Here is a 115,343-nt window from a genome sequence, read left to right on the forward strand (position 1 = left end):
GATCTCATCCTTCGGCCGCCGCCCCAGCAGTGCCCATATTGCCGAAAGCAAATCCTTGAAAAACAGCGGCGAAAACACATTCTGCCAAAGTAGTGCTAGTCTTCATCCGGCTCGCGGACGACTGCCGGCTCGTCGGCTTCATCCTCATCTTCGTCGTCCTCGTCGTCCTCTTCGTCCTCCTCATCTTCATCAGGATCTCGGGGCGGCATCGCGGCGTCCATAGTGACGAGCGGCGTCCAGACGGTCGCCGAGATGAAAGATGCTTCGAAATCGTGTTGCCTCATGTTGTTACTCCTCGAAAAGCATGAGCAGTCGAATATTCCTGACCGACGACATCCGGATGTCCAGGGCGCGATCGCCCCTGCGCGACGGCGATCAGATCGACGGCAGCGGCAGGGTCCGCCCCCACGCAACTGGCGGCGTTTACGAGTACTTCATGCCGAGGACGCATCAGGTTCTATATTTACCAACACTTCGCCGGCAGTGATTTCGGGATCCCCGAGATCGAGGTCATGCAGACTTGCTTGAATAAACTCCATTATCCTGGCGTTCGCTGCATTGGCGCTTTCGCGGTCCTCGAATATCATCACGGCGACACCAACGCCGTCGCCCCCATCCAGCACGTAGTAAGATCTGAATCCGGGCGATTGCTTCAGGATCTGACCGACGCCGCTCTTGGCGCGGCGAGCAGCGTCCGCGACCGAACGAACCCTGGTGTACTTGCGAATGACGATGTACATGAGGCCACCACGCGTTGCAGTTCCCGTCCCACGCATCAAAGTATACCGGCTCCCGGTCGGACCAGGGCGCTGCTTCCCGAATGGCCGTGCGCCTTTCTCCAGCGAGCCAACCTCGCCCCGCAAGCGGGGGCGAGGTGCCGAGGCTCAGGACCCCTCGAACTTGAACGAGACGTTGAGCTTGGCGCGATAGGACTCTACGTTTCCCTTCTCATCCAGTTGCATATCGAGCTTGACGACCTCTGCAATGCGAAGATCCCGGAGAGTTTTTGCAGCTTGCCCGACCGCATTGGCGGCCGCCTTCTCCCATGAGTCACTGCTGGTACCGATCAGTTCAATGACCTTGTAGACGCTATCAGGCATATCGTCCTCCTGTTCGGTCTGAAGCAGAAAGCAGGTGCTCCCCGCCGTTGTGAAATCTAGCATCAGGATGTCGGCGCTGATACGACGCGATACGCCTCGGACCCCGCCCCGGGGCCCGATAAGGACAAACCGCATTTGGCGTGGATGGCGACTTTTGGCCCGAAGCAGGCCGTCGCCCGTAGCGGACCATCCCATCAGAGCCGTGATCACCCTCGCCGCGGTCATGGTAGGGTGGTCTTGTTCTTGCTGGCGAGCCAAAAGGTGACAGCCGATGAAGTGTCTTCGGATATACGCAACCCCGGACGGTGAATCTCACTTCGGTGAGGTGGAAATCCCCATGACGGCAAAGCTGACCGTCGCTCCCGGTGCCAAGCCGTTTCAGGTGTCCCAGCGCTATCCCGCGTCAAGCATGGAGGTTACTCAAATTCCTGACGGTATGCGACAGGTCGATTGGCACACCGTTCCCGCGCGGGTATTGACTGTGAGACTGACTGGCGCGGTCGAATACGAGACGAGCGACGGCGAGGTGCGGCACGTCTCTGCGGGCGAGTTCGTGTTGGTGGAGGACACACACGGAAAGGGCCATCTGTCTCGTCATTCCCCAGACGAGCAAACCGTTCTTTGGATCAGGCTACCCAACGGCCTCGATTTGCCGTCCCCATAGTTCGCAGGGATCGCCTTCGCCCACGACGCCGAAAATCTGCAAATGGGCTCATCGCCGACAAGGCGGGCCGCGGCTGTTGTCAGCATCGACCCCAAAGCGGACGTCAACCGTCGATGCCGGCAAACCCGCTCGGTGACCACGGTCGCTATGCCTCTGTTGGTGTCGGCTGCAATCCTAAGGGCTCGCGTGGCGCTGAGCGGGAGGCGATGGCAAGACTCGGAATCGCGCCCCATCGTGTCGAATAGAGGCCGTGCCGAAACCGGCGTCGCTTGCGCCAAGATGTAAGATGGGTAGAGCTCTTGCGAAACCCATCGCCCCCGGCACGCCGATGCAGCGCCCGTGTCATTCTTTAGCTCGATGCCGTTGCGAGGATCAGGTTTGATGGGTTTCGCTTCGCTCTGCCCATCCTACGAACTACGTCAGTGTCAGCACGCCTTAAAGGTGGGACGGCACCCCTGCCGCCATGAATAGCGGCCGTCACAACGGTTGCACTTCCATAGAAAGCCGTTGTTACACTTGATCCTGGTGATGCAGTAGTTCTTGTATGCTGCAGGCGATTGCGCTGAGGCAGAGGCGATACTGAGCGCAAGTGCTCCGACACTCATGGTCGCAACCAGGGCGACGAGAGCAAATGGTTTCGCTATCGTAGTCATGGTCGGTCCCTCCCTGGAGGCATGACAATCCCCGCATCAGAGTCGCCCCACGTTGCGATGATAGCAGAATTCACACGAGCAGGCGTTAAGATTGCTGGGTAATTTCGTCGCAACCTTGGGGTGTTTACAAAGGCTACCGGCATAGCGAGTCCGGCGTGATCTGACGGCCAAAGCGGACATCTGCGATCCATCTCAATTCACGGCTCACGCCATCGTTTTCACGCTCTCGGCTCTAGCGCTTCGGCCGCACCACCCGCGTCAGCATCGGAAAATGCTTGTTGCCGCCTGCGAATGGCGGGAACTGGACGAAGTCTGCGCGCATGCGCTTGATCACGTCGGAGCCGAGCGCGTGCGCGAGGGCTTGCGGGCTGTCGAACACCAGCTTGTTGCGCTGCATGTGCTCGACGCGCTGCGACGGCAGCCGGTCGACCCAATCGATCCGGGTGTAGATCTCGATCTGGCGAACATCGGGGAAGGTTCGCATGATCGATGGATGGTGCTCCAGATAGTGCAGGTTCCAGGCGTTCATGTCCTCCGCCGGGCCGGGATAGTGCACGAGGTAGCTGCACGGAGTGGTCGTGCCTGCCGGATGCGCGGCGACGTCGACGGGAAACGCGCGCGTCAGCATGACCTGGTGCGTGACGTCCAAGCCGGTGAGGCTCGCTAGCCCGGCCCCCGTCGCGAGACCGGCAAGGATGCCACCGCGGTCCGTTGCCGCCTCGCAGGCGAGCAGGTCCGGAAATCGTAGTTGAAGCGCAAACACCGGGCCGGAGCCATCGGCCTTGTAGGGATGACCGACCGACTGTTCGAGCGGCGTGAACAGCAAGCCCTCGGTCATATCAGGGATCGATCCGACCAGCTCCGCCACGGCGTCAACTTCGTCAGGATGAATGCGCCGTTCGCCTGCCGGATCGGCGAATGTCATGAACAGCGAGATCATGCGGGCGTTGCCTCAGCGCCCTCGCCCGCGCTCACATGCGCCATCAGCGCGGCGCGAATGTCATCCGGCCACGGGATCGCATGGTGATCCACCAGCGACGTCGCGGCCAGGATCTGGCGGGCGCGCCAGCGCATGCCGTTCGCGCCGGAGACGACATGCTCCAAATGGAGCGACGATCCGCCGACCCGGCTAATGCGCAATCCGAACGTCAAGAGATCGCCGAACATCGACGGCCGGGAAAAGTCGCAGGACAGATGCACCGTGGGCGTCCCGATTTTCCGGACCGTGATCAGCTCCGGCCATGGAAATCCAATTCTCGCCCAGAAGTCTTCGACGACGCCGTTGAGGATGTTCAGGTAGGACGGGAAGTACGCGATCCCCGAGGGATCGCAGTCTCCGAATCTCAGCTCGCGATCGAACAAGAACGACGTCATCAGATCGCAACGACCGGATGCCTGATGACACCGACGCCGTCGACCCCCGCTTCCACCACGTCGCCCGGCCACAGCCATTCCTGGGGCGTCCTGCCTGCGCCGACGCCTTCCGGTGTTCCGGTCGCAATGATGTCGCCCGGCTCAAGCGTCATCCCCGACGAAATGTCCGATATCAGGACCGGAATGTCGAAAATCATGTATTTGGTATTGGAGTCCTGCTTCATGACCCCGTTCTTGGTCAGCCACAGCCGGAGGTCATGCGGGTCGGGAATCTCGTCCGCGGTCACGATGCAGGGGCCGAACGGCGCGTAGGTGTCCATGCCCTTGGAGAAGATCCATTGGCCGGCGCGGCGATTGTCGCGCGCGGAAATGTCGATCATCACCGAATAGCCGAAGACGTGGTCCATCGCCTTGTCGGTCGCGATCCGGGTTGCGGTCTTGCCGATAATGACGGCGAGCTCGACTTCCCAGTCGAGCTGCTGCGTCATCTTCGCATTGTGCTGGATCGCGCCGCCGGGGCCGATCACCGACGTCGGCGGCTTGGAGAAGACGACTGGCTGCTTCGGCAGATCCTTGTCCGTGTCCAGGCTCTTGGCGGACTCCGCCACATGCGCGCGGTAGTTCAGGCCGATGCCAAAAATGTTCTTTCGCGGACGCGGGATGGGCGCCTGTAGCTTCACGTCCTCGATCGGAACGGCGGAGCCGGCCGGCAAGCGTCCACCGGCATCGTCCAGACGCTCCTTCAGCGCCGGCAGCAGCGTCACGCTGTTGTCGATGAACGACAGCATGTCGCTCGGCCATGCAAAGCCATGCGACGCACCGAGGTGCTCGACGTCCACAACCAATCCGTCAACGAGGACCCCGAGGCGGGCACCGCTGGAGCCCAATGTGTAGGTAACAAGGCGCATGAAGCTTTATCCGGCTCTTTCGGTTGAATTCTGTGCAGGGACGTCAGGCGGCAACTGGCTGATGGCCGGCGTTGTCGCCATAGGCCTCTTCCCGGTAGAAGCCGAAGCTCTCGATGACGGGCAGATCGTTGAAGCAGAACAGGCAGGCGTCTTCGCTGCCGGAGGCATTGCCGTGCTCATGCCAGGCCCAGGAGGGAACGCAGAAGATGTCGCGCTCCTGCCACTCGAACCGCTGGCCGGCGATGATCGAATACCCGCGCCCCTTGGCGACCTGGTAGATGAAGCTGCCGGTGTGCCGGTGCGACTTCGTCTTCTCGCCCGGCCGCAGCAGCTGCATGCTCGCGCCGATCGTCTGCATCACGTGTCCGCCGGAGATCGGATTGACGTAGTTCATGAGAATCCCGTCATAGGGCGAACCGTCGGTCGCGGCGGCATATTTGCGCAAGGACTCGTAGGTCGGCTCCCACTCGTACTTGAACATCGGGGAATAGTCCTTCGACCATTTCGAATCCGCCGGCCGAAGCCCGGGATTGCCCCAGGTCTTGGTCATGTCGTCCACGGGATAGCCGGACTCTTCCTGCTGCACCTTGGGATGGATCGCGAAAAAATTCGCCTCCAGCGCGTTGACGAGCGGGATGTCCAGGCCGTCCTGCCAGATGCACACCGAGCCGTTGGCTTCGACGCCATGCTCGTGCCAGGTTCCGTTCGGCGTGAGCACGAAATCCCGCGCCCCCAGCGTCATCTTGTGCCCATCGACGATGGTGTAGGCACCCGAACCTTCCATGATGAAGCGCAGGGCTGAAGCCGAGTGCGCGTGCGCTGTTGCGACCTCGCCGGGATGCATCACCTGCAATCCCGAATAGAGCCAGCCGACCGCGGCCGACACGTCGCGGCGGCCGGGATTGTTGAGATAGATGACCCGCCGCCCCGCCTTCTCCGGCGAGACCAGCTCGACCGAGCGCAGCACGTGCTCGCGCAGATCGCTGTAGCGCCAGAGCACGGGAACGGAGGCCGATTGCGGCGCCCACGGCTCGATCTTGTTGGCGACCGTCCACAGCGCGCCGGCTTCGTACTTTTCGAGGTCCTTGTAATAGGCCTTGAGCTCGGGGGTGTCCTCGACATTGGCCCGACCGACGATGTTTTCGCGCATCCTATCCTCCAAGTCCTGCCCTTTGGCACCGTTGACGCGACGCGTCCCGAACTCTCGTTCCGATTTGCCAAGCGGCGCCGGCCGACGGCGATTGACCCGCAGATCGAAGATGTCGAACCGGTTGTAGCGCCTGATGATGTCGTGCATTGGCTGCGGCTTCACGGACCAGTGAAGCCGCCGTGTCGGCTGTCGCGCCCGGGTTGAGATAGACAGGTGAAGCCTGGACGGCGGCGGCTCTAAAGCGAGGCAGCTTCAGCATTGGCCCTACCCTGTCGCTGGCTCATGACCGCCTTGTCGGAGCAGAGGTCCGCAAGCGTGATAGCATGGCGCGGCGTTGACTTACTTCACATGTAAACGTATGCTATCGCATATTTCTGGAGGGTGCAATGGCTGAACGGTCTTTTGCTCGCGAAGTCGAGGATCTCCGGCTCGGCGATGGCGATACGTTCCGCGGCGAAGGCATCCTCGCCATCACCAAGGCGCTGCTGCAATCCGGCGTCGCCTATGTCGGCGGCTACCAGGGCTCGCCGATCTCGCACCTGATGGACGTGCTCGCCGACGCCAAGGACGTGCTCGACGATCTCGGCGTCGTGTTCCAGAGCTCCGCCAACGAAGCGGCTGCGGCGGCGATGCTGTCGGCCTCGGTGATGTATCCCCTGCGCGGCGCGGTGGCGTGGAAGTCGACGGTCGGCACCAACGTCGCCTCCGATGCGCTCGCCAACCTCGCCTCGGGCGGCGTCACCGGCGGCACCATGATCATCGTCGGCGAGGACTATGGCGAAGGCTCCTCCATCATGCAGGAGCGCACCCACGCCTTCGCGATGAAATCGCAGATGTGGCTGCTCGATCCCCGTCCCGATCATGAATGCATCGTCAATCTGATCGAGAAGGGTTTTGAGCTCTCCGAATTCTCGAACACGCCCGTGATGCTCGAGGTTCGCGTCCGCGCCTGTCACATGCACGGCAGCTTCGCCTGCAAGGACAACGTCAAGCCGGCCCACACCATCAAGGACGCGCTCAACAACCCCAGGCGCGACGTCAACCGCATCGTGCTGCCGCCGGCGGCCTATGAGCACGAGCAGGAGAAGATCAAGACGCGGATGCCCGCTGCGATCGGCTTCATCCGGGACAACAAGCTGAATGAATGGATGGGGCCGAAGCAGGGCAAGGTCGGCATCATCATGCAGGGCGGCATGTACAACAACGTGATCCGCGCGCTGCAATATCTCGGGCTGTCGGATGCCTACGGCAACACGCAGGTTCCGCTCTACGTCATGAACGTCACCTACCCCGTGATCGACACCGAGGTCGCGGAGTTCTGCGTCGACAAGGACGCCGTCCTGATCGTCGAGGAAGGCCAGCCGGAATATCTGGAGCAGGCGATCAACACCGTGCTCCGCCGAAGGGACATCCAGGCGCGCATCCATGGCAAGGACGTGCTGCCGATGGGTGGCGATTACACCGCGCAGGTTCTGCTCGGCGGCGTCAGGGACTTCCTGGAGAAGACCGAGCCGCGGCTGCTCGGCAACCGGCCGCCGGCGCCGGACGCCGTTCCCGTGCTCAATCACCCCGCGGTCGAGAAGCTGAAGCAGGTCGTGCCGGCGCGCCCGCCCGGGCTCTGCACCGGCTGCCCGGAGCGGCCGATCTTCGCCGCCATGAAGCTCGTCGAGGAAGAGCTTGGCCAGCATCATGTCTCGGCCGACATCGGCTGCCATCTGTTTTCGATCCTGCCGCCCTTCAATATCGGCGCGACCACCATGGGCTTCGGCCTTGGCCCGGCCTCGACCTCGGCCTTCAACGTCAAGGCCGACAAACGCTCGATCGCGGTGATGGGCGACGGCGGCTTCTGGCACAACGGACTGACCAGCGGCATCGGCAATGCCGTGTTCAACAAGCACGACGGCGTTTTCGTCATCGTCGACAATTTCTACACCTCGGCGACCGGCGGTCAGGACATCCTGTCGTCGCGCGCGACCAACAAGCGGCGCGACACCAACAATTCGATCGTCAAGGCCGTGAAGGGCATCGGCGGCCAGTGGGTGCGCCAGCTCGACCGCACCTATGATGTCGGCAAGATGCGCGACACGCTGAAGGAAGCGCTGACGACCAAGGAGGAAGGCCCCAAGGTCATCGTCGCGTCGTCCGAATGCATGCTGAACAAGCAGCGCCGCGTGAAGCCGCAGATCAACAAGGCCATCAAGGACGGAGTGCGCATCGTCAAGGAACGCTTCGGTGTCGACGAGGACGTGTGCACCGGCGACCATGCCTGCATCCGGCTCTCGGGCTGCCCGTCGCTTTCGGTGAAGCAGCTGGACGATCCCCTGCGCGACGATCCCGTTGCGGCGATCGACAATTCCTGCGTCGGCTGCGGCAATTGCGGCGAGGTATCCGAGGCCGCCGTGCTCTGCCCCTCGTTCTATCGCGCGGACGTCATTCACAATCCGACCGGCTGGGACAGGTTCAAATCCAGGGTCGCGATGGCCGTGATCGGCTGGTTGCAACGGCGGCGTGATCGCCGGCGTCCGGCACTCGAGGCGTTGGCATGAGAGACGAGACGGTCCGGCTGGCCCTCCCCGCCGCCGGCGAGGCAACCGAGCGGCCGATCTCCATCGCGATCGTCGCGATGGGTGGCCAGGGTGGCGGCGTGCTGACCGACTGGATCGTTCAGTTGGCCGAGAACCATGGCTGGGTCGCGCAGTCGACCTCGGTGCCCGGCGTCGCCCAGCGCACCGGCGCCACGATCTACTATATCGAGGCGATGCCGCCGCTCGACGGCCGCAAGCCGATCCTGTCGTTGATGCCGACGCCCGGCGACGTCGACGTGGTGATGGCGGCGGAGTTCATGGAGGCCGGCCGGTCGATCCTGCGCGGCCTCGTGACGCCGGATCGCACCACGTTGATCGCATCCAACCACCGGTCGTTTGCGATCGGCGAGAAGATCGCACCGGGCAACGGCATCGCCGACGGCGGCGCTGTCACCGGCGCCATCGGGGTTGCCGCCAAGACCGAGATCATCTTCGATCTGAACGCGCTGGCGATCGTGCATGGAAGCGTCATCTCGGCCGCGATGTTCGGTGCGCTCGCGGCGGCCGCTGTGCTGCCGTTCAGCCGCGACAGCTATCTCGACGTGATCCGCGCAGGTGGGAAAGGCGCCAAGGCCAGCGTGGAGACGTTTGAAGCCGCGTTCGACCGGGTCAAGACCGGCTCACCCGAGGTCGCAGCGCCATCAAAGCAGGCCGATCACGTCCCCTCTCCCGCAACGCCCGATCCAGATCTTGCCGGGCTCATCGCAAGACTGAAGCAGGAGCTGCCCGAGCCTGCGCTCACCATGGCCCGCGCCGGCCTGAGGAAGGTGGTCGACTTCCAGGACGTCGCCTATGGCGCCGAGTATCTCGACATTCTCAAGACGTTGCACACCGCCGATCGAAACGCCGGCGGTGGTGCGCGCGCCTATGCCTTCACGGAAACCGCAGCAAAGTACCTCGCCAACGCCATGACCTATGACGACGTCATCCGCGTGGCCGACCTGAAGACGCGCGCCGGTCGCCGCGCGCGCATCGAGAGCGAGCTCGAGATGTCGCAGGGACAGGTGCTCCAGACCACCGAATTCATGCATCCGCGCATGGAGGAGGTCATGGGCGTGCTGCCCGCGGGCTTCAGCCGCTGGCTCGGCGCGCGGCCGCGCCTCCTCGGCTGGCTCGATCGCCGCGTCAACCGGGGACGCCGGGTGCGGACTTACTCGTTACCCTGGTTCCTGACGCTCTACGTCGTGGCCGGACTACGCGGCCTGCGACGCCGCTCGCTGCGTCACGCGGTCGAGACCGCGCATCGGGACGGATGGCTCAAGGCCGCAACCGACGCGGTCGCCACCAACTACCAGCTCGGTGTCGAGATCCTGCAATGCCGACGCCTCGTGAAAGGCTATTCCGATACCCACAGCCGCGGGCTGTCGAAATTCGACAAGACGCTGGCGGCGATCAAGCTGGTCGAACGACGCGAGGATGCCGCCGATTGGGCGCGCCGCCTGCGCGAGGCAGCGCTGAAGGACAGCGCCGGCAAGGAGCTCGACGGCGTGATCGAGACCATCAAGACTTTTGCATGATTCCATCGGAGGGGGACGCGGGATTGGATTGCCGTTCGACCCACAAGACGTCAGGATCAGGCGACTTGACTACGATTCTCAAATTGTTAATCGGAGCGAAAGACCCGCGATAATCCCTCCAATCGACGAGACATCTTGTACTCGATGGTCATGCAATGCCGGCAGCACTCAAAGAGAACATTGTTCCCGTCCCTGGGCAGATCGAAACCCGGCTCTGGCTCCAATTGCTGTCGCTGCATGGCGAGCTGTTCGCGTCGCTGAATTCGATGCTGAACTCCGAGTTCGGCCTGTCGCTCGCAAAATTCGACGTGCTGGCCCAGCTCGATCGCTACCGGGATGGCCTCGCGCTCGGGCAGCTGTCGCAAAATCTGAAAGTCACCGGCGGCAACGTCTCGGGGCTGGTGCAGCGTCTTCTCGCCGACGACCTCATCAGCAGGGAAATGTCGAGCGAGGACCGGCGGTCCTTCATCGTGCGCCTGACGCCGAAGGGCGAGGCGCTGTTCAGGAAGGCAGCCGACGTCCACAAGAAGCATCTCGGCAAACGGCTCGAGAATGTTTCGGCCCGGGAGCTGGACGGTGTGCTGTCCGTACTGAAATCCCTTTCTTCAAAACTTCATACCGAGAGCAAGAAGCAAAGTCGCAAGAGATAATGGCCAGAGAATCCAAGAGCAGATGGAAGTCGGGTCCACCGAGGACGAGGGACCAGCTGCAAACCTACATCCCGTATCTGTTCAACCGGCTCGCCAATCGCTGGAATCTCGATCAGAACCGCGACCTGAGCGACCACGGCATCAACAATGTCGTGTTCCGGACGCTGTCGGTCCTGTTCATCTACAAGACCCTCACCGTCAACGAGGTCGCCGTTCTCGCGGTAACCGAGCAGTCGACGGCGAGCCGCATGGTCGAGTCCATGGTGTCATCGGGCCTCGTCAAGCGCGAGATCGCAGAGGAAGACCAGCGCCGCCGCGTCGTGGGTCTGACCCCGGACGGCGAGGCGCTGCTGCGCAAGATCTGGCCAATCATGGCGAGCAACTACGACAAGCTGATCGAAGGCATCGAGCCCGACGACATCGAGGTCTGCGCGCGCGTGCTGGCCAAGATGGTCGAGAACATCCGCCAAAACCAGATCTGATCTTGTTTATTGGAGCATGATCTTTTCTGAAAACCGCTTCACACTTTGCGCTAACGCGGCCCTCCGGGTCCGGATCATGCTCTACGGGCCAAGGCCGACGAGGCTGGTGCCGCCGCAGACATAGAGCACCTGGCCAGTGACGAAGTCCGAGCGTTCGTCGAGGAAGAAACTGATCGCGTGCGCGACATCATCGCGTGAGCCGAGCCGTCCGACCGGAACGTTGCGCGCCATCCGCTCCTGCTGCTCGGAGCCTTTGGGAATGATGCCCCAGAAATTGTCGGTCAGGATCGGCCCTGGTGCGATGACATTCACGGTGATGCCGCTCGCGGCGAGCTCCAGCGCCCAGGTGCGCGCCAGGCCGTGCACGCCGGCCTTGGTCGCCGAATAGGCCGACCGCGTCGCTGCGCCCATCGCGGCCCGCGAGCTGACGAACACGATGCGGCCGAAGCGGCGCGCACGCATCCCCTCCAGCGCCGCTTGGGTCAGCAGCATCGGCGCGCCCAGGTGCAGCTGCGCCAGCATCAAAATGTCTTCCGGCTTCGCATCGGGCAGCAGGTTCGGCAGGATCACGCCGGCATTGTGCACGAGGCGATCGACGGCGTGATCGCGGCAGATCTCCTGTGCGATCGCGCGCGTCTCCTCGATATTGGAGAGATCAGCGCGATAGGTTGCGAGCAGATCATGCGTCCAGTCCGGCTTCTCCAGCCCGACCGAGACCACGCGCTGCCCGCTCTCGACGAGCTTCTTCGCCAGCGCCTCGCCGATCCCCGAATTGCCGCCGGTGATGAGGGTGGTGCGGATCTCGCTCATGATCAAACCTGCCGCCGCTTGAGGTCGCGCAGATCGAAGAACGCACCGTCAGACATCAGCCTGGCGACGAAATCCTTCAGGCCGCCGCGCTGGATCTTCTCGGTCGCGGTCAACGGAAGGCTGTCGACAAAACAGATCCAGCCCGGCGCCTTGTAATAGGCCATCTGCTCCAGGCTCCAGCGCACGATCTCCTCGGCGAGCGCGCGGTCCGCACCGGCCGCCTCGGCGATGACGACCGCCGCAACCTCGTCGCCGCGCACCTGATCGGGCGTCGCGGCAACCGCGGCCTGCCTGATTGCGGGATGGCGGTTGAGGACGGACTCGATCTCGACCGCGGCAATGTTCTCGCCGGAACGGCGGATCACGTTCTTCTTGCGGTCGACGAAATGGAGGTCGCCGTCCGCATCGCGCGACACGATATCGCCAGTGTGCAGCCACCCACCGTCCCACGCCTCGGCGGTGGCGGCCTCGTTCTTCAGGTATTCGCGGAAGAAACCGTAACGCGGGTCCGCACCTGCCCGCCGCACCAGGAGCTCGCCCGGCGTCCCGACCGGCGCGTCATCGCCGCTGTCGTCGACGATACGAACGTCGACCTCGGCGGCCGGGCGTCCGAAACAGCTGGTGCCGATCTTGCGCGGCTCGACATTGGCGGCGATGACGCCGCCACTTCCCGTCTCGGTCATCGCCCAAGCCTCCAGCAGCGGAAACCCGAAGCGCTCCTCGAACGGCGCATGCAGGAGCTTGTCGACGCCGGCGCCGAAGCCGAAGCGCACGGTGTGGGCGCGGTCCTGCTCCGATTGCGGCGCGCTCATCAGCATCGAGGGCATCACGCCGAGATAATGCAGACAGGTCGCGCGGCTGTCGCGGACGGAAGCCCACCAGGTACGCGGATGGAAGCGATCGAGCATGGTGAGGCTGCCGCCGACCGACAGCATCGCCATCAGCGACACCGCCATCGCGTTCATGTGAAACAGCGGCAGCGGCGTGATCATGCGCTCACAGTCGGGCTTGAGATCGATCAGCCCGCCGACATCGCGATACCAGTTTCCGGAATGCAGGAAATATGTGTTGGTGAGCACGCAGCCCTTGGGCTGTCCCGTGGTTCCAGACGTATAAAGCAGCGCGCATTCGCTCGCCTCGCTTCCGGCGGTCGAAGGCCGCGCACCTCCGAAGGGTACGGGAACGTCGTCCTGATCAGTCACGACCGGGATCGGCCGGCCGGCCTGGCGCGCCGCGGTCTCGACCTCGTCGCGCCGCTCGGCGAGGACGAACGCCGCATTCATCTCGGAATGCGCAATGATGTATTCGAGCTCGCTGATCCGCAAATCGGGATTGATCGGCACGACGGAGACGCCGAGCCCGTTCAGCGCGAACCACAGCTCGACGAACACCGGCCGGTTCTGGAGCAGCAGCCCGACCCGGTGGCCTTCGCCATAGCCCCGGCTTACAAAAGTCGAGCGCCAGCGCTCGACCCGGTCGAGCATGGCGCGGTAGGAAATCTCGCCTGCCGCGATGCCATAGATATCGGCGGTCTCCGGCAGCACGTTGAGGAAGCCTGCCTCCTCCCGGCGAAGGGCGGTCTCGCGAAAGCGGGCGTAGACTGTGGTCGCAGCGGTCAAGGCGTACTCACATGAAAAGCTGGATGTTGCCGAACGGCGCGTCGAAATTGACGAGATCGACCCGCTTGAGCTTGATCTTCAGGGCATCGCCGACCTCTACGAATTCGTGCGACGCCCATCCCGAATAGCGCTCCAGCAGATCACCGCGGGTCTCGGTATAGATATAGGACGTCCGCGCCTTGTAGACGCCCGCAGCCGGGTCGCACGCCACGATCCGCGGTGCCTGGAGAAGATGATGGCAACGGCTCTTCGGCTTCTGGCTGAAGGTCCGCTCGCCGGCGAGCCGCTCGACCCGCACCTTCAGGAGCAGCAGATCCTCGTACATCAACGAGGGTTGCAGCACCGGATCCTGCTGCTGCCATTCGAGCGGCATCCAGTAGCGCCCTTCGGGGTGAAACAGATCGAGCCAGGCCTGCCATTGCATCGTGTCGAGCAGCTCGGCTTCCAGATAGATGAAGTCCGTGATGGCCTTCTCGTCGATCATTCCGCGGCCTCGACACGCTTGTCCATGTCCATGGTCATGAATTTCGACCAGGCATGGAACTGGTTTCGCATCTGTCGCTCCGACGTGCCGTTGATCACGGCCGTGACGTCCTGCTCTTCATGGCTCTCATAGAGGCGCCGCAGATTGACCCATTGGTTGCCGTTCGACTTCAGTCCTTCCTGCGCCCGCTCGTACATTTCGAGATCATCGTGTCCGACGATCGAGGTCGGCGCGTTGATGAAGCGGTTGTACATCAGCGCCCGCTCGTAGAGCTTGTCCGGCGCGCCGACAAGGCGGTAGACCCAGCTCTCGACCAGCGTCTTGTCGACCGCGATCGGGATGAAATTGCGCAGGATCTGCACGGCGCCCTTGACCATGATGTTCGGGAAATACACGGTGTTGTGCCTGACCTCGCCGAGGATCTCGTGCGCCCGCTCCTCGCCATAGGCCGCGACCATCTGGCCGAGATAGCCTTCGATGTCCGAATAGTTGGAATGGATGGAGTTGGCGACGCCGGTATGGCCATGGCCGTTCGGCCAGATCCTGATGCCGCTCTGCTCGTAGAACTCGTACGGGCTCATGAAGGGACCATAGAGCTGCACCGCCATCGGTGTCTCCGTGGAATCGCCCTGCTCGCGCTTCCAGACCTTGACTGCGGTACCGGCCGAGCTTTCATGCGCCACCATCGGATGGCAGGTGTCGGTCTGGTTCTCGACCAGCATCTTCCAATTGCAGGTGTGCATGTAGCGGATCGGCGTCGCCTGGACTGCGAGCTTCCCCTCCGGCGAGCGGTCGACCATGTTGTCGATGGTCGAAAGGCTCTCGCCGAAATAATCCTCGAAGGACACGCCGTCGTCGCTCAGGCGGGCGAAGATGAAATCGCGATAGATCACGACGTTACTGACCTTCGACAGTCCCTCATTCGCTTGCGTGTCGCCAAAGCCGGTGCCCTCGTAGCCCTTCTTCAAGGGGATCGCGAGCAGCGAGCCGTCGGTCTTGAACGACCAGGCGTGATAGGGGCAGCGGAAGAACTTTCCGGTGTTGCCGCAGGGCTCGGAGGCGATCTTCACGCCCTTGTGCGGACAGCGGTTGTAAAAGACGTGGATGGAGCCGTCGGTGTGGCGGCTCGCCAGCACCGGCTGACGGCCGATATTGGCGGTGATGAAATCGCCGGGCTTTCCCAACTGGCTTGCATGCCCGACATAGATCCAGCTGTTCGGAAACAGGTGCTCCATCTCGAGCTCGAAGATCTCGGGGTCGACATAGACGTCGCGGTGCACCTCGGCCTCGCGCACCAGCGCCGCGATCGCGTCGGCATTCTGTCCGTATTTCGTCATGACGTCCCTCGCCTCCCCTAGAGATCCAGCACCAGACGTTCCGACTTCGCGCGTGACACGCAGATCTGCATGACCTTGTTGGACGCCCTCTCGTCGTCGCTGAGGATGACGTCGCGATGGTCGGGCACCCCTTCGATCACGCCGCACTGGCAGATGCCGCAATCGCCGCGCTGGCAGTCGTAGAGCACGTCGAGCCCCGCGGCTTCCAGCGCCTGGATGATGGTCTGACCGGCCGCGACGCTGACGACCCGCCCGGTCGATTTGAGCTCGACCTCGAACGGCAAGTCGGGCGAGGACGATTGCTCGGCCTTGAAGAGCTCGTAGTGGATGCGGTCGGCCGGAATGCCCCTGCCGAGCGCAGCCGCCTTCACCGCTTCAATCATGCCAGCCGGACCGCAGGCGTAAATGTGGGCGTTTGCGGCGGCATCGCCGAGCGCCGCTGCGATGTCCAGGCGGGACTCGTCGCTGTCGTAGTGAATGGCTAGCCCGTTGGCGCAAATCTCCTGCAGGTGCGGCAGGAACGCGAGCAGGCCTTGCGTGCGGCCCGCATAGTGCAAGCGATACGGGCTTCCTCGGGCCGCGAGATTCGCCGCCATCGACAGGATCGGCGTGACACCGATGCCGCCGGCGAACAGCAGCGCGGGCGCCGCTCCCTCATGCAGATAAAAATTGTTGACCGGCGCCGTTGCCTTCACGACATCGCCGATCTTCAGCGCGTGCATGAACTGCGAGCCGCCGGTCGAAGCCTCCTCGCGCAGCACCCCGAGCGCCAGCGTACCCTCGGGGAGACCCGGCAACGCCATCAGCGAGTACGGCCGGTCGCCTCCATTCGGGAGCGCCACGCGGATATGGGCGCCCGCCTGCCATCGCGGCGCGACGCCGTCCTCCACGCCAAACACAAGGCTCCGTATGAACGGCGTCTCCGCGGCATACGATCTGACCTTGAGCTTGAGCGGATGCGTGTCCATTCAGGCATCTCACGAATTATATGAATTTGCATATTTTTAGACATGTAATAATTAGCTGTCAATCGTCGGCGCCCGCTCAGGCTCGGATTGCAGTCCGAGGCACGTCTCGTTGGTGCAGGACGGTTGGCACTGCCCCCTCCGAGGTTGCCCACGCTTCAGCGGATGACGGATCACTCTGAAGAACGGCCAGCCGCGCTTTCAATGGACTTTGCTGTCCATGTACACGCCGCCTTTGAGCGCCTGCCCCGATCCATCATGGGCCGTGGGAAGATCTCACCTCAAGCTATTAATTTTGCTGAGGTATTTTATCGTCAACGATCCGATGGCGCCGCGTTCAGTGCCCTGGTGACCGCGCAAGATGACAGCAATCGCGCTGCAACCACAGCAATCGCTCTGGAGCGGGGAAGCATCCACGCCGCTAACGGTTGAGGGTAGCAAATCCAAGACCAAGCCATGTCCCTGTTCCCGAGCGGCACCGCCACACCCGCCTCCATTGTCGAGGCTCAGAAGGCCGTTCTGGGCAATCCACCAAAGGCACGCGCGAGCTTTGCCAAAGGCCGCTGCGTCCGGGGGACCTACATCCCTTCGGATCGGGCCGACGAGGTCACGAAGTCGCGGAGCTTCACAACACCATCGCGCGTGCTGGCGCGCTTCTCGGTGGACGGTGGTCCCCGCGAATCCGAGACCAGGGATCTCACGCTGCGCGGCTTCAGCTTCAGGCTCGGCAACGACGAGCATCGCTCCGACATCCTCACACAGAGCGCTCCGGTTCATTACGCGAGGACGCTCGATCAAATGCTGGCATTCCTCACCTCGCGCATGCCCGGACGCGACGGCAGGCCGGACCTGGAGAAGATCAAGGCGTTCTCCACCGCCAATCCCGAAACGCTGCGTCAGGCGAACTACATCGCCGCGCATCCGCCTCCCCCGAGTTTTGCCGGGACAACCTACTGGGCCGTCCATGCCTTCCCCGCAACGAATTCGAGGGGCGAGACGCAGTTCATCAAATTCAAGGTCGTCCCGGTCGGTGGCGAACTTGCGACGATCGAGGGCAAGGGCAGGACGATCTCGGCCGACGTCCTGCACGACGATCTCAAAGGAAGGATCGCGACGCGCGATATCCGGTTCAGCCTGATGGCGCTGCTCGGTCGTCCCGACGACCCGACGCAGGATGTCACGATCCGGTGGCCGGATGAGGACAGCCGGGAAGCCGTACGGCTCGGAACGATCGTGATCACCGCGATCGAAGCGGACGAGACGTGCGATACCTCCGGCTTCGATCCGGCGAATCTTGCGGAGGGCATCGGTTATCCGCCGGATGAGATCTTCGCGGCGCGTCGCGACGCCTACGCCAATTCAGTGGCGCAGCGCCGCTGATTGGACGATCACGTCTCGCTGTCCCTGATGCCAAGCGCTTCGCGGCGCCACGCCGCCGGGCTGACGCCCACCTGTGCCGAGAATACCTTCGTGAAGTGGCTTTGATTGGCGAACCCGACCGAGATCGCAATCTCGGACAGCGGCAGGTCGCGCAGGGTCATCAACTGCTTTGCCGCCTTTACACGCTGGCGGAGCAACCACTGGTGAGGCGGAAGGCCGGTCGAGATTCGAAACGCCCGGGAAAAATGGCTAACCGAGAGATCAAACTCGGCCGCGATCTGTTGCAGTGAAAACGTCCCGCCAAGATCCGAGTCGAGCCTTTCGCAGGCTCGCCTCACCTGCCACGGAGAAAGACCGCCCCGGGCCGCATCCGCGACGCGCTGCCATCCGCCATAGGTCTGGGCAATGTGGGCCGTGAACGCGAGCATCATGTGGTCGATGAAGAGCTGGTTGGCCTCTGCCGGACGACGCAGTCCTTCCAACATCAGGGCGCCGACATGGCGCATGATCTCGTCGTCATGGCCGAAACCATACCGGCACGCGAGGTCGCCAATGGGCGGCACGCGGGCTTCTCGTGCGATTCCGTCGAGCGTCAGACGGGGAAGATAGAAATGGACGGAATGGAACGGCTTGTCGATGACGAAGCGCGGATCGTGCCGGAGATCGTACAGATATGTCGTGCCGGCTCTGACATCCGTCTTCGTAAAGCACTTGCCGTGCTCCCAGAGCTCGCAGTCAGGATAATCCTGCAGCTTCAGGCTGACGAGATAGGCGTCGTCGGCAAGCGAGCCGGAAAGACCCTCTACCGGCTCACTGTTCAGGGTTTCGGTGACCGCAACGTCGACGCCTCGCCGCGACCGCGTGATCAGCGAAGGCGGTGCATCCGCCAGGCTCAACTGCCGCTTGACCCTCTGTCCGAAGGTGCCAGCCAGTGCCATTCGATCGACCCATCCGTGGAATTCTGACCAGGCAACCCATCTGACTGCCGTCGCCCTGGAGGTCGGTAGCATTATCCGCTTCGGAGTACGGCGGTCCAGTCGCGTCGCGGCGTGATTTGCGATTGCGACGGGGCGCCGCGGCCGATTGTGGCAAAGCCATTTTCGGAAGCGATTTCAATATCTAATGCGCAAATCATGAGCTTGATTCTCCGCAGTCGCCCAGGGATCGCCGATCACAAGATCTCGCGTCCGAGCGCTTTGAGCAGAATCAGGACAAGCACCGCGGTTTCAGGAAAGACCCCGTAGTCCCACGTGCCTAGAAAACCACACCGAGCGCTCGCGGCGCGCTGCGGCACCCGTACGGGCGCAAAAGAAGCGATGGCTTCACGCCGGGCGCGCAAATCGCGCTCAGCCGCGAGTGCAAGGCCCCTGAGACGAGCACGTCCAATGAGCAAACCGATCTCGCACAATTCTGCGCGTGAAAATCCTCCGGCCGCATCCGAGCCAAGCCAAGGCCGATCGTCGACGACCGGGCGGCGTGCCGCTGATGCCGAGATGGCGCGTGTGCTCCACACCGAACCATTTCGCGTGGCATTGGACTCCTCCGGTGCCGGGATCGCCCACTGGAAACACGAACCCTTGCACGACGTCGTCGGGCCCATGAGCCACCACGTCATCATGGCCTACAACGGCGCGGTGCAGCACATGGAGCGGCGGTCAGGACGGTCCGTTGCGATTGGAACGTTTCGTCGCGGGGCTGTGATCATCATTCCCGAAGGATCGAGCTCCCGATGGGATATTCCGAAGCCCGTCGACGTCGTTCAGCTCTATCTCCCCCACGCAACGCTGAAACGCGTCGCCGACGAAGCCGCGAGCGGCACATCGAGCGAACTCCTGGAGCGAACGGCGCATCCTGATCCCATTACGTCCCGATTGATCCTGAGCGCGGTCAACACGCTGGAGAGCAATGCGGCCCTGGACACGCTGTTCAGGCATCAGTTGATCGACCTCTTGGCGATGCGTCTCCTGGTTGCCCATACCGGCTCGCAAGCCCCATTCCAGCCGACCATCGGTGGGCTTTCGCCCAAGGTCCTGGCCCGTGCCATCGAACGCTTGCGCTCGGACAGCGATACCGACGTCTCCCTCGATGCCCTCGCCTCCGATGCCGGCCTGTCGCGTTTCCACTTCTGCCGCGCATTCAAGGAAAGCACCGGGCTCTCGCCTCACGCCTGGCTGCGCCAATACCGGCTCGAGCAAGCCATGAACCTGCTTCGCGATACCGACGCATCGATCGCCCTGGTTGCGGCAGAGTTTGGTTATGCCTCGCAAACGGCCTTCGCCGCGGCGTTCAAGCGATTGAACGGCGAAACACCAAGCGATTGGCGACGACGCGTGCGTTAGCAGCAATCGCTCCGCCGGTCCCGAAGTGCCTTCCGAACGCGAGACTAGCTCCATGGACAAGCCAATCCTGCACGATCCTTTGGGGGCTCTGCTTGCCGCACCCGGTGCGCGCCAAGGCGACTCGCCGAACGTCGAGCGGCGGCCTGCCGATGTGGAGATGGCGCGCATCCTGAAGACCGCACCGCTCCAGATGGCTTCGGACCCCTCCAATGGCGGCATCGCGCATTGGAAGCACGGCGCTCTTCACGACGTCGTCGAGCCCATGACCGACCACGTCATCATGACGTACCCCACAGGCGTTCAGCGCCTGGAGCGACGCGCCGGAAAATCGGTTGCGATTGGAACGGCCCGTTCCGGAGTCGTGACGATCATCCCGGCTGGTTCGAGCGCCAGATGGGATATTCCCGGTCCTGTCGATGTCGTCCAGCTGTATCTTCCGCACGCAACGCTCGAACGCGTCGCCCGCGAAGCCGACGCGCCCATTCCCGGTGATCTTCTGGAGCGAACCGGGCATCTCGACCCTGTCACATCCGGACTGCTGATGAGCGGGGCGGATGTGTTGGAGGGCAACGCGGTTCTGGATGCACTCTTCAGGCAGCGACTGACCGATATCATCGCCACGCGCATCCTGGCCGCGCACATCGGCGAGCCGACCGCCATCGAGCCGATCATAGGCGGGCTGGCTCCCCAAGCTCTGCGACGCGCGATCGAACGCTTGCGTTCGGACAGCGATTCCGACGTCTCTCTTGCGGCGCTCGCCTCGGACGCCGGCCTGTCTCGCTTCCACTTCTGTCGTGCTTTCAAGGAAAGCACCGGTCTTTCGCCGCATAGCTGGCTGCGCCAGCACCGGCTCGAGCAGGCCATGAACACGCTGCGCGACACCGAAATCCCGATCGCCACGGTGGCGGCTGAGCTTGGCTATGCCTCTCAAACCGCCTTTGCCGCCGCGTTCAGGCGATTGACGGGGGAAACGCCGAGCGATTGGCGACGTCGCACGCGCTAAGCAGCAATCACTCTGCAGGCAGAGCAATCGCTCTGGCGCAACCGCAGGTCCGCTCCGCTAAATGATCAGGGTGCCCTCGATCCAATAGACGGAGACGAACAATGACCTGGAAGAACTTCGTTAGTCCGGTCAAACTCGTGCCGCGACGAAGGATGGCCGCAAGCGCCATCATGTACGGACTTTCACTGGCCGTTCGCTTCACCTCGGCAACCGGCGAGGAAGTGGAAATACCGGCGCAGTCCGTACACGACGCGAGTCCGGTGATGTCCATCATCGACAGGGATGGCGGCCAGCTTCCGTACGCCGACTGGCGTCCGAACGCCATTGAGCCAATTCGTCACCGCCGGCCGCCGCCGATGGCTTCGATGCCAGGCTGCCCCTCTCCCTGAGAATTCGCGATCTCACTTCACGTCTTCGCGTCATCGGTCTCGACGATCCGCCACGAGAGTGGCGGCGGCGATGACGCGCCCATGCCCGAAAAGCTCAATCCACAGGAGATCATCAAATGCGACTCGTCATTATCGGCGCCGGCTTTGCCGGCATGTACGCCGCACTTTCCGCCGCGCGCCTGCGGGACATTCAGGGCGCTTCGCCCGAACAACTCGAGATCGCGCTGGTTGCACCGGAGCCGACGCTCGTGGTCCGGCCCCGCCTCTACGAAAGCACGCCGGAAACCCTGACGGCACCTCTGCAAGACGTATTGAAGGCCATCGACGTCGTCTACGTGCAAGGCAGCGCCGGGACCATCGATACCATGTCTCGTGCGATCGAGCTCGTCACGGCCGAAGGCACGAAGCAGACTCTCTCCTACGATCGGCTGGTCGTTGCCACCGGCAGCCGGCTTTTCCGACCGAACATCCCCGGCATCGCCGAGCACGCTTTCAGCGTCGACAAGCTCGACGATGCGATTGCGCTGGAGCGGCATCTCCATGATCTGGCCGATCGGCCGGCAAGGAACGGACGCGATACGGTCGTCGTGGCCGGCGGCGGGTTCACCGGTATCGAGACGGCGACGGAGATGCCGGCGCGGCTGCGTGCGGTCCTCGGCAAGAACGCCAAGGCGCGTGTCGTCATCGTCGATCGCAACAGCACGATCGCTCACGATATGGGCGCAGATTCCCGCCCCGTCATTGAGGATGCGCTGCGCAAGCTTGGCGTGGAGACCCGCCTCGGCACCGGTGTCGCGTCGCTCGACAAGTCTGGCGTCACGCTTTCCAGCGGCGAACACATCGAGGCGGAGACCGTGATCTGGGCCGCGGGCATGCGCGCCGCTCCTTTGACCGCGCAGATCCCGGCCGAGCGCGACAATCTGGGCCGCCTCCTTGTCGACCGCGACTTGCGAGTGCCGGGCGTGGCCGGCGTCTTTGCCACCGGCGATGCCGCCAAAGCAGCGTGTGACGACGTCGGCAACCACGCGCTGATGTCGTGCCAGCATGCCACGCGAATGGGCGCGTTTGCCGGCAACAATGCCGCTGCCGAACTTTTGGGTGTCGCGACCAGGCCTTATCACCAGAAGGCCTACGCCACATGCCTCGATCTGGGAGAAGCCGGCGCGATCTTCACGCGAGGCTGGGATCGGAAGCTCGAGCTCGTCGGCGACGAGGCGAAGCGGACCAAGCAGCAGATCAATACTGTCTGGATCTATCCGCCCCGAGCGGAACGCGCGGCCGCGCTGGCCTCGGCCGATCCGGAGCACGTCGGCGAGGTCTAGCTGCCTCGCGCGAAACCGGGCCGCGCCGATCGTGCGTGGGCCCGGCCCGATCACCCCATACCAACCGGAGCCGACCATGATGAAACACGAGACCGTGCGCGCGAGCGCGTTCGCCATGCCGCTGACCAGCCCGGCTTTCCCGCCCGGCCCCTATCGCTTCATCAATCGCGAATACTTCATCATCCAGTACCGGACAGATCCCGAGGCACTGCGCCGGATCGTGCCGGCACCACTCGAAATCACCGAACCGGTGGTGAACTATGAGTTCATCCGAATGCCGGACTCGACCGGATTCGGCGACTACACCGAAAGTGGGCAGGTCATTCCGGTGTCCTATCAGGGCAAGGCCGGCAGCTTCGTCCACCAGATGTTCCTCAACGATCATCCGCCAATTGCGGGCGGGCGCGAGCTCTGGGGCTTTCCCAAGAAGCTGGCGCAGCCGAAGCTTGAGGTCGAGACCGACACCCTGGTCGGCACCTTGAACTACGGCTCGGTCCGCATCGCGACCGGCACGATGGGCTACAAGCACCGGGCCCTGGACGCCGCGGCCGAAGCAAAAAAGCTCGCGGCACCGAATTTCCTGCTCAAGATCATTCCGCATGTCGACGGCACGCCGCGCATCTGCGAGCTGGTGCGCTTCCATCTCGAAGACATCACCGTGAAGGGCGCCTGGACTGGGCCGGCAGCGCTCGACCTGTACTCGCACGCCCTTGCCCCCGTCGCCGAGCTGCCGGTGCTCCAGGTGCTTTCGGCCAAGCATATCGTTGCCGACCTGACACTGGGGCTCGGCACCGTGGTCCACGACTATCTGGCCTCGAGCGAAATTGTGCGGCGGCGCGGATCCTCCGAGACGCTGGTCGACGCGAATGCCGGCTGATCGACATCATCCGTACCATCGGGAGTCCTCAAAATGCTGAACGTGATGCGCGAGCAAACCAATCCTGTGCCGCAGCGGAGCAATTCGCTGCCCTACGATGTCGTCGCCCTGGTGTTGCAAGGCGGCGGCGCACTCGGCGCTTATCAGGCCGGAGTCTATGAAGGCCTGCACGAGGCCGGCATCCGGCCGAACTGGCTGGCCGGCATCTCGATCGGCGCGCTCAACGCCGCGATCATCGCCGGCTCACCCGAAGGTGAGCGTGTTGCACGGTTGCGCGAGTTCTGGGAAACCATCTGTGCGTTTTCGATCGAGTGGCCCGCCGGCGAAGGGCTCGCCAACGCCCTGCCCTTTGCGTTCGACATCAACTCGGTACGCAACGCGATGGCGGCGGCGCGGGCCTTGATCCAGGGCCAGCCGGGCTTCTTCAAGCCACGCTTCCCCTCCCCGCTCTGGTCACCGTTCTCGGGCGACGCCGCGACCAGCTTTTACGATACGGCACCCCTACACCGGACGCTGGAAAAGCTCGTCGACTTCGACCGGCTGAACTCGGGCGACGTGCGCGTCAGCGTCGGCGCGGTCAACGTCCGCACCGGTAACCTGACCTATTTCGACACCGCCGAGCGCCGGCTGGGACCGAAGCATTTCATGGCATCGGGTGCGCTGCCGCCGGGTTTCCCCGCCGTCGAGATCGAAGGCGAGCACTATTGGGATGGCGGCGTGGTTTCGAACACGCCTTTATCTCGCGTGCTGTCCGGCGATCCGTGTGACACGCTGACGTTCCAGATCGATCTCTGGTCGGCCAAGGGCCACGTTCCCCACGACATGATGGAAGTGTCGAGCCGGCAGAAGGACATCCAGTATTCGAGCCGCACACGCGCCGTGACCGACCAGGTGCTGCGGATGCAGAAGATGCGTCAGGCCTTGCAGCGCACGATCGCGAAATTGCCGGACGCCACCAGGCACGATCCCGAGATCCGCGCCATTGCGGAGATGGCGCGCCATCGCTGCTACAACATCGTGCACCTGATCTATCAGACCAAGATCCACGAGGGCCATTCGAGGGATTACGAGTTCGGGCTGAGCGCGATGCGCGCTCACTGGCAGAGCGGACTGGACGATATCCGCCGCACGCTGGCCGATCCACGACGCCTGGACCCGCCGGCTCCCGAGCTCGGCATCGTCACCCACGACGTCCATCGCCGGGACTGAATCTCACCGCCCACCTCGTTTCGGAGAATACCATGTCTTCCATTTCCTATGCTCCCGAGCAGGACGCCAAAACCAACCTTCGGCCATCCGGGCAGGCGATCAAGCGGGCCGCCCTCGCCTTGGCACTGGCTCTGGGCGTCGTCGCCGCAGCCGAGTTCGGCCACCACTATCTCACCATCGGCCGCTATCTGGAGACCACGGACGACGCCTATGTGAAGGCGGATTCCACGATCATCTCACCGAAAGTGTCGGGCTATATCGCGCAGGTCCTGGTCGGCGACAACGAAACGGTGAAGGCCGGCCAGTTGCTGGCAAAGATCGACGATCGCGATTTCCGCGCCGCGCTCGATCAGGCCGGCGCCGACGTCGCCGCATCCGACGCCGCTGTCCGCAATCTCGATGCACAGCTTGCCCTGCAGCAGCCGATCATCGAGCAAGGCACGGCCGATGTCGCTGCCGCCACGGCCAATCTGAAATTCGCGCAGGAAGAGCAGGTCCGATACGACGGGCTGATGAAGACGGGCTCCGGCACGGTGCAGCGCGCGCAGCAGACCGATGCGGCGTTGCGCGCCGCCGCCGCGCAATTGCAGCACGCCAAGTCGGGCCTGCTCGCGGCCGAGCGCAAGGTCGACGTGCTCTCCACCGAACGCGCCAGGGCAGTCGCGCAGCGCGACCGCGCCCGTGCGGTCGAGCAGCAGGCGGCATTGAACCTGTCCTACACCGGCATCATCGCGCCGGTCGACGGCACCGTCGGTGCGCGTTCACTCCGGGTCGGGCAGTTCGTCCAGGCCGGTACGCAGCTGATGGCCGTCGTCCCGCTCGATGCCGTGTACATCGTCGCCAATTTCAAGGAAACCCAGCTCACCCATGTGCGCGGCGGCCAGCCCGTCGAGCTGACCATCGACAGCTTCCGCGGCACCAGACTGCACGGCCATGTCGACAGCCTGTCCCCGGCAAGCGGCCTGGAGTTTGCGCTGCTGCCGCCCGACAACGCGACCGGCAACTTCACCAAGATCGTACAGCGCATGCCGGTGAAAATCGTCCTCGACGACCGCAGCCTGACCGGCCTGCTCCGTCCCGGCATGTCGGCCGAGCCGACCATCAACACCAAATCGGCGGCGATCGCCGAACGCGAAAGCAAGAAGCGCCTCGCATCGCGCCGCCCCGAGCCTCGCAGTTGAATGAACACGCGTCCCTGGCGGTTGTCTCCTCCCGGACAGTCCGTTCAGGCAATGCTTCTCTCGCAAGCGACGAGCAGACAACCATGACCACACTGCAACCGGCCATCGATGCCGTGCCCGCCGGAGAAGGCGAGCGGTCCGTCACCACACCGGCCGCGGCGGTCTCCGCCAAGACCTGGATCGCCATCGCCGGGGCCACGCTCGGCGCCTTCATGGCGGTGCTCAACATCCAGATCGTCAACGCTTCGCTGGCTGACATCCAGGGCGCGATCGGGGCCGGTATCGATGATGGCGGCTGGATCTCGACCTCCTACCTGATTGCCGAGATTGTGGTGATTCCGCTGTCCGGCTGGCTGGCGCAGGCGTTCTCGATCCGCATCTATCTCCTGACCAATGCGACGTTGTTCCTGGTGTTCTCGGCGGCCTGCGCGCTGGCGCAAAACCTGTCGCAGATGATCGTGTTGCGCGCCGTTCAGGGCTTTACCGGTGGCGTGCTGATCCCGATGGCGTTCACGCTCATCATCACGCTGCTGCCAAAGGCGAAGCAGCCGATCGGGCTGGCGCTGTTTGCGATCTCCGCGACCTTTGCGCCCGCGATCGGGCCGACCATCGGCGGCTATCTCACCGAGAATTGGGGCTGGCAGTACATCTTCTACGTCAACCTGGTGCCGGGCGCGGTCATGATCGGCTTGCTGTTCGTCTCGCTCGAGCCGCAGCCGATGAAGCTGTCGCTGCTGCGCGAGGGCGATTGGGCCGGGATCGCCACCATGGCGATCGGCCTCGCCGCGCTGCAGACCGTGCTCGAGGAAGGCAACAAGGACGACTGGTTCGGCTCGCCGTTCATCGTCAAGCTGTCGATCGTCGCGGCGATCGCGCTGTCGGCCTTCCTGTGGATCGAGCTGGCGGCAAGGAAGCCGCTGCTGAACCTCCGCCTCCTGGCGCGTCGCAATTTCGGCTTCGGTATCCTCGCAAATTTCCTGCTCGGCATCGCGCTCTACGGCTCGGTCTTCATCCTGCCGGTCTATCTATCGCGCATCCAGGGCTACAACGCCGAGCAGATCGGCATGGTGCTGGCATGGACCGGGCTGCCGCAGCTGTTGCTGATCCCGCTGGTGCCGCAGTTGTTACGGCGCTTCGACGCGCGACTCATCATCGGTGTCGGCTTTGCGCTATTCGCAGCCTCCAACTTCATGAACATCTCGATGACCAACGACTACGCCACCGACCAGCTCTTCTGGCCGAACGTCGTCCGCGCCTTCGGTCAGGCACTGGTGTTCGCCCCGCTGTCGGCTGTCGCGACATCGGGCATCGAGGCGGAGAACGCGGGTTCGGCCTCGGGCCTGTTCAACATGATGCGTAACCTCGGCGGCGCCGTCGGCCTCGCGCTGCTGCAGACGCTGCTCACCAAGCGCGAGCAATATCACTCCAACGTGCTGACGCAGTCGGTCTCGCTGCTGGAGCAGGCCACGCAAGCCAGACTCGAGAAGCTGACGCAGTATTTCATGAGCCACGGCGTGACCGATCGCATCGACGCCGCCCACCGCGCCTATGTCGCGATTGGCAAGATCGTGCAGAAGCAGGCCTTCATCCTGGCTTTCGGCGACATGTTCTACCTGCTCGGTGTCGCGCTGATCGTCGCACTCGCCGCCTCCATGATGCTGAAGAAGCCCGGCCAGATCGAGGCCGGCGGCACCCACTAGTCCCCCACCCCACCTGACGTCGAAAGGAACTCCCATGTTGAAGGATAAGGTCGCTATCGTCACCGGATCGACCAGCGGTATCGGGCTCGGAATCGCCAGAGAGTTGGCCAGGCTCCGCGTCAACCTCGTGTTGAACGGATTCGGCGACCCCGGCGAGATCGAAGCCATCCGCAGCGGGATCGAGCGCGAGCGCGGCGTGCGCGTGGTCTACGATGGCGCTGATATGTCGAAGGGCGATGCCGTGCGCCGATTGATCGCCGCGACAATCGAGACGTTCGGACGCCTCGACATCCTCGTGAACAATGCCGGCATCCAGTTCACCGCGCCGGTGGAAGAATTTCCGTCGGCCAAGTGGCATGCGATCCTGGACATCAATCTGTCGGCCGCGTTTCACGGCATCGCGGCGGCGGTGCCCCAGATGAAGGAGCAGCGCTGGGGCCGGATCGTCAACATCGCCTCAACCCACGGCCTCGTCGCTTCGACGCACAAGGCGGCCTACGTCGCCGCCAAGCACGGGTTGATCGGCCTGACCAAGGTGGTTGGCCTGGAGACCGCCGGCAGCGGCGTGACCTGCAACGCAGTCTGTCCCGGCTGGGTGCGGACGCCCTTGGTCGAAAAGCAGATCAGCGACATCGCAGCAGAGAAAAACATCAGTCAAAAGGACGCCGCCAAGGCACTCCTGGGCGAGAAACAACCGTCGTCCGAGTTCGTCTCTCCGGAGCAGCTTGGAGGCACCGTGGCGTTCCTGTGTTCGCCCGCGGCGGACCAGATCACGGGCACCGCGATCGCGGTCGATGGCGGATGGACGGCACAGTAGCCGGCGGTCAGCGAGCGGCCCATGCAAACGGACAGGATCGGAGTAGCCAAAGATGTCCCTGCTCGCCAGAGACCTCCTCGTGCTGCAAAGGTCCGCGGACTCGGCGGATGACGCAGCGGAGCTGTCGCGCCTGGAGGCGCGGCTGCCACCGCTGCTCAGCATCATCGCCGGAATGGTCGACTTCACCGGCTTCTTCACGCTGGGTCATATCTTCACGGCTCACGTGACCGGCAACATCGTGCTGGCCGCCGTCGTTGCCGTCGATGGCGGCCCGTTTCATTGGGCACAATTGTTGGCGATTCCCGTTTTCATGCTGACCCTGGCGACCGTCTGGCTGATCGCCCAAGCTTCCGGCCGGCACGGTTCGAGCCTGGCGCGACTGTTGCTTCGGGTCCAGTTCCTCGTGCTGGCCGCGCTGTTGATCTTCAGCGTCATCACAAGGCCATCTGCCGATGCGGCTGGATCCCGGGCCGGCGCGGCCGCGATGATCGCCGTGTCGGCCATGGCCTGCCAGTACGCGCTCCTTCGCCTCGCTCTGCCGGGCGCGATCTCGACGGCGGTGATGACCGGCAATCTGGCCAATGCCGTCTTGTCGGCGATGGACCTGCTCGCGCCACGCACCCCTCTGCTGCCGCATGATTCAACGCCGCTGGGTCGCTCGCTCCATCGCTTGCTCGGCTTCATCTTCGGCTGTGTCGCCGCCGCGACGGCTGTTTCAGTGCTGGGAGACTGGGCCTGGTCCCTTCCGGCAGCCTTGTCTGCCGTTGCGATCGCAGTGCGTTAGCGGGTCTGACTCAATATGCATACCGCAGCCGAAGCGCGGCATGATCGACCAGCGACCTATGGCTTAACCGGCAATCCGGCCATCCACGCACGTAACGCAAGCGCCGCCAACGCTGATCTCGCCGTCCGCCTCGATCGCCAAGGCGATGCGGCCGTCGCGCCCGACGCAGCGCCCCTGCGCCGCCGTGTAACTCGTCCCGGCCTTGAGGAGACCGCGGTCGCGATGGAACACGGCGATGGCGCCGTTTCCACTGCCGCATACCGGGTCCTCCTCGACGCCGCATGATGGTGCAAAAGAACGCACCTCGATAGCCGCCTCGCCAACGGCATGACGGCCAAAAAGCGAGAGCCCGGTTACACCGAGCCGCTTCTCGAAGGCAGCCGAGCGCCGGAAGTCCGGCGTCAGCGCGAGAACGCTGTCCGCGTCGGCAAGTTGCGCGACGACCCAGATGGCTCCGACATCCACAATCGCTGGAGACACCTCGCGAACGATCCGATGCCCGATGACAGCTTCCAGTTCGTCGACGTCTGCGGCTGAAAGAGCCGTGACCTTCGCCGGCGGCAAGGCAAGTGTCAGACGCCTCTCCGCGCCGTCGCCCTCCACGGCAATCCGCACCAGCCCGACACCGCATTCCTGGACGAGACGACCGCCCCGGGGCATCACGCGGCCTGCCTCCAACACGGCATGGGCGCTGCCGAGCGTCGGATGCCCGGCAAACGGCAGTTCGCTGCGGGGGGTAAAAATGCGCAGGCGGTAGTCCGCCTCGGAACTCGTGGGCGGCAAGAGAAATGTCGTTTCCGACAGGTTCGTCCAGCGGGCAATTGCCTGCATTTCGGCCGTCGCCAGCCCCTCGGCATCAAGGACGACTGCGACGGGGTTTCCCAGGAAGGGTTTGGAGGAGAAAGCGTCGACGACTTTGTAGGCTCTCATGACTCTTGCTCTGCGGTTTGCCATCGCAGTGTTAACGCTTGACCTGCCCCGCTTGTAAAGGGCTCGAGGCTATCGCGCGACAACCGTGACGATGGTTCGGCAGAAATCGAAAATGAACCGGCCATAGAGAGCGCCGGATCCCGGATCTGAAGATGCCAGGCGATAGGAGTTACCGAGAGCACGGGCGATCTCCAGCACGCCCGTGACTTCATGCTGCGTCATCGCCAGGTGAATGCCGGCCAGCGGCAGCATCAGGGCCTCAATGCCAACACTGCTCATGACGGCCCAACTTCGGCGCGAGGCAGCGGCAGGAATTGCGCAAGGTAGGCGCTCCTCCATTGATAAGGCGTATCGCCGGCGAAACGCTTGAATACCGTCGTGAAATGCGCCTGAGTCTGGAATCCGACGGTCAAGGCAACGTCGACCAGCGAGACGTCGGCGCGCCTCAGCAGTTCCTGGGCGCGTTCGATCCGCCGCTTCAGCAGAAAGTCGTGAGGCCGCATGCCGACGGCCGCGCGGAACTGCGCGGCAAAGTGCATGCGGCTGAGGCCGGCGACCGCCGCCAGATGCTGCAAGGTGATCTTGCCAGCCAAATTCTCGTCGACATATTGCAGCACGCGCTTGAGGCGCCATTTTTGCAACGACCGCACAGACCGGCACCGCTCGTCGGCCTGATCGGTCTCGTTGCGCGCGACGGCCGTCGGCCGGCTGGCTCTGCGGGTCAGGATGGCAAGACGCAAGGCGTCCGCAAGGATGGCGGAGTGAGGATGATGGGCCGCTTCGGTTGCCGCGAGCGCATCGGAGAGGCTTCGCATCACCGGGTCCGGGAACTCGCCTGCACCGGCCTCTCGATCGGTCTCGACCGAGGCACGCGCGAGGCGTTTCGCCGATACCCTGAAGCTGGGCCCGTCGCCGGCGCATCTCCGCACGCCCGGCGGGGGCGTCTCGATGGCCAGGGCAACATCGAGGTGAACGAGGGACAGCGTCATCGCCTTTTCGCCGGCGCGATCCGGACGTTCCGCAAGCCCGGACTGGCAACCATCGATGGCGGAGACGCCGATCGAGCCGACGACATGATCCTTCGCGCCTAGCGGGTGTGACATCTGTAGCGACATCGTCGAACTCCTTGTCCCATTTTCGATCCGGCGAGACCCAATGGCTCGTCCGAATGTGGGAGCAGAGTAGTTCGGCGGTCCCCGCGCTCCATTCTACGCGCGGGTGCACCGGATAGGTTCTCGGGTTGATCGCGTCATACCTAGGTATGACCGCGGCGTCGCCGGCCGCACGGGCGTCCCGTTCGCCGCGATGGCGGAACTGATCTCGCCCTGCGGTAAGTTGACGCGCTCGCCAATGGTCGGAAACTCACGCAAAACCCCGTTTTTGCCGGGGAATGTGCCTCATCGGCACGCGCGCGGGATCAAACCGCGGCAACGTCTTTCAAGAGAGCACGAAAATCATGTTGCCGCATGTTGTCGGCCCGATCAAATCGCGGCATCAACGTGACCGAAAATGAGCAGAGCGACCACCAGCGACGATGACCAGTCTTGATCGGGCCACGGGTTCATCGATGAGCCGCGCCGGCTTGCGGTTCTGGTCTGCCGTCCTCGCTTTCGCGGTTTTCCTGGTCGATGTGCTGACGCCGCTCGAGGGCGCGGTCGCGGTTCTCTACGTCGTTGCGATCCTGCTCGCGGCGAGGACGCACCGGCGTAACGACATCATCGCCGCCGCTGTCGGCTGCAGCGTCCTGACCATAACCGCCTATCTGCTATCGCACGATCTGGAGGCGATCGCCTCGCCTGCCCTTCGTGCGCTGGTGAGCCTCGCCGCCATCGGAATCACGACCTTGCTGGCGTTCCAGAATCAGGCGGCGACGAAGCGCCTCGCGGCGCAGGCGCGCCTGCTCAATCTCTCGCATGACATGATCTTCGTCAGGGATCGCGGCGGCGTGATCAGTTTCTGGAACAGGGCCGCGGAACAGGCCTACGGCTGGTCGGCCGACGAGGCGATCGGGCAACTCGCCGACGCGCTGCTGAGAACCAAATATCCCGACCGGCGAGAGGCCATCGAGGCCGGCCTGCTCGACATCGGCCGATGGGAAGGCAGGCTGGGGCAGCGGACGAAGGCCGGCGGCGCACTCACCGTCGATGCAAGATGGGCGCTCCAGCACGACCATCTCGGCAAACCCGTTGGAGTCCTTGAAACGCACACCGACGTCACGGACCGCGTCGCGGCACATAACGCGCTGGTGCAGAGCGAGCAGCGATACCGCCGGATGTTCGACGCAAGCCGGGTCGGCGTCGTTGAAGAGGACTGGAGCGCAGTGCGGACCGCGCTGAATTCGCTGGAGACCGGAGGCGCCACGTTGCGGGACTACCTTGCACGAAATCCTGAATTCGTGCGGCATGCCCGCCAGCTCACCAGAATCTCCGACGTCAATCCGGCCCTCCAGAAGATGGCGGGAGCAAGCGGCTCTGCGGCCTTCATCGCGAACGTGGACAGGCTTCTGGGCGAGAACGACCGCAGTTTCCTCGGCGCGCTGGTCGCATTCGCGGAAGGGGAGCGGTTCCACGAAGGCGAGACCGATCTCGTGAGCCTCGACGGACGCAAGGTTCCCGTCCTGTTTACGATCACCTTTCCGGCCGAGCCCGACGGAGATCGCAACGTGCTCGCCTTCGTCATCGACATCACCGAGCGCAAGCAGGCACAAGATGCGCTGCTCGCGGCGCAGGCGGAGCTAGCGCATGCCGCGCGCGTTGCCACCCTCGGCGAGCTCAGCGCGTCCATTGCCCACGAGGTGAATCAGCCATTGGCAGCGATCGTCACCAGCGGCGAGGCTGGCTTGCGGTGGCTGCGCCGCGACGTGCCCGATCTCAAGGAAGTTGCGACGACGATCGGTCACGTCGTTGCCCAGGGCCGCCGCGCCAGCGAGATCGTGACCCGGATCCGGACTTTCCTGAAGAAGGCCCCTACCCAGCAGGATCTGCTGCAGATCGACGAGATCATCGAGGAAGCGACCCTCCTGGTCGCGCGCGAGCTCGTCAAGGACGACGTCACCCTCATCGTCAAGACGGAGCATGGCCTGCCGCCGGTTCGCGGCGACCGGGTCCAGCTTCAGCAGGTCCTGGTCAATCTTCTGATCAATGCCGGCCAGGCCATGTCAGGCCGGCCGGGTTCCCGCACCGTCACGCTGCGCGCCGGAACCGTGGACGGTGAAAACCTCGCCATCACGGTCGAGGACAGCGGCCCGGGCATCCAGCCTGACGACTTGCCGCGCCTGTTTGATCCGTTCTTCACCACCAAGGGCGGCGGCATGGGCATGGGACTTGCGATCTGCCGAACGACGGTGGAAGCTCACGGCGGCCGATTGTCCGTGGAGAGCTCTCCGGGCTCGGGCGCGACATTCCATCTGACACTGCCATTTAGCCAAGAACACGCCTTGCCATGACACGACCAAACCAAGTGCAACCGCCGGCCCAATCCTCCAGTTCAGTCGTCATCATCGTTGATGACGACGCGAGCATTCGTGCCTCGCTCGACAGCCTGTTCCGATCCGTCGGCCTCGAGACACGCCTGTTCGGCTCACCGGCCGAGCTGCTTGGCGGCGTCATGCCCGACAAACCGGCCTGCATCGTGCTGGACGTCCGGCTCCCGGGCGTGAGCGGCCTCGATCTCCAGGGGCAACTGACCCGCCAGGGCATCAGATATCCGATCATCTTCATGACCGGTCATGGGGACATTCCAATGTCGGTGCGCGCCATGAAGGCTGGCGCCGTGGATTTCCTGTCCAAGCCGTTTCGCGATCAGGACATGCTCGACGCCGTGACGGCAGCCCTCGAGCGCGATGCGCAGCGCCGTGCGGAAGCCGCGACGAAGGAAGATATCCGCATCCAGTATGAGAGCCTGACGGCGCGCGAGCGCGAGGTGATGGGCCATGTGACCGCCGGCTTGATGAACAAGCAGGTGGCAGGCCTGATCGGCCTCAGCGAGATCACCGTCAAGATCCACCGCGGCAACGTCATGCGCAAGATGGAGGTCCGCTCGCTGGCCGACCTCGTTCGCAAGGCCGAAGCGCTCGGGATTTCCCAGAACCGAAAGACTACGGACCAAACCTGAGTATAATTCCGGCGGGACTGCCGCACGGTGCATAAGGCCCCATCGGCCGCCCAATGGGAGATATCCTCCCTGCGGAACACAGCGGTCAGGATGTGTGCCAATGGCCAAAACCCCGGTGATTGCGATCGTGGACGACGACGAAGGCGTGCGCGCGTCGCTGGCGAGCCTGGTGCGTTCGCTCGGCTATGAAGCCCACGCCTACGAGTCCGGCGTCGCCTTCCTGCGGGAACCGGCGGGAGAAGATCCGGCCTGCATGATCGCCGACGTTCAGATGCCGGTCATTACCGGCGATGAATTGCAGGCGCGCCTGGTTGCCTCCGGCCGCCATTTCCCGATCATTTTCATGACCGCTTTCCCCAGCGAACCCGTGCGCCAGCGCGTCATGGCGGCTGGCGCGCATTGCTATCTCGGCAAGCCGTCCAGCGGCGACGAGATCATCCGCCGCCTCGAAGAGGCCCTGGCGGGCCACGCGCCGCAATAGTCGGGTCCCGGCTCGGGCAAACTGCGCCTTCCCGGCGTGCGTTCCCGAAAGCAGGTTGATGGACCGAAAATACCGGCCGGCACAGCTCATGCTCCCCTTTGATTTCGCGACGCCGGCAGGCCGCACGCTTTGCCGCGCATGGAGGGAGCATAATTGCCAGGGGATGCCACCAGCGCTGCCGATGACATCCGCCCGCGGGTCTTCGCCGGCTTCCCGGTGAGTTCCTGGGCGTTCGCGCTGCGCGTCCTGCTGGCAATGCTCCTCGCACTCTATGTGAGCTTCTGGCTCGAACTCGAATCCCCCTCGTCGGCAGCCGTCACCGTGGCAATCCTGGCGCTGCCCACGCGCGCGCAGGGCATGGAAAAGGCGGGCTATCGGCTGCTCGCAACCGCCATCGGCGTGATCGCATCGATCGCCATCGCCGGCACCTTTTCCCAAACCGGCGCGCTTCTGCCCGCAGTGTTGGGGATCTGGGTCGGACTTTGCGTCTACGTCGCCGGGATGCTGGACGGCAATCGCGCTTATGCGGCGGCTCTCAGCTGCATCACCGTTGCCCTGATTGCCATTCAGCAGATCGACAGCCCGTTGCAGGTGTTTCCGACCGGCGTCGCCCGGGGCGCCGCCATCGCCATCGGCGTCCTCGCGGTCGCTCTGGTCAACGAGGTGCTCGCCGCGCCGGACTATCATCCGGTTCTGGCGAGCCGCCTCGAAACACTGCATCGCGGGGTCACGGAGTTCGCGCAACGCGCCGTCCGCGGTGAAGCTTCATCCGCGACCGCTGCTGCGGACATGTTGCGCGATGTCGCGGCCCTGCATCCGGAGATCGCGAGCCTCGTCACGGAGTCGATCAGCGGCCCGGCCAGAACCGCAGCCGCACGCTCCGCGATGGTGGGCCTCGTGAGCGAGCTCGCGCTCGCCCGTACGCTTGCCGCGCTGCCGGCCGCATCCGCGACGTCCCGGGACGACCGAAACCCCGACGCCTCCGGCCTGATCGCGATCTGCCGGACCCATCTGCGCGATCAGATCATCCGCAGGAATGCAGACGTGCGCGACAGCCTCGAGGCACTGCGGGCCGGAAACCATCCACTCCGGCAGTGGCGCGCGCCGCTTTACCGCTCGCCTCGCATTGCAGCGGCAGCCGGCGTCAGGGCCGCGATCCACTTCATCCTCATTGCAATCATCTTCGTGATGGCGGGATGGCCGACCACCGCGCTCTGCCTCTCGCTTGCCGCAGTCATCATCGGCCTGAGCGCGACGGCTCCGGATCCGCGCGCCTTCACGACACTGGCGGTTTTTGCCATGCCGATCGCATGCCTGCTCGCCGGCATCCTGAAATACCTCGTCTTCAACGGCGTATCCGAGTTTCAACTGCTGGCGATCGGCCTTGCGCCTCTCGTGATCGGCGCAGCGCTGCTGATCACGCTGCCGAGCGGCATCCTGCCGCCGCTCGGCCGGCTCTCCCTCGTGTTCACGCTTGTCATTCTCGCACCGAGCAATCCGCAGAGCTACGACCCCGACGTATTCCTTGTGACGTGTCTGTTTGCCCAGCTTTCCTCGGTTCTGGTCTTCGCGGCGCAACTCCTGCTGCCGTCCTTGTCCGGCGAACGGAGGATCCGGCTGCTGCTGGACGACGCCCATCGCGAGCTGAGCCGCCTCGATTCCGGGCGAGCCCGGCATCTCGCGCCGGAGGAAGCCGCGTTTCGCGATGCCGCCCGGATCGAGCAGATCCTGACGACGAACGGCGCCACGGCACCTCCCCCTCGGGTCGTCGCGGAAGCGCTGCGCTGCTTCGACGAGGCCGTGGTGCTGCGACGGTGCCATGCCGAACTGGACCGCCTGGCCGAGACCTCACTCGGCGGAGCGGTACGCGCCGCGCGAGCCGCGCTCACTCTACGGGATGGAGGCGCAATCCTGACTGCCGCCGAGGCGCTGCGCCAGACGGCTGCCCAAGGCAACCTGTCCGTCGATCCGGTGCTCGCCGCGCTCGTTCCGGCCAGCATCGTCCTCGAAGCAAGGCAGAGTTTCGCCGGTTCCGGCCAGGGGACGCATCCGTGACGAATACTTATCGTGAACTCGTCGTGGGCGGCGTGCTGATCGCCCCGATCGTGTCCTATGCGGCAACGGCGCTGCTCGCATTCCTGCTGCTCCGCCCGGTGCTGCGCTTCGTCGGATTTACAAGAATCTTCAGCAACCCGTCGCTGGCCGAGCTCTGCCTCTACGTGTCGATCTTCGGCCTGCTCGCGCTGTTTTGCTAGGGAGAAAGTCATGGACGCGGCTCTGCCTCGAGATGCGGCCTTTCCGCCCCGCCCCGAATCTTCAGCCGAAGCACGGGCGGACGCAGCCGACGCCGTCGCGTGTTCCAGCCCGACGGAGGCCGCGGCGCGCGCGACCAGCGACCGCGCCGCGAACGATGGCGAAGCTTCCCGGCAGGCGACGCCATTGACGCGGTCGCTGCGCAAGGCCGCCGGGCGTTTCATGGCCGGCGTCGGCAAGCATTTCGCCACTCTTGCCATCGCCCTGGTCGCCATCCTGATATCGGTTGCAACCTGGCAGCACTATGTCACCGCGCCCTGGACGCGCAATGGCAGCGTGCGCGTGCAGGTCGCCAATGTCGCGCCGCAGATCGCGGGCAAAATCGTGGAGCTGCGGGTGGCCGACAACCAGTTCGTCCACAAGGGTGACGTGCTCTACGTCATCGATCCCTTCGACTTCGACGTAGCCGTCCGCATCGGCAAGGCCCTCGTCGACCAGCGGGCGGCGGACCTGGAGGTGAAGCAGGCCGAGTCCGACCGGCGCCGGCGTCTGTCCGACCTCGCGACGACGCCAGAGGAGCAGCAGATCTTCGCCGGCAACGCCTCGCAGGCGAAGGCCGCCTACGCAGCGGCCGCTCACCAGCTTGCACAGGCGGAATTGAACCTGAAGCGCACCAATGTGCTCAGCCCCGTCGACGGCTATGTCACCAATCTCCTGCTACGCGTCGGCGACTATGCGCTGACCGGCGTCACCAACGTCTCCATCATCGATTCCAACAGCTTCTGGATCGACGGTTATTTCGAGGAAACCAAGATGGCGCATGTCTGCGTCGGCGATCGCGTCGAGGCACAGCTCATCGGTTACTCCAAGCCGATCCTGGGACACGTGAAAACCGTGACCCGCGGCATCAGCCCGTCAAACGCCGCGGCGGGCACGCAAGGTCTGCCCAACGTCGACCCGATCTACACCTGGGTGCGGCTTGCACAGCGCATACCGGTTCGCGTCGCCATCGACACGGTGCCGCCGGGCGTGCCGTTGGTCTCCGGCATGACGGCCACGGTGACGATCCGGCAGCCCAATGCGGTCGATCGCCAGACCTGGCCTCATCGGCTCCGCACGACCTTCGTGGACCCAATGTTTGATGTGTTCGGCGCAGGAGATCCGCCGCGCCCCAACTGCCTCCAATCCCCATCCCAGCAGCCTCCCGAGGTGACGGCGCTTCCCTACGCGCGGGTGCCCGCAATTCCGCCGGCGGAGAAGATCGCGCCCGGACTCACCCCCGGCATCGATGCCTCGCCACGCCTTCCCTGAATCCGGTCAGATCGCCCGACCTGAAGAGAGCTGCATCGCGCCGCAACATCGGAGCTCACAGCGCAGGCCTTTGATTTTTCTTGCTTAATTCGGAGTTTCGCGACGTTCCGACGCACCTGCAGCTTTCGCAAAATCTAACACGATTTCAGCAACGCTAACGGGCCTTGTGGCGGCATCAGACATATCGTTCGAGCGTCAACCAATGGCATTCAGCAGCCGTCACGGCGGCAGCGGAATCCAAAAGACGGGACGAACGATGCTCACCGATATGCAAGCGGCCGGCGCCCGATTGACACATCAACCCGGCGTCCGCGAACCGGATTTCTCTCAGGGGGCACGCGCATTCCCCCACGAACGAAAATGGCGCCAGCCCGAGCAACGCGCGGGCGTCGCACGCGAGGACATCACGATCTCGCGCTTTACCTATGCGCAGACGGCCGTCAGGCGCGAGGATGCAACGACGCCTCCCGACCGGTACTTCTTCTCGATCGCCCTGAAGAGCACACGTCTCAAGCTGACCAGAGGCAGTCAGACCATTTTCGACGGCGCCATGCCGGCAGGCACGCTCTATGTCGGCGCGCCGTCGAAGCCGCTCCGCGCGCAGTTTCTTGCGCCGTGCGATTTCCTGCACTTCCACATCTCCGCCAATTGCTTTCCATCTCCACAGCAGGGAACGGAGCCGCTCGCGCCCGAATGCCTGAACGATCTCCTTCTGTTGCGCGACCCGTTCGCCGAGCAGCTCGCAAAGGCGCTGACCGAACAAGGCCATTCGGCCGATCGCGAATTTGCGTGCTGCATCGCCCAGACGCTGGTGATGCACGTCGCTCGGCGCGAACCCCCGCGTACGAAAGTCAACGCCTTGCCGAAATGGCGGCTCCGACGCGTCGAGGAGTATGTCAGGGCGCGCTTCGACCACTCTATCAGCCTGTCCGACCTCGCCGGCGTCGCGGGATTGTCCCGGATGCACTTCGCAGCGCAGTTTCGCGCCGCGACTGGATACCGGCCGCGCGAGTATCTCCTGCAACAGCGCATCGAGCATGCAAAATCTCTCCTGTCGAATACCGAGACGCCGCTGGTCGAGGCGGCGCTGGCCGTCGGGTTCTGCACGCAGGCGCATTTCTCGACCGTCTTCAAACGTCTGACAGGCGACACGCCGGCACGTTGGCGGTGCACCAGCCGGAACGCATTGGCGTCACCCAGGCTCGCTGAATGCGACCCGGTTCCGTCACGCGAGCCGGTGTCTCATGTCCTGCCGGCGGACCTTCGTGAATCATGCGAAATGAGAAACAGCGTGGGGACGTGAAATACTTTGCACGCCGGATCGGCGATGCTGGCAGTGTTAGTGACTGAGACCCCAAGTCACGGCTCGAGCCTTCTCCTCCCAGGCATGCGAGCATTGGGCCGTCCTCCCCACAAGGACGGCCCCTTTTTTTTGCCTCGCCGCACGTCGATCCGGAGCGCGCCGTCCGTCCGATTCCGGAACGATGCTGTTGCCATTTCAGTCGCTGAGATGCCGCGCAAGCCAGTTACGTACGCCCTGAAGACTCCTGAAATCGTCCAGCGACCGCACCGGAAGGCCGGGCTCGATGCTCGCAACCATCCGGCTCAGTGCATGTCCAGGTCCAAATTCGAGAAATGCCGTGGCACCCGCTTCGAGACAGCTTTGCAGGCAATTTCCCCACTGCACGGTTTGCGAGATCTGCGCGGCGAGCTTGTCGTGGCCCGCCTCGGCGGAGACGACCGAACCGCCATCGATGCCGCTCAGGATGCGCGCACCGGCGGCCGACGGGAACGCCACCGGCGCCAACCGCAAGACTTCGCGAAACACGACCGACGCCTCGGCGAGCCGTCCGGTGTGGGAGGCAACCCGAACCGGCAGATCGACGATCCTTGTGGCACGCATCGCCCTCGCCTCTCCGGCAATTCCGTTCAATGCCTCCCGGCCACCGCCGATCACGAAGGCATCGCCTGGATTGACGATGGCGATCGCCGCACCGTGGCGCTCGCAAAGGCGCTTAATATCGTCATGTGAAAGACCGCGGACAAAGATCAGCCCGTCACCGGCGCAGGTGGCGGCGTCCATTGCTTCCGCGCGGCGCACTGCGAGGTCGAGCGTGAGGACCGGTTCGAACAGATCTCCCACGCCCCATGCCGCCACCTCACCGACGCTATAGCCTGCGATGATGGCGCCATGTGGAATGATGTCCCCGAGCCCGGCAGCGGCGGCCAGTGCCTGCAACGTGCATAGAATCTGGCCGGACCGGTTGCGATGCAGAGCCTCGTCAGATTCGCTGCGCACGAAATCGCGCGGATCCCTGCCGCCCAGCAACGTTGCCGCGTGTGCAAACAGGTGCGTCGCTTCCGGCGCATCGCCCGTCAGGGCGAACATGTCCCGATGCTGTCCGCCTTGTCCCGAGCACAGGATCGCAAGTGTCATGATCGCCGCCTAGTGCGGAAAGAGCACGGCGATCGCGACCGCCATGGTCGCGACGCTGAATCCGGTGCTCGAAATGACCATCGATCCGACCGCTGCGGAATCCAGCCGGTAGTTGACCGCAAACAGGATGCCGAAAAAGCCGGAAGGCACCGCGGCGAGGAGAATGGCCGTCCTCGCTGTGTCGGGAGCGATTGGAAAGACGTGAGTGATTGCAACGGCTGCGAGCGGCCGAACCACGTCCGCGGCCACGGTTGCGGCCGCGATCTTCCAGTTCAGGCGGAACGACTGTGCCGACAGGATGGCTCCGGTCAGGAACAGCGCGACGCCGGCGGCCGAACTCCCGATCAGGGCGAGGCAGGCATGAGCAAGCGCGTCGAGGCTCAGATCCGACACCGAAAACAGGATGCCGAACACGGGCGCGAGCACGACCGGCTTGGTGATCGCGCGCCCCACTGCCGTCAGCATCTGCCGCGCCGCCATTTCCTCGCCACGGGACCTGGCGGCGTCCATTTCCGCCATGATCAGGGTCACCGGGCTGATGAGGACCGAACCGGTCGCCAATGCGACGGCGACCGGAACGGCGCCCGCCTGTCCCGCGACGGATGTCAGGATTGGAAGACCGACGCCAGCAAGATTTGGAAAGCCGACCGTGAGTGCCTGAATCGACGCATCGGGCCGCGACACCTTGAACAACCTGCGCGCGGCAAGATACCAGGCGGCATAGAGCAACGACATCGTTACGCCGAGCACCAGAAACAGCGGAACCTGCTCGATCATCTCGCTGCGCGACGCCGAGGCGGTCGCGGCGAACAGGGACGCCGGCACGGCGAAATCCATCACGAGTGCGTTGAGAGCATCGACATGGAGATTGTCGACGACATGAAACCTTCCGGCGGCGTATCCAAGCAGCAAGACGAAGAACACCGGCACCAGCGCCATCAGGATTGCATTGGACATCATGGCCCCGGCGCGTCGTGGGCATCGACGAAGAGCGACATCGCAAGCAGGTCAGCCGAGCCACCGGGACTGAGACGACGCGCGACGAAGCTTTCATGGATCCATCGCGCGCTGACGCGCCAGCCGGGAGCGCGCACGCCGCCGGCGTCGATGAAGCGACGTGCCGCGCGACGCGCAAAGCGAAGCCCCTCGAGCCCGCCACGATGCAGCAGATTCGTGTCTTCCACGGACGCAATCAGGGCAAAGCACGCTTCGACCCGAGCCGCTTCCGCATCCTCGGGCGTGGCAGGCATTGTTCTCCGCAGGGCCGGCAAGCCGATCCGGTAGACGCTGGGAAACCCGCTCGCCGCCTCGATACGGGCTCCGCCTGCGCGAAAGCGGCGGCGAGCAGCGCTGCCATGGCTGTGCAGCAACACCGGACCGTCGAGTATGCTGGCGCCCCAGAGGCGTGCCACGACGTCGCCGAGCGGAAGTGCCGGATCGACCAGCCCGCCGGCCCTCGCACCGGCCGCCGCGCACAACAGGCCAAGACCGAAGATCGCGCCGCGATGCGTATTGACGCCCGCGGTCGCCTCGAGCATCACCCGTTCGGCCTCCAGGCCGATGACCCGCAGCACTCCCATGCCGCAACCGAGCGCGCCCGCTTCGGCAAGGCTTTGAAGGTAAGGCCTGATGGCCGCAGCGCTGCGACGAAACGTGCCGGCATCCATGTCGACGTGACTGCCATTGTCGACATGACTCACGAGCCCCGGCTTGGGCCAGGTTTCCAGCTCCATGGCGAGGCAATCGGCAGCGAAGCCGCCGATCGCCCGGACACCGGACGCCATCTGCCCCCGGCTGGAAACAAGCGGTTCGATGCTTCGCGCGGCCGCTGTGATCATGATCCCATCGCTCCCGAAATGAATCGATCCCTGTCGAGCAGGGCCACGCACCCGATGGTCTTGACCAGAAGCTGGTCCGTGCCGGCATGGAATTCGCGCCAGTTCACCGCTGCGCCATCCGCGCGCATCAATTCGCCATCGAGCCGCATCGGCGCATCGGTCTCGATCGCAGCCAATTCGGCGGCGAGACGATCCAGATCGGTTTCGCGGGGGAACGCGAACAGGACATCGAGGTCGGAACGATCGGTCACGTAGTCGAGCCCGGTCAGCGACTGCCATGCGAGGCTGCCGAACACGCGCACGTCCACCGAATGACGAAGCGCGAGCCCGTCGAGCCGATCGAGCGTCGACCACCAGTTGCGCGGCGCCGAGGCGCGCACCTGCCGCAGCGCGGGCGGCCTCGCGACCGAGGTGACGTGGTCGATATCCGCGAGAAACGACAGCCGCTTCTTGCCGGCGGAGGGCGGCAACGGCAGGCCGAGCGCAAGGCCTGTCGCTTCGCTAGGCAGAGCGCGCCGCCTGATCGTCGGCCATCCCATTTCGGACCAACGCGAAACCAGCGGGTCGGCTGCGAGATCGCCGCGCATCCCGATCATCGCGCGCCAGCCCAGCGGGCTGACAAAGACGAGGTCGTGGCGACCGGCCGGCGGTTCACCGGGTTTGCAGGGCGAGATCACGAACGCGCTCCGCGATATCGGCGGCCTTCGGCCGGCCACCGCGCTCCTTGCCGAGCGCATCTCTTCGATCCCGCGCAGCCGGCATGTCGGCGAGCAGCGCCTCAAGCTGGTCTGCGAGTGAGGTGGCGTCGCTCCATGTCATATGAACGGCACCCATCTGCTCGAGATTGGAAAGCCCCGGCGCGAAAACCGGCGTCGATTTGGCTTTCTCCTCAAGAGCGGTCATCGACAATTTGGTGACCTTCGCCATCGACGGCAGATCCATCACCGCGGGAGAGGCACCAGGCAATCCGACCAGCACGCGCGTCGCAAGGCCCGTCGCAAGCAGGGCCCCCGCCGCCGAGTGGCCGTAGAGAAGACCGATGGTCGGGCGGCCGTGCATGTCCGCGTGGATCAGCACTTTCGCCAGATGTGCGAGGAATTCGTTGAGCCCGAGCAGCTCGTCACGCTTGCTCATGCGCTGGCTGTCGCTGTCGACGAGCACCAGGATCGGTCCGCTCCCCCGGTCGATCGACTCCAGGACATGCGCGGAAAGTCTGATCGCCTCGTCGACGCCGAGCGCAGTCCGATCCGCAACACCAATCACGAGTATCCTGCCACCGGACCGCAGCGTCGCCGCGCCGGCAATGACGCCATTGTCGTTCCTGACCTCATGGCCGTCGGGAAACAGCGAGGCGAGAATGTCATCGAGCGTCACGGCTGCTCCTCCCGATCCTGCTGGCGAGCGCAATGAACTGGTCGGCCGGCAATTCCGGAACCGTTTCCGCATGCGCAACGCCTTCCACGGTCCAGATATCGACGGCGTCCTGGCAAGCGCCGAAGCGGCGCAACCTGTCGGCGAGACGTCCCTGCTCCGCCCTGAGCTGGTCGAGGCCGAAGGGGCCAATCAACCCGATCAGCTCGAGTGCGGCCTCGCGAAAATCCTGCACAGTGTCATCGGCGAAGACGTCGGCTGCACCCAGCAGCCGCCGGTGCTTGCCGCCCATGGTGCGCCAGACCAGGGCACGGTCACGGGAGTCGAACTCCTCGACGCCGCGATTGGTCTCGATCACCTCGGGGCCCGACACCGCGATGCGTCCCGCCTCCGACACGGCGAGCGCGGAGCAACAGCCTGCGATCAGACCGCCGCCGCCATAGCAGCCGGAGCGCCCGCCGATCAGGCCGATGACCTTCACGCCAGCACTGCGCGCCTCCATCACCGCACGCATGATCTCGGCGATGGCGAGCTCACCGGCATTGGCCTCCTGCAACCGGACGCCGCCGGTATCGAGCAGGACCAGAACAGGGATCGATCCGATCTCGCGCGCTGCGCGGAGCAGACCCAGCAGTTTGGCGCCGTGCACCTCGCCGAAGGCGCCGCCCATGAAACGTCCTTCCTGCGCGGCGGCGAATACCGGCGCGCCGCCGAGCCGGCCATGGCCGACGACGATGCCGTCATCGAACTGCTCGGGAAGGCCGAATATCTCCAGATGCGGACTGACTTCGCGCTGTTCCGGCCCGATGAACTCGACCAGGCTGCCGGCATCAAGCAGCAGATCAAGCCTCGTCCGCGCCGATGCCTCGTTGAAGCTCGTGCTGCGGGCCCGTTCGGCCGGGGCGATGTGCGGGAGCGGCGCGGTCATTGCTCGCTCCCCGCGATCAATCGCACCGCCTGCGCCAGCCGAAGCGAGACCGTGTCGGGCCGCGCGCCGCCGTCATTGATGGAAAATTTCAGCCCGCCGGGCGAATAGCGCTCGACGAAATCCCCAATGACGGCGCTCCAGACTTCGCCGAAGCCCATCGCCGCGGTTTTGATCTCGACCGCGCATTCCGCATCCGGCAGGACGCGCTCGACCAGCACTTCCAGATTGCCCGAGGCGACCACGCCTACGATCGCGCTCTGCCTGATACCGCCCGCACGCTCGCGAACCGGGTGATGAAAGCTGAGATCTTCCATGGCCTGTCCTCACCAGTTCCTGAATTTCGACGGCGGCGCGTAGAGCCCGCCCGACCAGCGCACGAGATCCTTGATCGAGCGCGCCGCCAGCATGTTGCGATCCGCATCGAGCGGATTGATGCCGATATCTTCCGGCCGCCGGATCACGCCGCGCTCGCGCAGCTGCGCGACCATGCTGCGATCCCGCCCGCGACCGACATCGGTGTATCCGGCGACGCCGCGGATCGCCTGCTCGCGTTCTTGCGCCGTACGGCACAACAGGAGGTTTGCCACGCCCTCCTCGGTAACGATGTGCGTGACGTCGTCGCCGTAGATCATCACCGGCGCGAGCTCGAGGTTGAGCTTCTCGGCGAGCTCGATCGCATCGAGCTTCTCGACGAACAACGGGACGTTCTTGTCGCCGAAGGTCTCGCCAATCTGCACCACCAGCTTGCGGCCCCGGCGCAACGGCGCCGGACTATCGGGATCGGCCTCCGCGCCGGCCTTCAGCCAGGGCTCGCTCGGATGCCTGCGACCGCGCGCATCCGCGCCCATGTTCGGCGCGCCGCCGAACCCGGCGATGCGCGAGGTGGTGATGGTCGAAGAATTTCCCTGGAGATCGATCTGCAGTGTGGAGCCGATGAACATGTCGCAGGCATAGAGTCCGGCGGTCTGGCAAAACGCGCGGTTGGAGCGCAGCGAGCCGTCGGGGCCGGTGAAATAGACGTCGGATCGGGCCCGGATGTATTCGTCCATGCCGACCTCCGAGCCGAAGGAGTGGATCTGCCGGACCCAACCGGACTCGATCGCGGGAATGAGCGCGGGATGCGGATTCAGGGCGAAGTGGGTTGCGATCCTGCCCTTCAGGCCCAGCCTCTCGCCGAACGTCGGCAGCAGAAGCTCGATCGCGGCCGTGCTGAAGCCGATCCCGTGATTGATCCGCTGCACGCCATAGGGCGCATAGATGCCCTTGATCGCGAGCATCGCGGTCAGGATCTGCCCCTCGGTGATCGCCGACGGATCGCGCGTGAACAGTGGCTCGACGAAGAACGGCTTGTCGGACTTGACGACGAAATGGACGCGGTCCGCCGGGATATCGACCCGCGGAACCGTCTCGACGATCTCGTTGACCTGGGCGATCACGACGCCGTCCTTGAACGCCGTTGCCTCCACCACGGTGGGCGTGTCCTCGGTGTTCGGGCCGGTGTAGAGGTTGCCGTCACGGTCGGCGCTGACGGCGGCGATCAGGGCGACGTGCGGGGTGAGATCGATGAAGTAGCGCGCGAACAGTTCGAGATAGGTGTGAATTGCTCCCAGCTCGATCTTGCCGCCGAACAGCATGCGCGCGATGCGCGCCGATTGCGGCCCGGAATAGGCATAGTCGAGCCGCTTCGCGACCCCGCGGTCGAACAGGTCCAGATGTTCGGGCAGAACGACGCCCGACTGCACCATGTGCAGATCGTTGACCTTGGACAGATCGACCGCCAGCAGCGCGCGGCTCAAGAGATCCGCCTGCTTCTGGTTGTCGCCTTCGAGGCAGACCCGGTCGCCCGGCCGGATCACGGCCTCCAGCAGGCGCGTTGCGTCGGATGCTTCCACGACCTTGCCGCGGGAAAGTCCAGCACCGGCCGCAATGCGGACATCGCGCGCGGCGCGGTTGTTCTGCCAGCTCGTCATGACCTTGGCCCCTTTGCGGCGTTGGCTCCGCTCCAGAGCGATCCCGGATTGGCACGGTCGGGATGAAGCGCGAGCATCGCCTCGTAGAGCTCGCGCGGAGAAATCGTCGCCTGGTCGAGGCGGTTGAAATCGAGCAGATATTGCCGGGTCTCCGCGATGCTGCGCGGATCGTCATCGTTCTCCGGCTTCTTGTGTCCGGCCACCACGAAGCGGGGCTTCAACGCTTCGAGCCGATCGAGCGCGGCGATCCATTCCAGCCGGCTCTGCGTGTCGGTTTCGGCGAGATAAGGATGAATGCCGTTGTATACGGTGTCGCCGGCGACGATCAGATCGAGAGACGGGACATGAAGGGCGGTGGAACGCGCCGTGTCGGTTCGTCCCATGTCGATGACGACGAGCTTGTGTCCCTCGAGCGCGAGCTCGCCTTCGAGAGGCTCTGCAGCGACCAGGCGCTGCGCGATCTCGCCCGGAAAGCGCTTGCGCCAGAAACCGTCGAGCGATGCCGGCGAAAGCTGCGTCTTCATCTCGTCGACAACCTCGGGAACGGCCACGGCCCGTGCCCGCGGAAAGCGATCGAGCAGCGGCGCGAGACCGAAGAAATGATCACCGTGGCCATGCGTGACGTAGATCGTGGTCAGATTTCGCTCCCGCGACACGACCCAATCCAGTAACGTCTTCGACTGCCCGGCGGTGAGGAACGTGTCGACGAGGATGGCATCCCGCTCGCCGTAGATCAGAGTCGACGAATTCGCGACCCACATCAGGTCCGGATTGCCGGAGGGCAGATCGCGGCTCAGTCCAGCCCGCTTCACCGTCGTCACGTCCCAGTCCAGGATCGTGCCGGTCGTCTCGATCATGCTCATGGAATTCTCCGGAGGGGCAGTCGGGCCGGCGGGAGTGCTGTCTCTCCCGCCGTCCTTCCTTCTGCCGGCCGTGCGTCAGGACCGGCAAAACGCGTCAGCGGGTGGCCGGTTGATCGATGCTGCGAGCGGCACGGGTGATGATCTCCGCCACTTCCTTCGGATGCGACTCGTAGACCGAGTGGCTTGCACCCGGGATCACGGTGGTGTGGCTCTTGGCGCGCTCGTAATACCAGCGCTCGAGATCCGGATTGATGATCTGGTCGTTGCCGGCAACGATGCCCCAGCTCGGCTTGGTCTTCCACGCAGCCGCCGTCAGCGGCGTGCTGAACACCTGCGTCGCGGCCAGAACCTGGGAGCGTGATTCGAACTCCGCCTGCTCGCGCGGCAGATCGGGGGCGAACAGCTTGGGGAATTGCACGGGATCGAGATAGGTGAATTTGTCGGGCGTGACCTTGATGGCGCCTTCGGTCTTTCCAAGTACGCTCGGCGTCTTCTTGCCCAGCGCCGCTTCGTCCTCTCCGACGTCGGGCGCATGCGCAGCGACGTAGACCAGGCCGACGACATTGGGATGAACACCCGCCTCGGTGATGATCGAGCCGCCATAGCTGTGGCCGACCAGAAGCGTCGGGCCATTCTGGAGATCGAGCAGCCGCTTCGCCGCCGTGACATCATCGCCAAACGACGTCTCGGGCTCCTGCAGCATGCTGACGCGGAAGCCTTCCTTGACCAGGATCTCGTAGACCGGCTTCCAGCCGGACGCATCGACCCAGGCGCCGTGCACCAGGACGATGTTCTTCGGGGGTTCAGCGCGCGCCGGGGCGACGGTCGCGAACAGGGAGAGAGTGGCAGCGAAGGCGAGGCCAGCGTTGAGGTGTTTCATGTCGGGATCACTCCAGGTTGGAATGGTGCGACAGTAGTGTCGACACTCGCCGGCGTATTTCGGCAAACAACGGCCCTTGCCACTTCGCACGTCGGGACATGCCGATCGAGACAACGGCTGCTCGTGCATCCTCGGGACACTGCCTAGCTAGGGCGCGCACTTCAAAGCGCAGCGCATATGTCAGGCGTACAGACCTCTCATTACTGTGAACGGCCGGCGTTCATACGCGAAAGACGAACGATCCGCTTTGGCATTCAAGAGGTCGCATCTGATGCTGATTGAACTCCATGCATGGGATCGGACACATGACATCCACAGCAAATCTCCAGATCGCGCTTCTCATCCTGTTGTGCGCAGCTTCGCCCGCGCGCGCAGGCACTTGTGCGGACGACATCGCGAAAACCCAGATCCAGCTGGATCAGGCCATAGAAAAAGACGCGGGCGCCCACGGCTGGCAGCGGGAGAGCCTCAGCGCGCTGCGCAGTCATCAACCGACGCCTCGCTCGATTGCAGAGGCCGAAGGCGGCCGCGGAGCGGTTTTCGCGGATGCGCTGGACTCGCTTGATCGCGCGCGTACCGCCGATCAAAACGGCGACACAGGCACATGCAGCCGGGAACTCGCGCATGTGCGGGCCATTCTGAAATAGCGAAAGCGAGCCGAAGCCAAAGCCGGCCAACGGCGAGGCAACTCGGTGACGCGGCCGAACGAAGACGAATGCCCGCTTACGATGCGTCGAACGCCCGTTGCCGTCGTGCTGCCGGGTAGCGGGACGTGCGTTCTGGAAATACCCCGCCGTTCCGCACCTCTCTAGTGCTCGACAGCATTCAGCCGGAGCATTTTCCATGCGAGAGCAGCACCCATCGAACGACGTCGGCTCGGGAAGATCCGGATCGCACCGGTTCACCCTGATACAGCCCGCCGTGGCACTCACGGCCGGCATGCTGTGGCTCGTCCCGGCTGCGACGTCCGCTCAAACGACCATGCCGGGAATGCAGCCTTCCACCGGCATGCTGGCGACGTCGCCGCTCAATCCGCAATCCACGCGGCCCGTCGGCGTTCCGCTGGGATCGACCGAGATCGTAACGCCCGGCATTTCGCCGCTTAATCCGGCGCAAAGCACGGCGGGTTGCGCCGGATCCGGCAATACCGCCTCGTCCGGAGCCTTGTTCGACGGCGGCGGACTGTCCGGGGGCTCATCCGTCACCTGCAACGGCAGCATCACGGCGGCGTCTCCGCTGCCTTCAGCATCGACGGTCGGACGCGTCGGGATACCGCTCGGAGCCACCGAGCTCGGCGGCGCCGGAATCAGTCCGTCCGTTCCGGTGCAAGGCCCTGCCGCAACCGACAGCACGACTTCGATCAGCGGCTCAAGCAATCCCTGACATCCAGGACGATCTCATGAAACGAAATCTCGCCATCGCGCTTGTCGCTCTCGCCGCGATTCTCGTCGGAGCCGGCCTCTGGTTCTTCGCCGCGGACCGGAAGCCGGTCGTCGCCGCCGCGCCAGTGCCCGCGGCCGTACCGGTGGTCACCGCCGCCGTCACCGGCAAGGACGTTCCGATCTATCTGCGCGGCATCGGCACCGTGATCGCCTACAACACCGATGTCGTGCGCAGCCAGATTCAGGGACAGATCGTCAAGATCGCCTTCACTGAGGGACAGACCGTCAAGGCCGGAGATCTGCTCGCCCAGATCGACCCGCGTCCCTACGAGGCCCAGATCGAGCAATTGACGGCCAATCGCGACCGAGATCAGGCCCAACTCACCAATGCCGAGGCCAATCTCTCCCGCTACAATAAACTCGGCGACAAGGGCTATGCGACCCCGCAGCTGATCGAGACGCAGACCGCGCAGGTGGCGCAACTCAAGGCCGCCGTGAAAGCGGACCAGGCGCAGATCGACGAGGCCAACGTCCAGCTCAGCTACACGCGCCTGACATCGGCCATTCCCGGCATCACCGGCGTCCGCCAGATCGATGTCGGCAACGTGATTCATCCGACCGACCCGAACGGTCTCGTCGTCGTCACCCAGATCGAGCCGATTTCGCTGCTGTTCACCCTTCCGCAGACGGATCTGCCCGTGATCCAGGAACACGAAGCAAAAGGCCAGTTGAAGGTCATCGCCTACAGCCAGGACAACAAGATGAAGCTCGGCGAAGGCACGCTGCTGCTTGTCAACAACGAGATCGCAGGGACGACCGGCACCGTCCAGCTCAAGGCCACATTCGCCAATCACGAGCACCGGCTGTGGCCGGGACAGCTGGTGAATGCCCGGCTGCTGCTGAAGATTCAGAAGGATGCGCTGACGGTCGCCGGCTCCGCAGTCCAGCAGGGCCCGAACGGCAGCTATGTCTATGTCGTCGCTCCCAACCAGACCGCTTCCTTGCGTCCCGTTCACGTCGCACAGATCAGCGACGGGCAGGCCCTGATCGACCAGGGACTGAAATCAGGTGATACCGTCGTCGTCGACGGTCAGTATCGGCTGACGGAAGGAAGCCAGGTTCGGGAACTGCACGGCAAGGCCGCGCGCGAAGCCGACCTGCAAAGCTCCGTGCAGGACGCGCTCCCATGAACCTGTCCGCGCCCTTCATCCTGCGGCCGATTGCAACCGCTTTGCTGATGGCGGGCCTGCTGCTGTGCGGCCTCGCGGCCTATCCCCTGTTGCCGGTCGGCGCGCTGCCGAACGTCAACTACCCGACGATCCAGATCTCGGCGCAACTGCCCGGCGCCGACCCCGGAACCATCGCCTCGTCGGTCGCGACGCCACTCGAACAGCAGCTCAGCCAGATCCCCGGCGTCACGCAGCTCACCTCGTCCAGCGCACTCGGCGTCGCCCAGCTCACGGTGCAGTTCGAGCTCTCGCGCACGGTGGACAGCGCGGCGGTCGACGTGCTCTCCGCGATCAATGCCGCGAGCCCGTACCTGCCGCAGAACATCCCCTACCCGCCGACGATCAGGAAGGTGAATCCGGCGGAAACGCCGATCATGCTGATCGCGCTGACGTCAGAGTCGATGCCGCAGACCACGGTCGATGCCTACGCGGAAAACATCCTGCTGCCCAAGATTTCCCAGGTGCCGGGCGTGGGCCTCGTCGGGATCGGCGGCCAGCAGAAGCCCGCCATCCGCATCCGCGTCAATCCGCAGGCGCTTGCCGCCCGCGGCATCGGCCTCGAAGACGTCCGCACCGTGATCGCCGGCGCCAATGTCGACCTGCCCAAGGGCACGCTCAACAGCCCGCGCGTCACTTATACGCTCAATACCAACGACCAGTTGCTGAAGCCCTCCGCCTATGAAGCCCTCATCATCGCCTATCGCAACGGCTCGCCGGTGCGGCTGCGCGACATCGGCTCGGCGATCGAGGGGCCCGAAAACGATCTGCTGGCCGGCTGGTACGGCAAGGACCCCGCCGTCATCCTCGCCGTCCAGCGCGTCCCCGGCGCCAACGTCATCGAAACCGTCGATCGCATCAAGAAACTGCTGCCTCAACTGCAAGCTTCGGTTCCGCCGGCGATCAAGGTGACGATCGCCGCCGACCGCACCGCCACGATTCGCGCCGCGGTTACCGATGTGCAATTCACGCTGCTGTTGACCGTCGCCTTGGTGGTGATGGTGATATTCCTGTTCCTGCGGAATTTCTGGGCCACCATCATCCCGGCGATCACTGTTCCCCTGGCGCTGATCGGCACCTTCGCGGTCCTCTACGTACTCGGCTACAGTCTCGACAACCTCTCGCTGATGGCGCTGTCGATCGCGGTGGGATTCGTGGTCGACGACGCCGTGGTGGTCATCGAGAACATCGTGCGCCATCTCGAGCAGGGCATGACGCCCATGGAGGCTGCGCTCAAAGGCTCCAGCGAAATCGGCTTCACGATCGTCTCCATCACCCTGTCGCTGATCGCGGTGTTCATCCCGCTGTTCCTGATGGGCGGCTACGTCGGAAAGCTGTTCCAGGAGTTCGCCGTCACGATCACCGCCTCGCTGCTGCTGTCGCTGGTGATCTCGCTCACCTTGACGCCGATGATGTGCGCGCGCCTCCTGAAGGACGAATCGCGCAGGAAGCACGGCCGGCTCTATCTCCTGTTCGAGCGCGGCTTCGATGGCCTGCTTGCGCTGTACGCGCGCGGCCTGCGAATCGTGCTGCGCCATCGTTTCGTGACGCTGCTCGTGATGCTCTCGACGATCGCGCTGACCGGCTATCTCTATGTGATCATCCCGAAAGGCTTCTTCCCGCAACAGGATACCGGACAGATCGTCGGCATCACCGAGGCTGCCCAGGACATCTCCTTCCCCGCCATGTCCGAACGCCAGCAGGCCGTCGTCGACGTTCTGTCAAAGGATCCGGCGATCCAATCGGTGGCCAGCTATATCGGTCCGGGCGGCCCGACCGCGACCCTCAACCAGGGGCGCATCTTCATCGTCCTGAAGCCGAAGCCCGAACGCAAGGCCAGCGCCGACCAGGTGATCGCGCGGCTGGAACCCCAGCTCGCCCATATCCAGGGCATCAAGCTTTACATGCAGTCGGCCCAGGACATCACGATCGGCGCGCGCCTATCGAAGACGCAGTATCAGTACACGCTGACGGACGCCGATTCCAACGAACTCAACCACTGGTCGGCGATCTTCCTGGAGAAGATCCGCGCGCTCGACGTCGTCGCCGACGTCGCGAGCGACCAGGCCAACGCCGGCCCGAGGCTGCAGGTCACCGTCAATCGCGAAGTCGCCTCGAGCTTCGGCATCCTGCCCACGACGATCGACAACACCCTCGACGACGCGTTCGGCCAGCGCATCGTCTCCACCATGTTCACCTCGCTGAACCAGTACCACGTGGTCATGGAGGTCGATCCAGCCTTCCAGTATGGGCCTGACGCGCTCAAGGATATCTACCTGAACTCGGCCACCGGCCAACAGGTCCCCTTGAGCACGCTGGTCCACAGCGTCATCATGCCGGCGCCGATTCTGATCAATCACCAGGGCCTGTTTCCGTCGGTGACGATCTCGTTCAACCTGCGGCCCGGTGTCGCGCTGGGCGATGCGGTGACGGCGATCCAGAAGATCGAGAAGGACACCGGCAAGCCCGCTTCGCTGTCGACCTCGTTCCAGGGCAACGCGCAGGCCTTCCAGTCGTCCCTGTCCGGCACGCCGTTGCTGATCGGGGCGGCGCTGATCGTGATCTACATCATCCTTGGCGTCCTCTATGAGAGCCTGATCCATCCGATCACGATCCTGTCGACGCTGCCTTCCGCCGGCATCGGCGCGCTGCTGCTACTGCTGGCAGTCCACATGGATCTCAGCGTCATCGCCATCATCGGCATCATCCTGCTGATCGGCATCGTCAAGAAGAATGGCATCATGCTGGTCGACTTCGCCCTGGAGGTGGAGCGCAATCAAGGGCTGAGCCCTGAGGAAGCGATCTACCAGGCCTGCACGCTCCGCTTTCGCCCGATCCTGATGACGACCATGGCCGCGCTGCTCGGCGGTGTGCCACTGATGCTCGGCAACGGCACCGGCGCCGAACTGCGCCAGCCGCTCGGCTACACGATCGTCGGCGGCTTGATGCTCTCGCAGATCCTGACGCTCTACACCACGCCCGTGGTCTATCTCTATCTCGACCGGCTCGGCAATTGGTTCACCAACCGCAAGCCACATGCGGTCGAGACACCCGCCCCCTCCACGAGTGAAGCAGATGCCGGATTGGGCCATGAGTCCGCTTGATCAGGTGAGCGTCGGCATGACGGCGGAAAAGCTGGTGACCGTCACGGCCGAGATGACGGTCGGCCACGTGGTGCCGGGAATGCCTGAAGTCTACGGCACGCCGATGATGATCCTGCACATCGAGATGGCGGCGGGATCGGCGATCCAGCCGTCCCTGCCGACCGGCTATGTCAGCGTCGGGATGATGGTCGACGTCCGTCATCTGGCGGCGACGCCGGTCGGCCGCACCGTGCGCGCGGTCGCACGGGTCGTCGCCGTCGAAGCCAGGAGCGTCCTGTTCGAAGTCGAGGCCTGGGACGGCGGCCGCAAGATCGGTGACGGGACCCATCGGCGCGGCGTCGTCGATGTCGCCGAGTTCGAAAGGCGTTTCGGCGTGACGAGGCCCAGCGCGGCGTTGGCCTAAGGTCGCGGAATCCTTCCCGCGGCAACATCCCGGATCTGCGCGCAGGTGTTCACATGGTGACGCCGTGCGTTTTGACAAAGGGTCCGCGAAAAAGCAAAAGACCGGTTTTCCACGGTGCGGTACATCGCTTGCATCCCGCGTCCGGACATCCGGGCTCGGGAATTGGTCTCCTGCCCGGCGAGTATCTCTTGGACCTCTTCAATCTGCTGGCCCAGCCCGGACTCGCTCACGAAGGCAAGGAACCCGCGACGGCCCGCCACCCGGGGACGCTCTGTCGCGCATCGTGGCCCGACCATTCGCGCTACGCCCATCCCGCCCTTTGGGTCCTGGGAGGCGTCGCGCTCGGCGTGTTGTCATTCACTTGCTTCCTGCTCGGGATCGACCTCACCACCAGCGCCCTCGCCCTGCTGGCCGTCATTCTCGTGTTGTCGTTGCTTGCGATCGCGAGCCTGGTCAGGCGGCAGCACCGGCTCGAGCGAGAGGACGTCTTGCGGCGGCGTCAGGTCGCCTATCTCGCCGAGGCCCAGAAGCTCAGCCACACCGGCAGCTTTGGCTGGAACGTCGCCAGCGGCGAGCTGTTCTGGTCCGAAGAGACGTTCAGGATCTTCGATCTCGAGCCGACCTTGCCGCCGTCGCTCGACACCATCCTGAAGCGTACGCATCCCGACGATCTCAATGCCGTACGCGAGGCGCTCGATCGCGCCGCGAACGACAGGAACGACTTTTCCCTGGAGCATCGGCTGATCCTGAACGATGGCTCGATCAGGCACATTCGCGTGGTCGCCCGTGGAATGTCGGAAGATCGCGGACAATTTCGGTTCATCGGCGCGGTCATGGATATCACCGCCCAGAAGAAGGACCACACCGAGCTGGAGCGGAGCGAGCAGCGGTACCGCCACCTGTTCGGCCGCATGCCGATCGCCCTCCGTCAGCTCGACGCCAGCCGATTGGTGGTGCTGTTCCGAAAACTGCGGGCCGAGGGCATCAAGGACCTCGGCAGCTATTTCGACAGCCATCCCGACTTTCTCCGGACCTGCATGGACGCGCTCTCGTTTCAGGAAGCCAACGAACGGGCCATCCAGATGTTCGGAGGAGGCGTCGACGGCTATGTCGGGCGCTCCATGTCCGACACCTGGAAGGCACGCCCGGATACGTTTCGGCGGGCCATGGAGTCCCGCTTTCGCGGTGAAACGAACTTCGAGGAAGAGACCAAGATGGTGACGTGGGACGGCCGCGTCGTCGACGTTCTCTTCACAACGGCCCGCGTCGGCCCAATCAATGATCTCGAAATAAGCCTGGTCGCCACGATCGACATCTCGCAACGCGTCCGCGCCCAGGACAGGCTTCGGCAGGTGCAGGCGGAGTTCGCGCATGCGGCACGCGTCTCGATGCTCGGCGAGCTCACCGCCTCCATCGCGCACGAAGTCAACCAGCCTTTGGCCGCCATCGCGACCAACGCCGCTGCCGGTCTGCGCTGGCTGAACAGGCCGCTTCCCGACATGGCCGAGGTCCGCAGTACAATCGAAAATATGGCCACGGATACGAGGCGGGCCGCGGACATCGTGGCGCGTGTTCACGGGATGGCTTCGCGCAAGGCGCCGGAGCGTGCCGTTCTGTCGCTTGACGATGTCATTCGCGAGGCGCTTCTGTTCCTGCGCCACGAGATGGAATCCCGCGGCGTAACGATCCTGCATCGGCCCGATACGGAAGCTGCACTCGTGCTCGGCGACCGCACCCAGCTCCAGCAGGTGATCGTCAATCTGGCCATCAACGCCGTGCAGGCGATGACGCAGGCGGGACGCGACCATGGCAGGATCGTCATCACCACCGCCGCGCAGGACGCGACGACCCTGTGCTGCTCCGTGGAGGACAACGGTCCCGGCATCTCCGCCGAACATGCCGGCCGGCTGTTCGAAAGCTTTTTCACGACCAAGGAGTCCGGCATGGGCATGGGACTGCCGATCTGCAGGTCCATCGTCGAAGCGCATGGCGGCCGCATCGACGCCGAAGGCCTTAGCACCGAAGGCCTTGGCACCGAAGGCCTTGGCGCCGAAGGCCTTGGCGCCGATCGCGGCGCCCGGTTCTGGTTTACGCTGCCGATCGCGACGCCGGCGTCATCGCCGCCATCCGGTCGGGACGCCGACGCCTGACCCCGCCTGCTCTATTGCGCCGGGGCGGTCGAGCGCACCAGGCGGATCGGGATGCCCTTGAATGACGGCGTGAAGCTGAGGGGATCACGGGCATAGAGCGGCACCAGCGGATTGGTCTCCGGATAGTACGCGGCACAGCAGCCGGTCGGAAACGAATACGCAACCACGCGGAAGTCGCGCACGATCCGCTCGGCGCCATCGGTCGACTCCGTGATCAGGTCGACGCGATCGCCGTCGGCGAGCCCGCGCTTCTTCAGTTCATATTCGTTGAGGAAGACCACGTCGCGCTGGCCGAAGACGCCGCGATAGCGATCCGACAGCGAGTAGAGCGTTGTATTGTACTGGTCATGGCTGCGTATCGTGCTGAGCCACAGGAAATCCGGATCGGCCTGCGGCGGGTCCTCGCCGCAGCCCTCAAACACCAGGAAATTGGCCTTGCCGGACGGCGTTGCCCAGATGCGCTCCCGCGCGGTCGAGGTCAGATGGAAGCCGCCGGGAATGCGGATACGGACATTGTAGCTCTCGAAGATCGGGAAGACGGCCTCGATCGCATCCCGGATGCGATCGTAGTCGCCCACAAAGCCGTCCCAATCGACCACCGTGCGCTCGCCGAGCGTCGCCTTGGCGAGGCCTGCGATGATCGCGACCTCGCTGAGAAGATGCTCCGATGCCGGCTTGTTGCGACCGCCCGAGGCGTGGACCATCGACATCGAATCCTCGACCGTGATCGACTGCGGCCCCGATTCCTGAATGTCGATCTCGGTTCGCCCGAGGCACGGCAGGATCAGGGCGGCGCGGCCATGGATCAGATGGCTGCGGTTGAGCTTCGTGGAGACGTGGACGGTCAGATCGAGCTTGCGCAGCGCGGCCTGCGTCGCCTGCCAGTCGGGTATGGCCGCGGCAAAGTTGCCGCCCATCGCGAAAAAGACCTTCACTTCGCCGCGGATCATTGCCTCCAATGCCGTCACGACGTTGTGTCCCGGCGCGCTCGGCGGCTTGAAGCCGAAGCGGTGCTCGAGGCGCTCGAGGAAATCCGCCTTGGGGATCTCCGTGATCCCCACGGTTCGGTCGCCCTGCACGTTGGAATGACCGCGAACCGGACAAACGCCGGCGCCATCGCGTCCCACATTGCCGCGCAAGAGCGCAAGATTGGCGATCTGCTGCACGTTGTGCGCACCACGCTGGTGCTGGGTAATGCCCATGCCGTAGACAAGGATGGCGCGCTCCGCCTTCATATAGGCGCCGGCGGCATATTCCAGGTCCTCGCGCGTCAGGCCGGACTGGCGTTCGATGTCGGGCCATTGCGTTCGCTTGAGATCGCCGATCAGCGCTTCGATGCCGGCGGTGTGCCCGCGAATGAAATCCCAATCCAGTATCTCCGGCTGCTCGGCCGCACGGGCAGCCTCGTCCGTTTCGACGAGGATCTTCATGATCCCCTTGAGGACGGCGACGTCGCCACCGACACGCACCTGGAAAAGCTTCGAGCTGATCGTCGTCGACGACAGCGTGATCATCTCAACCGGGCTCTGCGGCGCCTGGAAGCGCTCCAGCGCCCGCTCGCGAAACGGATTGAACGAGATGATCGAGGCCCCTCGGCGGGCCGCGTTGCGCAGGCTGGTCATCATCCGCGGGCTGTTGGTGCCCGGATTCTGGCCGAAAATGAAGATGCAATCGGCCTTGTCGAAGTCCTCCAGCAGCACGGTGCCCTTGCCGACGCCGAGCGATTCCGGCAGGCCGACGCTGGTCGCCTCGTGGCACATGTTCGAGCAGTCGGGAAAGTTGTTGGTGCCGTACTCGCGCACGAACAGCTGATAGAGGAAGGCGGCTTCGTTCGAGGTTCGCCCGGACGTATAGAACTCTGCCATGTTCGGATCCGGCAGCGCGTTGAGCTCGCGGCCGATCATGGCGAACGCATCGCCCCACTGCACCGGGAGATAGCGGTCGGATGCGGCGTCATAGGCCATCGGATGGGCGAGCCGACCGACCATTTCGAGATCGTAATCGTTCCAGCTCGCGAGCTCCGTGACGGTATGCTCGGCAAAGAATTCGGGCGTGCAGCGCTTCGATGTCGTCTCCCAGGCGACCGCCTTGCCGCCGTTCTCGCAAAATTCGAATGACGAGGTGTGCTTCGGATCGGGCCAGGCGCAGCCGGGGCAATCAAAGCCCTCCGGCTGATTCATCCTGCTGAGCGTCGCTGCGCCCTTCAGTGGCGCCCGCTGCACCAGAAGCGCCTCGCTGAGCGCCTTGAGTGCGCCCCAGCCGCCGGCGGGTTCACGGTAGGGACGAACCGATTTCGTGGTCATCTCGATATCTCGCGATATGGCAATTCACCGGGCCAGTTAAGGATCGTGCGGGCAGAGCCGTCTTTTCAAAACGAAGCCGAATTTCGCAATTGCACATGTTCGGAGCCGGCCGCAGCAGCCAGTGCATTCCGGCAAAAAGAGCGCGTTCACGGAAGCTGAAACGGCAACCGGAAACTAGGTTTGTCAGTTGGAGCCCCGTCGCTACGGAGGGCTTTTGACATTTTTCAGGAGCGACCCAAGATGTTCTCAAGACGTGATTTGCTGGCCATGTCCGCGGCAGGCGCCGCCATGGTCGGCTCCAGCGCGCAGGCCGCAACTTTCGGCAATCCGGACGAGCCGCCGCAAGGCGCCGTGAACGCCAAGAGCCCGGGAAGCCTGTCCGATCCCGGTCCTCAAGATCCGGACCTTGCCAAGCACTTCCCCTCAGCCCAAACCCCGCCCCCTACGGACGTCGGCGGCCTGCCGATGGATTGGGCCTCGTTCAACAATGCGCCGAGGCGCATCCAGAATGGCGGCTGGGCCCGTCAGGTCACGGTCGAGGATTTCGCCATCTCGAAGGAGATCTCCGGCGTTAATATGCGGCTGGCTGCCGGCGGAATCCGCGAGTTGCATTGGCACCAGGCTGCCGAATGGGCGATCCTGACCTACGGCTCCTGCCGCGTCACCGTGCTTGACACGCAGGGGCGCCCCTATGTCGGCGACCTCAAAGTCGGCGACCTCTGGTATTTTCCGCCGGGCGCGCCGCATTCGCTGCAGGGCTTGGGCCCCGATGGTTGCGAGTTCGTGATCTGTTTCGACGACGGCCACGCCAATGAATTCAACACGCTCCTGGTGACCGACTGGTTCGCCCACACGCCGCCCGAGGTGCTGGCGAAGAACTTCGGTGTTCCGGCCGACGCGTTCGCAAAGATCCCGCTGCACAACCGCTGGATCTTCCAGGGGACCGTGCCCGGCGATCTCGCCGCCGATCGCGCAGCCGTTGCAAAGCACGCCGAAGCGCCGCCCTACCCCTTCGTCCACTCGCTCGGCGGCTCGGCCCCGGTCAAGGAGAGCTCCGCCGGCAGCATCCGCGTCGCCGACAGCACCACCTTCAAGGTTGCCACCACCGTCGCTGCGGCGCTGGTGTCGATGCCGCCGGGCGCTGTCAGGGAGATGCACTGGCATCCGAATGCCGACGAGTGGCAGTACTACATCAAGGGCAAGGCGCGAATGACGGTGTTCGACACCGGCCCAAATGCGTTCACGACGGACTTCGCGGCCGGCGACATCGGCTATGTCCGGCGCAATCTCGGCCACTATGTCGAGAACGTCGGCGACACCGAGCTGCAGTTCGTCGGCGTGTTTCGAGCCCCTCGCTACGAGGAGGTGTCGCTCTCCTACTGGCTGACGCACACGCCACCCAAACTGGTCGCCCAGCACTTCAACATCGACGAGAAGCTGATCGCCCAATGGCCGGACAACAGCCCCGGCGTCATGCCCAAATCCTGAACCAGCCTCGCAAGAGTTCTGAACGAGAAAGGCGCCGAAACCGGCGCCTTTCCTTTTATCCGTGACAGCTCACGGCAACTTCGAGCGTGCAGCCGTCAGTAGTGATCGGCAGCAGGGGCCGACTTGCCGCGGAAGACTCGATAGCCGATCGCCACATAGAGCAGCATCAGCGGGAATACGAACAGGCCGGCGCCCCAGAACATGAATGCGAGACTTGCATGAGGCGCCGCGGCCTCGTCGATCGTGACGACGAACGGAATCATGTAGGGCCAGAACGACAGGGCGAGCGTGGCGAAAGCCGCGACGAAGATCAGGGCGACCATGTGGAACGGCCAATAGTCGTCATGGCGCAGGATGCTCTTGGCCAGCATCGCGGCCGCACCGGCGCCGATCACGGGAAACACGAACAGATAGGGCCGGTCGGTCCAGCGTTGCAGAATCGGAAGATGTTCGACAAGCGCATACGCAAAGACGACGACCAGGAAGACCAGGACGCCGATCGCCAGCGGCGGGATCTGGCGCCGTGCGGCATCCCGAACGGGACCTTCGCACTTCCGCACCAGCCAGCAGGCGCCGAGCAGCGAATAGCCGAAGCAGAGCCCGATCCCGCACAGGGCGGAAAAGGCGGTCAGCCAGCCGAGCGTTCCGCCGGTATAATCGCCGTTGGAGAACTGGAGTCCTTCGACCAGAGCGCCGACCATCGCGCCCTGCATGAAGCTGGCGGCAAACGAGCCCACGACGAAGCTGACGTCCCAGACCCAGCGCGAACTGAGCGCCTTGCCGCGAAACTCGAACGCCACGCCGCGCAGGATCAATCCGAGCAGCATCACGAGAACAGGAATATAGAAGGCCGACATCACCATGGCGTAGACCACGGGAAACGAGCCCCACATGATCACGCCCGTGACGATCAGCCAGGTTTCATTGCCGTCCCAAACCGGAGCGACCGTGCTCAGCATGGCATCCCGCTGCGACTCGCCGCCGGCCACACTGAACAGCATGCCGACGCCGAGATCGAACCCGTCGAGCAGGAGATAGATCAGGATGCTGATGGCAAGAAGGGCAACCCAGTACATCACCATGGCTATTCTCCCGCCCCGAGATAGCTGCGTGCAGCCGGCACCTGATCGGCGAGCGACATCGGCCGATTGGGGACGGGAACGTGGAGCGGCCTGCCGCCGAGTCCCGCCGGGCCGGCGCGCAGCAGCCGATAGATGTAATACGTCCCGAACGAGAAGATGAAGGCGTAGACCGCGACGAACAGGATCAGGGACGTCATCGCAGCCGACGCGGTCAGGAACGGCGTCACGGCGTCCGCGGTCCGCAACACGCCATAGACCGTCCATGGCTGGCGCCCCACTTCCGCGGTGTACCAGCCGGTGAGGATCGCGACCCACGGCAGCGGGAAGCTGAGGAAGATGCCCCACAGCAAGAGGCGGTTCCGATCGAGCCGATGCTTGAGGCCGAGCCAGGTCCCGAGCCAGGCCAGCCCGAGCATCACGAAGCCGCAGCCGACCATGATGCGGAAGGCAAAGAACGGGATCAGCACCGGCGGCCGGTCCTGCGGCGCGAAGCTGGTGAGGCCGACCTCTTTCGACGTCAGGCTCATGCTGCCGATGATGCTCCCGAGCACGGGAATCGATATCGCGTATTTGTTCGATTCGGTGCTCGAATCCGGGATCGCGATCAGCACCTCGGAGGCCGGTTGCTCGTCATGCCAGCGCGCCTCGATCGCGGCGAACTTGGCCGGCTGGTAATCGTGGACATAGTCGCCGACGAGATGCCCGATGAAGAGCTGGACCGGCAGCAGCACCGCCGCAAGCGCAAGGCCCATCCGCAGCATGACATGAGCCTCGGGGCGATAGGTCCGCCGCAGCAGATACCACGCGCCGGTTGCCGCCACGCAGAACGCGCCGGTCAGGTAGGACGCGAGCAGCATATGCGGAAACCGGACCCAGACCACGCGATTGAAGATGATCTGCGTCCAGTCATCAGGCACGAACTGGTCGTTCTGCAGGACGTAGCCGGTCGGCACCTGCATCCAGCTGTTGTTGACCATGATCCAGAACGCCGAAAGCGTCGTCCCGAGCGCGACCATCGCCGTCGAGAACAGGTAGAACCACGGCGGCACCCGGGGGCGACCGAAGATGAGTATGCCGAAAAAGGCCGCTTCCAGCATGAAGGCGGTGAAGGTCTCGTAGGAGAGAAGCGGGCCCTGGATCGGGCCCGACATCTTCGAGAGCACGCTCCAGTTCGTTCCGAACTGAAACGCCATCACCACGCCCGATACGACGCCCATGCCAAACGCCACGCCGAAGATCTTCAGCCAGAACGCGAACAGGGTCCGGTAGACGGGCTTGCCACTGTACTGGTGCATCGCTTCGAGCACGGTGAGCCAGGCGGCAAGCCCGATCGTGAACGCCGGGAAGATGATGTGAAACGAGATGGTGAAGGCGAATTGCAGCCGCGACAGAAGGAGCGCCGTCGGGTCCATCGAACATTCTCCGTTGGTTCACGCTCGCTTCGCGGCAGCCGGCTCACGTGCGGCCGGCTGCGGAATGTTGTCGACCTTGAGGACCGCGGCGGTCGCTGCACGAATCTGGCGACAGAAATCCGCATCGTCGATCAGCGACACGCCATAGGACGGGATGATCTGCTTCAGCTTGGGCAGCCAGGCGCTTGCCGTCAGCTCCCCGGCGAAGCACTTCTCCAGCACGCTGATGGCGATGAACGCGGCGGTGGAAGCCCCCGGTGAAGCACCGAGCAGGGCGACCAGCGAATGGTCGTCCGCGCCGACGAGCTCGGTCCCGAACTCGAGCAACCCACCACGCTTGACATTGGGCTTGATGATCTGGACCCGCTGGCCCGCGACCTGCAGCCTCCAGTCCTTCGGGTCGGCCTTCGGGAAATATTCGTCGAGTGCGGCAAGCCGGTGGCCCTCGGATTGCAGCACCTGCCCGACCAGGTATTCGGTGAGATCGAAATTGTCGCGCGCCACCGAAAGCAGCGGCTTGACGTTGGCGGGACGTATGGACTCGAAGAGATCCAGCAGCGAGCCGTGCTTGAGGAATTTGCTCGAGAAGCCGGCATAGGGACCGAACAACAACGAATGCTGGCCGCCGATCACCCGTGTATCGAGATGCGGCACCGACATCGGCGGGGAGCCGACCGCGGCCTTGCCGTAGACCTTGGCATGATGACGCTTGTTGATCTCCGGATCGTCGCAGCGCAGCCAGATCCCGCTGACCGGGAAACCGCCATAGCCGCGCCCCTCCGGGATGCCGGATTTCTCCAGCAGCGGCAGCGCACCGCCGCCGGCACCGATGAAGACGAACTTTGCGCGCACCGACCGCGTCTCGCCGCTCGCGGTGTCCCGCACTTCGACGCGCCACCGGCCGCCCTGCTCCCGGTCAAGACCGGTGACGCAGCTGTTGTAGTGGACCGCACAGCCCGGCTGGCTGACCAGATGCTTGACCAGCAGATGCGTCAACGAGCCGTAATCGACGTCGGTGCCGGTGATGATCCGTGTTGCGGCAACCGGCTCGTCGCCACTCCGTCCGTCCATCACCAGCGGCGCCCATTCGGCAATCTTCTTGGGATCCTCGGTATGCTCCATCCCCTCATAGCAATGATGGGCCGACATCGCCTTGAACCGTTTCCGGAGAAATTCGACGTTCTCCGCGCCGTGCACGAAGCTCATATGCGGCACCGGATGGATGAACGCTTGCGGATCCGCGATCGCTCCGCGACCGATCAGGTAGGACCAGAACTGCCGGGACAGATCGAACTCGACATTGACCTGGAGCGCCTTGGAGATGTCGATGCTGCCGTCGGGCCGCTGCGGCGTATAGTTCATCTCGCAGTTCGCCGCGTGGCCGGTACCGGCATTGTTCCACGAGTCGGAGCTTTCCTGCGCGCAATCCCCGAGAATCTCGCACATCTGGATCGACAGAGAGGGCTCGAGCTCCTTGAGAAAGACGCCGAGGGTCGCGCTCATGATGCCGGCGCCAATGAGGACGACATCAGTTTCGCGGTCGGAAGCTGCTGACATGGCTATTTCCTTCGTCGGGTGTTGCTGCTTTGGATGGCTCGATCAGGCCCGCACCGATTGCCGCACCTTGGCGCGGAACGGCACGTCCGCTCCCGGGCGCAGGATCACGTAGGCACGGCGCCAGGATGAATCGTCGGTCAATTTCCAGCTATGCCCCGAGCCGGCGGTGTCCTCCGCCAGCAGGATATTGCCGGGGTGGAGCAGGAAGTGGTGGCCGTCACGCGTCTGGAAATCGAGCGTTCCGCTGAGCGTGATCACCAGCTGCCGGATCGGCGCGGTGTGCCAGGCGAAAGCTCCGCCCGATTCCGTTTCCTGAAAGGAGACGCTGGCGGCATCGATCTTTCCGGTCAGGAAGTCGCCGCGCTGTCCCGGCTCCAGCTCGAGGAAGCCTTCCTCGAAATGCGAGTTGTTGTCCTCTCCGGTCCATAGGCGCACACAGCGGATCATCGTGTCTCTCCTTGCATTGTGGTTGCGCCGCCTGCGCGGCGTCGTTCGGACCGGAACGGCACCTCGGCGTCCGGCTCGAGAACCGTGTAGAGGCGCCGCCACGGCGCCTCGTCCGTCATGGTCCAATTGTGGCCCGTCCCACCGGTATCTTCCGTGAACAGGACATCGCCCGGGCGCAGCGTGAAGCTTCCATCCGCCGTTTCGAACCGTAGCGTCCCGCTCAGGGACATGACGAGCTGGCGCGCTGCGTCGGGATGCCAGCCGAGTTTCGGATCTGCATCCGTTTCGTGGAACGAAGCGGCATCGATCCGAAGCTTTGCGCTGAGCGCATCGCCCCTCGCCTCGCGCGCGAGCTCGACGACGCCATCCTCGAAGTGCGACTTGCCATCCGCACCCGTCCAGAGTCTGACGCACCGGATCATTGCCGCCGCCCTTTCAGCCGGCCTTCGCGCCGATTGCGAGCGGCACCTTGATCTCGGCCACATAGGGCTTGACCATCTTGGCGGGATCCACGATGCGGTCGAACTCCGGCTCGGTCACGAAACCGAGCTTGAGCGCCGCCGACTTCAGCGTGAGGTCGTTGTCCATCGCATAGTGCGCGATCCGCGACGCCTTGTCGTAGCCGATCACGGGCGCCAGCGCCGTCACGAGCATCAGCGATCTCTCGACATACTCCTTGATCTTCCTGTGGTTCGGCTCGGTGCCCTCGACGAGGAAGGTGCGGAAATTGGTGCAACCATCGGTCAGGATGGTAACGGACTGCGCGATGTTGTGGATGATCAGCGGCTTGTAGACGTTCATTTCCAGATAGCCACCGGCTCCGCCGAACCCGACGGCGACGTCGTTCGCCATCACCTGCACGGCGATCATCGTCAGCGCTTCGGCCTGCGTCGGGTTGACCTTGCCCGGCATGATCGACGAACCCGGCTCGTTCTCGGGGATCAGCAATTCGGCAAAGCCCGCGCGCGGGCCGCAGGACATCAGACGGATGTCGTTCGCAATCTTGTAGAGCGACCCCGCGAGCGTGCGGAGCGTGCCGGATAGCTGCACCAGCGCGTCATGCGCACCCTGGACGGCAAACTTGTTCGGTGCGCTGACGAAGGGCAGCCCCGTCAGCCGCGCGATTTCCGCGGCGACGGCCTCGGCGAAGCCCGGCGCGGCATTGATGCCGGTGCCGACGGCCGTGCCGCCCAGGGCGAGCCGGAAGACGCCCTTGAGCGCGTCGTCGATGCGGGCCAGATCGTCGGCGAGCATGCCGGCATAGCCGGACCATTCCTGCCCGAGCGTCAGGGGGGTCGCGTCCTGCATGTGGGTTCTGCCGATCTTGACGACGTCGTCCCACTGGCTCGATTTTGCCGCGATTGCGTCGTGCAACGCCTCGACCGCCGGAACGAGCCGCTCGGTCACGTTCATCGCGGCCGCGATGTACATGGCCGAGGGAAAGCTGTCGTTCGAGGATTGCGACATATTGACGTGATCGTTCGGGTGAACCGGATGCTTGCTCCCGAGCGGCGTGCCCGCAAGCTGGCAGCATCGGTTCGAGATCACCTCGTTCACGTTCATGTTGAATTGCGTTCCGCTGCCGGTCATCCAGACGTGAAGCGGAAACATGTCCTGATGTTGGCCGGAGAGGATCTCGTCGCAGACATGCGCGATCAGCTTGTGGACCTTGCCGTCGAGACGGCCGCCGGCGCAATTGGCGTTCGCGGCCGCCTTCTTCAGGATCGCGTAGGACTGGATCATTTCGCGCGGCATCAGGTCCTTGCCGATGCTGAAATGCTCGAGCGAACGCTGCGTCTGCGCCCCCCAGAGCTTGTCCGCGGCAACGTCCACTTCACCCAGGCTGTCCGTCTCTTTGCGAAGGTTGTTCATCCGTGCCTCTTGGCAGTTGACGTCGAAAGGCCATCTCGGCGCTGTTGGAAAGTGTACGCACCGCATGACGCGCACGCTTCCTTGAATGAACGTCCTTTTGCCGAATGGCATGGTGCGCGCTCCGCACCGTCAACGAGCGAAATCACGAGACTTGGATCGACGGTTCAGCTTCGCAGTTGCGGCCCGCAGAGCCAAAGAACGCACACCGACGATGCGATCGGCAGGACAAGGCTCCAGGCGTGCAGCCATTTCGTCACGCAGGCCCCGATGGCGGCCCCCGACAGGAACATCAGGCAGACCAGAAGCATGACTACGGTGCCGCGCGCCGCATCGCGATCGGACGCAACTGATTGATCGAGGGCACGGAGCATGTTGCCGGTGACGGTGACGGTGAGATATTTCCAGCGTTCGACCTGCCTGAAGCTGGCCGACTGCAGCGCGGCGCCGAAGGAGATTCCGAGGATCGTGATCATGTCCGGAATCCGATGATACAACAGCATCACCGCGACCAGGCAGACAATCTCTCCGGCGAGGCAGAGCAGCGGCGACTTGAGGCGGATTGCCAGCGATGCGCCGAGCAGAAAGGCGGCAAGCGGAAGAAGATGATGGGTTGCCTGCCGCCATTGCCCGGACATGGCGTCGATGCCGAGGAAGATAACATTGCCGGTTTGCGAGCTTGCAAACACGCCGCCGAGCGAGAGCCACGTAAAGGCGTCGAGAAAGCCGCCCGTCATGCTCAGAAGAGACGCCACGAGAACCGATCGCTCCGGAGCATGGACGACGCTTCCGGTCTCGGCGACCGGTTCCGGAGATACGGCTTGCATCGCCATGTGCGTCGGCCCGCGAGGTCAGCAGCCGGCGTGCGTTGCGGCCTCATCCGGCAGCAGAACGCGACGCGGGTGCGTGAATACGCCGTATCCGTCATCGCGAGCGATCGCGAGCAGCGTGATCCCCGCTTCATCCGCGGTCTTGATCGCGAGTGCGGTGGGTGCGGATACGGCCACGATGACCGGTGCGCCGAGCATCGCCGCTTTCTGCACCATCTCGACCGAAACGCGGCTGGTCAGCAGTACCGCGCCATCGCACGCCGATCTCCCCTCGCGTACGATCGCGCCGGCGAGCTTGTCGAGCGCATTGTGCCGACCGACGTCCTCTCTGACCAGGCCGATGCCGGCCCGCGGATGCCAGAAGGCCGCCGCGTGGACGGCCCGCGTTTGCTGATTCAGGATTTGGTGCGGAGAAAGGGCCTGCATGGCACCCAGCAGGTCGCGCGCGTGAAAAACGATGCCCCGGCCCTTCACCCGCGCCGGCGCACGGCGAGCCTGTTCGAGGCTCTCGATGCCGCATAGCCCGCAGCCAACGGGGCCGCTGATGGTTCGGCGCCGTGCAGCCAGGGATGCCGCGCGGTCGCCATCGAGCCACATCCGAACCTCGACGCCGAGATCGTTGGGAATCAGCTCGATGCTGCTGATCTCGCTCGCGCGTTCGACGATGGCCTCGGTGAGGCTGAAGCCGATACCGAAATCCTCCAGATCTCCCGGCGTGCCCATCATCACCGCTTGGGTCGAGCCGTTATAGGTGAGCGCGATCGCGGTCTCCTCGGCAACCAGCCGCGAGGTCGACTTCGTCTGACCGCCGCGCCAGGCAATCTCCCAATGCCGGGTGAATGTCGAGCCTTTCGCCATGACTCATACCGTCGCCGGCTGGGACGAATGGCGCGACGCGCGGCTCTTGAGCGCGATTCCGAATGCGATGAATCCCCATCCCTGGAAGATCAGGTCGACGACCAGCATCACACCGAGCAGCCACAAACCGATGGCGGGCCAAGCCGCAACCAGCATGACACCGACGCAGAAGGTCAGGACGCCCGCAGCCACGATCCAACGCCAGCCCGCGGCCGGCCGGATATGGAACCCGGCCCAGATCCTTATCACCCCGGCTACGACAAGGAAGGCACACACTGCGAGAGACAGCGTGAATGAAGCCAGGATCGGATCGTAGAGTATGATGGCCCCGGCGGCCGCATAGACGATCCCGGCCAGTAGCCAAAGCAGGAATCCCCGCAAGCCGCGCACTGAAAACGCTTGCACGATCTGGAAAATGCCGGCGACCGCCATGGTGGCGCCGATGACCAGTACGGACGCGAGGTTCGCCGCCATCAGATTGGCAGATGCAACACCGCCGAGGATCAGTTCGCCGACACCCAGCGCAACGAACCAGCCCCATTTTCCGGTGATGGCGTGGATGGCCCATCCGAGCGAGGCCTTCGAGTTCGACATGTCCGTCATGGCTTGACCCTTGTTCGCACGACGATCCGCAGATCATGAATAGGGCAAGCGTATCGAGATCTGTCCCAACTCATCTTTCGAGGTCGCAGCGATATTATTTGATCCGCACGATACGGATCGTTGCGCGAGAGTCGCGACTAGCGCGGGATGGTCACGACGGTCCTGAACCCGTCGGTATCGCCGCGGCCGTCGACTGTCCCGTGCAGACGCGCCGCAAGCGTATCGACGATGGAGCGGTCCTCTTCCCGGTATCTGCTCTCGTCGGACGAGCCGTTGTCCGTGACGCTGCACGCAACCGACGTCGCCGTGAGCCATACTTCGAGACGAATGGCGCCTGCTCCGCAGTGGGATACGTGGCGCACCGCACCGGTGATCAGTTCGAAGACGATCATCCCCAGCAGCCAGCAGCGCTCGGAGCTCATCTGCAGTGGATTCAGCAGCAGCGAGAGCGCAATACCCTTGTCTTCGAGGCTCGAGCGGCTGATCGATCGGCACAATTGCTGAAGATAGGCCGCCAGATCGACGGTGGTGGTGAACTGCGGCATTTGCAGCGCGTGGTGAAGTTGTGCATGACCTTCCAGCCGGTCCTGCACGGAAGCGAGGGTCGCCCTCGCTTCGATGCCGTCGCAACGGTCGGCCGCCTGCGCCACCAGATCAATCGCCGAGGCGAGCTCGTCGTCGATCCGATGCGCAAGCTCACGCAGCAGCAGGCGCTCCGCCTTGACGCCGCCATCCGGCAGGAGTTCCGAGAGGCTGCTCATCCTTCACCCGCCTCCCGGCCCAACGGCGTGCTTTGCACTTACGGGTTCTGGCCGCTTCGGCCGGTCTCGTAGAGGAACCAGATGCGCCGTTCCGTCTCGTCGATCCAGTTTTCCAGGACGCTCGCGGTGGCGACATCGCCGTATTCGTCGCAGAGCTCGTGGACCCGGCGCATTTCCCGCGTTAGCTGCTGGTTGTCGCTGCGCAGCTCGGCGAGCATATCCTGCGGGTCGACATAATCGGCATCGTTGTCGAGAATGCGCTGCTCGCGCGCGATGTGGCCGATCGAGCGTAGCGTCGTACCGCCGATCTTGCGTGCGCGTTCGGCGATGTCGTCAGTCATGGCGAAGATCTTGTCGGCCTGCTCGTCGAGCATAAGGTGGTAGTCGCGAAAGTGGCTGCCCGACACGTGCCAGTGGAAGTTCTTGGTCTTCAGGTAGAGCGCGAAAACGTCGGCAAGCAGCGCTCTCAGCGCGGCTGGAACGTCCCGGTTCGCATTGGCTCCGAGATCCGTCGGGCTTTGGAGGTCTGCTTTGGTCATGGTCGGCATCCTTGTGTTGGAGGTTGGAAACATCTAACCGCGCGGTGCGCGAGGAATCTTTCCAGCGCGAAAGATCCTTTTGGGATCGCACGCCTGCGAGGGGCGCCCGCTGGCGCGCCGCGGGTTCATTTCACGTGTGTCACCCTGTCCCGCAGCGGCAGAAGCGACATCGATGCGAATACGCCATCGCGACGGATCAATGCGTGGAATAGCCCCGCCGCCAGATGCAGCAGCACGAGGGCAAAGAACGCGAAACCCAGATAGACGTGGGCATTCCAGAGCAGCGTGTGCATCAGGTCGCTCTGCGGCAGCAGCGCGGGAATTCGGATCCCGCCATACAGGACGACCGGATAGGCCGCAGCCCAGAGCATGCCGAGGCCGAGCAACGGCATGACGATCATGAGGCCATACAGGAGCTGATGCGACAATCTTGCTCCAAACTTCATGGGTCTCGAAAGATCGGCCGGCAATGGCGGCGCACCGTAATGCAGCCGCAACGCCAGCCTGATCAGCACGAGGACCAGCAGGATGACGCCGATCGTCTTGTGGACCAGGATGAGCGGCAGATATTTCGGCGCGACCGTGGAGACCATGCCGACGCCAATGAACAGCATGGCGAGGATGCAGACCGCCATCAGCCAGTGCAGAACGCGCTGGATCAGGGCAAAACGATGAGGAACGCTGGTCATGGCTTGGCGGTCTCGGTTCGCGGATAGTCCCTGGCTTCGGACGCACGCAGATCGTAGGATTTGCGGTAGACCGATGAGCGTGCAGCCGGGAACGGATCGTCCGACACCCGGATTCCCTGTGGCAGGACCGCCGGATCGAAATTGATGTCGCGGCACGGTCCATCGCGCTCCGGCTCGATCCGCTGCACGATCAGCGTTCCGACCGCAACCTTGCGACGGTTCTCCGGCCAGACCTTGCTCGGATCCGCGGTCGGGTCGCCCGGATCGGCGACGGTCGTGACCATGGTCCATCGCAGTGGACCGGCGGTCCGGACCCGTTCGGTGATCTCCTGCTCGAGATAATCCGGCCCGCGCTTTTCGAGGTCGGCCTGCGAGATCGGAACGGGTTGCGCCGAGGGCAACAGCGACCATCGCACGGTGTGGTCTCCGCCTCCGGCGTCCGTGAAAACGAAGCTGTTGAGGCCGTTATAGGGCTCCTCCGCATAACTGCCGGTCCAGGGCGCCGTCTTGGCCCAGGCCGCGAAGGGGCCGAATTCCGGGTTGGCGTGAATGAACGCCTTCATCGCCTCCGGATCCTTCTTGCCGGATGCGATCAGCAGATCGTGAAATGCCTGCGGCGTGGAAACCGCGAAGAAGGGCGGGTTGATCATCGCCATGCGCCACTCTTCGCCGTCTGCCGTCGTGATCATCAATCCCAGGCCGCGGACGCGCACGGTCGCATCGACCGCGTTCGGATCGGCCGTGCCGAGATTGAAACGGCCCAGGGCCGGATAGCGCCCCTGCGCGAAGACCTTGGCCCGGGAGAGTTCCGCGCCGCTTCCATTCGCCTCGAATGTCCCGGTGAAGCAGATTCCCTTGGCATGATTTCGCCGGTGCCCGAGCGGCGGGCCGCTCGGAGGCGTCAGCGCCGCGATCATCCGTTCCGGCGTCAGACGCCCCGGCGAGAGCCATCCCGCAGTGTATGCGAAGGCAGCCGCGCCGCCGCCGAGGACGGCCGCAATCAGGACGAGGGACCCAAGCCCCGAACGTGGTAGCTTGCCTTGATTCATCCGGTCTCCTTTGCGATGCGCAGACCGCCTGGCGATCGGGTGCGCGCGGCGCTCTATCGAGCGACGCAGCCTCCTTGTAGCCGGCGGCCAAGGCCCGATCTTTCGAACCCACCGCCAATTTCGCGAAGGCACGCCTGAACTGTCTTCGGCGTTCGCCGGACCGGATCCGGCTTCGGGCATTCTCGAAATTTTTCGTGCAATTTGACAATCGATCGTGATGCCCGAAAAGACCCACCCTGCGCCCCGCCCTATTCCAGATGCGCTTCGCACGATGGCGGCGGTCGGCTCCCGAACGATGGACCGTGTCACGACGGGGCCGCCAGCGCCGCAGAGGCTGGAATGCGATTGGGAATCGAATGAGCAAAGTGATCATCGTCACGGGTGCTGCAAACAGCATCGGACGAACCACCTGCCGGCAACTGATGCAGGCAGGCCACACGGTCTACGTTTCAAGCCAGGAAATGAGTGGCTCTATTGCGCAAGGGATCGAGGAGGCTGGATCAAATCCCGGCCAGCCCGGCCCCGATCTCCGCACGATCGAGTTCGAAGTCTCTTCGGAATCCTCAGTGACCTCGGCCGTTGAGACCATCATCGCCGAAAACGGACGCCTCGACGTGGTCGTGCACAATGCCCGGCAAGTCGTTTACGGACCCGCAGAAGCCTTCACGCCGGAGCAGCTTGCCGAGCTCTATGATACCAACGTCCTGATCGCACAGCGCCTCAATCGCGCGGCGTTGCCACAATTGCGCAAGCAGGGTCAGGGCTTGCTGATATGGATCACGTCAAGCAGCGCGCGGGGCAGCTCGGTTCCGTTCCTCGGCGCCTGTGCTTCAACGGAAGCCGCCCTGGATTCGCTGGCACTCAGTTACGCCGGCGAGCTCGCACGTTGGGGCGTCGAGACGACCATCATCGTTCCCAGTGCTCTCGGACCCGGCCACTATGTCCGATCCGGCCGGCCGCAGGATACTGTTCGGGCGGAAGAATACGCGGATGGTCCAACCGCCGACGTGAGTGAAATCGCGCTTGCGGGACTCGCGCAGCTTTCGCCGAAGGATACGGCCCCACAAGATGTCGCAAGCACAGTTGCGAATGTCGTGAACATGCCGTTCGGACAACGTCCGCTGAAAGTTCATTTCGGCCCGGATGACGATGGGGCGGCAGCTGTCGACGCCGTCGCCGACCGCGCTCGCACGGAACTGTTCCGCCGGATCGGCCTGGAGGATCTTCTCAAGCCCGTGTTGATCCGATGAGATCCCCCATCGGCGGAGATTTCCCCAATCGACGGTCGTTTCCTGAAAAATCAGGACTCTCCCCGGAGTTCCCTGCCCTCCGGACGAAAGTGATCGGCGACATCCATCGGTGATCCTTTACCGCGATACTGCCGGATGTTACGTTTGAAGTTGCCACCGCGGTCACACGTTTCGGCCCGAGTTCAAGTCATAGAGTACGACGAGTCGGTCGTCGGATTTGATATTTCCAAATGGTCCACCGCTGGCAGAGCAACGCCACAACAGCCACGAACGGACCCTCTTTCCATGAGAGCTCCGCTCAAGAGATTTTCGTCTTTGGGCCGTTTCGTCTGGACGCTTCGCAGAGACGGATCGAGAAAGATGGCAATCCGGTCCAACTGTCGGCTCGCGCATTTGACCTTCTGCTGACACTGATCCGGCATGCGGGCGACGTCGTCAGCAAGGGCGATCTGATAGCCAGGACATGGCCAGGCTCCAGCGTCGATGACAACAGCCTGCGCGTCCATATCGCAGCACTCCGCAAGGCGCTCGGGGACGGCAATGCCGGCGCCAAATATCTGAGCACGGTCTCGGGACAGGGTTATTGTTTCGTCGGTTCGGCCGCGAGCCCGGAGCAGAATCAACCTGCACCGACCAAGCCTGTTCGCGCGCACAACCTGCCGGCGCATCCCTGGCAGATGGTGGGCCGCGAGCAAACCATCCAGGATATATCGGAAAGGATCAAAGCTCAGCGTTTCATCACGGTCGTCGGCCCGGGCGGCATCGGCAAGACGACGGTCGCTGTTTCCGCGGGCCACGCCCTTCTCGCGGAATTCGCCGGCCAGGTTCACTTCGTCAGTCTCGGCGAGACCCGCGATGCCGCTCTGGTGCCGGCCATTGCAGCATCTTCGCTCGGGCTGCGGGCGCGATCGGACGACCCCTCAAACAACCTTGTGGCATTCCTGCGCGACCGGCGGATGCTGCTCATTCTGGATTGCTGCGAGCATGTCGTCGACGCCGCGGCGGCGCTGGCCGAACGGCTCTACCAGGAGGCACCGCAGCTGCACATCATGGCCACGAGCCGGGAGCTGCTGCGGGTCGAAGGCGAGCACACATATCGTCTCTCGCCTCTGACAAGCCCGCCGGAAAACGCCGTTCTGACGGTCGAGAGCGCGATTGCCTACCCCTCCGTAAAGCTCTTCGTGGAGCGCGCGGCCGCAGCTGGAGGTGGGTTCGGATTGACGGATGCGAACGCGTCGGACGTCGGCAACGTCTGCCGTCGGCTCAATGGCATCCCGCTCGCGATCGAGCTCACCGCCGGCCATGTGACCGCCTACGGCGTCAAGGCCATGGTCCAACTCCTCGAAAAGCACTTCAATCTGCTGTGGGAAGGACGACGCACGGCGCTGCCCCGGCACCGTACGCTTCGCGCAACCATCGAGTGGAGCTACGATCTTCTATCCGGGCCCGAACGGGTGGTTCTCAGCCAGCTATCCGTGTTCGTCGGCAGCTTCACCGCCGATGCGGCCCGAGCGATCGCCGGCAGCGATCCGACCAGCGACGACACGACCATGGCTGGGCTCGACAACCTCGTGGCCAAGTCGATGCTTGCCCTGAACCAGGGCTCGCAATCGATCCGCTACAGGCTCGCGGACGCGACGCGGGCCTACGCGCAGGAGAAGCTCGCCGCCAGCCCCGACGCCGAGATCGTGCCGCTACGCCACGCCTCCTACTTTCGGGATTTGCTTGAAAAGACGGCCGACGAGCCGAATGAAGGCCTGTCGTCGATGGCCGATCAATTCGGCGACATACGCAGCGCGCCGGCGTGGTGCTTCTCGGATCGAGGCGACCGCAGAACCGGCGTCGGCCTCGCTGCGGCAGCGATCCCCCTGTTCTTCAAGCTGTCGCTCTTCACCGAATGCCAGTTCTGGGTCACGCGCGCAATCGAAGCGCTTCATGAGACGGGCGGAAGTGTCAGGCACGACCTCGCACTTCATGCCGCGCTGGCGTCGGCGCGGATGCTGACGGGACAAATCGACGAATTGGGCGTCGGCTATCTCGACAGAGCGGTCCGGTTGGCCGAGACAATTGGCGATGTCGCCGGCCAAATCCGCCTGATTGGCAGACTGCATCTGCTCCAATTGCTCGTCGGCAATTTTGACGATGCGCTGGCCACCGCAAAGCGCGGCGAAGCGATTGCCCTCGCCAGCAGCGATTCCGTCGGGGTGGCGCGCATGCGCATGTTGCTCGGAACGTCGTGCCACTATCTGGGCGAGGTTGCCGCGTCTCGCTCGTACGTCGAAGCGGCGCTGTCCCATCCGGGACTGGAAGGCGACTCCCGCGGCGGCCTGACGTCCGATTACCCGCGGCGTCCTCAAATCACCCTCGCCCGCATCTTATGGCTCGAGGGACATCCCGATCAGGCCACGGCGACCGCCCGCCAAGCCATCTCCGATGTGATCGCCATCAACCATCCGACCATACTGTGCATAGCGCTGCCCTGGGCATTCGGCGTTTTCCTTTGGAACGGGGATGTGGGGGTGTGCGAGGAGCACATTGACAGGCTCCTCGTGGAGACCCGCAAGCATAATCTCGCCACCCTCCAGACGGTCGGCGACGCCATGAAAGGGATTGCGCTGTTGGCTCGCGGCGAGAGTGATATCGGGCTGGCCATGCTGAACGCCTCCGTCAAGAAGCTGCAGAGCCAGCGCTACGGCGCGGCGGCCGGACTTTGCGTGCCGCTCGCGGAAGCTCTGGCGGCGGCAGGTCGTGGAGATGAAGCACTCGATATCCTCGATCAGGCGATTGCCCGGGGCCGGCGTCGCAACTTCATGGTGGAGATGCCGGACATGTTGCGGGCAAGGGCGGAAGTGCTGATCCGCAAGGACAATCCCGACTTCCTGGAGGCGGAGCGGAGCCTGGCGCAGTCACTTGACCTTGCCCGACATCAGGGGGCGCTCGGTTTTGAGTTGCGCACGACAATCGATCTTGCAAGGCTATTGCGGCGGCGGGGCCGCCGCAGTGAAGCGCAGGACGTGCTTGCGCCCGTCTATGGACGATTCACCGAGGGGTTCAATACGCCCGTCCTGAAAGCGGCCAGCGAATTGCTGGCCGAGTTGGCGTCTCCGCCTTCGGGCTCGCTCGCCGCGAGTTGATAGCCCTGACACACTCGCGTGGGGGGCGCGAACCCGCAGTGGCCCAGGTCGTGCGGCTGGCCGCGATGCCGTGCAATCCGGATAGAAGCGCGCGGCGTGGATAGACCGCCGCAAGGAGCCGGCGCATTCTTGGTCCGGCAATAGGACTTCGAAGCCAACGTTCTGGAGCACGGGGGATGCGGCGCTCGCCGAGGCCGCACCTGCGTCCGATGACATGTATCGGACGCCGCCCCCGGGGCATCCTGGAGCACCGCCCGTACCATTAGGTCGAAAACTCCGTCATCATCGCTCTCGCGAGCCTGAGATCCGTGGTCTCGAAACCCTCGGTGAATTTGCCGTACACAAGAGCCAGGATTTGGTGCGCATCGGCGGGACGGCCCTGACTCGTCCTCAACCGCGCCAGGCTGATGGCCGCCCTCAGCTCCCAGAACAGCGCGCCTTGGCCGCGCGCCACTTCGAACGCCTTGTCGAAGCACTGCTCGGCAGCGATAGCCGAGCGACGCTCGCCGGGATGCCGGAGCAACTCGCCCTTGATGCGCCAGAGCTCGGCCGCGTACCACCGCTCATCCCTCGCCTCGCAGCGCGCGAGCGCCTCGTCCGCGGTCGCAAGCCCCAGCGATACTTCGCCGACCTCTCCGAGACACGCCGCCAGTTCGCCGAGAGGAAGCAGGAAGCGCGGCAGGAAACGCGCCTCGCCCGCCAGCTCGAGCGCCTTGCGCAGCAACGTCAGTCCGGCGGCGACATCGCCACGTCGCGCCATCACCATGCCCCTGAAGGCGCGCGCCCACACGTTCCACAGACGGATCGGATGACGTTCGGTGTGCTCGAGCAGCATGGTGCAATAGCCTTCCGCCGCATCGAGATCGCCGGCCAGGAAAGCAATCGGACAGGCACCCTGGCCAAGCACGCTGCAGAAGGTCAGAGCATGACCACTCGCTCGGCCCTCCTCGACATTGCGCTCGACGACGCTCAGTGCCTGATCCGCCAACCCGAGAAGCCACAGGATGCGCGCCTGGAAATAGCGTGCCGAGGCTCGCAGGTCGAACCTGAAACGGATCACCTGCGGCTTCGCCGCCAGATCGGAAAGGCGAGACAAGGTCCGCCCAATGTGATGATGCGCCAGCCGCTGGTCGCCGAGGTAGTGCAGCGTGGTGGCAAGCAGCCGATCGCCCATCATCCGGTCGACCGAATTTTGGGAATCGGCCACGATATCCGCGAAGCGGTGCGCGAATTCCAACGCCTTGCGGAACTCGCCGTTGTTGAATTGATCGATGCACAGCCCCCAAAGTGCGCGCAGGAGATAATCGCTGTCGCCGAGCTGCTCGGCCAGCTGCAGAGTCGCAGCCCAGGCCGGACCGGCCTCTCGAGCCCTGCCAACGCCGTACATCAGTGACCAGCCAAGCGCGGCCGATAATTGCATGCGGAGCCGCAAAGCGCCCGCGGCGCTGCCGTCGAGGCTGGCCAACGCCAGTTCGGTCCGCTCGCGGCACTCGGCGAGGAGCGACAATTGTACCCATAACGGGACGGCCCCTGCGGTCAGCGCCACTCCGATCTGCGCATCTCCGTCGGGCGAGAAAGCCCAATCGAGGCTGGATCGTACGTTGTCGATGTGCTGGCCATAGAAGCCGAGCCACTCCGCCTGCGGCTTCACTTCGCTGTCAGCTTCCGCATTCGCAAAGAACCCGCCATAGTATCCGGCCTGGCGGCGCGCGACGCCGGGAAATTCGCCGCTGGCGTGAAGCTTTTCCAGCGCATAGGCGCGCGTGGTGTCCAGCAGGCGATAGTACGGGCGCTCGCCGCGAATATCCGCAAGGACGAGCGACTTTGCCACCAGGTTGGCAAGCTCCGCGGTGACGTCGCCCATCCCTTCGCCGGCGACCGCGATCACGGCATCGAGCAGAAACTCTCCGGCAAACACGCCGAGCCGCCGCAGGACCCGCGCCTCGGCGTCCGGCAGTAGATCGTAGCTCCAGTCGAGCGTCGCACGAAGCGTTTGCTGCCTGGGCAACGCAGTACGCCGGCCGGTCGTCAGAAATTTGAACCTGTCGTCGAGAAGTGCCGCGATCTTCGGCGGACTGAGCATCACGGCGCGTGCCGCCGCGAACTCGATCGCGAGTGGAATGCCATCCAGCCGGCGGCAGATGGCTGCGACGGCATCGAGGTTCTCTTCGTCGAGCGCGAAGCTGGAGCCCAGCGCTTTCGCTCTGGTCGTGAACAATTCCACCGCCGTGTAGGCCGATGCGGCGTCAGACCCGAGCCGGACTTCGGGCGGCACACCCAGGGGCGGAACGCGATAGACATGTTCGCCGTCAATGCGCAGCGCTTCACGACTTGTCGCCAGGACGATCGTTCCGGAACACTGGCTGACGATCGTCTCGGCCAGTTGGGCCACGGTATCAACGACGTGCTCGCAATTGTCGAGAATGAGCAACAACTGCCTGGCTCCAATCGCGCGCGCTATGGAGCCCGGGGTGATCTCCTCCCCTTCGAGCTTGATACCGAGCGTGCTGGCGACGGCCGAGCACACGAGCTTGGGATCGGGCAGCGAGGCCAATTCGACCAGCAACCGGTCGGCCGCAAAACCGGCTGGCGGCGTCCTGGCAGCTTGTAGTGCAAGGGCCGTCTTGCCGATCCCGCCAGGCCCGACGAGGCTCACGACGCGATAAGCCGACAGAAGCTCCCACAAACGCGCGACCGCGGTGGTGCGGCCGATGAGAACGAATGATGCATTGGGAATGTTGGTCGACGGCAGTGGCTGGGGTGCGGCAGATTGTAGCGGGGCATCCATCTGCCGGGTCCGCCATGAACCCAGCAGGCGATAGCCCCGGCCGACCGTTGTCGCCAGCATGTCACGATCCGAACCAAAGGCCTTCCGGATCGCCGCGATATGGACCCGAAGTGCACTCTCCTCGACGAAGACGCCGCGCCAGACACGCTCCGTCAGGTCATTCTTGGTTACCAGCCCGCCTTCGGCCTGAGCCAATTCCGCAAGAATCTCAAAGGCACGACCGCCCAGAGGAACGGACTCTCCCATCGAGCGCAGTTCGCGTCTGGCAAGATCGATCTCCCATTCAGCGCAAGCGTAGACGGGGCGCTGGTTTGGCTCGGCCATCATCGGCATAGCCCCAGGCTGTTGCTTGATCTTGCGCCCAGCGTATCACCAACGCTTTCAAAATACACAATCTGTCCGGCGACCAAGGCCGCCAGACACTCGCCGCAAATATCGCAATGCTCGCACGTCAGCAGCCGCGACAGATGGATCCTTCCAGCATCTTCTCGACCCGTGCGTCCTCCTTGTCGATGGTCGCATCCGAGCCGAGCAGCGGTCCCTTCGTCGGATGACCAACCCCCTCCGATGACGGGAGCGCGGTGCCGAGCGAGTTCGTTCCCGGCGCAGCAGCGCTGGTACCGAGCGCGCCACCGCTCTCCATCGACATGTGGGATCCCATGCCGCCGCGGGCAGATGCGACACCCGAGAGCGCAAGACTGGCGACGACGCAGAGAAACCAGAGCAGTCTCATGGCTCACACTCCTCATGTTGTATGACCTGCACCTAGAACTGGGCGTCGCACACGATTCGACCACGCACGATCGCGCGAGCAACTATGACAATTGTGACAGAGTTCGGCTTCGAAGACGCATCAGACCATGGTAACCGCGCGCACTGCCTGATATTCCCGTCATCTTCTCGCAAGAGTGATGCTCAGCAAGCGGGGTTTTCCGGCCGGACTGCCTATATAGCCCGGTATAGAAAGAAATTCCGGAAACGCCATCAGCCGAGCAGCGATCATCGCCAAGCGACTCTCCGCACATCACAAGCAATGGAGAATCGCTATGAGTGCATTCAAAACCCTGATCGCCGCAGTGCTGCTTTCAACGGCAACGATATCATCCGCCTCCGCGGCCTGGTCCTATGCCGATCAGGAGCCCGCCGCATTTGCATCAATGTATCCCAATCGCGACGTGCTGAATGGCGGCGCATTGACGCCGGCAGGGCGAATGGGTCTCGAGCGGTCCGGTGGCGCGGCTCCGGTGTTCGGAGCGGGCCACATCTACAACCGCCACGGGCATCGGTGAGCGGCGGCAACACGCAAAGGCAAATTGCCGCGTCACCATGCCTGTCTGTGACCTCGCTCGGAGTGCGACCGCGCCATGCGGCGCACCCCGCGGGTCCGGAGCCTCGATCGGCTCCGAACGTTTGTTCGCGACGACGGCGTAGAACGCTCCCCCAGATCGGGCGCCGGTGACGGGTCAATGCTACGCACACCATTGTAAAACTTCACAGTTCTTCAGCTTCTGTAATCCGGCTCGCGTCGGGTCCCGCGCTACACTCCGGCTATCGACTGTTGGACGAGCAGGCCCTCCATTGGCGCCATACCGCCGCCCGGCAGGCACGATGACCAGCAGCGCTATGGAGGCATCGCTTGATCACCGGTGGAAGTGGCCATTTGAGTCCGGACATTGCGAGGCGCCTGCGAAAACTAGCGATCGTCGCCGTCATATTTGCGGCCGGCGCAGCCAGCGCCTCTGCTCAACAGCGATACGATCCCGGTGCGAGCGACACCGAGATCAGGATCGGCAACATCATGCCCTATAGCGGCCCGGCATCGGCTTACGGCATCATCGGCAGGACGATGAGTGCGTATTTTCGCATGGTCAACGACAATGGCGGCATCAACGGCCGGACAGTCGCGTTCATCTCCTACGACGATGGCTACAATCCGTCCCGAGCGGTCGAGCAGGCACGGCGGCTCGTCGAGGCCGACGAAGTGCTCGCGATCTTCGCCCCCTTCGGCACCGCGAGCAACGCCGCCATTCAAAGGTACATGAATAATCGCCACGTGCCGCAATTGTTCGCCATTTCGGGAGCATCTCGCTGGGCTGATCCCGTCCACTTTCCGTGGACGATCGGCTGGCTACCGAGCTACCGAACCGAGGCACGCATCTACGCGGATTATATCCTGACGCATCACCCTGGCGCCAGGATCGGCATCCTCTACCAGAACGACGACTTCGGACGCGACTATCTGGCTGGCCTGAAGGAGGTGCTGCAAGATAGGTACGCGCAAATGGTGGTTGCGAGCCTGCCATATGAAATCAGCGAGCCGACAATCGACTCGCAGATCGTGGCGATCAAGGCGGCCGCCCCCGACATTTTCATCAATGTCGCCACGCCAAAATTCGCGGCTCAGGCGATCAGGAAGCTCGCCGAGCTGGACTGGCATCCCGTCCACATCATGACGAACGTCTCGGTTTCGGTCGGCTCTGTGTTGAAGCTCGCAGGACTGGACAACGCGAAGGGAGTCCTGAGTGCCGGGTACCAGATGGACGTGACCGACCCGCAGTGGGACTCATACCCGGGCATGCAGCATTTTCGCGCGTTCATGGCGAAATACTATCCGGACGCAGATCCATCCGAAAGCGGCCCGCTGGTGGCATTCAATATGTCGAACGCGCTCGTTGAGGTGCTTAGGCGCTGTGGCGACGATCTCACGCGCGAGAGGATCATGCAGGTGGCGACGAATCTCGACTTCGAGGGGGCGGCCTATATTCCCGGCGTCCGGGTCAAGACATCGCCGACGGACTTTCGCCCGATCGAGCATCTCCAAATGATGCGTTTCACCGGCGAGAAGTGGGAATGGTTCGGTCCGCTCATGAATGGCCATTCGGACCAGATAACGCTTTCGCCCGACTAGCGAGCAATCGCTTTCGAGATGAAGCGCGGGCGCCGACTTCGTGCAAAGGCGAAAATGATCGTTCAATTGATACTGCTCATCCGACAAATGCGTACACATGTCTGGCAGGCGGGCCGAGGCGTTCCCGGCGTCGCTTTGTCAAGGAGACGTGCAATGACTACACTGAAGCTCTTGTCGGCCGGACTGATGGTTTCGGCCATGATCGCTTCCCCCGCGATGGCTCGCGAAGGCAGCAACAACGCGCGCCGAACCAATGACGACGCCTATGCGTCGGTCCAGCGCGTTCCGGTGACGTCCAAGCGCAACTGTGTTCGCGCTCCCGACGTCGGTGCGTATGCGAGCGACCCCTGGCGTCGGCCTCCGTGCGAGCCCAAGTCGGGCTATTGAGCACGCCAACCGGAGCGAGCCCCCTTGCCGCAAGGCAATCGTCAGCGCGGACTTGAAGAGGTTCATCTCGGCGCTTCGGGGGCTTCCATCTCACGGACGTGACTGGAGGAAGAATGGCGGCCCTATGAAGCCCCGTTCTTCCGACCGGCCATGTCTGAGACGCATTGATCCGTACCAACGCCGCGGCCCGGCATCTGCAGCGGATCCGAGAGCGATGCCAGCTCCATCGCGAAATTCACCAACTTCGCCATTGCCGTCTCAGGCCCCACGGGGCAGAGGCCTACTCGCTCGAGGCAAGGGCATCAAAGATCGAATCCAGCCGAAGCGGCATCTCGCCATCGGCTCGGCGTGTCACCCGCGAAGCGCCTGAACGTCGTCGTAAAGTGGGCCTGGCTCTGAAAACCCACTGTGAGCGCGACCTCAACAATCGGCATCTCGCAGTCCCGCAGCAGATCCTTGGAACGCTGTATCCGGTGCCGCAAGATATATTCGTGAGGCCTGCAACCCGTCGCGGCGCGGAACTGGGCGGCGAAATGCATCCGGCTCAGGCCCGCGGCCGCGGCAAGATCCGCCAGCACGATTTTCTTGCGGAAGTGAGTCTCGATATAGTCGAGCACCCGCTTGAGCCGCCACTTCTGCAATCCGTGGACCGGCCTTTCAGAAGTGCATTGGCCGACGCGGGCTCGCTCGTCGAACCTCGGCTGCGCCTCGGACCGCAAGGCAAGGAGCCGGGCAATGACGGCAAATCGCAGGGCGTCGACGCAAAGGGCGCTATCGGCGGCTTTCAATCGCTCCATCGCGAGAAGAGCTTCGGACAGGCGCTGAACTACCGGATCGTCGTCACAAATGGGCGCAGTTGTCAGAGAGCTAGGTGCAGTCATGGCCGCGCGTTGCCACGGGATTTCGACGCGCAGCCAGCCGGTGTCGCGCGCCGGATTACACGGGGATATGCTGGAGCTGCGCCGTGGCTGCCCTTCGATTGCAATGACCAGACCGAGCCGCTCGAAGGCAATCGTCGTTGCATCAAGGGGGGACAGATCGTCCCTGCGCGAAACGGTGCTAGGTGCGATGACCTTCGGAAGCGGCGCGATCGACGCCATTGCGATGGCCGAGCGGAAATCTGTTTCGTCCGCGGTGACGGTCGCCTGGGTGTCGCCATGCTTCGGTTGTGGCGACAGTAATAATGGCTGAGACATGATCTTACTCTGGCAAGGACAATCCAAACGATGATGCCCCATTCCGGCGAAGCGCATCGATCGCAGAGTAAGGTAGCAAGCTATGGCCCGATCGCGAGTGAAGAGGCGCAAAATCAGGAAACTTCAGGCTCTCCTTCGCCGACTTGCAGACACCGTCGAAGCGATGCGTCGTGCCATCCTTTCAATCGAGATGCCGCGCGATATCCTGCAGCTCGCGATGTGAACAGGTGTCGCTTCGACCGCTCGATAACGAAGAGACCAAGCAGGCTGCCGAGCTTCTGAACCGGTGCGACGCGAAGTCCCCTGCCCCGTGTTGCTGTCGGGATGTGCTGCACGCTCCCTCCGGCCCGCTCTCCCATTCTGGCACTCCCATTCGTCCTCACGAATTCGTGTGCAAGCAACGAGCGTTTCGGACGCCTGCATCGAGCCATGGCGAACAGCCGGCTACTGAGAAGGTCGTCTTGACACCCCAACGGCCTCCCCTGTACGACACCTGGGCATACTGACGCTTTCAGAATCTTGCCAGGGGCGGTGATCTTTGGGGGTCACGTCACTCTCCTAGATTGCGGCAGTGAAGCTGATCCACGGACCCCCTTATGTCGCCTTCGCCCGCTGTACGAACCTACTCTTTCGGTAACTGGCTCATCGATTGCCAGCGGAGAGAGCTGAAGTGCGACAACATCACGGTCCCGATCGGAAGCCGCGCATTCGAGATTCTCGAGAAACTGGCGGGTTGCGCCGGTCACCTGGTGACCAAGGATGATTTGATCGGAAGCGTCTGGTCAGGCCTGGCCGTCGAGGACAACACGCTACAGGTCCATATCTCCGCCGTCCGCAAGGCGCTGGGCAAAGATCGCGATCTCCTCAAGACGATCTCGGGCCGTGGATATACCCTCGCCGGGACCTGGCGAAGCGGGCATTTGGATCAGCCCGCAGCGACATCGGTATCCGTCCCGGCCATCGAATCCTTTTCGAACAACCTGCCGAACACGCGCGCTCCTCTTATCGGGCGCGAGGATTGCCTGAGCGAAATTGCCGAACTTATGTTCGCATATCGGGCCGTGACTTTGGTCGGCCCGGGAGGCATCGGGAAAACAAAGCTGGCCATCGAACTTGCGCGCCTGGTCGCATCCTCATTCGATGGTGCGGTGGCGCTGGTCGAGCTCGCGACCTTGCATGATCCGGCACTTGCGACATCGACCACCGCGCGTGCGCTCAAGCTTGCCCTGAGTGACAAGGAGGTTTCGGCCGCCTGCATCGCGCAGGCTATCGGGTCACGGCGTCTGCTTCTCATCTTGGACAATTGCGAGCATGTCATCGACATCGCTGCACAGATCGCGAGTGCTGCACTTCGCTATTGTCCCAATGTCACTATTCTTTCGACCAGTCGGGAAGGCCTCCGCATCGATGGCGAATACGTTGCGGCCATCCCTCCGCTGTCGGTTCCGGACTCTGGTTTGCGTGATCCCGGTGTGCTGTTGCAGGCAAGCGCCGTGCAGCTCTTCGTCGCTCGCACACAGTCGCTACGCGCGAACTTCTCTCCAGGCGCGGACGATCTGCTGAAAGTGGCTGCCATCTGTCGCCGGCTCGACGGAATTCCGCTCGCGCTGGAATTCGCCGCGGCTCAGACCGCGAATCTTGGGGTAGACACGGTCTTGCTTCGCCTGGACAGGCGAATGGAGTTGCTGAGCGGCGGCCGCAGGGACCAACTGCCACGGCACCAGACCCTGCGAGCGACGCTGGACTGGAGCTACGATCTGTTATCGCCCGACGAGCAAAGGCTGTTGTGCTGGCTCGCGGTGTTTCCGGCAGGTTTCACACTCGATGCGGCCATTGCAATGATGGACGACGCGTTGTCCCGGTCGGACGTCATCGAAACACTGTTCAATCTGGTCGGAAAATCGCTGGTCTCGCTCGATCCCTCCTTCGAAGGGCGGTGGCGTCTGCTGGAGACCACCCGCGCCTATGCTTTGGAAAAGCTGGCAGAAGCAGGCCTCTGCGCACAGGCCAGCAGACGGCATGCGGGCTTTCTCGGGCAGCTCATCATCATGCCACTTGGCGATGCCTCCCCCGCCTCCGACGATCTCACTCGCCTTGCCCAGGAAATTGGAAACGTGCATGCGGCGCTCGACTGGGCCTTCGCACCCGGCGGCGATGCCGCGCTCGGCGTAGAGCTTACGGCCGGCTTTGTGCCGGTGTGGATGCAACTGCTGTCCTTCATGGAATGCTCGACCCGGATCGAGCACGCTCTCGCCCATCTTGACGGAGAGCTGACCTGCAATCCAAGGCTCAAGGCGCAGCTCTACGTCGCGCTGGGGTTCGCGCTTCTCAATACGACTGGCTCGGCGGATCGCATGAAGGCGGCCCTGAACATCGGCCTTGCGCTCGGCGAAGAGCTGTCCGATCTCGAGCTTCAGCTCAAGGCTGTTTGGACGCTGTGGAGCTATAATCTCAACTCGGGCCAATACGACGCGGCCAAGAATGTCGGAGAGCGATATCTGGAGATCGCCCTTCGCACGGGAAACCCCGCCAACGAGACGGTAGGCCGCCGCCTGATCGGCGCCGCCACCCATTTTTACGGCGCGCAGGAGGAAGCTCGACGCGAACTGACCCTCTCCCTGGACCACTCGGCTCACGGATTGAAGGACGGCACGAACCAGATGTGGTTCCTGCTCAACCAGAGCGTCCTGGCAAAGGCCATGTTAGCCCGTGTGCTGCTGCTCCAGGGAAAGATCGCCCAGAGCAGATCCCTGGCCGCGGAATGCCTCGAGGAGGCGCAGCGTGAGAAGGACAAGCTCGCGATCGCTTACGCGCTGCGGAACGCCGTGTGCCCCATTGCGCTGATGACGCATGATGTCGCCACTGCCGATCAGGCGATAGCGTCTCTCCTCGAGCTCGTCACGCGCGAGGGAATAGCTTTCTGGACGAGCTGGACGTCCTGCCTGAAGGGGCAGTTGCTCGTCCTGCAGGGCAGACATCACGATGGAATAGAGCTGCTGCGCAGCGGACTGAAAGCGCGGGCCGAGAACGGCTGGCTGATGCGCAATCCCGAATTTCTCGGATCGCTCGCCGAAGGACTGTTCGCGGCCGGCGAGACTGCGCAGGCCCTGGCCGCCGTGGAAGATGCCCTGACTATCTCCCGGCAGGGCCAGCAATTGTGGTGCCTTGCTGATCTGCTGCGGATCAAGGGCGAGATCCTGCTTGCCGATGGCTCGTCAGATCGGTCCCGCTCGGAAGTCCTGTTCTCCGAGGGCCTGTCCGTTGCCAGAGAGCAGCAATGCCGCTTCTACGAGCTGAAGGTCGCGGCAGCCTGGGCAAGGATCATGGCAGCGTCGGACCGCCAGCAGACCGCGCTCGATCTGGTCGGTCCGGTCAGCGCGCTGTTCGATCGGGAGGTCGATCTTCCCGCGCTCGCCTTTGCGCGCGGTCTCGCTGCAAGTCCGGGCATCTCGATTTCGACAGGCGGCGACGACCGGCCCCCGTCCTGCACCTGCCACTAGGTTGCTGATCTTTCGACCGGCACGACATGTCCTGCAGCGCTGGACCAGCCCTCACACTCAATCCTCCGGATCGCACCAGATGAGCATCTCTCGACGACAGGTCTTAGGCAGTGTTGGCGCGTCGATGTTTTCGCCCGGCATCATCCGCGCCCAGGGCACGAGACCGATCAGGATCGGCGAGATCAACTCCTATAGCAGCGCGCCCGCGTTTACCCTGCCCTATCGTCGCGGCTGGCAGTTGGCGGTCGAACAGCTGAATGCGAGCGGGGGCCTCCTCGGGCGAGAGCTGCAGGTCATCAGCCGGGACGACGAAGCCAAGCCGAGCGTCGCGCTGCGTGCCGCCGAAGAACTGGTGCGGCGGAATGACGTCGATCTTCTGGCAGGCGCATATCTGTCGAATGTCGGACTGGCAATCAGCGACTTCGCCCGGCAAAACCGGATCCTGTTCGTGGCGAGCGAACCGCTCACCGACGCCCTCGTTTGGGAGCAAGGGCATCGATATTGTTACCGGCTCCGCCCCTCGACATACATGCTGGCAGCCATGCTGGTGGAGGAGGCAGCTCAATTGAAGGCGACGCGGTGGGCGACGATCGCCCCGAACTACGAATACGGGCAGTCGGCCGTAAGATGGTTCACGCAGCTTCTGAGCCGCCGCCGCCCCGACGTCGCGTTCATCAACAGTCAATGGCCGCCGCTGGGCGCCATTGATGCCGGCGTGGTCGTCAACGCTCTCGCGCAGCAGAAACCCGAAGCGATCCTCAACGTCACCTTCGGACCCGATCTCGCCAGATTTGTCCGGCAAGGCAATGATCGCGGCCTGTTCGAAGGGCGACACGTCGTGTCGTTCACGACCGGCGAACCCGAATACCTTCTTCCCCTCGGGCAGGACGCACCGGAAGGATGGATCGTGACCGGCTATCCGGTGACCGAGGTCTTGGATCACGCCAACAACGCCTTCGTCTCGGCCTATTCCGCACGATATGCCGAGGCTCCCACGATGGGATCCGTGGTCGGTCACGCCTTGATCAGCTCCATCGTGGCACCGATCGCAAAGCTCGGGAAATTCGATACCGAGGCGATGGCCGACGGCTTTGGCAACGTCGGCTTCGAAACGCCGTTCGGCCCGGCGATTTGGCGTTCGATCGACCATCAGAGCACCATGGGGACCTTCGTCGGCCGCACCACTGTACGGGGCAACAAGGGCGTGATGGTGGACTGGAAATACCGGGACGGTGGAACGATGCTGCCGCCCGACGCCGAAGTTTTGAAGCTACGCCCGGCAACGTGAAGCGCTGGTACGGCCAAGGCTACGCGAGCCGACGTGTCGTCCCCCGATCCGCACGCGGTGCGACGGGAGTCCTGTCGCGGCGTCGCTTCAGCATCCCGGCGGCAAGATCGGCGACACTCCCGGCGTTGGCGCCGCGCCTGAGGCGTTGGCCGGCAACACGGTCGCAGGCGCTGCGAGGTTCATCGAGACGCCTTCCGCGCAGGCCGTGCTGTTCGGGCTCGGCATGACGGCGGCATTTGGATCGATGCCGGTGCCGCCGGCAGCGCTGGTGTCCGCCAGGATCGTGCCGGGCGCGAGACTGGACGGCACTTGCGGGATCGAGAGCGGCAGGGACGCAGCGCTTGTCGCGAGCCCTCCCGGCGTCGAGCTGCATGCGACCGTCGTCCCCGTTCCCGCCGGTGCCGCTGCGGGGATCGTTCCGATGGAGCTGCCTGTTTGCCCTGTGACCGGCAATAGCGGAGCGCCGATGCCTGACGCTGACGAGCCGATGCTCGATACGATCGGGGTCGCCGGCACCGGCATCGGAGACGTCGATGGCGTGGCGCAGACGACGACCGTACCCGGCGTCGTCGGATCCGAGGCGAGCGGAACAGGCGCGAGCGTCGTGTCGGGAACGCCAGGCTCGGTTGTTGCGGAAAACGGACCCGGACTATTGAGCGGCGAGGTGACGATCGCACCCGGTACGGTTGGAAGGCCCATCGCCGTGGTGCCCATCGTTGAGACCTGCGCCTCACTCGAAGAACAGCCCAACAGCAGCGCGATCGTTGTTGCGAGCACGATCCGGATCATCTCTATGCTCCTAACTGACCTCGACCTTGCGAATGTTGACCTTGCTGCCCTCCGCCAGGTTCACCGCCGGATTGAGCACGACCTGGTCGCCGGGCTGGAGGCCTTCGCGCACTTCAACTGTGGTGCCGAAGTCCCGTGCGATCGAGACGTGCTGCAGATGAACGGTGCCATTCCGCACGACCGCGACATGAAGACCGTTCTGATCGAAGACGAGCGCATCGGACGAGACGGTCATCGACGGCGTCTTGCGCGGGATCGACAGCTCGACCGTGCAGTAGATACCGGGACTCAAGGCACCGTCCGGATTGGGCACGTCGATCTCGGTCAGCAGAGTTCGGCTTCCCGGCTGCAGTGCGCTTGCGATGCGTGTGACTTTCCCCGGAAACGTCCGCCCCGGAATCTCGGGGACGCGAATATCCGCGTCGACGCCCGGTCCAACTCCGAAGGCCTCGTCCTGCGGCACGAAAACCTGGGTTCGGATCACATTGGAATGCATCAGCGTGAACATGAAGGTCGACCCGGCCTGCACCAGGCTGCCATTGTCCACGTTGCGCTGTGTGATCACGCCGTCGAACGGCGCCACCACGCGCTGATAGGCCTTCTCCTGCTGGAGGACGCGAATCTGGGCCTCCTGCGCCGTGATGTTCGACTGGGCGACGCCGACAGCCGCCTGCTGTGCGCGCAGGGTGAGACGATCGTTGTCTCCCTGCTGTGCCGTCAGCCAGCCTTGCTTGACCAGATTGCTGTCGCGCGCGTTGGTGACGTCGGCAAGCTCCCGGCTCGCTTGCGCCTGCTGCAAGGCGGCCTGGTTTTGGGCCAACGTCGCCTGGGCCTGGGCGATCTGCTGGTCGAGCTCCGGAGCGGTGATTGCCGCGAGAAGATCGCCTTTCTTGACCCGGTCGCCGATATCCACATAGCGCTTTTCGATATAGCCACTGGTCCGCGCGAAGATATTGGCTGCCTCGAACGCGGTCGTCGTCGCCGGCAAGGTAACCTTCATCAGGTCGCCGCTGGGCCGGACCACCGCCACCCGCACTTCCGGAATGGCGGTTCTCACCTGCTCCGCCACTGCAGCGACCTCACGCGCCGCCTGATAGTGCCGCCAGCCGCCAATGCCGAGACCGCCCGCGAGCAGCAGAAGCATCCCTCCTCCGAGCAGCGCGCCGCCGTAACGGCGTCCGGATGGCGCGGCCTTGCCGGGGAGCTCGACGATGCGGCGGCTCTCCGCATCGGGCGGGTCCCTCGCCTCGTCGTCATTGGTCCGCACACGAACGTCGCTCATTCCGGTTGCTCCTCGAATACGCCGTGGTGAGGCTTGCCATCGTTACCTTTGCGCAGCATGGCAAAGAGGTACGGCACGATCAGCAAAGTCGTCGGGGTCGCGAACAGAAGTCCGCCGATCACCGCGCGCGCGAGCGCGGCGTTCTGCTCCTCGCCCGGACCTCCGAGCGCCATCGGGATCATGCCCACGATCATCGCGGCAGCAGTCATCAGGACCGGACGGATCCTGGTGCGGCCCGCGCTCAGCGCCGCCTGGAACGCGGAATGTCCCTTCAATTGCTCATCACGCGCGAACGTCACGAGGAGGATCGAATTCGCGGAGGCAACGCCGACCGCCATGATCGCCCCCATCAGCGAAGGCACGTTCAGTGTCGTTCCGGTGATGAACAGCATCGTCAAGATGCCGCACAAGGTCGCCGGCAGCGCCATGATGACGACGAAGGGATCACCGAAGTTCTGGTAGTTCACGACCATCAGCAGGTAGACCAGGATGGCGGCAAACAGCAGGCCGATTCCGAGATTGCGGAACGACTGATTCATGCTCTGGATCTGTCCCAGGACCTGGATCGAATTACCCGGCTGGAGCTGCTTCTGGAGTGTGGACGTGACCTTGTTGATATCGGCCGCTACGCCGCCGAGATCGCGACCCTGGACGCTCGCATAGACGTCAAACACCGGCTGGACGTTGGCCTGGTTCGAATTGGTGGGGACACTCCCCCGCTTGAACGTCGCGACATTGCTGAGGAGGCCGGGCACCGTCTGCCCGCTCGCGGCAAGCGAGGCCGACACCGGTGTGTTTCCCAGTGCGTTCAGCGAATTGGCCCTGTATTCGGGTGTCTGCACGGCCAGATAATACGGGATGCCCGACGTCGGATCGGTCCAGAAGTTCGGCGAGACCTGCGCCGACGAACTGAGGCTGACATTGATATTGGTCGCCACCGTGCTGGCGTTGAGCCCGAGCTGGGCGGCCCGCGTGCGGTCGATGTCGGCATAGAACGCCGGAGCATCGACTTCCTGCTGCAGATGCGCATCGACGACACCGGGGATCGCCGCGAGGCTCTTCTGCAGCTCCTTGGCCACGGCCAGATTGTTGGCGCCGTAGCCAACCGTGCGGACATCGATCTGTGCCGGAAGACCGAAGTTCAGGATCTGCGTCACGATGTCGGCCGCCTGGAAATAGAACGTGTCCTCCGGGAATGCCGCCGGCAGCACCTGGCGCAGTTTCCTGACGTAGTCCGCGGTCGGCTTGTGCCCATCCTTGAGCGACACGAGAATGGTGCCGTCGTTCACACCGATCGTCGAGCCGTCCGTGAATGCGAGATTGTAGGGACGCGCCGGAAGCCCGATATTGTCGACGATCAGCGCCCGGTCCCGCTCCGGAATCACTTGGCGGATCTTGTCTTCGACCGCCTGGAAGATTGCTTCCGTCTTCTCGATGCGAGTGCCCGCGGGCGCGCGAACGTGGAGCTGGATCTGGCCGCCGTCGATCAGGGGATAGAAGTCCCTGCCGACATAGACGAACATGATGGCGCCGAGGGCCAGCACCAGCACCGCGACGATCGGCACGACGACGCGACGCCGAAGCAACGTCAACAGCAAATCGGAATAGCCGTCGCGCAGGCGTTCGAATCCGCGCTCGAACATCGCAGAGGCGCGGCCGAACATGCCCGACGGGCTTCCGCCCTCGCCATGGCGCCGCTCGCCCTTCAGCAACAGGCCGATGGTGATCGGCGTCAGCGTTCGCGACAACGCATATGACGCCAGCATCGCGAACACCACCGCCAGGCCCAGCGGGGTGAAGAGGTATTTGGCCGGCCCTTCCAGAAATACGACCGAGGTGAACACACAACTGATCGCGAGCGTGGAGACGAGCGTCGGCACCGCGATTTCAGCCGCCCCGTGCAGCGTCGCATCGGGCAACGGCATGCCTTCCTCGGTCCAGAGCCGGTGCGTGTTCTCGATCGTCACCGTGGAATCGTCGACCAGGATGCCGACCGCGAGTGCAAGCCCGCCGAGCGTCATCGTGTTCAAGGTCTCGCCGAGACAATACAGCACGACCAGCGAAGACAGCATCGCCAGCGGGATCGAGATCAAGACGACCAGCGTTGATCGCCACGATCCCAGAAACAGCAGGATCATCAGCGCCGTGAGGCCGGCCGCGATCGCGCCCTCGCGCAGCACGCCATCGACCGAATGGGTGACGAAGACCGACTGATCGAACAGCTCGTTGATCTTCAGCCCCGCAGGAGCCGACGCGCGAATCGAACTCAAGGCCTTCTTCACCCCGTTGACGACAGCGAGCGTCGAGGCATTTCCGTTCTTGATCACGCTGAGCAGGACGGCGCGATGACCGTCCTCGCGCACGATGTTCTGCTGGACCTGGGAGCCGTCCCGGACCTGGGCAACGTCCTTCAGGAAGATCGTGGCCCCGTTCACGAACTTGACCGGGATCATGTTGAGATCCTTGATCGAGGCTGGCGTGGCGTTGGTTCGAACGGTGTACTGGGTGTCGCCGATTTTCGTCGTCCCGGTGGGCAGCGTCAGATTTTGGGTGTTCACCGCATTGACGATGTCGAGCGGCGTCAATCCGCGCGACAGGAGCTTGTTCGGATCGATGTCGACCATGATCTGGCGGTACTTGCCGCCGGCAGGCGTGGGCAGCGTCACGCCCGGAACAGGCGCCAATTGCTGCCGGATACGGTAGATACCGAAATCGTATAATTGCTGCTCGTTCAGACTATTGGACTCGAGGCTGAGCTGCAGCACCGGCACGCTCGATGCATTGAACTGCACGATGATCGGCGGCTGAATGCCCGGCGGCATCAGGGCGCGGATCGCATTGGTTGCCGATACGATCTGCGAGATCGCGAGATCGAGATTCACGTCCGGCTGGAAGTAGATCTTCTGAACCGACAGGCCGTTGAGGGTTTGCGCCTCGATGTTCTTGATGCCGCTGACATTGGCGCTGATCGAATACTGGCTGTAGGTGCTGACCCGCTGCTCCATCTCGGGCGTCGACAGGCCGGTGTAGCTCCACACCACCGTGACGACGGGAATGCGGATCTCCGGAAAAATGTCCGTCGGCATCGACCAGATCGCGATGCCACCGAGAAACAGGATCAGCGCCGCAAGCACATAGAACGTGTGCGGAAACCGTAGCGCGAAGCGAACAATTCCCATGGTGGTTCTGCCTGAAGCAAGTTGCGCGGGATCATTAAACAGATGAGGACGGGAGAGCATCCGTTCAAATGAAAACGAATTCAGATGCTCCGCGGCAGGACAGACATCATTCGTACCGGCATCACCACTTCTCGATCGCTCATGGAGCGGTGAGCTCCCGCGGCCGCGAGCCCGAGGCGCCGTCGGGGCGCTTGCGTGCCGCATCCTGCGCGGCAAGAATTGCGGCTCGCCTGACCTTGGCAAAGGCGCGGATCTCGATCTGCCGAACCCGCTCGCTGGAGATCGAAAGCTCGAAGCCGAGTTGGTCCAGCGTAACCGGGCATTCCGCCAGCCGCCTTGCCTCCAGAATATGACGCTCGCGCGCCGTGAGCATGCCCAGCGCAACGCGCAAGGCGTTGGTACGGCGCTCCGTCTGCTCATGATCGGCGAGCACCGTCTCCGCGTCGATCGCCTGATCGACCAGCAACGCTTCCCATTCGGTTCCCTGCTCGTCGTCGCCAACGCGCGCATTCAGCGACATGTCACCGTTCAGGCGGGAATCCATCTCGATCACCTCACGCGCCGTGACGTCGAGCCTTTCCGCGATCGTCTCGGCGACATCGGGCGTGAGCGCCGCCATCGCGCCGCCCGCGGCTTTCCTCATCTCGCTACGGAGCTTGAAGAACAGCTTCTTCTGCGCTGCCGTCGTGCCGATCCTGACCAGAGACCAGGAGCGCAGGATGTATTCGTGAACCGAGGCCTTGATCCACCAAACCGCATAGGTGGAGAACCGCGCACCGCGGCCGGGTTCGAAGCGTGACGCCGCGATGACGAGGCCGAGATTTGCCTCCGCAATCACATCGGCCAAGGGCAGACCGTACCCCTTGTAGCCGCGCGCCACCTTGGCTGCGAGCCGGAGATGGCTCGTGACGAGCGCGTTCACGGCACCACGGTCCCGCGTCTCTCGCCAGCGGCGTGCAAGCTGCTGCTCGTGACCGGGCTCAAGCAGTTCATAGCGCTTGATGGCCGCGGAATAGGCGCTGAGGAAGGAGGGCGATGGGGCTCCGGCCGCGACAGCCATGGCACTATCCCTCGCGCCTTCGTGGCGGATCTGCATCTGTCACTCCTACATACGAAACCGGCGAGCGGACTCTAGGAAGCCTCCGAAGGCGGAGGCCACTGAATTGAGCGTAACAAACCTGAATTCGCCTTCAGACATTCGGCATGTCACTCGGCATGTCATGGCATCGAGAACATCGCGCATCATGAGGGGCATCACATCTGATTGACGGTTGCGAGAGTTGGGGTCCGGGACCGGCATGCGGCGGCTTTCCTCGCCCTCCCGGTCCAAGCAAGGATCTCGATCCGCCCGCCGGGAGCCGGACCGATGATCAATCGAAAGCCATGCAGCTTGACGATGGCAGCCACCAGGCTCAGTCCCAGCCCAACCCCGGGCGTATTGCGCATCTTGTCGGAACGATAGAATCGCCGCAGCACCGCTTCGCGCTCCTGCGTGCTGATGCCGGGTCCGGTGTCACTTACGCGCACGAGCGCCGTGTCGTCTTCCGACACCAGTTCGAGCCTCACCTGGCCGCCGGGCGGCGTGAACTTGACGGCATTGTCCACGAGATTTGCCATCGCTTCGAACAACAGGTCCCGATCGCCCCACACCTGCACATTGCGATCGATGACGACGCCAAGCCCGATACCCTTGTCTTCGGCGATGGGCTCATAGACGTCGCACACCTCGCGCAGGATCTCGTCGAGCGCAACGTTACCGAAACCGGCGGTGCGGCGGCTGTTCTCGATCTCGGTGAGGCGCAGCAAGGCGGTGACGATCGCGAGCGACTGATCGATTCCGGCCATTGCCTTGTCCGTAACCTCCTGGAGCTGCTCCAGGGTGGTCGCATGCGTTCGGCCGCGCTCCAGCGCCAGGCGTGCGCGCGTGAGCGGCGTCCTGAGATCATGGGCGATATCGTTGCCGACACCGGCAAGCGCGTTGATCATGGTCTCCATCTCGGCGAGCATGCCGTTGACGATCCTGGCCAGTCGCGCGAACGGATCATCGGAATTGTCCTCCGGAAGCCGCTCGCGCAACTCCCCGGCCACGATCCGCTGCACCCGCTGGTTCACCTCCTCCACGCGTCTCTGGGCGCGAACGCTCAGCCACGCTCCGGCCAGCAGACAGAGGCAGAACGCCGGCAGCAGGCCGAGCGCGAGTGCCTGCCCCACGACACTCGAGATCTCGCGCGTCTCATCGACATTCCGTCCCATCACCAGGACATCGCCGTTCTCAAGATGCCTGCCCACGACCCTGATGACCGGTCCGTGGACCGCCGATTTCTCAATGAGGTCGAGCCGCACACCCTGCGCCGCTCCGCCGAGATCGAGTGCGCGCGGCAAGCTGTCGATGTTGCCGGCAAGCCGGGTGCCGGCACCGTTGAAAAGTCCCGCGTACTGCACGCCTCTGGAATCCTGCTCGAGATGATCGGAGATCGCTCCGATGCGGCGCCCCGGCGGCAAATCGGCGATGAAGTTGATCCGGGTCGCGATCATGCGGTCGGATCGCGCGATCAGATAGTCGTCGAGCTTCCAATAGGTGAACGCGAACAGCCCGACCACGAACAGCGCAAATGCGGCCGCCACCGCCAGGGCCCAGAGGAACGTGTTCGAACGGATAAACTGAATTTTGCGCATCGAACCGGCACTCGATATTCGTCCGAGATGTGCTCCGCAAGCCCCTGGGTTTCGCGTCTCTATGCGCGCGAACGCAGAATGAAGCCGGAGCCGCGAACATTGTGGATGAGCTGCGTATCGCCGGGACCGTCCACCTTGTGGCGCAGCCGGCCCATATGCACGTCGATCAGATTCGTCGTTGCCGGTACGAACTTGTAGTTCCAGACCTCCTCGAGCAGCATCGCGCGCGTGAGCAACTGATCGCTCCGGCGCATCATGTATTCGAGCAGGCGGAACTCGCGCGGCAACAGATCGATCTCGCGCTCGTCCCTTCGCGCGGTCCGCTCGATCAGGTCGAGCTCCAGCGGCCCGACATGCAGCGTGGTCTCGCGGCTGTCCATCGGACGGCGCAACAATGCCTCTATGCGTGCGACGAGCTCGATGATTGCGAACGGCTTGGTGAGATAGTCGTCTCCCCCCATACGCAATCCGCGTACCCGATCGTCCACGGCACCGAGCGCACTCAGAACTAGCACCGGTGTCCCGACCCGATCCTTGCGCAGGGCCTCTATGACGGTCAGCCCGTCCATTCCGGGCAGCATGCGATCGACGATCATTGCATCCGGACACGCCGCGCGCGCCCGATCGAGACCGTCGACGCCGTCAGGGGCCCATTGGACCTCAAAACCGCGATCGGCGAGTTCGGCGACGATCACCTCGGCGGTTTCGGCATCATCTTCGATCAGAAGAATCCGCGTCATGATCCTGCTCCCACGTTCTGCGAGGCGTTTCGGCCTGCGGCGGAGGAGCACGGGCTCGGCGGTCCGGAGCGTCATGTTCAATGCCCGCCCGCTCTGGACGCGCGGCGCCGCGCCAGCCTGCCATAGGCCACTCGTTGTCTGACGAGATAGTCCTGCGGAGCATGGGGCACCACTAAATAGCGATTCAGGAAGCGCGCCGAGCCCGTCGCCAACAGGGCCAGCGCGATGGCCATACGTCTCGCTGTCGTCATGATCATCTTCCGCCTCCATTCTGAACTGCGCTTTCATGAACATATGCCTGCGATGCGCTCCCCGTTACTCTCAAGGCAACGGATGTTGCGCATTCGCACGATCGTGCTTGCAGCGCCGCGCCGGCTCACAGGCCGTTGAAATCCGGTGAGCAATTCGTGCATTTGGATGACGCCCGGCCGTCCATACGTTGATGGTGAGCCGCTTGGTCGGCCTGATGTCATCAAAGGAGAAGCCGAAATGACCACTCTCAAACTCTTGTCGACGGGATTGATTGCAGCCGCCGTGCTCGGGGGACCCGTCATGGCGCGCGAGCACCATTCCGTCATGCGACAGCCCGCGATGACAACCGATACGGCCGCACCGGATGCGCCCTTCTATCAGCAGGGAGGCCGCGTCTGCGTTCCCGCGCCGCGCGTCGGCGCTTTCGCGACGGCGCCGTGGACCGGCAACAACGTGCCTTGCGAGCCCGGCACAGGCAGCTTCTGATCGCGGCATTTCCCTGGCCGGCCGGGCGCCTCGGTCGGCCGCTCCTCATCGAACGACGGGGGCGGGCTGGAACGTTCAGCCCGCCCCTTTGTGGGCCGCGTCCCCCGCGGCAGGATCATCTTCCCTACCGGCGCGCCTCGTTCCTGAAGTCGAATTTAGTGGGAATGCTGCGCATCGCTCCTACCTCTCCTTTCATCACGAGCCTTGCCATCAAGAGCTTCGGCGACGGCACCACGCGGAAGCGGACTGCATGGATGACCAGGCAGATCGACACGAAAGGAGTGTCCCATGAAACGAGCAATCATGATTTTGGCAACAGCGGCGCTTGCCTCGACCCTGGCCATCGGCGCGGCCGAGGCGCACGGCGGCGGCGGTGGCGGCGGGGGCCACGGTGGTGGCTTTGGCGGCGGCGGCCACGCCAGTTTTGGCGGTGGTGGCTTTGGCGGCGGACATATGGGCTTCGGCGGCGGCGGCGCGCATTTCGGCGGCATGGCGCATGAGGGAGGCTTTGGCGGCGAACATCTCGGATTCGGCAGTCATGCCGGCGCCGGCGGCATCGGCCTGCGCCAGCATGCGTTCCACCACTTTGGTCGCTATCGACCCGGATACGGATTCTACGGCGCCTATCCAGATTGCTACGATTGGTACGAGTTGCACCCCGACCAGCCGTTGCCGCTGAGCTGCAGCTAGTCTGCACACACGGCGCTCCGCCGTCGGTCCAGACCTACCGCGGAGGTTGCGGCGCCGCCCCGCTCACGACTTGGCCGAGCCTCGCTCGGCCATTTTGCGATGCTGGTTTGCCAACAAGCTCTAGGAGGGGCGGAAGCCCGGAGGCATCGTTCGCCAGACTTTGTCTTTGAGGCAATAGGCACGGGCGCCCTCGGGAATATCTTCGGCGGCGCCGCCCTCATGTTGCTCGTAAAGGAGCGCCGGGAACAGCCTCCCTTTGATGACTTTGATCATATCACCGCGTCGAATGTCCGCGCCGGCCGTTCCCGTCAAAACCGACATGATCCCTCGCGAAGCGCACGTAGCATGCCAAACGAGCTCGTCGACCGGACGGGCTTGTCTGAAGCTATCTCGAAGCGGAACGGTCTTCCAATAACCCGAAAGGACTACTCCCTGAACGGGCTGCCCTTGCCGCCTGATGCCGAAGAGTCTGCGAGGATCCGGCTGCGGAGCGCGCGCAAGGCGGCTGGTTCTGAGGAGTTGCGTATCTCAAGTCCGAACCGCACCGCCCCGGGAAACCCCACTCGCTTCGCCGGATGGAAGCGGCCCCCTAAGTCCTAGCTCGTTTCTTGGCAGCAGCGGCCCCGCCAACGCGGTTACAATATAGCGGGGCCGCCTGCCCTGCGAACGTCGGTGCTTAACCTGGGCCCGAAGGCCACTAGATTTTACCCCGAGCCGCCGAGAACGCGGATTGGTCGAAAGAGGCACCCATTTCGGAGCGTCCCGGTCTGTCAGACCAGCAACCTGCTTTCGACAGCACCTCTTTCTGAAGCGCAAGTGGCGCGACCGGACCGACTATTCGACGGTCACCGACTTCGCGAGATTCCGCGGCTGGTCCACGTCGGTCCCCATAATCGCGGCACTGTGATAGGCAAGGAGCTGTAGCGGCACCGCGAGAGCCAGCGGCGCCACGATCGGGGGCATATCCGGCAACGCCAGGACCGAGCAACCACTGGACGCGGCGTGCGAAGCACCTCTCTCGTCGGTCAAGAGGATAATACGGCCCCCACGGGCGATCACCTCCTGCATGTTCGACATGGTCTTTTCGAACGTCGCGTCGTACGGCGCAATGACGATGACCGGCATGCCCTTGTCGATCAGCGCGATCGGTCCATGTTTGAGCTCACCGGCCGCATAGCCCTCTGCGTGAATGTAAGTGACCTCCTTGAGCTTGAGGGCTCCCTCCAATGCCAGCGGATAATTGGTGCCCCGGCCTATGAACAGAGCGTCTCTGGCCCTGGCGATCTCACGCGCGAGCTCATGGACTTTCGGCTCCAGTTCGAGCGCGCGGGCCATATAGTCTGGAATCTCGGCAAGGGCCCGGACGAGTGAGCGCTCGTCTTCGGCCGAGAGCACACCGCGACTGCGACCGGCACCGATTGCAATGCAGAGCAAGATTGCCAGCTGACAGGTGAACGCCTTTGTCGATGCGACTCCTATTTCCGGACCGGCCAATGTGGGCATTACGATGTGGCTCGAACGAGCCATCGTCGAGGTTTGCACGTTGACGACAGCGAGAACGCGCTGGCCGTGGGTCTTGGCGAACTCCAACGAGGCGAGCGTATCGGCCGTTTCGCCGGATTGCGACACGAAAATCGCCAGATTACCCGCGCCGAACGGGACGTCGCGATAGCGGAACTCCGATGCAACATCGATCTCGACCGGGAGCTTGGCGTAGCGCTCGAACCAGTACTTCGCAATCAGACCGGCGTAGAAGGAAGTCCCGCAAGCTACAATCGACACGCGATCGACTGTCCCGAAGTCCACATCCACGCCCGCCGGCAACCTGATTGTCCCGTCGCGCGCGATATATTGCGCAAGCGTCTGCCCAACCACCTTCGGCTGTTCGTGAATCTCCTTCGCCATGAAGTGGCGATGCTCGCCCTTGTGAACAATCACGGCGGCACCAGCGATTTTGGCCGACGTACGACGTAGGCGCGCGCCGTTCACGTCGATAAACTCGATCTGCTCTCGGGTCACGACGGCGAGATCGCCGTCCTCAAGGTAGGCGACAATGTCCGTCAGAGGCGCGAGCGCCATCGCATCCGAACCCAGGAACATTTCGCCACAACCGTAGCCGACAGCAAGCGGCGAGCCCTTTCGGGCACCGATCAGGAGATTGTCGTGCCCTTCGAACAGAAAGGCGAGCGCGAACGTTCCGTTCAAGCGCGGGAGCACCTTACGCACCGCTGCGACCGGCTCGTATCCGTTCTTCCGCTCGCGGCTAACGAGATGCGCAACCACTTCGGAGTCGGTTTCGGTCGCAAAATGTGCACCGGCCGCTTTGAGATCATTGCGCAACTCTCGATGGTTCTCGATGATCCCATTGTGCACGATCGCCACGCCGTCAACCATGTGAGGATGCGCATTCGTCTCATCGGGACGGCCGTGCGTTGCCCAGCGGGTGTGACCAATTCCGATCCGCCCGGCAAGCGGCTCCGAGTCGAGCCTGCTCTTGAGGTTCGCGAGCTTTCCGACCGCACGACGTCGCGTCAGCGAACCGTCCTCGAGAGTGGCAATACCGGCCGAGTCATATCCGCGATATTCAAGCCGCTTCAGCGCATCCAAAAGGAGAGCAGAGGCTGGGCCCCGCCCGACGACACCAACAATTCCGCACATGGCCTCTCTCCGAGCATCTATCAACGGGCCCACCAAGCGCAACCGCGATCGCGGGCAATCTCCTAACGCGACGGCAGCGGCCTGGCCCCCTCACCTTTGGCCTGCCTGCTGCGCGTGCTTCGGCGAGACGCTCAAGCTAGCCGCCTCCCGGCCGTCCGCGCGCCTGTCGAATATCGTCGACAACATTGGCGAGTAGTATCGTGGGACGCGAATTCTAGCACGCGCAGCCGCCGATTGTATGATGATGACGGAGTAGACCTCATGCCCATAAGCTCCGCACTTGATCGTTACACCGACGCACGCATGACCAATCGTTCGGTTTGCCGCGGCCCGCTCGAGAGCTCGGCGGCGATGCGATTGAGCTGATGAAGCGCCGGGATTTGCGCTGACCGGCGCAGATTGAACGCGAGATGCTCTTTCCGAAACATCGAAAACAGTGAGATCCCTGCCGAGTTCGTTGCCAGCGCATAATCCACGACGAAGGCAGCAGCGATCTCGGTGAGGTCACCCCGGTATCCCATCTCGTAAAGGCCGTTCAGTATTTCCTTCTCCGATCCCAGCCTCGCGACAAGCGGATCGACGCTCGAAAATGATCCATACGTGACAAACGTCCTGCGCCGCGCAATCTCCGTCGACCTCTGAAGATTCGGCTCGAGCGGATTATTCGCGATCTGTATCAGCCGGTATGGTAGCGATTCATGGAGGTCGTCAATTCCACCCTCGTTATTGCCCGCAATCGAAATGGCGCGGGCCTTCCCGTCCTGGACGATGCGCTCGACCGCTCGAATGATGTCTTCGCGAACGACCTCTTCGCGGGTGGGACGGTGGAGAGCAAGCACATCTACATAATCCGTGCGAAGTCGCCTCAGGCTATCCTCGATGCTCGTCCTGATCAGCTCGGCCGATAGCGGCACTTTGAAGGGCTTGGACTTCATTGCGGAGAGGCGCGGTTGGATCCCGGGAAACACCGTAAGAGCGGCGCGCGCGATCGGCTTCAGGATCCGCTTAACGGCGGAGGTATCACGCGGGCGCATCCCGACCTTTGTGCAGATATGGACGCTGCCGCGCTTGCTGGATACGAACTGGCCCAAAATAGACTCGGCCATCCCATCGCCATACGAAGGCGCCACGTCGTACCAGGTTATTCCGGCGTCGTATGCGCGCTCGAGCCCCTCGATCCCCCTGCGAGCCCCAACGCGTCCCCCGAGCGACGCGCAGCCGAAACCGATGCTCGATACATTCGCGCCGAGAGCATCAACACGGACCATCTTCATCGCAAGCACCCCTGACCACGCCGTTTGCGCTCAAGTCACCGACGTCGATCGTTCGACAGCGCGTACTCCAAGCCGACGGCCACGTCGGGCAAGCCCGCCGCTGAAACAACTCTGCAGGTTTGCCTGGCTTCATCTTCATGCAAATGGATGATGACGGGGTTCGCTCGGACATTACATACGCTACGCCCCTGGAATTTGAGACAGTGGCGGGGATGCACGGAGTAATCCGTTCGAGCGGCTGCTGGCAGCTCGGCTCCGCCGCCATCGTCAGGTGTGCTCATTTGCGCAATCGAGATGCGGTTCGATTGAGAGTTAACTTTCTGCGATCGATGGCGCCTTCTTCGCCGTTCGACTTCATCTAACTTGGACAGCGAATGTCATCTCGCTCAGAGCAAGTTGCCGACGACGTTTTGGTGACCGGAGCTGCTGGCTTCATCGGTTTTCATGTTGCCCGTCGACTGCTCGATGACGGGCGCCGGGTCGTCGGATTGGACAACATCAACAGCTACTACGATCCCGCCCTCAAGCGTGCGCGTCTCGACATTCTTCGCCGCGATCCGCGTTTCTCCTTCGTGGAGATCGATCTCGGACATCGGTCGACGATGGCCGAGTTGTTCGCAAAACATCATTTTGCGAGAGTGGTCCATTTAGCCGCTCAGGCCGGCGTCCGGCATTCGATCGATCAGCCGCACGCTTATGTCGACGCCAATCTTGAGGGGTTCCTCAACGTCCTCGAAGGCTGCAGGCATAACGCCTGTGGTCATTTGATCTACGCATCATCATCGTCCGTGTACGGCGCCAATGCCGAGTTGCCATTTTCGACCCGGCATAAAACCGACCACCCCGTCAGCTTCTATGCCGCGACGAAGAAAGCCAACGAGCTGATGGCCCATTCTTACAGCCACCTGTACCGGCTCCCGGTCACCGGCTTACGGTTCTTTACGATCTACGGCCCGTGGGGCCGGCCCGACATGGCGATATTCCTGTTCGCCGACGCGATCGTCAAAGGCAAGCCGATCAAGCTCTTCAACCATGGCCGGATGCGGCGCGACTTCACCTATGTCGACGACGTCACTCGCGTCATCTCGCGGCTGATCGAGCGCGCTCCGGAGGACAACGCCGATGCGGCGGGCGCACCGGCCAAGCTCTACAATGTAGGCAATAACCGCCCGGAAGCGCTGATGCACGTCCTCGAATTGATCGAGAAAGAGCTGGGACGAACCACGGCGAAGGAAATGCTGCCAATGCAGCCTGGGGATGTTCCGGAAACGTTTGCCGACGTTGGCGATCTCATGCGCGATACCGGGTTTTCGCCCTCCACCCCTATCGAAACCGGCATATCCAATTTCGTCCGCTGGTATCGCGACTACTACCGGATATGATTTTTCGAGATCATCTCACCAAGGGTCAAACCGTCCGCTCCCGAGCGATCGGCGTATCGGTTGCAATTTCTGCGCGGCGGTGATGGACGACCAGGCGGGACTTGCGAAAAGAGCGCGGCCCCGGCGGGGGCATTGGGGATTCGCAGGGCCGGGGCCGCAACGCTGCGCCGAAGTGGGCTCCGTCGACGCAACATCATCGTAGTCCTCGAGAAGCAATTGTTCATTCTGAATTCGTGATCATAGAGATCAACGTCGGGGTACCCATCAATGATGATTGAGCCCTCCTAGAATAGCCGCTTGCTATGCGCGCCCCTGCGATGCGAAATCTCGACCGTGATGCGGGGGGCTCGCTGCAGTCATCGGAATGTTCGCGTTGTCCGGAGACATCCATGCCGCGGTATTTCTTTCATATCCACGACGGTCATTCAGTGCTCGACGATGTCGGACTTGATCTCCCCGACATTTCCGCGGCACGGACTACTGCGATCGAACTGAGCGGCGAGATCCTCAAGCACGACGTGATGGACCCACTCCTGCATTACATTTCCTGGCAGGTGGAAGTCAGCGACAGCCCCGAGCTTGGCGGCCGGTCGCTGTTCGTTCTTCAGTTCTCCATCGAGGGATAAGAGACCGAAAACGCAGCTCTGCCGGCGCTTGCGCAATCTGAAGGTGCAATAGTCGCTCGGCTGGGCTTCGGCGAAATGCCCGCATATCGCACTGCAAACAGTGCGATATGAAGTCTTAGCGCTCCCCGGGCACCGGATCCGATCCAGCATGCGCCGGTTTGTCCTGCGCCGAATTGGCGCGGTCATCCTGCGAGATGGCGAGGGCAGCAAGCGCAGTGCGATTGCCGATTTCAAGCTTCTGGAAAATGTTGTGGAGGTGGACCTTGATGGTGCCATCCGCAATGTTGAGCCGGCGGCCGATTTCCTTGTTGGACAGGCCACGAGAGACCAGGCGCATGATCTGCCGCTCGCGCTCGGTGAGCACCGCGAGCGCACTTTCCGGATTCGGACTCTGCTCGCGAGGCGCGGCCTGATCGGTGGGTGATAACGGAACAACGGTCTGGCCGTTGGCAATGTCTCGCAAGCCTTGCACCACGGCTTGGCCTGTCATCTCCTTGAGAAGGACACTGTACCCGGCGGGGGCGCCCGCCAACACAAGATCATAGTCCTCGCTGGGCGCGAAGAACACAAACCGCGTTGGTCGGCTGTCCGAATGGCTGAGCGAATTGTTCATCAGCGCGGTCAGCTCCGGCATTGCCGCATCCATGATCGCTATGTCGGGCGCAAGCGTCAAAATTGCCTGGATGCAACTCGCAGCATCGCCGCAGGATGCAACGACCTCAAAATCGGATTCTGAACCGAGAACACTTGCGAGACCCTGCAAAACCATTGGGTGTCGGTCTGCAATCACTACAGTCGCACGACGCATCGGGCGCTCCCTAACCTGCCGCCCCCAAAATTCCCGCGATTGAAGCTACAGGCCCCCGCCCTTGCCGCTCCAACATCAATTGATCACCAACAAATAAACTTCGAGCAATTCCCTAAAGTATCATTTGGCGTAGCGGACCCATGAGGCAAATAACCGCACGAGTCTGTGATCGCAATATACATCAAGTTCGCCGGATCAAAGGGCCGTATGAACCCGGTGGTCTCGGCTCACAACCGCTGGAGAGCGGTCTTGCCACTTGGCAAGTTCGAAAGCATCGCGATGGAGCAAGGCTTTCGCGAACGGATTCACCCGCTCAGGGCGAACATTCAAAGGTTGAATCAGTATTCTCTTTCGCCCCCAAGTCAATCTCCGACGACCATTCACCAACAGCTTGGGGACCCATCGGCCTATAACGAAAGGTATATAGGCAAAATCGAAAGATCGAATCTAACCTTCAGCAATTATTAACTAAACGGCGCCCGACTTCTGTAAATCAGAAAAAACGGGCTATGCAATGCTTTGTTCCTTTTCCTGCGTGTTTTTCATTCAAGTTGTGTCATTGCGTTGGTTGCGGAGGGTAAGATGAGGAGGCGGCAATCCTGCAAAGTTGTTTTGATCGGACGAAACATTTTGCTGCGAGAGGGAATTTCTCAAATACTGCATGCGGCAGATTTTCAAATTGCGGTGTCGGCCTCGAGCACCGATGAAATTACAAGCACACTCCAGGCACATCAGCAGCTCCTGTTTGTGATTATCCACAGCACCGGCGAATTCGATGCAGCCATGAAGCACATCGGATTTGTAAGAGAGAACTATCCGGATGCGCGCGTAGCGATCGTTTCGGACCACTACCGGCCGGATGAGTTGATCGCGGCCTACAAGGCCGGCGCCAGCGGCTATTTCGTCGACGTCAATTCATGCGACGCTTTCATCAAGTCCATCGAACTCGTGACGATGGGCGAGACGGTGTTTCCACCGGCTTTCCTGTCATTCGTGCTCGATAGCGGTTTCGATCGCGAGCCTCAGCTTCAGCCAGTGATCGAAGAGCGATCAAATCTCCTCGTTGCGGCCGAAGAACGGATAGCACCTCATCTGTCACCGCGAGAGCGGGCGATTCTCTCCTATCTGATCGAGGGCAATTCCAACAAGTGCATTGCGCGAAAGATCGATATTGCCGAGGCGACCGTGAAGGTTCACGTCAAGGCGATCCTGCGCAAGATACGGGTCCAGAACAGGACGCAGGCCGCAATTTGGGGAATGAACAACGGATCACTGGTGCGGGTCTCGAATGGTCACGCGCTGCCGTTGTCAATCGATCGGGAACCTACGCTCAGCCTCGTGTCAAGCGACCGCGGACGTCACGAAATCGGCGCCGCAGAGCCGGACTAGCTTGGCGGATCGGCCTGACGCCCATCAAGCCCTCAACAAATGCCGGGCGGCGCCTATACGCGCCGCCCGGCTAACCGCGCCGGACTGATCTATCGATCGAGAGGATCAGAACCTGCCCGTTGAGCGGCAACATTTCGTGGGGCGTCTCCTGCATTCAAATGATGCGCGCTGGGACCGAGCGGCTAGAACGCATCGTCGAACCAATAGTCCTGGTCCCCGCAGGAGCCTGGTGACCGGCAAGCATCGAACCTTGTATCGATCGCTTGCCCACCCGGATGATCCGAGCCCCCTGCTTGCCATGGAGCAAGATACGGATGTCTCCGTCCCTCTACACGCGAATTGGCCTGGCCGGCGCCGTGGCCGTCGTGCTTGCATTGGCGGGCATCGCCGCCGCACAGACGCTTGCAAAGACCAAGCTGACTACTGCCAGCAGCATGAACTTGCCCGATTATCTCGTTCCGGTCACCGATCCCGACACCGGCGCCACGATCGTCCGGATAACAACCCCGGGGCCCTTGGGCGCTGGCCTGGCCTGCCAACGAGCCTATTGCACCCACCGATATTCGAGCGCGCAGGCCTGGAACGCAGACCAGACTCTGCTTCTGATCGCCAACGGTTGTAACGGGCTCTGCTTTCTGGACGGACGGACATACGTTCCGCTGTTCCGCCGGCAGCGTGAAGACGAGTGCGAATGGCACCCGCGCGATCCCGAGCGCATGATATGCGTGATCGGGCGCAAGATCTCGCTCTGGACGCCGCGAACCAATGCCGAAGAGATCATGCTGATGGCCGAGGGCTATCGCGGCCTTCAGTTCGGACCGGGCAAGGGCAATCCCTCTCAGGATGGCCGGCGCATCGCCGTGCGGGGCACGCGCGCCGACGGCGTCGTCGTCGCATTCGCGTTTGACCTCGTGAGCCGACAGAAGTTTCCGGATATCGAAGTGGGGAAACTGCCCGGGCGAGACGGCGTTTGCGAGATATCTGCCCTGGGCAGCTACATCAGATGCAGCCGCTGGGTCGACGGAAAGGATGAGGCATTCATCTATACCGTCGCAGGCGATCTGGTGCAGAGCTGGACCGAACATCATCGTCCGAGTCATGGCGACATGGCCGTGGACACAGACGGACGCGAGATATACGTCGGAATCAGCAAAGCTGATCCCGACATATACCAGGTGATCAAGCGCCGGCTGGATGACGGCGTGGTTACCGCCCTTGCTCCGCGTGGAGAGGCCTCGCATGCGTCCACGCGCGCGATCCACTGGCCCGGCTGGGTGATTCTAAGCTATGGCGGCGATCCAGCCGAGATCGCCCAGCTACCAAAGTTTGCGCCCTTCGCTCGGGAAGTCATTGCTCTGCGAATTGACGGCAGTGGGGAATTCCGACGCATTGCGTACACACGCAACGTCCCGCACGACTACTGGAGCGAGACTCACGGCTCGCCGTCGCCTGACGGTTCCCAGGTGATCTGGTCGAGCAATTGGGGGGTAGCGGGCGGCCCCGTGTTCGACTTCGTAACACGTCTCGATGCCCCCGATCGGACCAGCGCCTTGTCCCGATAATGATCGGCGGCGGCTCCGTCAGGCGTGACCCACACGAGCTAATGAGCCCGCTGCCGATGTACGCGCTCGCGCCCGGATCGCCTTGTTGGCTGCCTTGATAACCGAGGGACGCAGGATCTGGAGCGCGTCCCGGATCGTCGCCCCCCAGGACTGGTGGCGAAATCTTCCGCGCAATCTTGCAACCCGCAATGCACGCACGACCGTTTCGGGATCCGGAAGCCCTTGCTTGTCCTCGACCAGGCTCCAGGTCAGATTCTTGAGATCAAGGGTCTCCTCATCGATCTGAGAGAACGATTTGGAAGCGGTAATGTTCGCGTGGTCCGTCATATCGTAGAAGATCAAGCCATCGTCGATCGCCACCATGTCGCCATGACAGGCGAGGTCGACGAAGAACAGCTGGTCCACTCCCCACCGGATCGACTTGTAGTTTCGCATCAGACAACCCGCCTGGATGACCTCGCTGTTGATCAGCAGGGTCGACGGAACAATTCCCAGCACCCGGGTCTTGCCGACCAAATAGAGATCAGTCAGGCACTGCTGGCTCGAATACAGCGTGACCTGCCCTCCCCGGCGATATTTTATGCCTTCATCCTGAACGAGATGAGATGTGGAGGTCATGAACGCAGCGGTGGGGTACGTCCTGGCCAATTCCGCAAAAGTCTCGAGCGATCCCGGCACCAGCCAGTCGTCGTCATGCAACACTTTGATCCAATGACCGCGGCATGCGAGCATCGCGCTGTTCGTATTCTCAACCTGGCCCCGTCCTCGGTGGTTCTGGACAATTCGAATACGGGAATCGCTCCGAGCGTATTCAGACAGAATGCTCCAACTGACGCCTTTTGGACCTTCGTCGTCGCTGATCACCATTTCCCAGTCGGCGTAATTCTGCTGCAGCACGCTTTCAATCGTACGGCGTATCATATCCGGTCGACGGAAGGTTGGTATGGCCACCGAAATCATGGGGCGGGCGTCCGGATCTCGAATGCCATCCGACCCGTCGTGCTGCAACAGGTTCATCGCTTTCCCTCAAGCTCAGTTCATGTCATTCAAGCAGTCGGCCCTGACGAACCCGCGATCGGCGCCGCAAAACACCGACCTCATCGCGTTGCACCGCGTCCTTCTTGATGAGCAGTGAACGTCAAGACCGACCGAATTACACACGACGAACGCTAGGTAGCGGCATGGGACTGGTCATCCTTCATTCGCATGACAATGATTATCCCCAGACGCGAGGTCTCGAGGCGGCCAGCTCGGTCGGCAGGATCACGGCGGAGCCGGGAGATCCGGAATCGAACGATCGATACCATCATGCAAATGAAGGATGGCCGGGCGCCCCGGTCAGCCTACGCTCTCCCGAGCAGCTAACCGCTAGAGATGGGTGGCCCCTTGCACAAATTGCATCAACTGCTCGCTCGAATTCAAGAGGAGCCCGACAAGGCTCGATTCCTGCTATCGCGCGGACTGTGGGTGAGCGGACTGTGCCGCTTTATCACCTTCGGCTTTCCTGCCGGATACAGAATGCGTTTCTATCCCAGCTCCATGTCCGCAGGACTCTGGCGCAACCGGAACCTTCGCGCCGAAGACGCCGACTTCGTCGGATCTTACCTGCAGCCCGGAGAAACCTTCGTCGATGTCGGCGCGAATGTCGGACAGTTGAGCCTCGCGGCCGCCATGCGGGTTGCCCGATCCGGACGAGTCATCGCTATCGAAGCACATCCGCGCATCTGCAAATACCTGCTGGGCAACATTCGCCTGAACGGATTGGCCGTCGAGGTCCACAACACGGCGATCGGCAGCACGGAAGGCGAGCTCGTCTTCACGGACTTTCGGAGTGACGACATGAACTTCGCATGCGCTACTCCTCCGGCCGGCATCGCGGCGCTCCGAGTTCCAGTACGAACGCTCGATTCGATCGTCGGAAATCGGGCGATCGATCTCCTGAAGGTCGATGTCGAAGGGTTCGAAGTCGATCTTCTCAAGGGCGCCGCCCAGACCATTTCCAATTGCCGATGTCTGTACATAGAGGATTCTGAGCTCAACCTTCGGCGGGCCGGCACCTCGCGTGCGGAGCTGTATGACCGACTGACCGATCACGGGTTTGAGCTCTTCCATCTCAGGGCGGGACGACTCGAGCCAGCGTCTCCCGACATACCAGGACCGGACGACGATAACCTGATCGCCGTCAGACCATCCGCCTTGTCGGACTTGCTCGCGCGGACCGGCCTTCGGCTTGCACAGCTCACGTCCCCATCGCCTGTAGATCGGCGTCTCCCGTCGGCGCGGCTTGCGTGAGTATCCATCATCCGCCCACAAGCCACGCGCATCACAGCTGGGTTCCGGCCCCACGATCGGGCTCCATGCGTCGTCTATTCCGCAAGCACGAGCTGTTCATGCAAACTCTCCTTCGATTCCGCGACACTTCAGTCAGCGTCATGCGAACGAATGATGGCGCGCCCCCCTCTCCATCCTACGATCGAAGCGAAACAGATCGCACCGTCGTCGCAACGATCTTGCTTTTTTTGAAATGAATTCTGGACCGAGGAAGTTTTTCATGGCCGCGAAACCGGCGACCGGTCCGACGCGGACAGGGGCTCTTGTTCGTGCAGCGGCGGGCGTCTCCGCCCTCGCACTCACCGGCCAGCTCATGCTTGTAGCGGCTATTCCTATCCTCACCCGGCTCTATTCGCCGGAGGATTTTGGAATCTTCACGATCTATCTCTCGATCGTAAACATCGTCGGCGCGATAGCCGGACTTCGCTTCAGCACGTCTCTGTATGTGGTCGAGGACAGAGCTCACGCGCTGGTCGCGCTCAAGCTCACACTCGTGGCGGTCTGCTTTACGACCTCTGTTGTCCTTACCGCGGGATACCTGCTGTCGGACGTGGTGCCAGCACGACTGCAACATCTTACCTACCTCGTACCCATCGGGATGGCTGCGGTCGGCGTTGCCGACGCAATGAACTGTTGGTGCTTGCGCTTCAATCATATGCGTGACTTCGGCATGGGCCGCCTGATCCTGCCGGCGTCGATGGCAGTGCTCCAGGTGAGCTTCGGCCTCGCGCACCTCGGGGACGGCGCAATGATCCAAGCCCACATCCTGAGCCAGGCTGTGTTGATCGCATTTCTCTGCGTCCGGCTCCTGAAATGGGAGGACATCCGCCGCATCGCGCAAGCCCCGTGGGGTTCGGTCGCGGCGACGGCGCGGCGAGAGTACAAATTTCCCCTGTTCGAGCTGCCCTCCGCCCTTGCGGGATTCGCGATCATCAATCTCCCCGCAATCTTCATAGGCTCGCTATTCGGTACCGCATTCGCCGGGCATTTTGGCGTCGCCGCCCGTCTCGTGACTGGTCCGGTCACCCTGATCGCCTTGCCGCTCAGCAATGTCTTCGTCGCCGAGGCCAGCAAAGACTTCGACCGTCATCATCTGCTCGGCACCGCATGCGGCCTGTTGGTCGTTGCGGCCGGCCTGATCGTTCTGCCGGTGCTCGGCCTTGGATTCATCTCCCCCTACGTCGTCGTTCCGCTGCTCGGAGAATCCTGGATACCTACGGGTCAGATCATGGGCGCCCTGGCGCTCATGTGCGCCGCACAAGCCTTGTCGACGCCCATTCAGGAAGTTCCGACTCTTTTTCGCCGTCAGGAACTGCGTCTGCTGGTTGATCTGGTGCGGGCCGTGTTTGTATTTGGCCCACTTCTCATCGGTGCTCACCTCGGCCTCGACCCGTTGCAGGTGATCTACATGATGGCCGCCGGAGGAGCTACCGGCTACGCCCTGGGAATTATCGTGGCGCTGTTTCTCTTGAATGGGCCTGGCGGCGCGCGGACGTCGGGCGCACCGATCAATGGGCCTGTGTGACCCAGAGGGTCGAAAGAGCACGCCCCGAACTTCGCGTCCGCTCGAGGAGGCGGCACATGGACGACAGACGCGCTGGAGCGAAAATAACCAATTTCCTGGGCGCGACCATGTGCTTCATGCAAATGAATGATGAGAGGATTTTCAACGTCTTCATACTCCAATTTTGGAGCTCGGTCAGTCGGTTGCATGCCAATGAAGCTACGGCCATTGATTGATACAGGCGAGGATTTGGCTTCTCCGCCCTCGTGCATTGTGGCGGCGGCGCCGCCCGTGCTTTTCCTACTGCCCGGCTCACTTGGTTATGGAGCCAGCCTCGCCGCCCTGACAGCCTCAATCCGCGAAATTGCACATGTCGTTCCGATCCGCTACCCGGATCTCGGCAAGATATTGCAGGGTCAGGACAGCGTTTGCGATATGGCTGCTGCTGCCGTGGAGCAGATCAATCGCATCCAGCCGCGCGGCCACATCAGACTTCTCGGTCATTCCCTCGGTGGGGCGGTCGCCTTCGAGGTCGCGACGCGAATGTTTGCCGCCGGCCGCTCGGTGAAGTTCTTCGGAATTCTCGACACCAGCCTCATGGGCGAGCGCAGTTCTGCATGGGAGACGTTGACCCGCACGATCCGTCGAATCCGCAACAACCGGGTCACCGCGCCCCGGATGGTCTGCCGGGCCCTCGCCAAGGCAACCGTTGCGATCGGCCATGAAGCTAACCTGGCCCGGATGCTCGATCGCCGCGCGAAGGGGCAGTTCGATCTCACGTCGTTCAGGCTCAAGCAAGAATTGCAGGAAGTCTTGCGCGCGAAGGCCTACTTCCGCTGGTTGGCGGAGCCGAAATCGATGCTGCCGTTCTCCGCCGTTCTGTTCCGATGCCAGCGAAAGAAGATGCCGCAAACTCTGGGATGGGATCGTGCGTTTGCCCAGATCGATGTCGTCCCAAGCGCAGGCACTCACACCGATCTGGTCATGCCGCCCTACCTCGCGATGAACTTGCACCTCGTCCAGAAGGCGCTGTCGCAAACCTACTCACCGGCCGAGTTTCCCCAGAGAGAGGCGGATTGTTCAAGTGACCTTGCAAGCAGCACACAGCCAAACCGAACCCGCGTTCAGTAAAGACGCCCTGGTCCTGGATGCGCCATCCGAGGTCGCGCGCATCGTCGCGTTCTTGCGCGACCGTGTCCTTGGCGTGCTTGGCCGACGCGGAGCCATCGTCGGGCTTTCCGGCGGCATCGACAGCTCGGTGGTCGCAGCGCTCTGTGCGCGCGCATTTGGAAATACGAAGGTCCTCGGTCTGCTGATGCCCGAGCGCGATTCGTCTTCCGATTCGCTGAGGCTCGGCCGGGCCGTCGCCACGCAACTGCGCCTCACGACGGTTGTCGAAGACATCGCACCGGCTCTCGAAGCATTGGGCGCATACCGCCGGCAGCGAGAGGCGATCCAAGCCGTCGTACCCGAGTACGGCACCGACTGGAAATGCAAGCTGGTACTCGGCTCGGGTTCGGAGAGCGCCGGCATCAACATCACCCGTCTGACCGTACAAGACCCGGACGGCGAAACCTCCACCGTGCGTCTTCCGCCCGAGGTCTACCTGCAGATCGTTGCTGCAACCAACTACAAGCAACGGGTCCGCAAGATGACCGAGTACTATCACGCGGACCGTCTGAAATATGCCGTGATAGGTACGCCAAACCGGCTCGAGCACGATCAAGGCTTCTTCGTGAAGCAGGGTGACGGGGATGCGGACGTCATGCCGATTGCGCATCTCTACAAGAGCCAGGTCTACCAACTGGCCGAATACCTTGGCATCGACGACGAGATCAGGCGACGGCCGCCGACATCCGACACATTCTCGCTGCCGCAGAGCCAGGAAGAGTTCTATTTCGCTGCCCCGTATCGATTGACTGATGTTTGCATGTACGCGGTCAACCACGGCATTTCCGCCGACAACGTGGCCGAGGCCGTAGGTCTGGCCACAGCGCAGGTGCAGAAGGTCTTCAAGGACATCACTTCCAAGCGTCGGGCGACGCGCTATCTTCACAGCCCGCCTCTACTCGTTGATGCGGTAATCGAGGACTAGACGGCATGTGCGGCATCGCGGGCATCGTGGCGCTGAGTGCGAACGCTCCGAGTCCTTCGCGGAGAGCGCTCTTGCGGATGACCGGGGCGCTTGCACATCGCGGGCCAGACGAGCGAGGCCTCTACCGGGACCAACGCGCGGGCCTGGCGCACGCCCGGCTCTCGATCATCGACATAGCGGGCGGACAACAGCCTCTCTCCGATCCCGGCGGCCCCGCCTGGATCGTGTTCAACGGCGAGATCTTCAACTATGTCGAGCTGCGCGAGCAGCTGATCTCGCTCGGCCATCGCTTCCGCACCCGCAGCGACACGGAGGTCGTGATTCAGGCCTATCGCGCCTGGGGCGAGGCAGCATTCGAACGGATGAACGGGCAATGGGCCCTTGCCATCTGGGACGCCTCTGCCGGCCGCCTCGTCTTGTCCCGTGACCGGACCGGAATCTGTCCGCTCTATATCTGCAACCATCAAGGCCAACTCTACTTCGCCAGTGAGATCAAGGCCATCTTCGCGGCAAATCCGGCAATCCCTCGAGCGTTCGATCCGGCAGGCATCGACCAGACCTTTACCTTCTGGAGTAGCGTGCCGCCGCAAAGCGTGTTTCAGGGGATCACGGAAATTGAACCGGGACACGTCCGCAGTTACGTGCGCGGCGCGGTCCGGGACCGCGCATTCTGGACTCCGTCCTATGCGACCCGGTCCGACGAGCATCGCATTTTGTTGTCTGCCGGCTGCAATGATGATGTG

At 63.3% G+C, this 115,343-nt stretch carries 104 protein-coding genes (1 of these 104 running past the window's edge); 48 read left to right on the forward strand and 56 right to left on the reverse strand.

The features are described from left to right. Positions 1 to 95 precede the first annotated feature (95 nt). The 3 genes from IVB46_RS21900 to IVB46_RS21910 form a co-directional block, all read right to left on the reverse strand. The gene (locus IVB46_RS21900; RefSeq protein WP_247309073.1) at positions 96 to 284 is read right to left on the reverse strand and encodes a hypothetical protein; all 189 of its coding nucleotides are present in this window, start codon (positions 282 to 284) and stop codon (positions 96 to 98) included. A gap of 150 nt (positions 285 to 434) precedes the next feature. Further along, entirely contained in the window at positions 435 to 740 is a 306-nt protein-coding gene (locus tag IVB46_RS21905) for a hypothetical protein (protein ID WP_247309070.1), read from the reverse strand. Positions 741 to 884: 144 nt separating this feature from the next. Further along, entirely contained in the window at positions 885 to 1,100 is a 216-nt protein-coding gene (locus IVB46_RS21910; protein WP_063986511.1) for a dodecin domain-containing protein, read from the reverse strand. 271 nt (positions 1,101 to 1,371) lie between these two features. On the opposite strand from IVB46_RS21910, the gene IVB46_RS21915 reads away from it, so the two are divergent. Next, the gene (locus IVB46_RS21915) at positions 1,372 to 1,764 is read left to right on the forward strand and encodes a hypothetical protein (protein WP_247309069.1); all 393 of its coding nucleotides are present in this window, start codon (positions 1,372 to 1,374) and stop codon (positions 1,762 to 1,764) included. A gap of 885 nt (positions 1,765 to 2,649) precedes the next feature. Here the strand turns inward: IVB46_RS21915 and IVB46_RS21920 are convergent. The 4 genes from IVB46_RS21920 to IVB46_RS21935 are packed head-to-tail and all read right to left on the reverse strand — an operon-like array spanning position 2,650 to position 5,849. Beyond that, a complete protein-coding gene (locus IVB46_RS21920; RefSeq protein ID WP_247309067.1) occupies positions 2,650 to 3,357 on the reverse strand; it encodes a hypothetical protein in 708 nt (235 codons plus the stop codon). Then, entirely contained in the window at positions 3,354 to 3,791 is a 438-nt protein-coding gene (locus IVB46_RS21925; RefSeq protein ID WP_247309065.1) for a thioesterase family protein, read from the reverse strand. Before IVB46_RS21925 ends, IVB46_RS21920 begins: the two co-directional genes overlap by 4 nt. Beyond that, positions 3,791 to 4,699, reverse strand: coding sequence for a fumarylacetoacetate hydrolase family protein (locus IVB46_RS21930; protein WP_071915276.1), 909 nt, complete (start codon positions 4,697 to 4,699; stop codon positions 3,791 to 3,793). The genes IVB46_RS21925 and IVB46_RS21930 overlap by 1 nt, the downstream gene beginning before the upstream one ends. A gap of 43 nt (positions 4,700 to 4,742) precedes the next feature. Beyond that, complete coding sequence (locus IVB46_RS21935; RefSeq protein ID WP_247343464.1) at positions 4,743 to 5,849, reverse strand: cupin domain-containing protein; 1,107 nt, start codon at positions 5,847 to 5,849, stop codon at positions 4,743 to 4,745. 386 nt (positions 5,850 to 6,235) lie between these two features. Between IVB46_RS21935 and IVB46_RS21940 the strand changes: the two genes are divergently transcribed. The 4 genes from IVB46_RS21940 (at position 6,236) to IVB46_RS21955 (ending at position 11,083) form a co-directional block, all read left to right on the forward strand. Continuing rightward, the gene (locus IVB46_RS21940; protein ID WP_247309061.1) at positions 6,236 to 8,395 is read left to right on the forward strand and encodes an indolepyruvate ferredoxin oxidoreductase subunit alpha; all 2,160 of its coding nucleotides are present in this window, start codon (positions 6,236 to 6,238) and stop codon (positions 8,393 to 8,395) included. Continuing rightward, positions 8,392 to 9,951 carry an indolepyruvate oxidoreductase subunit beta family protein gene (locus IVB46_RS21945; RefSeq protein WP_247309059.1) on the forward strand — a complete coding sequence of 520 codons (1,560 nt, stop codon included), beginning with the start codon at positions 8,392 to 8,394 and terminating at the stop codon, positions 9,949 to 9,951. Before IVB46_RS21940 ends, IVB46_RS21945 begins: the two co-directional genes overlap by 4 nt. A gap of 155 nt (positions 9,952 to 10,106) precedes the next feature. Continuing rightward, positions 10,107 to 10,601, forward strand: coding sequence for a MarR family transcriptional regulator (locus tag IVB46_RS21950; protein ID WP_247309056.1), 495 nt, complete (start codon positions 10,107 to 10,109; stop codon positions 10,599 to 10,601). Beyond that, positions 10,601 to 11,083 (forward strand): MarR family winged helix-turn-helix transcriptional regulator, encoded by a 483-nt coding sequence (locus IVB46_RS21955; RefSeq protein ID WP_063984247.1) that lies wholly within the window; start codon positions 10,601 to 10,603, stop codon positions 11,081 to 11,083. Before IVB46_RS21950 ends, IVB46_RS21955 begins: the two co-directional genes overlap by 1 nt. A gap of 81 nt (positions 11,084 to 11,164) precedes the next feature. Here the strand turns inward: IVB46_RS21955 and IVB46_RS21960 are convergent, their stop codons facing one another. Genes IVB46_RS21960 through IVB46_RS21980 form a run of 5 tightly spaced genes read right to left on the reverse strand, consistent with a single transcriptional unit; the run spans position 11,165 to position 16,301 of the window. After that, the gene (locus IVB46_RS21960) at positions 11,165 to 11,893 is read right to left on the reverse strand and encodes an SDR family oxidoreductase (RefSeq protein WP_247309054.1); all 729 of its coding nucleotides are present in this window, start codon (positions 11,891 to 11,893) and stop codon (positions 11,165 to 11,167) included. Between the two features lie 2 nt (positions 11,894 to 11,895). Beyond that, on the reverse strand, positions 11,896 to 13,512 hold the full coding sequence (locus tag IVB46_RS21965) for an ATP-dependent acyl-CoA ligase (RefSeq protein WP_247309052.1): 1,617 nt from the start codon (positions 13,510 to 13,512) through the stop codon (positions 11,896 to 11,898). Between the two features lie 7 nt (positions 13,513 to 13,519). After that, positions 13,520 to 13,996, reverse strand: coding sequence for an aromatic-ring-hydroxylating dioxygenase subunit beta (locus IVB46_RS21970; RefSeq protein ID WP_014496307.1), 477 nt, complete (start codon positions 13,994 to 13,996; stop codon positions 13,520 to 13,522). After that, entirely contained in the window at positions 13,993 to 15,333 is a 1,341-nt protein-coding gene (locus tag IVB46_RS21975) for a Rieske 2Fe-2S domain-containing protein (RefSeq protein WP_247309050.1), read from the reverse strand. The genes IVB46_RS21970 and IVB46_RS21975 overlap by 4 nt, the downstream gene beginning before the upstream one ends. A gap of 17 nt (positions 15,334 to 15,350) precedes the next feature. Continuing rightward, positions 15,351 to 16,301 (reverse strand): PDR/VanB family oxidoreductase, encoded by a 951-nt coding sequence (locus IVB46_RS21980; RefSeq protein WP_247309049.1) that lies wholly within the window; start codon positions 16,299 to 16,301, stop codon positions 15,351 to 15,353. 453 nt (positions 16,302 to 16,754) lie between these two features. On the opposite strand from IVB46_RS21980, the gene IVB46_RS21985 reads away from it, so the two are divergent. Continuing rightward, entirely contained in the window at positions 16,755 to 17,678 is a 924-nt protein-coding gene (locus IVB46_RS21985; protein ID WP_247309047.1) for a catalase, read from the forward strand. Positions 17,679 to 17,686: 8 nt separating this feature from the next. Here the strand turns inward: IVB46_RS21985 and IVB46_RS21990 are convergent, their stop codons facing one another. Then, entirely contained in the window at positions 17,687 to 18,616 is a 930-nt protein-coding gene (locus IVB46_RS21990) for an AraC family transcriptional regulator (RefSeq protein ID WP_247309045.1), read from the reverse strand. A gap of 447 nt (positions 18,617 to 19,063) precedes the next feature. On the opposite strand from IVB46_RS21990, the gene IVB46_RS21995 reads away from it, so the two are divergent. The 10 genes from IVB46_RS21995 (at position 19,064) to IVB46_RS22040 (ending at position 29,299) form a co-directional block, all read left to right on the forward strand. Beyond that, positions 19,064 to 20,017 carry an AraC family transcriptional regulator gene (locus IVB46_RS21995; protein ID WP_247309043.1) on the forward strand — a complete coding sequence of 318 codons (954 nt, stop codon included), beginning with the start codon at positions 19,064 to 19,066 and terminating at the stop codon, positions 20,015 to 20,017. Positions 20,018 to 20,069: 52 nt separating this feature from the next. After that, complete coding sequence (locus tag IVB46_RS22000; RefSeq protein WP_247309041.1) at positions 20,070 to 21,020, forward strand: AraC family transcriptional regulator; 951 nt, start codon at positions 20,070 to 20,072, stop codon at positions 21,018 to 21,020. 101 nt (positions 21,021 to 21,121) lie between these two features. After that, positions 21,122 to 21,409, forward strand: coding sequence for a hypothetical protein (locus IVB46_RS22005; RefSeq protein WP_247343470.1), 288 nt, complete (start codon positions 21,122 to 21,124; stop codon positions 21,407 to 21,409). Between the two features lie 116 nt (positions 21,410 to 21,525). Beyond that, a complete protein-coding gene (locus tag IVB46_RS22010; RefSeq protein WP_247309037.1) occupies positions 21,526 to 22,731 on the forward strand; it encodes an NAD(P)/FAD-dependent oxidoreductase in 1,206 nt (401 codons plus the stop codon). A gap of 79 nt (positions 22,732 to 22,810) precedes the next feature. After that, positions 22,811 to 23,608, forward strand: a complete 798-nt coding sequence (locus IVB46_RS22015; protein ID WP_166353821.1) for an acetoacetate decarboxylase — start codon at positions 22,811 to 22,813, stop codon at positions 23,606 to 23,608. A 33-nt stretch (positions 23,609 to 23,641) separates the two neighbouring features. After that, on the forward strand, positions 23,642 to 24,817 hold the full coding sequence (locus IVB46_RS22020; protein ID WP_247309034.1) for a patatin-like phospholipase family protein: 1,176 nt from the start codon (positions 23,642 to 23,644) through the stop codon (positions 24,815 to 24,817). A 32-nt stretch (positions 24,818 to 24,849) separates the two neighbouring features. Then, complete coding sequence (locus tag IVB46_RS22025; protein ID WP_247309033.1) at positions 24,850 to 25,998, forward strand: HlyD family secretion protein; 1,149 nt, start codon at positions 24,850 to 24,852, stop codon at positions 25,996 to 25,998. A gap of 83 nt (positions 25,999 to 26,081) precedes the next feature. Then, a complete protein-coding gene (locus IVB46_RS22030) occupies positions 26,082 to 27,698 on the forward strand; it encodes an MDR family MFS transporter (RefSeq protein WP_247343473.1) in 1,617 nt (538 codons plus the stop codon). 34 nt (positions 27,699 to 27,732) lie between these two features. Further along, complete coding sequence (locus IVB46_RS22035) at positions 27,733 to 28,515, forward strand: 3-hydroxybutyrate dehydrogenase (protein WP_247309026.1); 783 nt, start codon at positions 27,733 to 27,735, stop codon at positions 28,513 to 28,515. 52 nt (positions 28,516 to 28,567) lie between these two features. Then, positions 28,568 to 29,299, forward strand: coding sequence for a DUF1275 family protein (locus IVB46_RS22040; protein ID WP_247309025.1), 732 nt, complete (start codon positions 28,568 to 28,570; stop codon positions 29,297 to 29,299). A 63-nt stretch (positions 29,300 to 29,362) separates the two neighbouring features. On the opposite strand, the gene IVB46_RS22045 is transcribed toward IVB46_RS22040, so the two are convergent. From IVB46_RS22045 to IVB46_RS22055, 3 genes are all read right to left on the reverse strand, one after another. Beyond that, entirely contained in the window at positions 29,363 to 30,229 is an 867-nt protein-coding gene (locus tag IVB46_RS22045) for a PhzF family phenazine biosynthesis protein (protein WP_247309024.1), read from the reverse strand. Positions 30,230 to 30,298: 69 nt separating this feature from the next. Next, positions 30,299 to 30,508 carry a hypothetical protein gene (locus IVB46_RS22050; protein ID WP_071915298.1) on the reverse strand — a complete coding sequence of 70 codons (210 nt, stop codon included), beginning with the start codon at positions 30,506 to 30,508 and terminating at the stop codon, positions 30,299 to 30,301. After that, positions 30,505 to 31,344: an AraC family transcriptional regulator gene (locus IVB46_RS22055; RefSeq protein WP_231144518.1), complete on the reverse strand. Its 840-nt coding sequence runs from the start codon at positions 31,342 to 31,344 to the stop codon at positions 30,505 to 30,507. The genes IVB46_RS22050 and IVB46_RS22055 overlap by 4 nt, the downstream gene beginning before the upstream one ends. Positions 31,345 to 31,796: 452 nt before the next feature. Between IVB46_RS22055 and IVB46_RS22060 the strand changes: the two genes are divergently transcribed. From IVB46_RS22060 to IVB46_RS22090, 7 genes are all read left to right on the forward strand, one after another. Next, positions 31,797 to 33,674: a PAS domain-containing sensor histidine kinase gene (locus tag IVB46_RS22060; RefSeq protein ID WP_247309022.1), complete on the forward strand. Its 1,878-nt coding sequence runs from the start codon at positions 31,797 to 31,799 to the stop codon at positions 33,672 to 33,674. Next, entirely contained in the window at positions 33,671 to 34,342 is a 672-nt protein-coding gene (locus tag IVB46_RS22065) for a response regulator transcription factor (protein ID WP_038944749.1), read from the forward strand. The genes IVB46_RS22060 and IVB46_RS22065 overlap by 4 nt, the downstream gene beginning before the upstream one ends. Positions 34,343 to 34,442: 100 nt before the next feature. After that, positions 34,443 to 34,823, forward strand: coding sequence for a response regulator (locus IVB46_RS22070; RefSeq protein WP_038955794.1), 381 nt, complete (start codon positions 34,443 to 34,445; stop codon positions 34,821 to 34,823). A 153-nt stretch (positions 34,824 to 34,976) separates the two neighbouring features. Continuing rightward, the gene (locus tag IVB46_RS22075; protein ID WP_247309020.1) at positions 34,977 to 36,878 is read left to right on the forward strand and encodes an FUSC family protein; all 1,902 of its coding nucleotides are present in this window, start codon (positions 34,977 to 34,979) and stop codon (positions 36,876 to 36,878) included. Continuing rightward, entirely contained in the window at positions 36,875 to 37,078 is a 204-nt protein-coding gene (locus IVB46_RS22080; protein ID WP_028155834.1) for a DUF1656 domain-containing protein, read from the forward strand. Before IVB46_RS22075 ends, IVB46_RS22080 begins: the two co-directional genes overlap by 4 nt. 10 nt (positions 37,079 to 37,088) lie before the next feature. Next, positions 37,089 to 38,387 carry an HlyD family secretion protein gene (locus IVB46_RS22085; RefSeq protein ID WP_166351923.1) on the forward strand — a complete coding sequence of 433 codons (1,299 nt, stop codon included), beginning with the start codon at positions 37,089 to 37,091 and terminating at the stop codon, positions 38,385 to 38,387. A 256-nt stretch (positions 38,388 to 38,643) separates the two neighbouring features. Beyond that, positions 38,644 to 39,690, forward strand: coding sequence for an AraC family transcriptional regulator (locus IVB46_RS22090; protein ID WP_247309018.1), 1,047 nt, complete (start codon positions 38,644 to 38,646; stop codon positions 39,688 to 39,690). Positions 39,691 to 39,885: 195 nt separating this feature from the next. Here IVB46_RS22090 and IVB46_RS22095 read toward each other — a convergent pair whose 3' ends face one another. From IVB46_RS22095 to IVB46_RS22140, 10 genes are all read right to left on the reverse strand, one after another. Continuing rightward, positions 39,886 to 40,824 (reverse strand): malonate decarboxylase subunit epsilon, encoded by a 939-nt coding sequence (locus tag IVB46_RS22095; protein WP_247309015.1) that lies wholly within the window; start codon positions 40,822 to 40,824, stop codon positions 39,886 to 39,888. Positions 40,825 to 40,833: 9 nt separating this feature from the next. Beyond that, on the reverse strand, positions 40,834 to 41,784 hold the full coding sequence (locus IVB46_RS22100; RefSeq protein ID WP_247309013.1) for an AEC family transporter: 951 nt from the start codon (positions 41,782 to 41,784) through the stop codon (positions 40,834 to 40,836). Further along, positions 41,781 to 42,662 (reverse strand): triphosphoribosyl-dephospho-CoA synthase MdcB, encoded by an 882-nt coding sequence (gene mdcB / locus IVB46_RS22105; protein ID WP_247309011.1) that lies wholly within the window; start codon positions 42,660 to 42,662, stop codon positions 41,781 to 41,783. Before mdcB ends, IVB46_RS22100 begins: the two co-directional genes overlap by 4 nt. Further along, the gene (gene mdcG / locus IVB46_RS22110; protein ID WP_247309008.1) at positions 42,659 to 43,339 is read right to left on the reverse strand and encodes a malonate decarboxylase holo-[acyl-carrier-protein] synthase; all 681 of its coding nucleotides are present in this window, start codon (positions 43,337 to 43,339) and stop codon (positions 42,659 to 42,661) included. Before mdcG ends, mdcB begins: the two co-directional genes overlap by 4 nt. Then, positions 43,314 to 44,036 carry a biotin-independent malonate decarboxylase subunit gamma gene (gene mdcE, locus IVB46_RS22115; protein WP_063984273.1) on the reverse strand — a complete coding sequence of 241 codons (723 nt, stop codon included), beginning with the start codon at positions 44,034 to 44,036 and terminating at the stop codon, positions 43,314 to 43,316. Before mdcE ends, mdcG begins: the two co-directional genes overlap by 26 nt. Further along, the gene (locus IVB46_RS22120) at positions 44,023 to 44,961 is read right to left on the reverse strand and encodes a biotin-independent malonate decarboxylase subunit beta (protein ID WP_247309006.1); all 939 of its coding nucleotides are present in this window, start codon (positions 44,959 to 44,961) and stop codon (positions 44,023 to 44,025) included. Before IVB46_RS22120 ends, mdcE begins: the two co-directional genes overlap by 14 nt. Beyond that, positions 44,958 to 45,275 (reverse strand): malonate decarboxylase acyl carrier protein, encoded by a 318-nt coding sequence (gene mdcC / locus IVB46_RS22125; protein WP_063984275.1) that lies wholly within the window; start codon positions 45,273 to 45,275, stop codon positions 44,958 to 44,960. The genes IVB46_RS22120 and mdcC overlap by 4 nt, the downstream gene beginning before the upstream one ends. Positions 45,276 to 45,284: 9 nt before the next feature. Beyond that, positions 45,285 to 46,931 (reverse strand): malonate decarboxylase subunit alpha, encoded by a 1,647-nt coding sequence (mdcA, locus tag IVB46_RS22130; RefSeq protein WP_247343477.1) that lies wholly within the window; start codon positions 46,929 to 46,931, stop codon positions 45,285 to 45,287. Next, positions 46,928 to 47,794, reverse strand: a complete 867-nt coding sequence (locus IVB46_RS22135) for an MBL fold metallo-hydrolase (protein ID WP_247309001.1) — start codon at positions 47,792 to 47,794, stop codon at positions 46,928 to 46,930. Before IVB46_RS22135 ends, mdcA begins: the two co-directional genes overlap by 4 nt. A 94-nt stretch (positions 47,795 to 47,888) precedes the next feature. Further along, complete coding sequence (locus tag IVB46_RS22140) at positions 47,889 to 48,674, reverse strand: alpha/beta hydrolase (RefSeq protein WP_063984278.1); 786 nt, start codon at positions 48,672 to 48,674, stop codon at positions 47,889 to 47,891. A 305-nt stretch (positions 48,675 to 48,979) separates the two neighbouring features. Between IVB46_RS22140 and IVB46_RS22145 the strand changes: the two genes are divergently transcribed. Next, positions 48,980 to 49,321 (forward strand): hypothetical protein, encoded by a 342-nt coding sequence (locus IVB46_RS22145; RefSeq protein ID WP_247308999.1) that lies wholly within the window; start codon positions 48,980 to 48,982, stop codon positions 49,319 to 49,321. A gap of 324 nt (positions 49,322 to 49,645) precedes the next feature. Here IVB46_RS22145 and IVB46_RS22150 read toward each other — a convergent pair whose 3' ends face one another. Further along, a complete protein-coding gene (locus IVB46_RS22150) occupies positions 49,646 to 50,050 on the reverse strand; it encodes a hypothetical protein (RefSeq protein WP_247308997.1) in 405 nt (134 codons plus the stop codon). A 23-nt stretch (positions 50,051 to 50,073) separates the two neighbouring features. Between IVB46_RS22150 and IVB46_RS22155 the strand changes: the two genes are divergently transcribed. The 4 genes from IVB46_RS22155 to IVB46_RS22170 all read left to right on the forward strand — a co-directional run bounded on the left by IVB46_RS22155 (position 50,074) and on the right by IVB46_RS22170 (position 56,939). Beyond that, positions 50,074 to 51,246, forward strand: a complete 1,173-nt coding sequence (locus tag IVB46_RS22155; protein ID WP_247308996.1) for an efflux RND transporter periplasmic adaptor subunit — start codon at positions 50,074 to 50,076, stop codon at positions 51,244 to 51,246. Then, positions 51,243 to 54,386, forward strand: a complete 3,144-nt coding sequence (locus tag IVB46_RS22160; protein WP_247308994.1) for an efflux RND transporter permease subunit — start codon at positions 51,243 to 51,245, stop codon at positions 54,384 to 54,386. The genes IVB46_RS22155 and IVB46_RS22160 overlap by 4 nt, the downstream gene beginning before the upstream one ends. Then, positions 54,373 to 54,789, forward strand: coding sequence for a hotdog domain-containing protein (locus tag IVB46_RS22165; RefSeq protein ID WP_247308992.1), 417 nt, complete (start codon positions 54,373 to 54,375; stop codon positions 54,787 to 54,789). The genes IVB46_RS22160 and IVB46_RS22165 overlap by 14 nt, the downstream gene beginning before the upstream one ends. Before the next feature lie 188 nt (positions 54,790 to 54,977). Further along, positions 54,978 to 56,939, forward strand: a complete 1,962-nt coding sequence (locus IVB46_RS22170; protein WP_247308990.1) for an ATP-binding protein — start codon at positions 54,978 to 54,980, stop codon at positions 56,937 to 56,939. An 11-nt stretch (positions 56,940 to 56,950) separates the two neighbouring features. Here IVB46_RS22170 and IVB46_RS22175 read toward each other — a convergent pair whose 3' ends face one another. Then, entirely contained in the window at positions 56,951 to 59,242 is a 2,292-nt protein-coding gene (locus IVB46_RS22175) for an FdhF/YdeP family oxidoreductase (RefSeq protein ID WP_247308979.1), read from the reverse strand. Between the two features lie 240 nt (positions 59,243 to 59,482). Between IVB46_RS22175 and IVB46_RS22180 the strand changes: the two genes are divergently transcribed. Then, on the forward strand, positions 59,483 to 60,730 hold the full coding sequence (locus IVB46_RS22180) for an oxalate decarboxylase family bicupin (RefSeq protein ID WP_085401753.1): 1,248 nt from the start codon (positions 59,483 to 59,485) through the stop codon (positions 60,728 to 60,730). Positions 60,731 to 60,825: 95 nt separating this feature from the next. Here the strand turns inward: IVB46_RS22180 and cydB are convergent, their stop codons facing one another. The 13 genes from cydB to IVB46_RS22245 form a co-directional block, all read right to left on the reverse strand. After that, on the reverse strand, positions 60,826 to 61,812 hold the full coding sequence (cydB, locus tag IVB46_RS22185; protein ID WP_071915318.1) for a cytochrome d ubiquinol oxidase subunit II: 987 nt from the start codon (positions 61,810 to 61,812) through the stop codon (positions 60,826 to 60,828). Positions 61,813 to 61,814: 2 nt separating this feature from the next. Then, on the reverse strand, positions 61,815 to 63,224 hold the full coding sequence (locus tag IVB46_RS22190; RefSeq protein ID WP_063984287.1) for a cytochrome ubiquinol oxidase subunit I: 1,410 nt from the start codon (positions 63,222 to 63,224) through the stop codon (positions 61,815 to 61,817). Positions 63,225 to 63,242: 18 nt separating this feature from the next. Next, positions 63,243 to 64,781 carry a malate dehydrogenase (quinone) gene (gene mqo, locus IVB46_RS22195; RefSeq protein ID WP_247308977.1) on the reverse strand — a complete coding sequence of 513 codons (1,539 nt, stop codon included), beginning with the start codon at positions 64,779 to 64,781 and terminating at the stop codon, positions 63,243 to 63,245. 42 nt (positions 64,782 to 64,823) lie between these two features. Further along, positions 64,824 to 65,228, reverse strand: coding sequence for a hypothetical protein (locus IVB46_RS22200; protein WP_166351885.1), 405 nt, complete (start codon positions 65,226 to 65,228; stop codon positions 64,824 to 64,826). Then, a complete protein-coding gene (locus IVB46_RS22205; protein ID WP_247343482.1) occupies positions 65,225 to 65,650 on the reverse strand; it encodes a hypothetical protein in 426 nt (141 codons plus the stop codon). The genes IVB46_RS22200 and IVB46_RS22205 overlap by 4 nt, the downstream gene beginning before the upstream one ends. Before the next feature lie 13 nt (positions 65,651 to 65,663). Next, positions 65,664 to 67,100 (reverse strand): class II fumarate hydratase, encoded by a 1,437-nt coding sequence (gene fumC, locus IVB46_RS22210; protein ID WP_247308975.1) that lies wholly within the window; start codon positions 67,098 to 67,100, stop codon positions 65,664 to 65,666. A 164-nt stretch (positions 67,101 to 67,264) separates the two neighbouring features. After that, entirely contained in the window at positions 67,265 to 67,852 is a 588-nt protein-coding gene (locus IVB46_RS22215) for a YoaK family protein (protein ID WP_247343485.1), read from the reverse strand. Positions 67,853 to 67,948: 96 nt separating this feature from the next. Then, entirely contained in the window at positions 67,949 to 68,785 is an 837-nt protein-coding gene (gene fdhD, locus IVB46_RS22220) for a formate dehydrogenase accessory sulfurtransferase FdhD (protein ID WP_247308970.1), read from the reverse strand. A 3-nt stretch (positions 68,786 to 68,788) separates the two neighbouring features. After that, positions 68,789 to 69,388: an HdeD family acid-resistance protein gene (locus IVB46_RS22225; RefSeq protein ID WP_166351877.1), complete on the reverse strand. Its 600-nt coding sequence runs from the start codon at positions 69,386 to 69,388 to the stop codon at positions 68,789 to 68,791. Positions 69,389 to 69,525: 137 nt separating this feature from the next. Beyond that, complete coding sequence (locus IVB46_RS22230) at positions 69,526 to 70,149, reverse strand: histidine kinase dimerization/phosphoacceptor domain -containing protein (RefSeq protein ID WP_247308968.1); 624 nt, start codon at positions 70,147 to 70,149, stop codon at positions 69,526 to 69,528. Positions 70,150 to 70,187: 38 nt separating this feature from the next. After that, positions 70,188 to 70,688, reverse strand: a complete 501-nt coding sequence (locus IVB46_RS22235; protein WP_247308966.1) for a DNA starvation/stationary phase protection protein — start codon at positions 70,686 to 70,688, stop codon at positions 70,188 to 70,190. Between the two features lie 125 nt (positions 70,689 to 70,813). After that, positions 70,814 to 71,377, reverse strand: a complete 564-nt coding sequence (locus IVB46_RS22240) for a cytochrome b/b6 domain-containing protein (RefSeq protein ID WP_247308964.1) — start codon at positions 71,375 to 71,377, stop codon at positions 70,814 to 70,816. Beyond that, positions 71,374 to 72,426, reverse strand: a complete 1,053-nt coding sequence (locus IVB46_RS22245) for a catalase family peroxidase (RefSeq protein WP_247308962.1) — start codon at positions 72,424 to 72,426, stop codon at positions 71,374 to 71,376. Before IVB46_RS22245 ends, IVB46_RS22240 begins: the two co-directional genes overlap by 4 nt. A gap of 356 nt (positions 72,427 to 72,782) precedes the next feature. On the opposite strand from IVB46_RS22245, the gene IVB46_RS22250 reads away from it, so the two are divergent. Continuing rightward, the gene (locus IVB46_RS22250) at positions 72,783 to 73,676 is read left to right on the forward strand and encodes an SDR family NAD(P)-dependent oxidoreductase (RefSeq protein WP_247308960.1); all 894 of its coding nucleotides are present in this window, start codon (positions 72,783 to 72,785) and stop codon (positions 73,674 to 73,676) included. A gap of 230 nt (positions 73,677 to 73,906) precedes the next feature. Next, positions 73,907 to 76,810 (forward strand): winged helix-turn-helix domain-containing protein, encoded by a 2,904-nt coding sequence (locus IVB46_RS22255; protein ID WP_247343488.1) that lies wholly within the window; start codon positions 73,907 to 73,909, stop codon positions 76,808 to 76,810. Positions 76,811 to 77,072: 262 nt separating this feature from the next. Here IVB46_RS22255 and IVB46_RS22260 read toward each other — a convergent pair whose 3' ends face one another. After that, the gene (locus tag IVB46_RS22260) at positions 77,073 to 79,925 is read right to left on the reverse strand and encodes a winged helix-turn-helix domain-containing protein (protein WP_247308956.1); all 2,853 of its coding nucleotides are present in this window, start codon (positions 79,923 to 79,925) and stop codon (positions 77,073 to 77,075) included. A 124-nt stretch (positions 79,926 to 80,049) separates the two neighbouring features. Then, positions 80,050 to 80,331, reverse strand: coding sequence for a hypothetical protein (locus IVB46_RS22265; protein WP_028153535.1), 282 nt, complete (start codon positions 80,329 to 80,331; stop codon positions 80,050 to 80,052). 313 nt (positions 80,332 to 80,644) lie between these two features. On the opposite strand from IVB46_RS22265, the gene IVB46_RS22270 reads away from it, so the two are divergent. The 3 genes from IVB46_RS22270 (at position 80,645) to IVB46_RS22280 (ending at position 82,893) form a co-directional block, all read left to right on the forward strand. Further along, a complete protein-coding gene (locus IVB46_RS22270; RefSeq protein WP_085401044.1) occupies positions 80,645 to 80,887 on the forward strand; it encodes a hypothetical protein in 243 nt (80 codons plus the stop codon). A gap of 371 nt (positions 80,888 to 81,258) precedes the next feature. Then, entirely contained in the window at positions 81,259 to 82,506 is a 1,248-nt protein-coding gene (locus tag IVB46_RS22275; RefSeq protein WP_247308954.1) for an ABC transporter substrate-binding protein, read from the forward strand. Between the two features lie 153 nt (positions 82,507 to 82,659). Beyond that, positions 82,660 to 82,893, forward strand: coding sequence for a hypothetical protein (locus tag IVB46_RS22280; RefSeq protein WP_166351859.1), 234 nt, complete (start codon positions 82,660 to 82,662; stop codon positions 82,891 to 82,893). Between the two features lie 302 nt (positions 82,894 to 83,195). Here IVB46_RS22280 and IVB46_RS22285 read toward each other — a convergent pair whose 3' ends face one another. Further along, positions 83,196 to 84,089 carry a helix-turn-helix transcriptional regulator gene (locus IVB46_RS22285; protein ID WP_247343492.1) on the reverse strand — a complete coding sequence of 298 codons (894 nt, stop codon included), beginning with the start codon at positions 84,087 to 84,089 and terminating at the stop codon, positions 83,196 to 83,198. A 596-nt stretch (positions 84,090 to 84,685) separates the two neighbouring features. Here IVB46_RS22285 and IVB46_RS22290 point away from each other — a divergent pair. Continuing rightward, complete coding sequence (locus IVB46_RS22290; protein WP_247308950.1) at positions 84,686 to 87,589, forward strand: winged helix-turn-helix domain-containing protein; 2,904 nt, start codon at positions 84,686 to 84,688, stop codon at positions 87,587 to 87,589. Then, on the forward strand, positions 87,507 to 88,877 hold the full coding sequence (locus IVB46_RS22295; protein WP_346016139.1) for an ABC transporter substrate-binding protein: 1,371 nt from the start codon (positions 87,507 to 87,509) through the stop codon (positions 88,875 to 88,877). Before IVB46_RS22290 ends, IVB46_RS22295 begins: the two co-directional genes overlap by 83 nt. An 87-nt stretch (positions 88,878 to 88,964) precedes the next feature. Here IVB46_RS22295 and IVB46_RS22300 read toward each other — a convergent pair whose 3' ends face one another. The 7 genes from IVB46_RS22300 to IVB46_RS22330 all read right to left on the reverse strand — a co-directional run bounded on the left by IVB46_RS22300 (position 88,965) and on the right by IVB46_RS22330 (position 97,800). Beyond that, on the reverse strand, positions 88,965 to 89,666 hold the full coding sequence (locus tag IVB46_RS22300; RefSeq protein ID WP_247308948.1) for a hypothetical protein: 702 nt from the start codon (positions 89,664 to 89,666) through the stop codon (positions 88,965 to 88,967). Positions 89,667 to 89,676: 10 nt separating this feature from the next. Beyond that, complete coding sequence (locus tag IVB46_RS22305; RefSeq protein ID WP_247308943.1) at positions 89,677 to 90,948, reverse strand: efflux RND transporter periplasmic adaptor subunit; 1,272 nt, start codon at positions 90,946 to 90,948, stop codon at positions 89,677 to 89,679. Continuing rightward, on the reverse strand, positions 90,945 to 94,127 hold the full coding sequence (locus IVB46_RS22310) for an efflux RND transporter permease subunit (protein ID WP_247343495.1): 3,183 nt from the start codon (positions 94,125 to 94,127) through the stop codon (positions 90,945 to 90,947). The genes IVB46_RS22305 and IVB46_RS22310 overlap by 4 nt, the downstream gene beginning before the upstream one ends. Before the next feature lie 139 nt (positions 94,128 to 94,266). Next, positions 94,267 to 95,187: an RNA polymerase sigma factor RpoH gene (rpoH, locus tag IVB46_RS22315; RefSeq protein WP_208089358.1), complete on the reverse strand. Its 921-nt coding sequence runs from the start codon at positions 95,185 to 95,187 to the stop codon at positions 94,267 to 94,269. A 194-nt stretch (positions 95,188 to 95,381) separates the two neighbouring features. Continuing rightward, positions 95,382 to 96,803 (reverse strand): ATP-binding protein, encoded by a 1,422-nt coding sequence (locus IVB46_RS22320; RefSeq protein ID WP_247308939.1) that lies wholly within the window; start codon positions 96,801 to 96,803, stop codon positions 95,382 to 95,384. Between the two features lie 59 nt (positions 96,804 to 96,862). Further along, complete coding sequence (locus tag IVB46_RS22325) at positions 96,863 to 97,543, reverse strand: response regulator transcription factor (RefSeq protein WP_014496376.1); 681 nt, start codon at positions 97,541 to 97,543, stop codon at positions 96,863 to 96,865. Between the two features lie 77 nt (positions 97,544 to 97,620). Beyond that, positions 97,621 to 97,800 carry a hypothetical protein gene (locus tag IVB46_RS22330; RefSeq protein WP_247308935.1) on the reverse strand — a complete coding sequence of 60 codons (180 nt, stop codon included), beginning with the start codon at positions 97,798 to 97,800 and terminating at the stop codon, positions 97,621 to 97,623. Positions 97,801 to 98,032: 232 nt separating this feature from the next. On the opposite strand from IVB46_RS22330, the gene IVB46_RS22335 reads away from it, so the two are divergent. Both IVB46_RS22335 and IVB46_RS22340 read left to right on the forward strand, forming a co-directional pair. Continuing rightward, the gene (locus IVB46_RS22335) at positions 98,033 to 98,281 is read left to right on the forward strand and encodes a hypothetical protein (protein WP_071915339.1); all 249 of its coding nucleotides are present in this window, start codon (positions 98,033 to 98,035) and stop codon (positions 98,279 to 98,281) included. 288 nt (positions 98,282 to 98,569) lie between these two features. Then, entirely contained in the window at positions 98,570 to 98,971 is a 402-nt protein-coding gene (locus IVB46_RS22340; protein ID WP_247308933.1) for a hypothetical protein, read from the forward strand. A gap of 120 nt (positions 98,972 to 99,091) precedes the next feature. Here the strand turns inward: IVB46_RS22340 and IVB46_RS22345 are convergent, their stop codons facing one another. The 3 genes from IVB46_RS22345 to IVB46_RS22355 all read right to left on the reverse strand — a co-directional run bounded on the left by IVB46_RS22345 (position 99,092) and on the right by IVB46_RS22355 (position 102,903). Then, positions 99,092 to 99,292, reverse strand: a complete 201-nt coding sequence (locus IVB46_RS22345) for a hypothetical protein (RefSeq protein ID WP_063984312.1) — start codon at positions 99,290 to 99,292, stop codon at positions 99,092 to 99,094. 513 nt (positions 99,293 to 99,805) lie between these two features. After that, positions 99,806 to 101,629 carry a glutamine--fructose-6-phosphate transaminase (isomerizing) gene (gene glmS / locus IVB46_RS22350; RefSeq protein ID WP_247343498.1) on the reverse strand — a complete coding sequence of 608 codons (1,824 nt, stop codon included), beginning with the start codon at positions 101,627 to 101,629 and terminating at the stop codon, positions 99,806 to 99,808. A gap of 287 nt (positions 101,630 to 101,916) precedes the next feature. After that, a complete protein-coding gene (locus IVB46_RS22355; protein ID WP_247343501.1) occupies positions 101,917 to 102,903 on the reverse strand; it encodes an aldo/keto reductase in 987 nt (328 codons plus the stop codon). 374 nt (positions 102,904 to 103,277) lie between these two features. Between IVB46_RS22355 and IVB46_RS22360 the strand changes: the two genes are divergently transcribed. Together IVB46_RS22360 and IVB46_RS22365 are read left to right on the forward strand one after the other, a co-directional pair. Further along, positions 103,278 to 104,285 (forward strand): NAD-dependent epimerase, encoded by a 1,008-nt coding sequence (locus IVB46_RS22360; RefSeq protein WP_247308926.1) that lies wholly within the window; start codon positions 103,278 to 103,280, stop codon positions 104,283 to 104,285. A 389-nt stretch (positions 104,286 to 104,674) separates the two neighbouring features. Next, positions 104,675 to 104,911 (forward strand): hypothetical protein, encoded by a 237-nt coding sequence (locus IVB46_RS22365; protein WP_028147263.1) that lies wholly within the window; start codon positions 104,675 to 104,677, stop codon positions 104,909 to 104,911. A gap of 115 nt (positions 104,912 to 105,026) precedes the next feature. On the opposite strand, the gene IVB46_RS22370 is transcribed toward IVB46_RS22365, so the two are convergent. Continuing rightward, the gene (locus IVB46_RS22370; RefSeq protein WP_075019340.1) at positions 105,027 to 105,719 is read right to left on the reverse strand and encodes a response regulator transcription factor; all 693 of its coding nucleotides are present in this window, start codon (positions 105,717 to 105,719) and stop codon (positions 105,027 to 105,029) included. A 582-nt stretch (positions 105,720 to 106,301) separates the two neighbouring features. Here IVB46_RS22370 and IVB46_RS22375 point away from each other — a divergent pair. Then, positions 106,302 to 107,108: a response regulator transcription factor gene (locus IVB46_RS22375; protein ID WP_085401020.1), complete on the forward strand. Its 807-nt coding sequence runs from the start codon at positions 106,302 to 106,304 to the stop codon at positions 107,106 to 107,108. Between the two features lie 314 nt (positions 107,109 to 107,422). Beyond that, positions 107,423 to 108,670, forward strand: a complete 1,248-nt coding sequence (locus tag IVB46_RS22380) for a hypothetical protein (protein WP_071915345.1) — start codon at positions 107,423 to 107,425, stop codon at positions 108,668 to 108,670. An 18-nt stretch (positions 108,671 to 108,688) separates the two neighbouring features. Here IVB46_RS22380 and IVB46_RS22385 read toward each other — a convergent pair whose 3' ends face one another. After that, positions 108,689 to 109,687 carry a glycosyltransferase family 2 protein gene (locus tag IVB46_RS22385; RefSeq protein WP_247308924.1) on the reverse strand — a complete coding sequence of 333 codons (999 nt, stop codon included), beginning with the start codon at positions 109,685 to 109,687 and terminating at the stop codon, positions 108,689 to 108,691. 522 nt (positions 109,688 to 110,209) lie between these two features. Between IVB46_RS22385 and IVB46_RS22390 the strand changes: the two genes are divergently transcribed. The 6 genes from IVB46_RS22390 to asnB all read left to right on the forward strand — a co-directional run. Beyond that, positions 110,210 to 110,962, forward strand: a complete 753-nt coding sequence (locus IVB46_RS22390; RefSeq protein ID WP_247309125.1) for an FkbM family methyltransferase — start codon at positions 110,210 to 110,212, stop codon at positions 110,960 to 110,962. Between the two features lie 259 nt (positions 110,963 to 111,221). Continuing rightward, complete coding sequence (locus tag IVB46_RS22395) at positions 111,222 to 112,526, forward strand: lipopolysaccharide biosynthesis protein (protein ID WP_166097390.1); 1,305 nt, start codon at positions 111,222 to 111,224, stop codon at positions 112,524 to 112,526. A gap of 56 nt (positions 112,527 to 112,582) precedes the next feature. Beyond that, complete coding sequence (locus IVB46_RS22400) at positions 112,583 to 112,741, forward strand: hypothetical protein (protein ID WP_223153622.1); 159 nt, start codon at positions 112,583 to 112,585, stop codon at positions 112,739 to 112,741. Then, positions 112,734 to 113,636 carry a thioesterase domain-containing protein gene (locus IVB46_RS22405; RefSeq protein ID WP_223153623.1) on the forward strand — a complete coding sequence of 301 codons (903 nt, stop codon included), beginning with the start codon at positions 112,734 to 112,736 and terminating at the stop codon, positions 113,634 to 113,636. Before IVB46_RS22400 ends, IVB46_RS22405 begins: the two co-directional genes overlap by 8 nt. Further along, on the forward strand, positions 113,590 to 114,600 hold the full coding sequence (gene nadE / locus IVB46_RS22410) for an NAD(+) synthase (RefSeq protein WP_071915348.1): 1,011 nt from the start codon (positions 113,590 to 113,592) through the stop codon (positions 114,598 to 114,600). The genes IVB46_RS22405 and nadE overlap by 47 nt, the downstream gene beginning before the upstream one ends. Before the next feature lie 5 nt (positions 114,601 to 114,605). Continuing rightward, on the forward strand, positions 114,606 to 115,343 hold the start of the coding sequence (gene asnB / locus IVB46_RS22415) for an asparagine synthase (glutamine-hydrolyzing) (RefSeq protein ID WP_247308922.1). It continues 1,293 nt past the right edge of the window; the window shows 738 of its 2,031 coding nt (coding positions 1–738); it begins with the start codon at positions 114,606 to 114,608; its stop codon lies off the right edge, out of view.

Origin of the sequence: Bradyrhizobium sp. 61, assembly GCF_023073075.1 — a bacterium.
GTDB classification, from domain to species: Bacteria; Pseudomonadota; Alphaproteobacteria; order Rhizobiales; family Xanthobacteraceae; genus Bradyrhizobium; species Bradyrhizobium barranii.

Coding starts and splice junctions, on each gene's coding strand:
- IVB46_RS21900 (WP_247309073.1), bottom strand. CDS start 284: ATGAGGCAACACGATTTCGAAGCATCTTTCATCTCGGCGACCGTCTGG.
- IVB46_RS21905 (WP_247309070.1), bottom strand. CDS start 740: ATGTACATCGTCATTCGCAAGTACACCAGGGTTCGTTCGGTCGCGGAC.
- IVB46_RS21910 (WP_063986511.1), bottom strand. CDS start 1,100: ATGCCTGATAGCGTCTACAAGGTCATTGAACTGATCGGTACCAGCAGT.
- IVB46_RS21915 (WP_247309069.1), top strand. CDS start 1,372: ATGAAGTGTCTTCGGATATACGCAACCCCGGACGGTGAATCTCACTTC.
- IVB46_RS21920 (WP_247309067.1), bottom strand. CDS start 3,357: ATGATCTCGCTGTTCATGACATTCGCCGATCCGGCAGGCGAACGGCGC.
- IVB46_RS21925 (WP_247309065.1), bottom strand. CDS start 3,791: ATGACGTCGTTCTTGTTCGATCGCGAGCTGAGATTCGGAGACTGCGAT.
- IVB46_RS21930 (WP_071915276.1), bottom strand. CDS start 4,699: ATGCGCCTTGTTACCTACACATTGGGCTCCAGCGGTGCCCGCCTCGGG.
- IVB46_RS21935 (WP_247343464.1), bottom strand. CDS start 5,849: ATGCGCGAAAACATCGTCGGTCGGGCCAATGTCGAGGACACCCCCGAG.
- IVB46_RS21940 (WP_247309061.1), top strand. CDS start 6,236: ATGGCTGAACGGTCTTTTGCTCGCGAAGTCGAGGATCTCCGGCTCGGC.
- IVB46_RS21945 (WP_247309059.1), top strand. CDS start 8,392: ATGAGAGACGAGACGGTCCGGCTGGCCCTCCCCGCCGCCGGCGAGGCA.
- IVB46_RS21950 (WP_247309056.1), top strand. CDS start 10,107: ATGCCGGCAGCACTCAAAGAGAACATTGTTCCCGTCCCTGGGCAGATC.
- IVB46_RS21955 (WP_063984247.1), top strand. CDS start 10,601: ATGGCCAGAGAATCCAAGAGCAGATGGAAGTCGGGTCCACCGAGGACG.
- IVB46_RS21960 (WP_247309054.1), bottom strand. CDS start 11,893: ATGAGCGAGATCCGCACCACCCTCATCACCGGCGGCAATTCGGGGATC.
- IVB46_RS21970 (WP_014496307.1), bottom strand. CDS start 13,996: ATGATCGACGAGAAGGCCATCACGGACTTCATCTATCTGGAAGCCGAG.
- IVB46_RS21975 (WP_247309050.1), bottom strand. CDS start 15,333: ATGACGAAATACGGACAGAATGCCGACGCGATCGCGGCGCTGGTGCGC.
- IVB46_RS21980 (WP_247309049.1), bottom strand. CDS start 16,301: ATGGACACGCATCCGCTCAAGCTCAAGGTCAGATCGTATGCCGCGGAG.
- IVB46_RS21985 (WP_247309047.1), top strand. CDS start 16,755: ATGTCCCTGTTCCCGAGCGGCACCGCCACACCCGCCTCCATTGTCGAG.
- IVB46_RS21990 (WP_247309045.1), bottom strand. CDS start 18,616: ATGGCACTGGCTGGCACCTTCGGACAGAGGGTCAAGCGGCAGTTGAGC.
- IVB46_RS21995 (WP_247309043.1), top strand. CDS start 19,064: ATGAGCAAACCGATCTCGCACAATTCTGCGCGTGAAAATCCTCCGGCC.
- IVB46_RS22000 (WP_247309041.1), top strand. CDS start 20,070: ATGGACAAGCCAATCCTGCACGATCCTTTGGGGGCTCTGCTTGCCGCA.
- IVB46_RS22005 (WP_247343470.1), top strand. CDS start 21,122: ATGACCTGGAAGAACTTCGTTAGTCCGGTCAAACTCGTGCCGCGACGA.
- IVB46_RS22010 (WP_247309037.1), top strand. CDS start 21,526: ATGCGACTCGTCATTATCGGCGCCGGCTTTGCCGGCATGTACGCCGCA.
- IVB46_RS22015 (WP_166353821.1), top strand. CDS start 22,811: ATGAAACACGAGACCGTGCGCGCGAGCGCGTTCGCCATGCCGCTGACC.
- IVB46_RS22020 (WP_247309034.1), top strand. CDS start 23,642: ATGCTGAACGTGATGCGCGAGCAAACCAATCCTGTGCCGCAGCGGAGC.
- IVB46_RS22025 (WP_247309033.1), top strand. CDS start 24,850: ATGTCTTCCATTTCCTATGCTCCCGAGCAGGACGCCAAAACCAACCTT.
- IVB46_RS22030 (WP_247343473.1), top strand. CDS start 26,082: ATGACCACACTGCAACCGGCCATCGATGCCGTGCCCGCCGGAGAAGGC.
- IVB46_RS22035 (WP_247309026.1), top strand. CDS start 27,733: ATGTTGAAGGATAAGGTCGCTATCGTCACCGGATCGACCAGCGGTATC.
- IVB46_RS22040 (WP_247309025.1), top strand. CDS start 28,568: ATGTCCCTGCTCGCCAGAGACCTCCTCGTGCTGCAAAGGTCCGCGGAC.
- IVB46_RS22045 (WP_247309024.1), bottom strand. CDS start 30,229: ATGAGAGCCTACAAAGTCGTCGACGCTTTCTCCTCCAAACCCTTCCTG.
- IVB46_RS22050 (WP_071915298.1), bottom strand. CDS start 30,508: ATGAGCAGTGTTGGCATTGAGGCCCTGATGCTGCCGCTGGCCGGCATT.
- IVB46_RS22055 (WP_231144518.1), bottom strand. CDS start 31,344: ATGTCGCTACAGATGTCACACCCGCTAGGCGCGAAGGATCATGTCGTC.
- IVB46_RS22060 (WP_247309022.1), top strand. CDS start 31,797: ATGAGCCGCGCCGGCTTGCGGTTCTGGTCTGCCGTCCTCGCTTTCGCG.
- IVB46_RS22065 (WP_038944749.1), top strand. CDS start 33,671: ATGACACGACCAAACCAAGTGCAACCGCCGGCCCAATCCTCCAGTTCA.
- IVB46_RS22070 (WP_038955794.1), top strand. CDS start 34,443: ATGGCCAAAACCCCGGTGATTGCGATCGTGGACGACGACGAAGGCGTG.
- IVB46_RS22085 (WP_166351923.1), top strand. CDS start 37,089: ATGGACGCGGCTCTGCCTCGAGATGCGGCCTTTCCGCCCCGCCCCGAA.
- IVB46_RS22090 (WP_247309018.1), top strand. CDS start 38,644: ATGCTCACCGATATGCAAGCGGCCGGCGCCCGATTGACACATCAACCC.
- IVB46_RS22095 (WP_247309015.1), bottom strand. CDS start 40,824: ATGACACTTGCGATCCTGTGCTCGGGACAAGGCGGACAGCATCGGGAC.
- IVB46_RS22100 (WP_247309013.1), bottom strand. CDS start 41,784: ATGATGTCCAATGCAATCCTGATGGCGCTGGTGCCGGTGTTCTTCGTC.
- mdcB (WP_247309011.1), bottom strand. CDS start 42,662: ATGATCACAGCGGCCGCGCGAAGCATCGAACCGCTTGTTTCCAGCCGG.
- IVB46_RS22120 (WP_247309006.1), bottom strand. CDS start 44,961: ATGACCGCGCCGCTCCCGCACATCGCCCCGGCCGAACGGGCCCGCAGC.
- mdcC (WP_063984275.1), bottom strand. CDS start 45,275: ATGGAAGATCTCAGCTTTCATCACCCGGTTCGCGAGCGTGCGGGCGGT.
- mdcA (WP_247343477.1), bottom strand. CDS start 46,931: ATGACGAGCTGGCAGAACAACCGCGCCGCGCGCGATGTCCGCATTGCG.
- IVB46_RS22135 (WP_247309001.1), bottom strand. CDS start 47,794: ATGAGCATGATCGAGACGACCGGCACGATCCTGGACTGGGACGTGACG.
- IVB46_RS22140 (WP_063984278.1), bottom strand. CDS start 48,674: ATGAAACACCTCAACGCTGGCCTCGCCTTCGCTGCCACTCTCTCCCTG.
- IVB46_RS22145 (WP_247308999.1), top strand. CDS start 48,980: ATGACATCCACAGCAAATCTCCAGATCGCGCTTCTCATCCTGTTGTGC.
- IVB46_RS22155 (WP_247308996.1), top strand. CDS start 50,074: ATGAAACGAAATCTCGCCATCGCGCTTGTCGCTCTCGCCGCGATTCTC.
- IVB46_RS22160 (WP_247308994.1), top strand. CDS start 51,243: ATGAACCTGTCCGCGCCCTTCATCCTGCGGCCGATTGCAACCGCTTTG.
- IVB46_RS22165 (WP_247308992.1), top strand. CDS start 54,373: ATGAGTCCGCTTGATCAGGTGAGCGTCGGCATGACGGCGGAAAAGCTG.
- IVB46_RS22175 (WP_247308979.1), bottom strand. CDS start 59,242: ATGACCACGAAATCGGTTCGTCCCTACCGTGAACCCGCCGGCGGCTGG.
- IVB46_RS22180 (WP_085401753.1), top strand. CDS start 59,483: ATGTTCTCAAGACGTGATTTGCTGGCCATGTCCGCGGCAGGCGCCGCC.
- cydB (WP_071915318.1), bottom strand. CDS start 61,812: ATGGTGATGTACTGGGTTGCCCTTCTTGCCATCAGCATCCTGATCTAT.
- IVB46_RS22190 (WP_063984287.1), bottom strand. CDS start 63,224: ATGGACCCGACGGCGCTCCTTCTGTCGCGGCTGCAATTCGCCTTCACC.
- mqo (WP_247308977.1), bottom strand. CDS start 64,781: ATGTCAGCAGCTTCCGACCGCGAAACTGATGTCGTCCTCATTGGCGCC.
- IVB46_RS22200 (WP_166351885.1), bottom strand. CDS start 65,228: ATGATCCGCTGTGTGCGCCTATGGACCGGAGAGGACAACAACTCGCAT.
- IVB46_RS22205 (WP_247343482.1), bottom strand. CDS start 65,650: ATGATCCGGTGCGTCAGACTCTGGACGGGTGCGGATGGCAAGTCGCAC.
- fumC (WP_247308975.1), bottom strand. CDS start 67,100: ATGAACAACCTTCGCAAAGAGACGGACAGCCTGGGTGAAGTGGACGTT.
- fdhD (WP_247308970.1), bottom strand. CDS start 68,785: ATGGCGAAAGGCTCGACATTCACCCGGCATTGGGAGATTGCCTGGCGC.
- IVB46_RS22225 (WP_166351877.1), bottom strand. CDS start 69,388: ATGACGGACATGTCGAACTCGAAGGCCTCGCTCGGATGGGCCATCCAC.
- IVB46_RS22230 (WP_247308968.1), bottom strand. CDS start 70,149: ATGAGCAGCCTCTCGGAACTCCTGCCGGATGGCGGCGTCAAGGCGGAG.
- IVB46_RS22235 (WP_247308966.1), bottom strand. CDS start 70,688: ATGACCAAAGCAGACCTCCAAAGCCCGACGGATCTCGGAGCCAATGCG.
- IVB46_RS22240 (WP_247308964.1), bottom strand. CDS start 71,377: ATGACCAGCGTTCCTCATCGTTTTGCCCTGATCCAGCGCGTTCTGCAC.
- IVB46_RS22245 (WP_247308962.1), bottom strand. CDS start 72,426: ATGAATCAAGGCAAGCTACCACGTTCGGGGCTTGGGTCCCTCGTCCTG.
- IVB46_RS22250 (WP_247308960.1), top strand. CDS start 72,783: ATGAGCAAAGTGATCATCGTCACGGGTGCTGCAAACAGCATCGGACGA.
- IVB46_RS22255 (WP_247343488.1), top strand. CDS start 73,907: ATGGTCCACCGCTGGCAGAGCAACGCCACAACAGCCACGAACGGACCC.
- IVB46_RS22260 (WP_247308956.1), bottom strand. CDS start 79,925: ATGATGGCCGAGCCAAACCAGCGCCCCGTCTACGCTTGCGCTGAATGG.
- IVB46_RS22265 (WP_028153535.1), bottom strand. CDS start 80,331: ATGAGACTGCTCTGGTTTCTCTGCGTCGTCGCCAGTCTTGCGCTCTCG.
- IVB46_RS22270 (WP_085401044.1), top strand. CDS start 80,645: ATGAGTGCATTCAAAACCCTGATCGCCGCAGTGCTGCTTTCAACGGCA.
- IVB46_RS22280 (WP_166351859.1), top strand. CDS start 82,660: ATGACTACACTGAAGCTCTTGTCGGCCGGACTGATGGTTTCGGCCATG.
- IVB46_RS22285 (WP_247343492.1), bottom strand. CDS start 84,089: ATGTCTCAGCCATTATTACTGTCGCCACAACCGAAGCATGGCGACACC.
- IVB46_RS22290 (WP_247308950.1), top strand. CDS start 84,686: ATGTCGCCTTCGCCCGCTGTACGAACCTACTCTTTCGGTAACTGGCTC.
- IVB46_RS22300 (WP_247308948.1), bottom strand. CDS start 89,666: ATGATCCGGATCGTGCTCGCAACAACGATCGCGCTGCTGTTGGGCTGT.
- IVB46_RS22305 (WP_247308943.1), bottom strand. CDS start 90,948: ATGAGCGACGTTCGTGTGCGGACCAATGACGACGAGGCGAGGGACCCG.
- IVB46_RS22310 (WP_247343495.1), bottom strand. CDS start 94,127: ATGGGAATTGTTCGCTTCGCGCTACGGTTTCCGCACACGTTCTATGTG.
- rpoH (WP_208089358.1), bottom strand. CDS start 95,187: ATGGCTGTCGCGGCCGGAGCCCCATCGCCCTCCTTCCTCAGCGCCTAT.
- IVB46_RS22320 (WP_247308939.1), bottom strand. CDS start 96,803: ATGCGCAAAATTCAGTTTATCCGTTCGAACACGTTCCTCTGGGCCCTG.
- IVB46_RS22325 (WP_014496376.1), bottom strand. CDS start 97,543: ATGACGCGGATTCTTCTGATCGAAGATGATGCCGAAACCGCCGAGGTG.
- IVB46_RS22330 (WP_247308935.1), bottom strand. CDS start 97,800: ATGATCATGACGACAGCGAGACGTATGGCCATCGCGCTGGCCCTGTTG.
- IVB46_RS22335 (WP_071915339.1), top strand. CDS start 98,033: ATGACCACTCTCAAACTCTTGTCGACGGGATTGATTGCAGCCGCCGTG.
- IVB46_RS22340 (WP_247308933.1), top strand. CDS start 98,570: ATGAAACGAGCAATCATGATTTTGGCAACAGCGGCGCTTGCCTCGACC.
- IVB46_RS22345 (WP_063984312.1), bottom strand. CDS start 99,292: ATGTCGGTTTTGACGGGAACGGCCGGCGCGGACATTCGACGCGGTGAT.
- glmS (WP_247343498.1), bottom strand. CDS start 101,629: ATGTGCGGAATTGTTGGTGTCGTCGGGCGGGGCCCAGCCTCTGCTCTC.
- IVB46_RS22355 (WP_247343501.1), bottom strand. CDS start 102,903: ATGAAGATGGTCCGTGTTGATGCTCTCGGCGCGAATGTATCGAGCATC.
- IVB46_RS22360 (WP_247308926.1), top strand. CDS start 103,278: ATGTCATCTCGCTCAGAGCAAGTTGCCGACGACGTTTTGGTGACCGGA.
- IVB46_RS22365 (WP_028147263.1), top strand. CDS start 104,675: ATGCCGCGGTATTTCTTTCATATCCACGACGGTCATTCAGTGCTCGAC.
- IVB46_RS22370 (WP_075019340.1), bottom strand. CDS start 105,719: ATGCGTCGTGCGACTGTAGTGATTGCAGACCGACACCCAATGGTTTTG.
- IVB46_RS22375 (WP_085401020.1), top strand. CDS start 106,302: ATGAGGAGGCGGCAATCCTGCAAAGTTGTTTTGATCGGACGAAACATT.
- IVB46_RS22380 (WP_071915345.1), top strand. CDS start 107,423: ATGTCTCCGTCCCTCTACACGCGAATTGGCCTGGCCGGCGCCGTGGCC.
- IVB46_RS22385 (WP_247308924.1), bottom strand. CDS start 109,687: ATGAACCTGTTGCAGCACGACGGGTCGGATGGCATTCGAGATCCGGAC.
- IVB46_RS22390 (WP_247309125.1), top strand. CDS start 110,210: ATGTCCGCAGGACTCTGGCGCAACCGGAACCTTCGCGCCGAAGACGCC.
- IVB46_RS22395 (WP_166097390.1), top strand. CDS start 111,222: ATGGCCGCGAAACCGGCGACCGGTCCGACGCGGACAGGGGCTCTTGTT.
- IVB46_RS22400 (WP_223153622.1), top strand. CDS start 112,583: ATGGACGACAGACGCGCTGGAGCGAAAATAACCAATTTCCTGGGCGCG.